Source organism: Nocardia sp. NPDC057440 (genome assembly GCF_042802915.1).
GTDB lineage: Bacteria > Actinomycetota > Actinomycetes > Mycobacteriales > Mycobacteriaceae > Nocardia.
The window spans coordinates 283,701-381,595 of record NZ_JBHVDF010000002.1 but is presented as its reverse complement, the minus strand read 5'-3'; the positions used below and the strand labels follow the sequence as shown (position 1 = coordinate 381,595).

88 protein-coding genes are annotated in these 97,895 nt (G+C 66.6%); 38 read left to right on the top strand and 50 right to left on the bottom strand.

The genetic code is table 11. The features are described from left to right. Positions 1-174 precede the first annotated feature (174 nt). Complete coding sequence (locus ACFU4Z_RS04805) at positions 175-621, bottom strand: hypothetical protein (protein ID WP_379059780.1); 447 nt, start codon at positions 619-621, stop codon at positions 175-177. Then, positions 618-1,139 carry a hypothetical protein gene (locus ACFU4Z_RS04800; protein WP_379059778.1) on the bottom strand — a complete coding sequence of 174 codons (522 nt, stop codon included), beginning with the start codon at positions 1,137-1,139 and terminating at the stop codon, positions 618-620. The genes ACFU4Z_RS04805 and ACFU4Z_RS04800 overlap by 4 nt, the downstream gene beginning before the upstream one ends. Before the next feature lie 298 nt (positions 1,140-1,437). On the opposite strand from ACFU4Z_RS04800, the gene ACFU4Z_RS04795 reads away from it, so the two are divergent. Beyond that, entirely contained in the window at positions 1,438-2,415 is a 978-nt protein-coding gene (locus tag ACFU4Z_RS04795; RefSeq protein WP_379059777.1) for a heme A synthase, read from the top strand. Between the two features lie 462 nt (positions 2,416-2,877). Here ACFU4Z_RS04795 and ACFU4Z_RS04790 read toward each other — a convergent pair whose 3' ends face one another. Continuing rightward, the gene (locus tag ACFU4Z_RS04790; protein WP_379059776.1) at positions 2,878-5,475 is read right to left on the bottom strand and encodes a LuxR C-terminal-related transcriptional regulator; all 2,598 of its coding nucleotides are present in this window, start codon (positions 5,473-5,475) and stop codon (positions 2,878-2,880) included. Between the two features lie 148 nt (positions 5,476-5,623). Further along, a complete protein-coding gene (locus tag ACFU4Z_RS04785; protein ID WP_379059774.1) occupies positions 5,624-6,913 on the bottom strand; it encodes an adenylosuccinate synthase in 1,290 nt (429 codons plus the stop codon). 284 nt (positions 6,914-7,197) lie between these two features. On the opposite strand from ACFU4Z_RS04785, the gene ACFU4Z_RS04780 reads away from it, so the two are divergent. Both ACFU4Z_RS04780 and ACFU4Z_RS04775 read left to right on the top strand, forming a co-directional pair. Beyond that, positions 7,198-7,857, top strand: a complete 660-nt coding sequence (locus ACFU4Z_RS04780; protein WP_379059773.1) for a hypothetical protein — start codon at positions 7,198-7,200, stop codon at positions 7,855-7,857. After that, a complete protein-coding gene (locus ACFU4Z_RS04775; RefSeq protein ID WP_379059772.1) occupies positions 7,854-8,642 on the top strand; it encodes a site-2 protease family protein in 789 nt (262 codons plus the stop codon). The genes ACFU4Z_RS04780 and ACFU4Z_RS04775 overlap by 4 nt, the downstream gene beginning before the upstream one ends. A 330-nt stretch (positions 8,643-8,972) precedes the next feature. On the opposite strand, the gene ACFU4Z_RS04770 is transcribed toward ACFU4Z_RS04775, so the two are convergent. Both ACFU4Z_RS04770 and ACFU4Z_RS04765 read right to left on the bottom strand, forming a co-directional pair. Continuing rightward, positions 8,973-10,076: an aromatic acid exporter family protein gene (locus ACFU4Z_RS04770; RefSeq protein WP_379060344.1), complete on the bottom strand. Its 1,104-nt coding sequence runs from the start codon at positions 10,074-10,076 to the stop codon at positions 8,973-8,975. A gap of 52 nt (positions 10,077-10,128) precedes the next feature. Further along, positions 10,129-10,578: a DUF3151 domain-containing protein gene (locus ACFU4Z_RS04765; RefSeq protein WP_379059771.1), complete on the bottom strand. Its 450-nt coding sequence runs from the start codon at positions 10,576-10,578 to the stop codon at positions 10,129-10,131. A 159-nt stretch (positions 10,579-10,737) separates the two neighbouring features. Here ACFU4Z_RS04765 and ACFU4Z_RS04760 point away from each other — a divergent pair, with 159 nt between their 5' ends. After that, positions 10,738-13,023: a hypothetical protein gene (locus ACFU4Z_RS04760; RefSeq protein ID WP_379059770.1), complete on the top strand. Its 2,286-nt coding sequence runs from the start codon at positions 10,738-10,740 to the stop codon at positions 13,021-13,023. A gap of 78 nt (positions 13,024-13,101) precedes the next feature. Continuing rightward, positions 13,102-14,163 carry a fused (3R)-hydroxyacyl-ACP dehydratase subunits HadA/HadB gene (locus ACFU4Z_RS04755; RefSeq protein ID WP_379059769.1) on the top strand — a complete coding sequence of 354 codons (1,062 nt, stop codon included), beginning with the start codon at positions 13,102-13,104 and terminating at the stop codon, positions 14,161-14,163. 21 nt (positions 14,164-14,184) lie between these two features. Here ACFU4Z_RS04755 and ACFU4Z_RS04750 read toward each other — a convergent pair whose 3' ends face one another. Continuing rightward, positions 14,185-15,645, bottom strand: a complete 1,461-nt coding sequence (locus ACFU4Z_RS04750; RefSeq protein WP_379059767.1) for a DUF4185 domain-containing protein — start codon at positions 15,643-15,645, stop codon at positions 14,185-14,187. A gap of 297 nt (positions 15,646-15,942) precedes the next feature. Between ACFU4Z_RS04750 and ACFU4Z_RS04745 the strand changes: the two genes are divergently transcribed. After that, positions 15,943-16,251 (top strand): excalibur calcium-binding domain-containing protein, encoded by a 309-nt coding sequence (locus ACFU4Z_RS04745; protein ID WP_379059766.1) that lies wholly within the window; start codon positions 15,943-15,945, stop codon positions 16,249-16,251. Positions 16,252-16,413: 162 nt separating this feature from the next. Here ACFU4Z_RS04745 and ACFU4Z_RS04740 read toward each other — a convergent pair whose 3' ends face one another. Continuing rightward, a complete protein-coding gene (locus ACFU4Z_RS04740; RefSeq protein WP_379059764.1) occupies positions 16,414-17,361 on the bottom strand; it encodes a zinc-binding alcohol dehydrogenase family protein in 948 nt (315 codons plus the stop codon). Between the two features lie 88 nt (positions 17,362-17,449). On the opposite strand from ACFU4Z_RS04740, the gene ACFU4Z_RS04735 reads away from it, so the two are divergent. Next, positions 17,450-17,905, top strand: a complete 456-nt coding sequence (locus tag ACFU4Z_RS04735; RefSeq protein WP_379059762.1) for a MarR family winged helix-turn-helix transcriptional regulator — start codon at positions 17,450-17,452, stop codon at positions 17,903-17,905. Between the two features lie 148 nt (positions 17,906-18,053). Beyond that, positions 18,054-18,389 (top strand): excalibur calcium-binding domain-containing protein, encoded by a 336-nt coding sequence (locus ACFU4Z_RS04730; RefSeq protein WP_379059760.1) that lies wholly within the window; start codon positions 18,054-18,056, stop codon positions 18,387-18,389. Here ACFU4Z_RS04730 and ACFU4Z_RS04725 read toward each other — a convergent pair. Further along, a complete protein-coding gene (locus ACFU4Z_RS04725; RefSeq protein ID WP_379059758.1) occupies positions 18,383-19,501 on the bottom strand; it encodes a BTAD domain-containing putative transcriptional regulator in 1,119 nt (372 codons plus the stop codon). The two genes, ACFU4Z_RS04730 and ACFU4Z_RS04725, sit on opposite strands and share 7 nt — an antisense overlap. Before the next feature lie 30 nt (positions 19,502-19,531). After that, entirely contained in the window at positions 19,532-20,566 is a 1,035-nt protein-coding gene (gene fbaA, locus ACFU4Z_RS04720) for a class II fructose-bisphosphate aldolase (RefSeq protein WP_328412481.1), read from the bottom strand. A gap of 458 nt (positions 20,567-21,024) precedes the next feature. Between fbaA and ACFU4Z_RS04715 the strand changes: the two genes are divergently transcribed. Together ACFU4Z_RS04715 and ACFU4Z_RS04710 are read left to right on the top strand one after the other, a co-directional pair. Continuing rightward, positions 21,025-21,675: a DedA family protein gene (locus ACFU4Z_RS04715; protein WP_379060343.1), complete on the top strand. Its 651-nt coding sequence runs from the start codon at positions 21,025-21,027 to the stop codon at positions 21,673-21,675. 10 nt (positions 21,676-21,685) lie between these two features. Further along, the gene (locus tag ACFU4Z_RS04710; RefSeq protein WP_379059757.1) at positions 21,686-22,378 is read left to right on the top strand and encodes a DedA family protein; all 693 of its coding nucleotides are present in this window, start codon (positions 21,686-21,688) and stop codon (positions 22,376-22,378) included. 53 nt (positions 22,379-22,431) lie between these two features. On the opposite strand, the gene ACFU4Z_RS04705 is transcribed toward ACFU4Z_RS04710, so the two are convergent. The 3 genes from ACFU4Z_RS04705 to ACFU4Z_RS04695 all read right to left on the bottom strand — a co-directional run bounded on the left by ACFU4Z_RS04705 (position 22,432) and on the right by ACFU4Z_RS04695 (position 24,731). After that, positions 22,432-23,520: a glycoside hydrolase family 76 protein gene (locus tag ACFU4Z_RS04705; RefSeq protein ID WP_379060341.1), complete on the bottom strand. Its 1,089-nt coding sequence runs from the start codon at positions 23,518-23,520 to the stop codon at positions 22,432-22,434. A gap of 132 nt (positions 23,521-23,652) precedes the next feature. Continuing rightward, positions 23,653-24,339, bottom strand: coding sequence for a TrmH family RNA methyltransferase (locus ACFU4Z_RS04700; protein WP_379059756.1), 687 nt, complete (start codon positions 24,337-24,339; stop codon positions 23,653-23,655). A 59-nt stretch (positions 24,340-24,398) separates the two neighbouring features. Continuing rightward, on the bottom strand, positions 24,399-24,731 hold the full coding sequence (locus ACFU4Z_RS04695; RefSeq protein WP_379059755.1) for a DUF4190 domain-containing protein: 333 nt from the start codon (positions 24,729-24,731) through the stop codon (positions 24,399-24,401). Between the two features lie 90 nt (positions 24,732-24,821). Between ACFU4Z_RS04695 and ACFU4Z_RS04690 the strand changes: the two genes are divergently transcribed. From ACFU4Z_RS04690 to ACFU4Z_RS04680, 3 genes are all read left to right on the top strand, one after another. Continuing rightward, a complete protein-coding gene (locus ACFU4Z_RS04690; RefSeq protein ID WP_379059754.1) occupies positions 24,822-26,198 on the top strand; it encodes a sensor histidine kinase in 1,377 nt (458 codons plus the stop codon). Continuing rightward, positions 26,195-26,863 (top strand): LuxR C-terminal-related transcriptional regulator, encoded by a 669-nt coding sequence (locus tag ACFU4Z_RS04685; RefSeq protein ID WP_379059753.1) that lies wholly within the window; start codon positions 26,195-26,197, stop codon positions 26,861-26,863. Before ACFU4Z_RS04690 ends, ACFU4Z_RS04685 begins: the two co-directional genes overlap by 4 nt. A 216-nt stretch (positions 26,864-27,079) precedes the next feature. Continuing rightward, positions 27,080-27,526 carry a hypothetical protein gene (locus tag ACFU4Z_RS04680; protein ID WP_379059752.1) on the top strand — a complete coding sequence of 149 codons (447 nt, stop codon included), beginning with the start codon at positions 27,080-27,082 and terminating at the stop codon, positions 27,524-27,526. Between the two features lies 1 nt (position 27,527). Here the strand turns inward: ACFU4Z_RS04680 and ACFU4Z_RS04675 are convergent, their stop codons facing one another. The 6 genes from ACFU4Z_RS04675 to ACFU4Z_RS04650 all read right to left on the bottom strand — a co-directional run bounded on the left by ACFU4Z_RS04675 (position 27,528) and on the right by ACFU4Z_RS04650 (position 33,247). Beyond that, complete coding sequence (locus ACFU4Z_RS04675; protein WP_379059751.1) at positions 27,528-28,190, bottom strand: lysoplasmalogenase; 663 nt, start codon at positions 28,188-28,190, stop codon at positions 27,528-27,530. Between the two features lie 82 nt (positions 28,191-28,272). After that, complete coding sequence (locus tag ACFU4Z_RS04670; protein ID WP_379059750.1) at positions 28,273-29,337, bottom strand: beta-ketoacyl-ACP synthase 3; 1,065 nt, start codon at positions 29,335-29,337, stop codon at positions 28,273-28,275. A 149-nt stretch (positions 29,338-29,486) separates the two neighbouring features. Further along, positions 29,487-30,065: an orotate phosphoribosyltransferase gene (pyrE, locus tag ACFU4Z_RS04665; protein ID WP_379059749.1), complete on the bottom strand. Its 579-nt coding sequence runs from the start codon at positions 30,063-30,065 to the stop codon at positions 29,487-29,489. A gap of 79 nt (positions 30,066-30,144) precedes the next feature. Continuing rightward, a complete protein-coding gene (locus ACFU4Z_RS04660) occupies positions 30,145-30,957 on the bottom strand; it encodes an SDR family NAD(P)-dependent oxidoreductase (RefSeq protein ID WP_379059748.1) in 813 nt (270 codons plus the stop codon). 24 nt (positions 30,958-30,981) lie between these two features. After that, positions 30,982-32,127 (bottom strand): hypothetical protein, encoded by a 1,146-nt coding sequence (locus ACFU4Z_RS04655; protein ID WP_379059746.1) that lies wholly within the window; start codon positions 32,125-32,127, stop codon positions 30,982-30,984. Positions 32,128-32,440: 313 nt separating this feature from the next. Next, positions 32,441-33,247, bottom strand: coding sequence for a DUF5666 domain-containing protein (locus ACFU4Z_RS04650; RefSeq protein ID WP_379059745.1), 807 nt, complete (start codon positions 33,245-33,247; stop codon positions 32,441-32,443). Positions 33,248-33,407: 160 nt separating this feature from the next. Here ACFU4Z_RS04650 and ACFU4Z_RS04645 point away from each other — a divergent pair, with 160 nt between their 5' ends. The 4 genes from ACFU4Z_RS04645 (at position 33,408) to ACFU4Z_RS04630 (ending at position 39,181) form a co-directional block, all read left to right on the top strand. After that, positions 33,408-36,014, top strand: coding sequence for an AAA family ATPase (locus ACFU4Z_RS04645; RefSeq protein ID WP_379059744.1), 2,607 nt, complete (start codon positions 33,408-33,410; stop codon positions 36,012-36,014). Positions 36,015-36,220: 206 nt separating this feature from the next. Continuing rightward, positions 36,221-36,616 (top strand): hypothetical protein, encoded by a 396-nt coding sequence (locus tag ACFU4Z_RS04640; protein WP_379059743.1) that lies wholly within the window; start codon positions 36,221-36,223, stop codon positions 36,614-36,616. 104 nt (positions 36,617-36,720) lie between these two features. After that, the gene (locus ACFU4Z_RS04635) at positions 36,721-37,932 is read left to right on the top strand and encodes an FxsB family cyclophane-forming radical SAM/SPASM peptide maturase (RefSeq protein ID WP_379059741.1); all 1,212 of its coding nucleotides are present in this window, start codon (positions 36,721-36,723) and stop codon (positions 37,930-37,932) included. Between the two features lie 10 nt (positions 37,933-37,942). Continuing rightward, a complete protein-coding gene (locus ACFU4Z_RS04630) occupies positions 37,943-39,181 on the top strand; it encodes an MFS transporter (RefSeq protein ID WP_379059739.1) in 1,239 nt (412 codons plus the stop codon). Between the two features lie 22 nt (positions 39,182-39,203). Here the strand turns inward: ACFU4Z_RS04630 and clpB are convergent, their stop codons facing one another. Further along, positions 39,204-41,759 (bottom strand): ATP-dependent chaperone ClpB, encoded by a 2,556-nt coding sequence (gene clpB, locus ACFU4Z_RS04625; protein ID WP_379059738.1) that lies wholly within the window; start codon positions 41,757-41,759, stop codon positions 39,204-39,206. A 284-nt stretch (positions 41,760-42,043) separates the two neighbouring features. Between clpB and ACFU4Z_RS04620 the strand changes: the two genes are divergently transcribed. The 3 genes from ACFU4Z_RS04620 (at position 42,044) to ACFU4Z_RS04610 (ending at position 45,266) form a co-directional block, all read left to right on the top strand. Further along, positions 42,044-42,979: an NADP-dependent oxidoreductase gene (locus ACFU4Z_RS04620; protein ID WP_379059736.1), complete on the top strand. Its 936-nt coding sequence runs from the start codon at positions 42,044-42,046 to the stop codon at positions 42,977-42,979. A gap of 309 nt (positions 42,980-43,288) precedes the next feature. Next, positions 43,289-44,446, top strand: a complete 1,158-nt coding sequence (locus ACFU4Z_RS04615) for an FAD-binding oxidoreductase (protein ID WP_379059735.1) — start codon at positions 43,289-43,291, stop codon at positions 44,444-44,446. Between the two features lie 61 nt (positions 44,447-44,507). After that, on the top strand, positions 44,508-45,266 hold the full coding sequence (locus ACFU4Z_RS04610; protein ID WP_379060338.1) for an FAD-binding oxidoreductase: 759 nt from the start codon (positions 44,508-44,510) through the stop codon (positions 45,264-45,266). A 502-nt stretch (positions 45,267-45,768) separates the two neighbouring features. Here the strand turns inward: ACFU4Z_RS04610 and ACFU4Z_RS04605 are convergent. From ACFU4Z_RS04605 to ACFU4Z_RS04580, 6 genes are all read right to left on the bottom strand, one after another. Continuing rightward, positions 45,769-46,938 carry a globin domain-containing protein gene (locus tag ACFU4Z_RS04605; protein ID WP_379059733.1) on the bottom strand — a complete coding sequence of 390 codons (1,170 nt, stop codon included), beginning with the start codon at positions 46,936-46,938 and terminating at the stop codon, positions 45,769-45,771. A 530-nt stretch (positions 46,939-47,468) separates the two neighbouring features. Further along, on the bottom strand, positions 47,469-47,882 hold the full coding sequence (locus ACFU4Z_RS04600; RefSeq protein WP_379059731.1) for a heat shock protein transcriptional repressor HspR: 414 nt from the start codon (positions 47,880-47,882) through the stop codon (positions 47,469-47,471). After that, positions 47,882-49,054 (bottom strand): molecular chaperone DnaJ, encoded by a 1,173-nt coding sequence (gene dnaJ, locus ACFU4Z_RS04595; protein WP_379059729.1) that lies wholly within the window; start codon positions 49,052-49,054, stop codon positions 47,882-47,884. Before dnaJ ends, ACFU4Z_RS04600 begins: the two co-directional genes overlap by 1 nt. Before the next feature lie 102 nt (positions 49,055-49,156). Then, positions 49,157-49,828 carry a nucleotide exchange factor GrpE gene (grpE, locus tag ACFU4Z_RS04590; protein ID WP_379059727.1) on the bottom strand — a complete coding sequence of 224 codons (672 nt, stop codon included), beginning with the start codon at positions 49,826-49,828 and terminating at the stop codon, positions 49,157-49,159. Next, positions 49,825-51,672: a molecular chaperone DnaK gene (gene dnaK, locus ACFU4Z_RS04585; RefSeq protein ID WP_379059725.1), complete on the bottom strand. Its 1,848-nt coding sequence runs from the start codon at positions 51,670-51,672 to the stop codon at positions 49,825-49,827. The genes grpE and dnaK overlap by 4 nt, the downstream gene beginning before the upstream one ends. Before the next feature lie 483 nt (positions 51,673-52,155). Then, complete coding sequence (locus ACFU4Z_RS04580) at positions 52,156-53,445, bottom strand: PucR family transcriptional regulator (RefSeq protein WP_379059723.1); 1,290 nt, start codon at positions 53,443-53,445, stop codon at positions 52,156-52,158. Positions 53,446-53,619: 174 nt separating this feature from the next. Here ACFU4Z_RS04580 and ACFU4Z_RS04575 point away from each other — a divergent pair, with 174 nt between their 5' ends. Then, positions 53,620-54,543, top strand: a complete 924-nt coding sequence (locus ACFU4Z_RS04575) for an AMP-binding protein (RefSeq protein WP_379059721.1) — start codon at positions 53,620-53,622, stop codon at positions 54,541-54,543. A gap of 74 nt (positions 54,544-54,617) precedes the next feature. Here the strand turns inward: ACFU4Z_RS04575 and ACFU4Z_RS04570 are convergent, their stop codons facing one another. From ACFU4Z_RS04570 to ACFU4Z_RS04545, 6 genes are all read right to left on the bottom strand, one after another. Next, entirely contained in the window at positions 54,618-55,397 is a 780-nt protein-coding gene (locus tag ACFU4Z_RS04570) for an ESX secretion-associated protein EspG (RefSeq protein ID WP_379059719.1), read from the bottom strand. Then, entirely contained in the window at positions 55,390-56,685 is a 1,296-nt protein-coding gene (locus tag ACFU4Z_RS04565; RefSeq protein ID WP_379059717.1) for a hypothetical protein, read from the bottom strand. The genes ACFU4Z_RS04570 and ACFU4Z_RS04565 overlap by 8 nt, the downstream gene beginning before the upstream one ends. Then, complete coding sequence (locus tag ACFU4Z_RS04560; protein WP_379059716.1) at positions 56,682-57,062, bottom strand: hypothetical protein; 381 nt, start codon at positions 57,060-57,062, stop codon at positions 56,682-56,684. The genes ACFU4Z_RS04565 and ACFU4Z_RS04560 overlap by 4 nt, the downstream gene beginning before the upstream one ends. 8 nt (positions 57,063-57,070) lie before the next feature. After that, positions 57,071-57,634 (bottom strand): DUF3558 domain-containing protein, encoded by a 564-nt coding sequence (locus ACFU4Z_RS04555; RefSeq protein WP_379059713.1) that lies wholly within the window; start codon positions 57,632-57,634, stop codon positions 57,071-57,073. Between the two features lie 537 nt (positions 57,635-58,171). After that, positions 58,172-58,603, bottom strand: coding sequence for a DUF4254 domain-containing protein (locus ACFU4Z_RS04550; RefSeq protein WP_379059711.1), 432 nt, complete (start codon positions 58,601-58,603; stop codon positions 58,172-58,174). Next, positions 58,600-59,061, bottom strand: coding sequence for a DNA-directed RNA polymerase subunit beta (locus ACFU4Z_RS04545; protein ID WP_379059710.1), 462 nt, complete (start codon positions 59,059-59,061; stop codon positions 58,600-58,602). Before ACFU4Z_RS04545 ends, ACFU4Z_RS04550 begins: the two co-directional genes overlap by 4 nt. A 256-nt stretch (positions 59,062-59,317) precedes the next feature. Here ACFU4Z_RS04545 and ACFU4Z_RS04540 point away from each other — a divergent pair, with 256 nt between their 5' ends. From ACFU4Z_RS04540 to ACFU4Z_RS04530, 3 genes are read left to right on the top strand one after another with little or no spacing between them, the layout of a single operon-like run. Next, the gene (locus ACFU4Z_RS04540; protein ID WP_379059709.1) at positions 59,318-60,211 is read left to right on the top strand and encodes a helix-turn-helix domain-containing protein; all 894 of its coding nucleotides are present in this window, start codon (positions 59,318-59,320) and stop codon (positions 60,209-60,211) included. Then, a complete protein-coding gene (locus tag ACFU4Z_RS04535) occupies positions 60,201-60,407 on the top strand; it encodes a DUF397 domain-containing protein (protein WP_379059708.1) in 207 nt (68 codons plus the stop codon). Before ACFU4Z_RS04540 ends, ACFU4Z_RS04535 begins: the two co-directional genes overlap by 11 nt. A gap of 55 nt (positions 60,408-60,462) precedes the next feature. Then, entirely contained in the window at positions 60,463-60,669 is a 207-nt protein-coding gene (locus ACFU4Z_RS04530; protein ID WP_379059707.1) for a DUF397 domain-containing protein, read from the top strand. 1,018 nt (positions 60,670-61,687) lie between these two features. Here the strand turns inward: ACFU4Z_RS04530 and ACFU4Z_RS04525 are convergent. Together ACFU4Z_RS04525 and ACFU4Z_RS04520 are read right to left on the bottom strand one after the other, a co-directional pair. Beyond that, positions 61,688-61,918 carry a hypothetical protein gene (locus ACFU4Z_RS04525; RefSeq protein WP_379059706.1) on the bottom strand — a complete coding sequence of 77 codons (231 nt, stop codon included), beginning with the start codon at positions 61,916-61,918 and terminating at the stop codon, positions 61,688-61,690. 146 nt (positions 61,919-62,064) lie between these two features. Beyond that, positions 62,065-62,715: a hypothetical protein gene (locus tag ACFU4Z_RS04520; RefSeq protein ID WP_379059705.1), complete on the bottom strand. Its 651-nt coding sequence runs from the start codon at positions 62,713-62,715 to the stop codon at positions 62,065-62,067. Between the two features lie 326 nt (positions 62,716-63,041). On the opposite strand from ACFU4Z_RS04520, the gene ACFU4Z_RS04515 reads away from it, so the two are divergent. After that, positions 63,042-63,284: a hypothetical protein gene (locus ACFU4Z_RS04515; RefSeq protein WP_379059703.1), complete on the top strand. Its 243-nt coding sequence runs from the start codon at positions 63,042-63,044 to the stop codon at positions 63,282-63,284. 240 nt (positions 63,285-63,524) lie between these two features. Next, the gene (locus tag ACFU4Z_RS04510; protein WP_379059702.1) at positions 63,525-63,647 is read left to right on the top strand and encodes a hypothetical protein; all 123 of its coding nucleotides are present in this window, start codon (positions 63,525-63,527) and stop codon (positions 63,645-63,647) included. Between the two features lie 84 nt (positions 63,648-63,731). Here ACFU4Z_RS04510 and ACFU4Z_RS04505 read toward each other — a convergent pair whose 3' ends face one another. Then, positions 63,732-65,366, bottom strand: a complete 1,635-nt coding sequence (locus ACFU4Z_RS04505; protein WP_379059701.1) for a DHA2 family efflux MFS transporter permease subunit — start codon at positions 65,364-65,366, stop codon at positions 63,732-63,734. A gap of 63 nt (positions 65,367-65,429) precedes the next feature. Here ACFU4Z_RS04505 and ACFU4Z_RS04500 point away from each other — a divergent pair, with 63 nt between their 5' ends. Next, complete coding sequence (locus ACFU4Z_RS04500) at positions 65,430-65,909, top strand: MarR family winged helix-turn-helix transcriptional regulator (protein ID WP_379059699.1); 480 nt, start codon at positions 65,430-65,432, stop codon at positions 65,907-65,909. A 110-nt stretch (positions 65,910-66,019) separates the two neighbouring features. Further along, positions 66,020-67,636, top strand: a complete 1,617-nt coding sequence (locus ACFU4Z_RS04495) for an FAD-binding oxidoreductase (RefSeq protein ID WP_379059697.1) — start codon at positions 66,020-66,022, stop codon at positions 67,634-67,636. 77 nt (positions 67,637-67,713) lie between these two features. Here ACFU4Z_RS04495 and helR read toward each other — a convergent pair whose 3' ends face one another. The 8 genes from helR to ACFU4Z_RS04455 form a co-directional block, all read right to left on the bottom strand. Beyond that, positions 67,714-69,882, bottom strand: coding sequence for an RNA polymerase recycling motor ATPase HelR (helR, locus tag ACFU4Z_RS04490; RefSeq protein WP_379059695.1), 2,169 nt, complete (start codon positions 69,880-69,882; stop codon positions 67,714-67,716). A gap of 654 nt (positions 69,883-70,536) precedes the next feature. Beyond that, positions 70,537-70,947: a hypothetical protein gene (locus tag ACFU4Z_RS04485; protein ID WP_379059693.1), complete on the bottom strand. Its 411-nt coding sequence runs from the start codon at positions 70,945-70,947 to the stop codon at positions 70,537-70,539. A gap of 377 nt (positions 70,948-71,324) precedes the next feature. After that, positions 71,325-72,266, bottom strand: a complete 942-nt coding sequence (locus ACFU4Z_RS04480) for an acyl-ACP desaturase (protein WP_379059691.1) — start codon at positions 72,264-72,266, stop codon at positions 71,325-71,327. An 87-nt stretch (positions 72,267-72,353) separates the two neighbouring features. Continuing rightward, a complete protein-coding gene (locus tag ACFU4Z_RS04475; RefSeq protein ID WP_379059689.1) occupies positions 72,354-72,668 on the bottom strand; it encodes a hypothetical protein in 315 nt (104 codons plus the stop codon). Positions 72,669-73,095: 427 nt separating this feature from the next. Next, positions 73,096-73,608: a VOC family protein gene (locus ACFU4Z_RS04470; protein ID WP_379059687.1), complete on the bottom strand. Its 513-nt coding sequence runs from the start codon at positions 73,606-73,608 to the stop codon at positions 73,096-73,098. 141 nt (positions 73,609-73,749) lie between these two features. Then, positions 73,750-74,964, bottom strand: coding sequence for an FAD-dependent monooxygenase (locus ACFU4Z_RS04465; protein WP_379059686.1), 1,215 nt, complete (start codon positions 74,962-74,964; stop codon positions 73,750-73,752). A gap of 251 nt (positions 74,965-75,215) precedes the next feature. Further along, entirely contained in the window at positions 75,216-75,545 is a 330-nt protein-coding gene (locus ACFU4Z_RS04460; protein ID WP_379059684.1) for a hypothetical protein, read from the bottom strand. A 336-nt stretch (positions 75,546-75,881) separates the two neighbouring features. After that, complete coding sequence (locus ACFU4Z_RS04455; RefSeq protein WP_379059682.1) at positions 75,882-76,370, bottom strand: MarR family winged helix-turn-helix transcriptional regulator; 489 nt, start codon at positions 76,368-76,370, stop codon at positions 75,882-75,884. A 118-nt stretch (positions 76,371-76,488) separates the two neighbouring features. Here ACFU4Z_RS04455 and ACFU4Z_RS04450 point away from each other — a divergent pair, with 118 nt between their 5' ends. Together ACFU4Z_RS04450 and ACFU4Z_RS04445 are read left to right on the top strand one after the other, a co-directional pair. After that, positions 76,489-78,237, top strand: a complete 1,749-nt coding sequence (locus ACFU4Z_RS04450) for an MFS transporter (protein WP_379059680.1) — start codon at positions 76,489-76,491, stop codon at positions 78,235-78,237. 1 nt (position 78,238) lies between these two features. Then, on the top strand, positions 78,239-78,529 hold the full coding sequence (locus ACFU4Z_RS04445) for a hypothetical protein (RefSeq protein ID WP_379059678.1): 291 nt from the start codon (positions 78,239-78,241) through the stop codon (positions 78,527-78,529). Positions 78,530-78,638: 109 nt separating this feature from the next. Here ACFU4Z_RS04445 and ACFU4Z_RS04440 read toward each other — a convergent pair whose 3' ends face one another. Both ACFU4Z_RS04440 and ACFU4Z_RS04435 read right to left on the bottom strand, forming a co-directional pair. Then, the gene (locus ACFU4Z_RS04440; RefSeq protein WP_379059677.1) at positions 78,639-79,133 is read right to left on the bottom strand and encodes a pyridoxamine 5'-phosphate oxidase family protein; all 495 of its coding nucleotides are present in this window, start codon (positions 79,131-79,133) and stop codon (positions 78,639-78,641) included. Between the two features lie 14 nt (positions 79,134-79,147). After that, positions 79,148-80,593, bottom strand: coding sequence for an MFS transporter (locus ACFU4Z_RS04435; protein ID WP_379059675.1), 1,446 nt, complete (start codon positions 80,591-80,593; stop codon positions 79,148-79,150). 87 nt (positions 80,594-80,680) lie between these two features. Between ACFU4Z_RS04435 and ACFU4Z_RS04430 the strand changes: the two genes are divergently transcribed. The 4 genes from ACFU4Z_RS04430 (at position 80,681) to ACFU4Z_RS04415 (ending at position 83,459) form a co-directional block, all read left to right on the top strand. Beyond that, entirely contained in the window at positions 80,681-81,124 is a 444-nt protein-coding gene (locus ACFU4Z_RS04430) for a winged helix-turn-helix transcriptional regulator (RefSeq protein WP_379059673.1), read from the top strand. Then, a complete protein-coding gene (locus tag ACFU4Z_RS04425; protein ID WP_379059671.1) occupies positions 81,121-81,429 on the top strand; it encodes a hypothetical protein in 309 nt (102 codons plus the stop codon). Before ACFU4Z_RS04430 ends, ACFU4Z_RS04425 begins: the two co-directional genes overlap by 4 nt. A gap of 246 nt (positions 81,430-81,675) precedes the next feature. Then, positions 81,676-82,836 carry a zinc-binding dehydrogenase gene (locus ACFU4Z_RS04420; RefSeq protein ID WP_379059669.1) on the top strand — a complete coding sequence of 387 codons (1,161 nt, stop codon included), beginning with the start codon at positions 81,676-81,678 and terminating at the stop codon, positions 82,834-82,836. A 260-nt stretch (positions 82,837-83,096) separates the two neighbouring features. After that, positions 83,097-83,459: a hypothetical protein gene (locus ACFU4Z_RS04415; protein ID WP_379059667.1), complete on the top strand. Its 363-nt coding sequence runs from the start codon at positions 83,097-83,099 to the stop codon at positions 83,457-83,459. A 163-nt stretch (positions 83,460-83,622) separates the two neighbouring features. On the opposite strand, the gene ACFU4Z_RS04410 is transcribed toward ACFU4Z_RS04415, so the two are convergent. The 5 genes from ACFU4Z_RS04410 to ACFU4Z_RS04390 form a co-directional block, all read right to left on the bottom strand. Next, positions 83,623-84,156 carry an NUDIX domain-containing protein gene (locus ACFU4Z_RS04410; RefSeq protein ID WP_379059665.1) on the bottom strand — a complete coding sequence of 178 codons (534 nt, stop codon included), beginning with the start codon at positions 84,154-84,156 and terminating at the stop codon, positions 83,623-83,625. A gap of 267 nt (positions 84,157-84,423) precedes the next feature. Continuing rightward, the gene (locus ACFU4Z_RS04405; protein WP_379059663.1) at positions 84,424-84,858 is read right to left on the bottom strand and encodes a hypothetical protein; all 435 of its coding nucleotides are present in this window, start codon (positions 84,856-84,858) and stop codon (positions 84,424-84,426) included. A 340-nt stretch (positions 84,859-85,198) separates the two neighbouring features. After that, positions 85,199-86,725: a dynamin family protein gene (locus tag ACFU4Z_RS04400; RefSeq protein ID WP_379060336.1), complete on the bottom strand. Its 1,527-nt coding sequence runs from the start codon at positions 86,723-86,725 to the stop codon at positions 85,199-85,201. Between the two features lie 14 nt (positions 86,726-86,739). After that, positions 86,740-88,617 carry a dynamin family protein gene (locus tag ACFU4Z_RS04395; protein ID WP_379059661.1) on the bottom strand — a complete coding sequence of 626 codons (1,878 nt, stop codon included), beginning with the start codon at positions 88,615-88,617 and terminating at the stop codon, positions 86,740-86,742. 17 nt (positions 88,618-88,634) lie between these two features. Next, complete coding sequence (locus tag ACFU4Z_RS04390; RefSeq protein ID WP_379059659.1) at positions 88,635-90,338, bottom strand: IniB N-terminal domain-containing protein; 1,704 nt, start codon at positions 90,336-90,338, stop codon at positions 88,635-88,637. Between the two features lie 313 nt (positions 90,339-90,651). On the opposite strand from ACFU4Z_RS04390, the gene ACFU4Z_RS04385 reads away from it, so the two are divergent. From ACFU4Z_RS04385 to ACFU4Z_RS04370, 4 genes are all read left to right on the top strand, one after another. Then, complete coding sequence (locus ACFU4Z_RS04385) at positions 90,652-92,505, top strand: Hsp70 family protein (RefSeq protein WP_379059657.1); 1,854 nt, start codon at positions 90,652-90,654, stop codon at positions 92,503-92,505. Next, entirely contained in the window at positions 92,498-95,161 is a 2,664-nt protein-coding gene (locus ACFU4Z_RS04380; RefSeq protein WP_379059655.1) for a LuxR C-terminal-related transcriptional regulator, read from the top strand. The genes ACFU4Z_RS04385 and ACFU4Z_RS04380 overlap by 8 nt, the downstream gene beginning before the upstream one ends. Positions 95,162-95,196: 35 nt before the next feature. Continuing rightward, entirely contained in the window at positions 95,197-96,333 is a 1,137-nt protein-coding gene (locus ACFU4Z_RS04375) for a hypothetical protein (protein ID WP_379059654.1), read from the top strand. 167 nt (positions 96,334-96,500) lie between these two features. Beyond that, a complete protein-coding gene (locus ACFU4Z_RS04370; RefSeq protein WP_379059652.1) occupies positions 96,501-97,856 on the top strand; it encodes a S1 family peptidase in 1,356 nt (451 codons plus the stop codon). Positions 97,857-97,895 lie beyond the last annotated feature (39 nt).

Below are 97,895 nucleotides of genomic sequence, written 5' to 3'. Positions count from 1 at the left end.
TTTGCCCCGGCCCCCCGCCCCCGGGGGGGGCAATGCCCAAAAACTGGGGGCGTGGGGGCGGGGGGCCGGTTTTTAGGCTTTGGGGCGCCCCCCCGGCCGGGGCCCCCCCACTTCGTTTCAGCGATCAGCGGCTATCTGTCGATTCCACTGGGTCTCGGCTCTTCCTTGGTCAGCTCAGCCAGAATTCGAGTCCCTTGCTGTCCTCAGCTCACCGATGTCGACCGGCAGGTCGAGGTGAAGGTCGTAGGTGGGCCACGCCAGCGTCAGCTTGTCATCCCATCGTTCCTGCGGCCACCAGTACTCGAGGGTCCACACGTACTCCCACGGCTCGCTGGTCGGTGGCTCGCCCCCTCGCGTCGGCAGCCGACCGGAACTGAGCTGGACCTTGCCGTGACCGGACTCGACCGTGATCAACTCACGTTCATGCCCTTCTAAAAGCTGGATCGTGGCGAACAGCGACTTGGATTCCTGATATTCAGGCCGTTCACCTTCAGGCGCTAGGCGGATACGCAAGAGACAGCCGGTGGAATAGACCTCCGCTGGCCACAAGGCCCACGAAACCGCCTCAGTTCGGCCGGTCGTAAGCTGGCCCACCAATACCGGAATCGCCGTGTTCGTCATCTCGGGTAGCTTACAACGAACGGGTTGGCCGAGTTGTCTTGGACTCCATGAGGAGTCAAGAACTTGACGTGCACGCCCACGCTCACCTGGTCGCCTGCCGTGTAGGGGTATATGACGGTCTTCGTGGCCCTGCCACCACCGAAGGTCGATGACGATGACTCCGAGTTCAACCCGACCGGCGACAAGGTGACCTCCATTCCTGTGGCCCCCTGCGTGTTGACGATGTCATATGTCAGGGCAATCCGCCCCGCGTCGAACGGCCGCAGCGTGATGTTGATTGAGCCTGCTGGCCCTTGCTGGTAGTACTCCGGACCGGCTGACGCGGCCGGAGCTACAAGAAGTGATCCCAGCATCGCCAGACCTGTTGCTATGGCAAGAATGAACATCCGGACAAGTCCCAAGCTGGAAGCCCCGCCTACGGCGAGCCTCGGTATGGCCGAGTCGCTTCCGGCCTGCGACTTCGGTCGGTGAGAACCGACTTCGCACACCGCCAGCGAACCTTCATCAGCGAACATCATGACAACCCCTCCGTCAAAAAAGATGGGGAATCCGTTGGACCACAACGTCTTCGCTCCCCCACATTTGGTTACACCGGCTTAGACGAGCGCCATCGCGTACCGGTTCCATCAGATTTCGACGAATTTCTTTGTGACTCTTCACGACAGGGCGGAGACGCGTAACCCGCTGGATTCTGCTGTCATCGCGGGCCGGAACTGTCAGCTGTCGACCGCGAGCGTCACGCACTCGACAGCGTGACAGGATGTCCAGGTCGATAAGCGTCCCGGTGGTTCCGTGACGAAAGGATTGAGGGGGTTCATGATGGTGACGACCGGGTCGAAACGGAAGCTGCTGAGAACTCCCTTCTCATACCTCGAGGGAAAGATCGGTTTTGGGTGTGGGGCGCTGCGATTGGCGGCCGTCGCCGCTGTGGCGGCGAGTGTCGCGATCGTCGTCGGTGGTGGAGTGGTGCGTGTCACTGGCTCCGGCCTCGGGTGCCCGGACTGGCCCACATGCGCGAACGGTTCGCTGTCCCCGACCCCCGAGATGGGTATTCATGCAGTCGTCGAATTCGTCAACCGGCTGCTCACCAGCGTCGTTTGCGTAGTCGTCGGAGCGCTGATCGTGGTCGCGCGCCTTCAGCGAGAACCCCGGCCTCAGATCACCCGGTGGGCGTGGGCGCAGTTCTGGGTTGTCGTGCTGAACGCTGCAATCGGCGGCCTGACGGTGCTGGCACGCTTGAACCCATTTCTGGTCGCTGCGCACTTTCTTGCCGCCACGCTGCTACTCGCCGCGGCGGCGGTGACTTGGGACATCGCGAACCGACCCCATCACGATGAAATTCATCCGGCCATTGCGGACGGAACAGAGCAACGGCGGCTGGCCTGGGTATTGGTGACTGCCACTACCGCGCTGATGATCGTAGGAACAGCGGTAACTGGGGCAGGCCCCCACGCCGGTGATTCGAGTGACGTGCAGCGAATGCCGTTCGACTGGGCCACGATGACCTGGATCCATGCCGTGCTCGCCGGCGCTGTCGTCGTCACGGTCGCGAACATCTGGCGCTCAAGTTCTCCCGGTACCGGCCTACGCGTCCGCACCACATGGATGCTGCTCGTTCTGACAACACAGATGGGAGTGGGATTCGCCCAGTCGGTGACACAGTTGCCGAATATCCTTGTTGTCGTACACATGTTGGTCGCTGCACTGGTGTTCATCGGGGCAATCCGGGTGTTCCTTGAAACTTCTCCGAACTCTCAGCCCCGCCGCCGACAAACCGCCAGCCGCCACCTGTAACGCTGCGTCCTCGGCGTGACAGCCTCGGATCGTCTCCGGCCTCTGCAAGCGCGGCACCGGATTCCACTTCCGATCCCCGCACGAACCTTCGGCAGCACCCGACACGGTCGAAACCATCGGTTATAGGCGGTCAGACGACCGGAAAGTCGGCGTGCCAGGTCGCGTGGCTACATCGGTCATCTACGACACCGCCGATGGGCGAAGGCTGACACCGTCTTGCGGTGGAAGATGTTGGGATCGGCCAATTTTGGCACTGGCAGGTTTGTTGCAGTGGCAGGATCTGTGTGCTACCGCTGCGTTGCTGTAGGAGATGCCCTTGCCGCCGGAGCTGGCTCAGAACTCGCCGATCGTCAACTGCCCGCTCGCACTACCGCCCAGCAAGACGGTGAACTGGCGCGATAGCCGAATTCGAACATCCCCTGCAATGCCCACAACGATAGCTGGCCGGTGGCGTATGCCGCGTCAGCCCGAGTCGCCTCGCATCAGCGCGCCCAGCGACTCCCGGTCGGTGACGTCCATCTTGATGCAGGCGCGATAGAGATGGCCTTCGACGGTGCGGACCGAGACGGTGAGGCGGTCGGCGATTTGCCGGTTGGACAGGCCCGCCGCAACGAGATTCGCGATTTCGCGTTCGCGAGAAGTGAGCGGTAGCGGCTGGGCGGCCTGGCGCAGCGCCGGGGTGCTCGCGCCGCCGCAGGCCGCGGACAGTCGGTTTGCCGCCGCGGCGGACTCCAGCAGACGGCGGCGGTCGCCGCCACGTTCATGCGCGGAGGCGGCCTGGGCGGCAGCGTCCGCGGCCGAGAGCAGCGCGCCGATCTGCTCGAACTCGGCCGAAGCCGCGTCGAGCCCCGGCCCGTCGTGGGCGGCTAGCGCGACCGCGTGCTTGGCCTGCGCCTGCACCAGCCTGCCATCGATTTTGGCTGCCAGGTCGGCGAGTCTGCCGGCGACCGAATGTTCACCGAACCGGGCGGCCACGTGCAGCGCCATCGCCTCGATGGCGTGCTGATGCGACCGGGCGGCGGCGTCGGCCGCGCCCATCGCCGATCGAATGGCCGGGGTGACGGTGCCTTCGGCGGCGGCCATGCAGGCCTTGGCGATCTCCAGCTGCGGGTCGTACACCGCACTGTGCCTGCCGGCGCGCGCGGCGACCTCGGCAATGGTCTCGGCGGCCTCGGTGGTGCGACCGAGCGCCGAATACGCCTCCGCCAGACGGATTCTCGCGGGGATCATCCAGGCCGCCGCGCCCTCCATCGAGAGCGCGGCCACCGCTTGTTCGAGATGCTCGATGCCATCCAGGAATTGGCCTTTGGCCACGTCGACGGTGCCCTGCAGAATCTTCGACATGCCCCACGCCAGATACTGGCCCGGCGCGGAATAGCCGAAATATGCCGCGGCGCAACGCCGAGCGGCTTCCAGGTCACCGGTCAAGGTCAGGGCGAGCACCTCGGCGTGCGTCGAAATGAACCGGTTGAGCCCATCGATGTGGGATTCCACCTGATGCCCTCGCGCCGCATACTGCCGGGCGGCCTCACCTTTGCCCATCAGCGCCAAGGCGAGTCCACCGCCGAACGACGCCCACCACACCGCCCACGGCGGCGATCCTTCGGCCGACATCACAGATTCGGCATCGGCGAACGCATCGTCGAGCCGGTTCTCGTTGACCGCGCACGCCGAGGCGAGCCCGGTCAGCGTCGCCACGATTTTCGGATGCTTCGCCCTGGCTCGGATCGATGCGAGCACCTCGTCGGCGCGATCGGCATCACCAACGGCCCACAGCAGATTCGAGACCCGAGTGCTGCCCCAACGGGCCAGCTGCACTTCGTTCAGCTGATCGGGATCGAATGTGGCAAGGGTGCGTTCGGCCTCGATGCGGTGGCCCTGCCACAGCAGCGCCCGCGCGAGCAGATCCGCCGCCTCGACACCGCCCTGACGTTCCACCGCCGCCCTGGCGAATCGCTCACCGAGCGGCAGGTTCGCCAGCCCGATCGCGTCCGCCGCCGCCGCCTCGAACAGCTCGAGATCGGCGGATTTATCGCTGTCCAAGGCCAATTCGGCCAGTCGGATGCGGTCGGCGGCGGAATTGATGCGCCGCTCCTTGAGCGAGGAGTACAGCCGTCCACGCAGCCTGCGAGCCGAAGCGATGCCGAGCCTGCGCCGGATCACCTCACCGAACAGCGGGTGGTTGTAGCGCACGATCAGCTGGTGCGAGTTCTCGACAACCCTGATCACACCACGGTTTTCGGCAGCCTCGACGGCTTCCTCGCCGGCCAGCTCGGCAAGCACGTCGAGGTCGATCGGCTCACAGAAGGTGAGCAGCTCGAGCACCCGCAACACCGGGTCCGGCAGTTGCTCGACCCGATCCTCCAGCAGCGCGGCCAATTCCGAGGTGACCGCGGCCCGGCCGCGCAGCTGCCACACGCCGTTGACCTGACGCAGCGTGCCCGCCTCGATCGCGCCCTCCACCAAATGCCTGAGGAACAGGGCATTTCCGCCGGAGGACTCCCACATGAGGTTGGCGGTGAAGCCCTCCAGCTGCCCGCCGAGCATCGACTCGACCAGGTCGACGCTCTGGCGCTGTGTGAACGGGCGCAGGTCGATGCGCAGCAGGTGGCCGTCTTTCCACAGCGAGGTGACCGCGTCGGGAACTTGCACCCCACTGCGGACCGTCGCCACGATATGAGCGGCCTTATCGATCGCGAGCTGCAGCAGCAGCGTGGCCGACAGTTGGTCGAGCAGGTGTGCGTCGTCGACGCCGATGATCGTGTGCCCGTCTGCGAGCAGCGCTTCCCGCGCCGCGGACATGAACGTCACCGGATCACGGGCTGTGTAAATCCCGACCATGTGCGCAAAGACGCCCAGCGGGATGCTGCGCGCCGATTCGGTTCCCGCCACCCATCGAATATTGCCGCCGATGGCGGCCGTCGCCTGTCTCGCCAGCGTCGTCTTGCCCACCCCGGCGTCGCCGGTGAGCACCGTACCGACGTAGTCAGTACCACTGAGCGCTGCGCGGATCGCCTCGAACTCGGTCTCGCGCTCGATCATCGGCCAATTCCGAGCCATGCTCTAACTGTAGTTCTTCACCGATCATGATCGAAGCCAACGAACGATGAACTGCCACAGCAATTCAGACGGTTTTTTGTCCGTGGTGGGCGCGGGCGGACAAAGTCAGCCCACACCGCGCCGGGGCAAGTACAGACCGGTCAGCCGCTCAGGCGAGCACGTCGTGGCGGACAATGGTCTGATCACGACCAGGACCGACACCGATGCACGAAATACGTGCACCGGAGAGCTCCTCCAACCGCAGCACGTACGCCTGCGCGTTGGCGGGCAGTTCCTCGAAAGATTTGGCCTGCGAAATATCTTCCCACCAGCCGGGCATTTCTTCGTAAATCGGCTTGGCGTGATGGAATTCGGTCTGTGTGGTCGGCATCTGCTCGACCCGCTCGCCGTCGATCTCATAGGCGACGCAGACCGGCACTGTCTCCAAGCTGGAGAGCACGTCGAGCTTGGTGAGGAAGTAGTCGGTGACGCCGTTGACCCGAGTCGCGTAGCGGGCGATGACCGCATCGAACCAGCCGCAACGACGGGCCCGGCCGGTGGTCACGCCGACCTCGCCGCCCTGCTTGGCGAGGAACTCACCGTAGTTGTCGAACAGCTCGGTCGGGAACGGGCCCGAGCCGACGCGGGTGGTGTAGCACTTGAGAATGCCGAGCACCGTGTTGATCTTGTTGGGCCCGACGCCCGCGCCGACGGCAGCGCCGCCCGAGGTCGGGTTGGACGAGGTCACATACGGGTAAGTGCCGTGGTCGACATCGAGCAAGGTCCCCTGCGAACCCTCGAGCAGCACGGTCTCACCCCGCTCCAGAGCTAGATTCAACTGCAGCCGGGTGTCGGCGATGCGGTGGGAGAAGCTCTCCGCCTTCTCCAGCACCTCGTCGACGACCTGCTGCGGATCGAGCGCGCGACGGTTGTAGATCTTCACAAGAACCTGGTTCTTGAACTCCAGGGCCGCTTCGACCTTTTGGGTGAGGATCTTCTCGTCGAGCACGTCGGCGACCCGCACCCCGACCCTCGCGACCTTGTCCTGGTAGCACGGGCCGATGCCGCGACCGGTAGTGCCGATCTTCTTGTTGCCGAGGAACCGCTCGGTGACCTTATCGATGGCCACGTGGTACGGCATGATCAGGTGCGCGTCGGCCGAGAGCAGCAGACCCGAGGTGTCGACGCCGCGCTCTTCCAGTCCGGCCAGCTCCGCGAGCAGCACGCCGGGATCGACGACGACGCCGTTGCCGATGACGTTGGTCACGCCGGGAGTAAGGATGCCGGAGGGGATCAGATGCAGCGCGAACTTGTCGCCGTTGGGCAACACCACGGTATGGCCGGCGTTATTGCCGCCCTGATACCGGACCACCCATTGCAACCTGCCACCGAGCAGATCGGTTGCTTTGCCCTTACCCTCGTCGCCCCATTGGGCGCCGATCAGGACGATTGCCGGCATTGTCTCGTCTCCTACGGTTCGACGCGCAACACCCCGGGGGATGGCAGCCGACGAAGTCGGCGGGGCGGGAAAAGCCCAGTGTTGCAGCTACCTGCCGTATTGAGGCGGTGGCCGGAAGCACAGTCTAGCCGAAGCGCCGACGGCGGCAGCGAACCGGTTCAGCCCGTAGGCTTGGCGACCGTGTGACCGAAGCCGTACGCGGCTATGGTGACACGCGAAGCGGACCAGCAGGGGGTTCGTGGAAACCGACGGTCGTCGGCTGGACCAGGAGGGTGTATCGCAGTTTGAGTACCCACGTTCTCCGTTGCGACGGCGCACCGGTACCCATCGCTCTCTCGTCGCTACCGAACTCCCAGACCTCTGCCATTCCGGATACCGGCCAGATCGATGAGCTGCTGCCCGTGCTCGCCGCCGACAGCCTGCCCCGGCTGATCGTGCTCGGCGCCGATGCCGCGCTCGCTGTGGTGCTGACGCACTTGATGCGAACCGAACGGTTGCATGTGGAGATCGGTTACGTGCCGGTCGACAAGACATACGGCTCCCGCGCCTATCAGACCGGCGCAGGCAATGCCGCGGCCAAACGGGCGCTGGAGGGCAGGGCCAAGGAAACGCCGCTGATCCGCGACGACACCGGCACCGTGCTGGTCGGCCGTGCGACGATCACCGGCCCCGGCGGCGACAAGCTGGAGGGCGAGGCCTACGTGGATGACACCTTGCTGTTCTCCGGCAAAGTGACGGCCATGCACATTTCGCCGACGCTGGAGATGCCCGGCGTTCGCGCTTCGGTCCGGAAGGGCATACGCAAGCGCCGCTGGGTGGCGGGCCGGGCCGCGCAGCTCGGCACCCCCGGCGCTGTGGTGACCCGTGACGGCATCCCCAACGACCGCGTCCTACCGCGCTCGACGTTCTATCGGCATCACGAACCCTGGCTGTTGGTCCGATGAGCCGTTCGTTCCCCAAGAACCGGCGCTCCGGTCTCGGCGCGGTGCGGCCGAGCCCTATCTTCCTGCTCGTCGTCGCGATCACCGTGGCAGGCGGCGTCTTGGCGTGGGGCGCCGAGCTCGATTCGACGCGGGCGAAGTTCGGCGTGTTCGTGTTGGTGCTGTTCGGCTGGATCATCACGGTCTGCCTGCACGAGTTCGCACACGCCTTCACCGCGTGGCGCGCGGGCGACAACGAGGTCGAGCTGCGCGGCTACCTCACGCTGAATCCACTCAAATACAGCCACCCGCTGCTGTCGATCGTGCTGCCGATGGTGTTCATCGCGCTCGGCGGCATCGGCCTGCCCGGCGGCGCGGTCTACGTGCGACTATCCGACTTCAGCCCGCGCACCCAGCGTCTCATCAGCGGCGCGGGGCCTGCGACGAACGCGTTCTGCGCGGTCGTGCTGCTGGTGATCGTGCGCCTGCTCGGCAGCGCGCAGAACCATCCCGCCTTCTGGTACGGGCTCAGCTTCCTGGCGTTCCTGCAAGTCACCGCAGCGCTTTTGAACATCCTGCCGATCCCGGGGACCGACGGCTACGGGATTCTCGAGCCGTCGCTGAGCTATCAGACCCGGCGTTCGCTCGACCAGTTCAAGCCGTTCGGCATGCTGATCCTGTTCGCGCTGCTGTTCACGCCCGCCATCAACAGGCTGTTCTTCGACGCGGTCTATGCCTTGTACGAATTGTCCGGCGTCCCGTCCGACTGGTCGCGCTTCGGCAATTTCCTGACCCGCTTCTGGACCTGACTCCCAGGCTGAGCACGCGGCCCGATCGATCGATGCGGTCGATCGCGCAGGTCGCCCGGTCCGAATGTCAGGACCGGGCGACCGATCTCCGCCGACCGCGTCGCGCCCGACCAGGCCGGCCACCACGCCATATGGCCGGTTGAGCGTGCACAGTCGTGCGAAGTGGTGCACCGCAACACCCCTCGCACTGCGGTTACCACTACAAGCTATGACCGGCAGCGCGCGAGAACACGAGTAGCGGACTACTCCAAGATCAGCCTTCGGATGCCGGAGGGTGGTGTGACACGCTCGCAGATCGATCGAGTGTCCGAAATCCGCTGAGTAGTCCGGTCATTCCGCCGGCGGCACGTGCGGATGCGGCACGGTCGGCGGCAGCAGCGCCATGGCGGAAATGCGCTGGATGCCGCACACCTGCATGAGGTCGACCAACATCGAACGCACCTGAGCGAACACCACGTGTGCCGAAAGTCCCGCGCCCACAACGAGTTCCGGCTGCGCGCTCTTAGCGACCGAACGCAGCGCCCGCGCCGCCTCGGCCTGGTCGGGCTGATCGCCCGGGTCGGCGAGCATCATCCGGCGCACCACGTCGACGGCCTGCGCGAGCCGCTCGACCACGTCGATCAGCCGCGGGTCGAGGATTTCGTCGTCCTGCACCAGCGTGAGCGAACGGCGCAGCAGCACCCTGGTGTTGCGGATCGCGTTGTCCAGCGGGTCGGCGGTGGCACGGATGCGTTCGAGTCGCGTGCGCGAATTCCAGTACAGCGGCGAGATCCTGCTGATCTCCCTGCCGCCCTCCAGAGTTGAGCGCAAACCATCGATCTGCGGCTGCGTCGCGCGGGACGCGTCCAGTCCCGCGCGGATCTTGTCCGGGTCCTGCTCGAGCAGGCCGTCGGCGCATTCGGTGAGCGATTTGCCCATCACCGCAAGAACTTCCGCGGCCTGCTCGCGGGCCCTGCGCACCGGATGCAAGGGAATCGATGCGACGACGACCACTCCCACCAGCCCGCCGACCAACGCGTCGATCATGCGCGAGAAACCACCGCCCGCCGAAGGCGGCAGCAACGTCGCGACCAGCACAGCGGAGCTGGCGGCCTGCATAGAGATGATCGAGCCACCGTCGAGGAACACCGTTGCCGCCATCGCGACGGCCACCACCAGAGCGATCTGCCATACCCCGGTGCCCGCGCGGGTGATGAACAGATCGCCGATGCCGATGCCGACCGCGACGCCGACCACCAGCTCCACCGACCGGCGCAGCCGGGCGCCGAAGGAGATGCCGATCGACACCACGGCCGCGGTCGGTGCGAAGAACGGTATTTTGTGGCCGATGAGGTGGTGCGCGATATACCAGGCAAGCGCGGCGCCGACGGCACACTGGAGGATCGGCAGTGCGGATAACCGCAACCGCCGCCAAGAGCTGCGCAACCGGTCCATACTGCTCGTCCGCGCAACGTCCACGCGGGAGTTCAGGTCGAACAACTACGGCTCAGTCGAGACCGAGCTCAGACGCGGCACGCGGGTCGCAGTCCTCGAGCAGATCCAAGCAGCGGGCGTATTCCTCGGTCTCGCCGATCGCACGCGCCGCCTTGGCCAGCGCGCCGACGCACCGTAGGAAACCCTGGTTGGGTTCGTGGCTCCACGGCACCGGCCCGAAACCCTTCCACCCGTTGCGGCGCAACAGGTCGAGGCCACGGTGGTAGCCGGTGCGGGCGAAGGCGTACGCGGCGACGATGTCGTGATTGACCGCCGCCGCGGCGTCGTCGCTGCCGCCCCGAGCCAGCGCGGCCTCCGCGAGGTAGGCCCAGGCGATCGAGGCCGCGGGATGGGCGGCCGCGACCAGTACGGGGTCGACCTTGTCGAGCAAGGCCTCCTCCGCTTCGGAGTTTTCGGGTAGGAGTACCGGTTGCGGTCCGAGCAGGTCACCGAACGAGGTCATGCCGATCATTGTGCACCCGGTGGGGCGAACTGCGGCGACAGGGGAATCACCAGCGACGGGCAGAAGCCGTAACCGGACCGGTAAAGACGAACTACCTCCGGCTGCGCCCATTAGGCTGGCCGTCGAGTTCAACAGTTCCGCGTGAGCGAGGGGTGTCAGTTGTCCGACCCGAACGACAAGAAGAACCCGGCGCAAGGTAGCGCCGGCGCCGCCGAACAGGCCGCGGACGACGCGCGCCCGGACGCGCCCGCGGAACGGACATCCGCCTCGGATACCGCGCAGAGCGGCACAGCCGCGCCGACCCAGCCCCTTGCCACCGCGGCTGCCGAGAAGCAGTCGGGGACCGCGGCTCGTACGGATGCCTCCGGTACGCCCGCCAAGTCCGGCAAGTCCGAAGGATCCGATGATCTGAAGGACACCGACACCACGACATCGGCCGCCGCGGCTACATCTGCGCGGCCCGTTGGGTCACCGGCCGCACCAACCCCCGCGACGCCATCTGCGCCAACCGCCGGAACGCAGTCCGCACCAACCGCCGCGACACCGTCCGTGCCGCCCGCTGCGACACCAGCCGCACCAACCCCCGCGACACCGTCCGCACCAACCGCCGGAACGCAGTCCGCACCAACCGCCGCGACACCGTCCGCACCTGCGTCTGCAACGTCCAGTCGGCCTGATGCTCCGACTCCGAGCGGGCCCGGCAAGCCTGCCGACACGACTCCGGAAACCACACCCATCCGGTCTGCGTCCAGCAAGCCTGCTGACACCAACCCGAAACCCGAGCCGGAAACGACACCGATCAGGCCGGGCGAATCGGCGTCGGGCCAGGCCGCGGGCAAATCGGCGTCGGGCCAGGCCGCGGGCAAATCGGCGTCGGGCAAGACCGCAGACGAATCCACTTCCGGCAAAGCCGCGAGCGAATCCGCTTCGAACACTGCGTCTTCCGGTGCAGCGGCGGGCGCAGCGGCGTCGGGTGCACCCGACGCGGAGACGGTTCCCGGCCGCCCGATCCCATCCGTGTCCGGAGGCGCGAACGCCGCAGAGTCCGCCAAAGCCGACGGCCCCGGCGCGAAGTCCGCCTCCGAGGCCGGCGGCGGTGGCGGCGCTAGCGGCGGTGGTGACGACCGAACCACCGTTATCCGAGGCGACAGCTCGGCGAGCCGGACGCCGGACGCCCCCGCCGCTGGCCCGGATGCGGAAACCGCGGTGATCAGGCGTGACGCCCCGGCGAAGGCCGATACCGAGACAACCGAGGACGCGCAACGCGCGGCCGCTGCGGCAGAACTGGCCGATTCCAGCGCGGCAACCGTGGTGATGCGCAGGTCGACCCCGGCAGACAAGCCCGCCGGCGGCGACGCGCCCTCCGACGCACCCGCGGATATCGCGGCCGCCGATGCCAAGACCGTCTCCTTGCCGACGGCGACCCCGGCTGCCGACAAATCGGCGACCGGCAAACCGCAGGACGCCGGTCCCCGCGAGCAGCCGAATATCGCGGACGCCGACGCGCAGACCGTCGCGATGCGGATCGTCCCCAACCCGGCCGACGACGCCAAGACCACGGCGATACCGATCCAGAAGCGCGCCGACAACGACGCGACCCGGCGGATGCAGTCTCCCGCTGCCGGTACGAAACCCGGCACCGACCGCGTCACTTCGCCATCCGGTCGTCCGGCCCCGATCACCAGGCCGCCGAGCACCCCCCGGCCCGCGTCCGGCCCGAAGCAGCCCGCAGCGCAGGGTTCTTCGGCACCGCCGCAGAACGCACCCGGCACACCGCCGACCGAGCAGACCCAGGCGTCGCCACCGCGTCCGACGGCAACACCTCGACAGGTCAACTCGGCGCCGTCACCGGCGGATATGCAGGTAACCCGACCGGCGCAGTCGCTGTCGGGTCCGCCCGCGGCCCCGCGCCCGCCGCAGCCGCGCCAGATCGCCCCGCCGCAGCGCATCCCACCCGCTCAGCCACAGCAGGCTCAGGCTGCCGCCGAACCACCGGCTCGACGCTCGAAGCGCTGGCCCACCCCGGTGCTCGCCGCGGCGGCGCTCGTCGTCGTGGCGATCATCACATTGGCAGTGGTGCTCATCAACAATTCCCGCAACAACACCCCCGAGGCCAAGGTCCGCAGCGCCATCACCGATTACACCCAGGCCTTGAAGACCGGTGACCTGGCAACGCTGCGCGACACCACATGCGGTCCGCTGCAGGATTTCTACAAGAACATCCCGACCGATCAATTCGCGGGTGTGCACCAATTGTCGTTGGAGCGCAAGAACATTCCGGTGGTGGACAGCGTCGACGCGATCCGGATCACCGACAACACCGCGATCGCGCAGGCCACCGTCTACACCGAGGCGGATCCCGCCAAGCGATCGGCGCGAACCTTCGATCTGGAACACACCGACGACGGCTGGAAGGTCTGCGATCCACCGACCGCGACGCCATAGCAGCAGTCACATCAGGCGGTGCCGGACGTCACATTGACCTGGTCATGGGACCGGTTCGCCAGTAGCATGGCCCGGATCATGGGCACGGAACAGACAATCGCACACCCGGAATCGGATGTTGTGGCGCAGACACCGACGCTGGCTGGACGACGATTCCGCAGCCGCGACCATTACGTAGTAGGCCGGGAGAAGGTCCGCGAGTTCGCGCGCGCGGTCCAGGCTCAGCACGGCGCGCACCTGCGCGAGCCGGATGCGCGCAAGCTGGGCTACGACGGCATCATCGCGCCGCCGACCTTCTCCTCGGTCATCGGCATCACCGCGACACGAGCACTGCTCGATTCGGTGCTCACCGAATACGACCTCTCTCAGATCTTGCAGACCGACCAGGTCTTCGAGATCGTGCGGCCGATCCTCGCGGGCGACCGGCTCACCACCGAGGTCGTGATCGAATCGATCCGGCAGTTCGGTGACAACGATTTCATCCTGGTCGGCTTCGCGCTGACCGACCAGCACGGTGCGGTCGTGCAGACCGGATCGACCACGATCGTCGCGCGCCGCGGCGTAGAGGTCGACGCGAATATCGCCGAGACGGTGGAGAGCATCGTGATGCACGCCGTCCCGTCGACCACCGCCGTGACAGCCAAGGGCTCACTCATCTCCCTCGACACCGATGAGGTCGAGCCTGCGCGGCTGTCGCCGCCGAGCGCGCTCGTGCACAGCCTGCCCGACTTCGACCAACTGTCGGTCGGCGATCAGCTCCCGGCCGGTACCGCCGAGGTGACTCGTGGCGACCTGGCCAACTATGCGGGCGTCTCGGGTGATCCCAACCCGATCCACTTCAGCGAGCAGGCCGCGACGCTGGCCGGGCTGCCGACCGTGGTGGCGCACGGGATGCTCACCATGGGCCTTGCCTCCGGCTACCTGACCTCGTGGGTCGGCGATCCGGCCGCGATCGAGAAGTTCAGCGTGCGGTTCTCCGGGTTCGTTCCGGTGACGAGCGATGCGCCGAGCACGATCGAATTCACCGGCAAGATCAAGTCCTTGAATCCGGCGCGGCGGACCGCGACGGTCATGATGGCGGGCACCTCGGAGGGGCGCAAGCTCTTCGGGCGCGCCATTGCCGAGATCCGATTCGCCTGAGACGCAAGACTTTCGCGCGAATCAGTCCACCGTGACGTGTATCAGGTACACGTTGTAGTCGCTCCAGGTCGAAACATTGAGGTACAGGTCCGAACCTGAGGACCATGGGTGGATGAAGCCGCCGTAGAGCTCCGGGTAGTGCGTCACCCGCACCGTCGGCGCGCCATCGGACCACACGCCCTGCGGTGAATCCGATTCGCGGACGACAACGGCCGCCTTCGCCGTGTCGAGATAGCTCATCTGCCAGATGTTTCGCGCCGCGTCGAAGCGGACCGACAACTCACCGGCCGGCGCATCGACAATCGGAGTGGCGGAGGCGAATCCGCCGACCGGCGTCCACTGTCCGTCACGCCAGTACTGGTACGCGGTGGTGTTGAGGATCTGATCCTTCGGCACCCTGGCCAGGCCGACGGCGCCGAGGCGAGTGTTGGGCGTCCCGAACACATAGACGTGGTCGCCGTGCGGAACCATCGCACTGACCTGGAAGTTCGCGAGGCCGAAGATGTTGTCCCAACGCGCGTACGGGTCCTTGGTCCAGGTTTCGCCGTGATCGTCGGAATAGGCGATGCCGCCGTAGTTGGTGAAGAAGGTGCCCGGGATGCTGTTCCAGGTGCGAATCGCCATGTAGCTCAGGTACTGCCGGTCACCGATGGCGAACCCGGAGGTCGGAATCGTGGTGACCTCGACATTATCGAGCTTGCGACTGGACAGCACTTCGGCTGCGTGGCAACGATCGTCGGTCACCATCCGGTCGTAGGTCATGCCGTCGGAGAGATCCCGATCGGTGCTGAAGGCCAGCACATTGCTGCGCCAGTCCATGCCCATCCCGCCGGGCGGGTGGAAGCCGCGCCCGACCGTGTCGCCGAAGGCGGTCGCGATCTCCCCCGGCGCGCTCTCCCACATGATGCCGAGGTCGGTCCCGTCCACCTGCCACCGCTTGTCGGTGCGGTTGACCGAGTTCGCACCGGTCTGCTTGGCCACCTCGCGCACCGCACCGACTCGCGGCGCACGCCGCTGCGGTGCTTGCGCGGCGGGTTCGGTCGGCGGATCGAACCGAGCGGGCCGCGGCTGCACCGGCCCCGGTTCCGGTCCTGGTCTGGGAACAGCGAAGTAGAAAGGCTTGAGGCTCAACAGAACTTCCGGAATCCCGAGCCGGCCTGCCAGACCGGGCGGCGGCACCGGCCCGTCGGTGAGATCGGGACACGGATTGGTGCACGGATCGGCCGGCAGTTCCATCACGACCCGCGTGGGCGCGGGCGCGGGCAGCTGCGGCGGAAGCACAGCGACCACCGGATACGGAATCGGCACCTCGATCGTCTTCGGAACCAACGGCTCATGGGTGGCCACCGGATCACTCACGCACGGCCCAACTCCCACCACCACACTCGCCTCGGGCGCCGCCACAGCAGCCCGCTCAGCGCACACCAACACCCCCGCCCCCACAACGACAGCACCGAGTACAGCCACCAGTCGCCCAGCCATAGCCACCCCTCGATATCCCTCGGAGTACCCGCCACCAGCGAACGACCATACCGGGTACACCCGATTAGACAGTCGCGACTTTCCGATTCCGGCGAACCAATCCCATGAAATTAAAAGGATGATTCTCATTAATTTTGCCGAACTGGGCCGCGCATCCTGCTAGCGTCCACGCCACGACGACTCCTGTCGGGGAGAGTGGCCGGCCACCGGGGTCAAAATTGCCTCCGGAGGGGAATTTTCGAACCGAATGCGGAGGGCCCGCGCCTTCCGCTTTGCGAAATCAGGGGACTCGCCACTATGAAAACTTCAGCACTGCTCCGACCGTTCCTCGGCACGGCGGCAACATGCCTGCTCGCTTCCGCCGCTATCGCACTCGGAACACCCGCTGCCGCAGCCGATCCCATAACCGACCTGCTGTGCAACTCGGGCTCCACGCAATTCTGTCCGCCCGCCCGGCCGAACAACCCGCCGCCACGCTCGGAACCGACGCTTTACTACAAGAACTGCGACGAAGTACGCCGGGCCGGAAGAGCACCGCTGTACCGCGGGCAGCCCGGCTACGCGTCGCACCTCGACCGCGACAACGACGGAATCGCCTGCGAATAACCAGGTCCGACGAGGCGGCGCCAGAGGACCGGAAGCTCGCCACCGGCCATCGGCGGCGACATCATCGTGCGCGAGGCCTGGGCGCAGCTGGGCGAACACAGCGCAGTGACCGATCCAGCGCAGCACGCGACGGTGAGTCCCGGCCGGATCGGCGACCGGGACTCACCCGACGTGGACGATGCTCTTGCCTCGGGTCGCTCCGCCCGCCAGGTGGGCGATCGCGGTCTCGACGTCGGCGAGGGCGTATTCGGCGGTGATGTCGATACGCACCGACCCGTCGGCGACCAGGGTCATAGCGCGGGCGGCGCTGTCGGCCAACCGCTTCGGGTTGATCTGGCTGGCCAGGTTGCTGTTGTAGGTCAGTAGCGACTGGCCCTGGATCAGCAGGTCGTTGGCCGACACCGTGACCGGTTCGAAGGTGGCGATGTTGCCGTAAACCACGATCCGGCCGTGCGGCGCCAGCCGCGCCAGATTCGCGACCCGGGTAGCGCCGCCGATCGGATCGAGGATCGCATCGAACTTCTCCTCGCCCACCGCATCGGGGAACTCCTCCCGCACGAGCACCTCGTGGTAGCCGAACTGGCGCGCGTAATCGACCTGTCCGGCATTGCCGACCACCCCGACGATCCGCTCCGCACCCGCGGCCGCGGCGAACTGCCCGGCCAGCGAGCCGACACCACCGGCGGCGGCGTGGATCAGGACACTGTCCCCAGCCTGCACCCCGGCAACCGAGTTGATCAGGTCGTAGGCGGTCGGCGCGACCCACCCGAACCCCGCGGCATCGCGCAGGCCGATGCCGGCGGCGTTGATCGCCAGCACGGCCGGCGCGATCACCACCTCGGCGTAAGCGCCCCCGCCGACCAGCGCGATCACCTGCTCACCGATCCGCGTCTCGTCCACGCCGTCGCCGACCGCGACGATCCCACCGGCCGCCTCGAAGCCCGGCACGAACGGGCGCGGGATCGGGAAATGCCCCGCACGGACCAGCACGTCACCGTACTGCACCCCCGCGTAGCCGACCCGGATCGCGACCTCGCCCGGCCCGGGCACGGGCTCGGCCACCTCGGAGATGCGGAATTGGTCGTCGGCGCCCAGAATAATAGCCTTCATCACATTCAACCTTCTGTGTCAACTCAGTATCCTGATACTCAGAACTAAAGCATTATCAGGTAACTGAGTCAACTTAGGGAGTTGTTACATGGTGGACGTGCCGGTCGGGGAATACGTGTGCACCCGGATCCGTCGCGCCGAGCAGGCGCTGATGGCCCACCACGAAGCGGTGTTGCGCGGTTACGGGCTGACGATGACCCAGTACACGGTGCTACTGACCCTGTCCCGAGAGGACAACATGTCCGGCGCCCAGCTGGCCCGCGCGTGCGGAGTCACCCAGCAGAGCATGGCCACCGTGTTGACCGGGATGCAGAACAAGGGAGTCATCGATCGCACACCGTCTCCCCTGCATGCGAAAGTCATGATCGCCAGTCTCACCCCGGCTGGTCGCGACGTACTCGATCACGCCTACCGGGAAGTCATCGTGCTCGAACGCGCTCTGACCGACCGATTCACCTCCGACGAGCACAAGCTGCTCTGCGAATTCCTCGACCGCGCCACCGCCGCGCTCATCGAGCAGACACCCACAGCCCATACCAACTGACAATCCCACCCCGCCACGGACCCGTGGGGAAATCCGGTGTCCGCCGGCGGGTGAGACTCCTGGCCCCATCCGCGCAGACCTACCTGGCCGCTGACACCCCGACCGAATCATCAGGCGCGTACCCAGGGTTCGGCGCAGGATGGAGGGCGTGAACATCTCACCGATCCACCGCCATTTGCTGGCCGCATTCGGCGCCGCCTGTCTGCTGGCGGGCGGGTCGGCGCTCATGCCGACCGCCGCTGCCGACGCACCGCAGGCGTCCGCCATATCCGGGCCGGATGACTCACTTCCGATACCGAGTTATCGGCCGGGGCCGAAGGGGAACAATGTGCCGCCGCCGAAAGAACCTGCGGCGGAGGAGCCCCGGTTTTACGCGAACTGCGATCAGGCGCGGGCCGAGGGCAGGCTGCCGTTGTATCGGGGGATGCCTGGGTACGCGCCGTATCTCGACCCGGATGGCGACGGAGTCGCCTGCGACTACTGAACGGCCTGGAAGACCAGGATGGTGGTGCCGATTCGGATGATGTCGGTGTCGGCCAGCAGTGCGCCGGTCTCGATCGGCTCATCGTTGACGAAGACGCCGTTGGCCGAATGCAGGTCCTTGATCAGCAGGCCGGCCCGGCTCGGCATGATGTGCGCGTGGTAGCGGCTGGCCTTGGGGTCCTCCAGCACCAGGTCATTGTCGGTCATCCGGCCGATCCGCAAACCGCCGTGACCGATCGCGAGCACCCGGCCGTCGGCCATCCGCAGCTGGCCGCTGCGCACCGCGCGCGGCATCTCGGTGACCGTCTCGGTCATCGCCGCGGCCATTCGCTCCGTGCGCTTGAGTTCGACCGTACTGAGCGGTTCCTGACGCAACACCCGCTGCTCCAGCTCGACCAGCATCGGGCCGGGATCAATGCCGAGCTCCTCGGCGAGCACCGCGCGCACCCGGCGGCAGGCGTCGAGCGCGTCGGCCTGCCGACCGGACAGGTACAGCGCGGTGATCAACTGGCCCCACAGCGGCTCCCGCAACGGATGCTCGGTCGTCATGGCGACCAGCTCGCCGATTACCGAAGAAGCGCGTCCACAGGCGATTTCGGCATCGACACGCGCCGCGGCTGCCTGTAACCGCTCCTCGTCCATCGCGGTGGCGAAACCGTCGGCGAACTGCAGCCCGGCCAGATCGGCCAGCGCGCGACCACTCCACTCCCGCAGCGCGGTGCCGAACAACTGCGCGGCGCCGGTGTGATCGCCGACCTCCGCACAGCGCGTACCCGCATCCCGGGCCGCCTCGAAACGGCCGAGATCGCAAGCGTCCTCGGCGATTTCGAGGCGATAGCCCGATGATTCGGTGCGCAGCACCATGGCCGGATCCACACCCGAATTACGCAGCGCCTTACGGATATTCGAGACGAATACCTGCAGGCTCGCGGCGTAGGAATCGGGCGGATCCTCGTTCCACACCATGTCGGCCAGCGCGGCGGAGGCCACCGCGCGCCGCCGATTCACGGTGAGCGCGGCAAGCAGCGCCCGCGGCTTGGGCCCGCCGACTGCCACCGGCTCACCACCGACGAGCAGCCGAACGGGCCCGAGCACACGCACATCAAGACTCATGAGCTGGGAGCCCCCGGGGGGTTGAGCGGGTCAGGCGCTGATCGACCGTCCCGCGGACTTCAGATCATTGCACGCCTCGAGAACCCTTGCCGCCATGGCGGACTCGGCCTTCTTCAGGTAGCTGCGCGGGTCGTAGACCTTCTTGTTGCCGACCTCGCCATCGATCTTGAGCACACCGTCGTAGTTGGCGAACATGTGACCGGCGACCGGACGGGTGAAGGCGTACTGGGTGTCGGTATCGACGTTCATCTTGACGACGCCGTACCGCAGCGAGTCGTCGATCTCCGACTTCAGCGAGCCCGATCCGCCGTGGAAGACGAAGTCGAAGGGCTGCGCGTCGGCGGCGAGACCGAGCTTGGCGGCGGCCACCCGCTGGCCCTCGGCCAGCACCTCGGGCTTGAGCACCACGTTGCCCGGCTTGTAGACACCATGCACATTGCCGAAGGTCGCGGCGAGCAGGTACTTGCCGTTCTCGCCCGCGCCGAGCGCGTCGATGGTCTTCTGGAAGTCCTCGGGCGAGGTGTAGAGCTTGTCGTTGATCTCGGCCTCGACACCGTCTTCTTCGCCGCCGACGACGCCGATCTCCGCCTCGAGGATGATGTTCGCCTGGGCGCACGCCTTGAGCAGCTCCTTGGCGATCTCCAGGTTCTCGTCGATCGGGATCGCCGAACCGTCCCACATGTGCGACTGGAACAGCGGGTTCTGCCCCGCGTTCACCCGCTCCTGGGAGATGGCGATCAGCGGGCGCACGAAGGTGTCCAGCTTGTCCTTGGGGCAGTGGTCGGTGTGCAGCGCGATGGTCACGTCGTAGCGCGCGGCGATCACGTGCGCGAACTCGGCCAGCGCGACCGCGCCGACGACCATGTCCTTGACGCCCTGACCGGAGGCGAATTCCGCACCACCGGTGGAGAACTGGATGATGCCGTCACTACCCGCGTCGGCGAAGCCCTTGATGGCCGCGTTGACGGTCTCGGAAGAGGTGCAGTTGATGGCGGGAAAGGCAAAGGAGTTCGCTTTGGCCCGACCGAGCATCTCGGCGTAGACCTCCGGAGTCGCGATGGGCACTGTGAAGACCTCCGTGTTGTGCGGCAATAGACAATTCTGTCAGGCCACAGAGTAGGCCAGCGACGTTTCGCGGTGTTTCACGGGCAAGACAATGCGTCCCGACGGCCTGTTCCCGGCCCACAACCACAGATCGAGTTTTACGAGCGGCCGTTCGCGGCCCGTCTCGCGGCCGAATGACCGAAGTGCGTGCGCCGCAGTAACGAATCTCGGCTGGTGGGCCGCGAAACCAAGGGGGTCGCGAACCCGCAGCGCCGCAGGCGCCGCAGATTCGATACAGCTTTCTCAGTTGAACCCGGTACTGTGGGCCGCGTAATTGCGCTGGCAGCTACCGACGCGGTGACACAACCCGCGTGACGATTAGCAAGTTGGCCAGCCGTACTCGGACAGGAGGCCGCGTGATTCTGCTCGCAGCGACAGAATCGGTAAGCAATGTTGCGCTGACCCAGCTGTTGGATCCGATGCATCTGCTCACCGAGACGTGGCTGAAGAACGCGGTTCTTCCAGCAATTCTGGTCATCGTCTTCATCGAGACCGGGCTGCTGTTCCCGATCCTGCCCGGCGATTCGCTGCTGTTCACCGGTGGCTTGCTCGCCGCGCAGCCGAACCCGCCGGTGTCGATCTGGGTGCTGGTGCCCGCCGTCGCGATCACCGCGTTCGCGGGTGATCAGTGCGCCTACTGGATCGGCAGGGCGATCGGTCCCGCGCTGTTCCACAAGGAAGACAGCCGGTTCTTCAAGAAGCACTACGTCACACAGACGCATGAATTCTTCGAGAAGCACGGGCCGAAGACGATCATCCTCGCGCGGTTCGTGCCGATCGTGCGCACTTTCATGCCGGTGCTGGCGGGCGTTTCCAAGATGGACTACCGCAAGTACGTCGCCTTCGACATCGTCGGCGCCATCCTGTGGGGCGGCGGCGTGACGGTGCTCGGCTACTTCCTCGGCAATGTCACCGTCATCAAAGACCACGTCGAGGCGATCTTCCTGCTCATCGTGCTGATCTCGGTGCTGCCCGGCATCTTCGCGGTGGCGAAGCGACTGCTGAACAAGGACGAGGCGCCCCGGCCCGATGCCGAGTTGGCTGCCTCGGCGAACGAGCCGACCCACTGAGCCGGTGTTCATGGCGTCGTTGCCCCTAGCAGTGGGCAATTTCGATCCACTGACCTCGGCGGGCCCCGCGCTCGTCTGGACGGTGGTGCTGATCTTCGTATTCATCGAGTGCGCGGTGATCATCGGACTGTTCCTGCCCGGCGACTCGATGCTGATCACCGCGGGCATCGTGATGGCGGGGCATGCCTCCGGCGAGACCCAGGTGTGGGCGCTCTCGGTAGGCACCATGCTCGCCGCCATCGCCGGCAACCAGGTGGGTTATGTCATCGGGCATCGCACCGGCCACCATTTGGTCGCGCGGAAAAACGGCAGGTACATCAACACCCGCAACCTGCAACGGGTCACCGAGCTGTTGCAGAAGCACGGGTTCCTCGCGGTGCTGATCGCCCGCTGGATTCCGTGGGTCCGCACGCTGTGCCCGATGGTCGCGGGCGCGGCCGGGATGAACCACCGCAAATACACCGTGGCCAGCACGATCGGCGCGATCATCTGGGCGCCGGTGCTGCTGCTCATCGGCTACTACGCGGGTAGTTTCCTGGAGCGGGTGCCGTGGTTGATGCCCGGCGTCATCGGCACGCTCGTGGTCGGGTTGATCATCGGGACGGTGCTCGGTATCCGGCATTACCGGCAGGAGATGCGCAAGCCCGCCGAGGACTTCGATCTCGAATCCGCTCCCGCGTGCATGCTCGAGTCCGAGCGCTGAGCCCCGGATCGAAGCAGCCCCGCGCTCGGCCGAGCGTAGGGCGAGGCGGGCGTCTAGAGCCCGGCGGCGCTGACCTGGTAGGCGGCCTCCATCAGCAACCATCCCGATAGCTGCACCGACATATCGCGCTCGGGGACCCGCGACGAGGTCACCGAACCCCCCGCGGTGAAATGCCCGGCACCGGATCTGCCCCCGGGCAACTGGGCCGGTTTGCTCCAGTCGTGACCGAACAACGGCTCCCCCTCGACATCGAGCCGGTTCGCCCAGGCCGCGGCGGCCGAGGCCCGCACGATCGCGGCCGCGTCACGGCGAGCGGCGACCTGCTCGCGATCGTCACCGGGCAGCATCACCGCGACCACCGCGAGATAACGGGCCAAAATCCCGTTGAACAGCCCGCCGTCACCGCCACCGCCACCATTGATCACACCGCGGGTGGTCATGTGCTCCTCGACCGCGCTGAGCAGCCGGCGCACGCGTTCGGCGTGCCTCGGCTCGCCGGTATGCATCGCGAGCTCGGTCTCCAGACCGAGCACCACGCCCTGGCAATAGCTGAACACCGGACGTTCGATTTCGCCTGAGGGCAAATGGATTCCGTCGAGGATCAGGCCGGTCTCCGGATCGCGCAGCATCTCGTCGAGCCAGTCCGCCATCTCCTGGGCACGCGCGTGCCTGCCGAGGCGGGCCAGCGCGATACCCGCGGGGCCGTTGGCCGGTGCGTTGAAGTAATCCGATCTCTTGCGCCACGGGATGCCGCCGCCGCGGGCCGGATCCCACGCGCCGTACAGCTCCTTCTCCAGCGCCACGAGCGCGCCGCGCGCCTCGGTGATGCCCTGGGTGCGCTCGGCGCGTTCCAGCGCGATGGCGAGCCAGGCCATGTCGTCGTAATAGTTATTGGTCCAGCCCGTGATATTTCGGATGCGGTGGGAGCGCGTGATCGCACTGATACGTTGACGGCGCGCCGGGGTCGGCACCCGGTTGGCCGCGTCCGTCGCGCAGTCGATCAGATGCGCCTGCCACCAGTAGTGCCAGGTGACGAAGGTGCGTTCGCGCTTGGTCGCAGGCCAGCCGACCACGCCCAATTCCGTTCCGGGACAAGCCCACAGTGCGCGCAAGTGCCGGGAGACGATCGCGGACTCCGCCATGTCGGCGCGCTCCGACCACACCGCGGGCGTCGGTGCCGCTCTGTCCCCACCCGTGCCCTGCCCGGTACGCGGGCTCCGCGATGTCATAGCTCAATGGTGCCAGTTGGACGCCGGATTTTACGCCTATTTTCGTTACCAAGCTGAGGCCAAATCGGCATGTTGACAGATCCACGCATGCATGGCGATTCCCGCCGCGACGCCGGCATTGATACTGCGGGTCGAACCGAACTGCGCGATCGAGACCGTCATGACCGCCGCGTCCTTCGCATGCTGGGTGACGCCGGGGCCTTCCTGCCCGAAAAGCAGCAGGCAGCGGCGCGGCAGCACCGCGGTTTCCAGCGGCACCGAGCCAGGCGTGTTATCCACCGCGACCACCGTGAGGTCCGCGCTCGCGGCGTAGGCGAGCAACTCGGCCACATCGGTGTGATGCTCGATGTGCTGGTAGCGGTCGGTGACCATGGCGCCGCGGCGATTCCACCGTCGCCTGCCGACGATGTGCACGGCGGCCGCGGCGAAGGCGTTCGCGGTGCGCACCACGGTGCCGATATTCGCGTCGTGCCCGAAGTTTTCGATGGCCACGTGGAAAGGGTGCCTGCGCCGATCGATATCGGCGATGATGGCCTCGCGCGTCCAATAGCGGTAGGCGTCGACCACATTGCGGCGGTCGCCGCCCGCGAGCAGCTCCTTGTCGAAGCGCGGATCCTCCGGCGGCGGTTCGGCGTGCTCATCGGCCCACGGGCCGAGGCCGTGCGGATGCTCGCCCCACTCGGTGGGTCCTGGCGGCTGCTGCTCCGAGGTGCCCGGCACTGGGTCATTCACTCGGATGATGCTAATTCCGGTCGCGACACCGCCGTCACACGAGGCGGATGCGCGCCGGCTCAATAGCTCGAACTGGAGTCGAGCGCGCCGGTGATGCCGAGAATCACGAAGAACACCACGAACAGCACGCCGACGATGATCATCACCGAGCTGATGATGCCGCACACGTAGCCGACCATGACATTGCTGCGCCCGCCGATCGTGCCGCCCGCCGCGTCGATCTCGTTGAGCGCTTTCTTGCCCATCACCCACGCGACCGGTCCGAGCACCTGGCAGAAAGCCAGACCGAGAACTCCGAGGATCAAGATGACGGTGGCCTGCGGATGGTCCTGCGGCGGGCCGTAGCCATAAGGTGAATAGCCGTACTGCGGCGGCGGTGGCGGGTAGCTCATGCGTGGATGGTAGTGGGTGTAGCTGGCTACACCACATGTTCGGCGGACAGCTCCATCGAATCCCACGGCCGCGACGACAACCATGGAGCCATGACCGAGACAGACACCGATCCGACCCTCGTGCTGGACGTGCCGACCGGGCCGCCCGGCCGATCCGCCGCCCAGGAAGTGCTTCGCGCGGTGCTACGGGCGCCGATCGAGGCGCGGACCTGGAAGGAATTCGCCTACGTCTTCACGGTTTTCGTGCTCGGCTGCGTCGCCATCGCCTATGTGTTCTTCGGCGTCCTCGGCGGGCTGCTCGCCTCGATGTTCATCATCGGGTTGTGGGTGCTCGCACTGGTCTTCCTGGGTGGGCGGACCTGGGGCCGGGTCTATCGCGCACTATGCAAGGACCTGCTCGGCACACCGGTCGTCGCACCGCCGCGCTTCGCACCGCAGCCGGGGCCGTTCGGATTCTTGAAGAGCGCGTTCACCGATCGGGCCTGCTGGCGGGCCATCCTCTTCCTCTTCGCCCAAGCCGTGCTCGGCGTCGTCGTCGGCTATTTCGTGCTCATCGCGATAGCGGTGGTGGTGTTCACGGCGATCTCGCCGATTCCGTGGGTGCTGTTCCACCCGACGAATGTCGACGACAACGGCGTCGAGCATCATTCGCTCGCGCAGTTCGGTTCTTTCTATATCGACACCTGGCCCAAGGCGCTGCTGTTCTCGGCGGTCGGCATCCTCGGTTGCTTCGCTTTGCCATGGCTGTTGCGTGGCACCTGCCTGCTGCACCGAGCGCTCACCGTCACATTGCTCGCCGCGACGGCGCGCGATACCCAGGTCGCCGAACTGCAGGCGAGCCGGAAGGCCGCGGTCGAGAACGCGGCGGACACGCTGCGCCGGGTGGAGCGGGACCTGCACGACGGCACCCAGGCACGCTTGGTCACCATCGCCATGGCGCTCGGGCGGGCCGAGGAGCGGCTGGCCATGGGCGGCGACCCCGCCGATCTGATCGCCGACGCGCACGCCAGTTCCAAAGAGGCGTTGACCGAACTACGTGAGCTCGTGCGCGGAATCCATCCGCCCGCACTGGAACTCGGGCTGGCGCCTGCCCTGGAAACCCTGGCGGCCCGCTGCGCGGTTCCGGTGGAGCTGCGGGTTCATCTGCCACAACGGCCGCACCCCGCCATCGAGGCGATCGCCTACTTCTCCGTCGCCGAACTGCTCACCAATGTGGTCAAACATGCTCATGCCGACCGCGTCTGGGTATCGGTGGTGCCGACCGACATTCGAACCATCGCGGTCACTGTGCGCGACAACGGCATCGGCGGCGTGCTGCCGCCCGCGGCGGGCGAACACACCGTGGGCAGCGGACTCGCGGGCCTGGCGGCGCGAGCGCGCGCCGTCGACGGCACCCTCACCGTCCAGAGCCCGACGAACGGACCTACCGTGGTCACCATCCTGCTACCGAAAGCCGGGCCGCAATGACCATGCCACCGTCCAGCACGCCCTTGCGCATCGTGATCGCCGAAGACAGCGCGATCCTGCGTGACGGACTCGCGAGCCTGCTCACCGAGCGCGGCCACGAAGTGGTCGCCATGGTCGGTGACGCGAGCACGCTGAGCGACGTGGTCGGCACGCACAACCCCGATGTCGCCGTGGTGGACGTGCGCATGCCGCCGTCCTTCACCGACGAGGGCCTGCTCGCCGCGATCGAGCTGCGCAGGAAGTACCCCATGACAGGGGTGCTGGTTTTCTCCCAGTGGATCGAAACCCGCTACGCCACAGAACTTCTCGCGGGCGGCGCGAGCGGTGTCGGCTATCTGCTCAAGGATCGGGTCGCCGACGTGCGCGACTTCATCGACGCGTTGAACCGGGTCGCCACCGGTGGCACCGCCCTCGACCCCGAGGTGGTGAGTCAGTTGATGGGCGCATCCAGGCAGCAGGATTCTCTGGCCAGGCTCACGCCACGGGAACGGGAGGTCCTCGAATTGATGGCGCAGGGCCTGTCGAATAATGCGATCGCCGGGGCGCTGACGGTGACCGAGCGCGCCGTGGAAAAGCACATCGGCAATATCTTCACCAAACTCGATCTGCCGCCGTCGGATACTCATCATCGCCGTGTGCTCGCGGTATTGCGCTTGAAAGGCTGATCGCCCAGAAGGGCCCCGGTGGCTCGGCAGCACCCGCCGAACGAATCCGGATCGGGTCCGCCCTGGTCGGACAGCAGATCAGGGACCGACGAGGGCGAACCGCCATCGGGGTGTCAACACTCCCTCGCTGATCCGGCGAGTCTCGTCAAGGCGCGTTCACAGCCGAGCGTGGCGTCCTATCCTGGAGGGGGCAGAACAGTCTGGGTGGAGGCTGGTATGGACCACGCGCGCATCTTCCGCACGGTGCTCGGGGTAACCGCCGGGTACCTGATTCTGCTCGGGCTGTGGCTGGGCTGGTTGTTGCCACACACCCCGCCCGGCACCGAGCCCTATCAGATCATCGCGCTCGTCGGCGTGTTCGGATCGTGCGTCGGCATCGGGATGATGCTGGCCGTGCGGCCGTCGCGGGCGGATCGGCGGCTGTGGCGGCACGGCCTGGAGGGCTGGGCGACGATCGAGGGGGCGCATCCGCTGCGCCCCACCGATCACCACACCGAACTCACCGAATTCGATCTGGAACTCACCGTGCCCGGGTCCGAAAGTTACCGGGGGACCATTGTTTTCGACGTGACACCGGCCGATAAGCCGCGGCTCACGGTCGGCGAGACCATCTCGATCCGAGTCGATCCACAGAACCGGGACCGCATCATTCTGGTCCTCTGACTCATTCCGATACCGCGACAGCTACTTTCGCGTGCGCCCTCGGGTCAGCGAGCAGGTATTGCGCGGCGGCGTAGGTGGACAGAATGACGCCCTCGGTGACGCGACGAGATCGCTCGCCGCGCGCGAAGAGACGGCGCAGCACAATCAACCCGTCGGAAACGGTGAACAGCAATGCACCGACACCGAGCCGACTGCGCGGGTCGGCACCGGGGACATTCACTCCGGCGACGGTTTTCGTATACGGCGCCACATCGGGATCGGAGGCGAGCACGGCCGCGGTCCCCAAGGTCGCGCCATAGGCCGTCAGCGGCGCGGCGACACCGGGCGCCTTCGCCCGCAGCAGCGCGCCCGCACCGAGCCAGGCAATAAGACGCGGCACGGCCACCGCGGCGTGCGGTCGCCCACCGCGCCGCCACCACAGTGCCGAATACCCGGTCTGCATCACCGCGAACGACGAAGCGCCCGCGATCAGGCGACGATCATTGTCCGGATCGATCAGCAGGACGTCCCCGACCGTCGCGGCGCCCAGCGACCCGAGCAACAGGGCCCGGTCGGTGGGGTCCAGCTCCGCACCGTCGAGTGCGACATCCGCGGCGAGCAGCGGCATCAGCAACGGTTTGGCGAGCCATTGGAGCTTCTCGCGCCCGGTGACAGCCCCGTACACGGTGACCGCGGCCGCGACGAGGAAGCCGGCCCGGAACGGCCGCCTAAGCCGCGACGTGCCCGGCGACGGTAGCTCGCCCCGATCAGACACTGAAGCTCGGCTCGGCCGGAGCGGGCGGCAGAGTGACTACCTGGCCCGCATAGCTCAGGCCCGCACCGAAGCCGAGCAGCAGGGCCGTCTGGCCGCCCTTGGCCTTGCCGGTCACCAGCATCTCTTCCATCGCGAGCGGAATCGACGCGGCGGAGGTGTTCCCGGTGTTCTCGATATCGTTGGCCACCGGGATGTCGTCGGCGAGCCCGAGGTTCTTCTTCATCAGATCGTTGATGCGGGCGTTGGCCTGGTGCGGGATGAACACCTCGATGTCCTCCTTGGCGACACCGGATATCTCCAGCGCGGCGGACAGCGCACGCGGCAAAGTGACCGCCGCCCAACGGAATACCCGCGGGCCCTCCATCCGCAGCGACATCCGGCCGACCGGCTCGACCGCCGGGTCGGTGCCCTGCAATGCCTGCGCCCGCTCCATGTACTCGAGGAAATCGACGTCCTGCGCGATCGCGGCCGCGTTCTCGCCGTCGCTGCCCCACACCGTCGGGGAGATGCCGTTCTCCTCGCTCGGACCGACCACCACCGCGCCCGCCCCGTCACCGAAGATCATCGCGGTGCCGCGGTCGGTCGGATCGAGTCCGACGGTCATCGTCTCGGCCCCGATCAGCAGCACGTAGTCGGCCGAACCAGCGCGGATCAGGTCGGCGGCGACACCGAGGCCGTAGCCGAAACCACCGCACCCGGAGGTCAGGTCGAAGGCCGCGATCCCGTTCATCCCCAGGTCGTTGGCGACCTTCGGGGCGCCGTGCGGGGTCAGCGTCAGCCAGCTGGAGGTGGCGAAGATCAACGCGCCGATCTTCGAACGATCGATACCGCTGTTGACGATCGCGCGCTCGCCCGCCGCGGCCGCGATCGACTGGAGGGTCTCGTCACCACTGATCCAGCGGCGATTGTGGACGCCGGTGCGCTCGTAGATCCACTCGGGGGTGGAGTCGAGGACCTCGCACACCTCTTCGTTGCTGACGACGCGTTGGGGGCGATAAGCACCGATACCGAGCATCGCGACGTTCTCACGACTCTTGTTGACTGCAATGCTCACCACAGGTAACCCACACGACCCTTCACTGTCTCCGACCGCCTCGCTGCGCTCGGCGTATACGTTCCGTATATCGGGTCGCGGCGTTGCCTCGTTATCGGTCGCTCGTCGCTCCCAGCTGAAGTCCGAACCCGACCCGGGCCCGCAAACGCAGCTTAACCGAGGGCAAGATCCTTCAGTCCAAGGATAGACCGGTACTCCAGCCCCTCGGCGGCGATGATCTGATCGGCCCCGGTTTCGCGGTCGACGACCGTCGCGACCCCGACCACCGTGGCACCGGCGTCGCGCAGCGCACGCACGGCGGTGAGCGGCGAGTTTCCGGTAGTGGTCGTGTCTTCGACGACCAGAACCCGCTTGCCGACGATATCCGGGCCCTCGATCTGGCGCTGCATGCCGTGCGTCTTGGCGGCCTTGCGCACGACGAAGGCGTTGATCGGACGCCCCGGCGCATGCATCACGGCCAGCGCGACCGGGTCGGCGCCCATGGTCAGTCCACCGACGGATTCGAAGTCCCAATCGGCCACCAGCTCGCGCAGCAGCTTGCCGATCAGCGGTCCCGCGCTGTGGTGCAGGGTGGCGCGGCGCAGGTCGACGTAGTAATCGGCCTCCTTGCCCGAAGACAAGGTCACGCGGCCGTGCACGACCGCCAGCTCGCGCACCAGCGCGGCCAATCTGTCTCGGTCGGACCCGGCGTCCTTGGTAACCGCGTCATTGCTTGTTGCCTGGTCGATCATGTCGATGTTCCTTTCTGGCATGGGCGGGGCCCTCCGTGGTTACGCATGCGCTGCCGCCTCCGGGCCCGACCACCCATGCCTAAGTCCGTCCGCGTGCGTTGAACAGGCCGCGATTCATTCGGGCCGCCAGGGTTCGCGGGATCAGTCCGGCGACGGTGGTGAGTGCTTTGTACTGCACGCCGGGCACGCTGAGCACCCGGTCCTTCTCCAGATCACGCAGCGAACCGGCGACCACCTGATCGACACTCAGCCACAACGGTTTCGGCAGCGAAGACATCTCGATGCCTGCTCGCTCATGGAATTCGGTGCGCACGAAGCCCGGGCACAAGGCCTGGATCCGCACGCCGGTTCCGGCCAGTCCACCCGCCAACCCTTCAGTGAAGGATACGACGTAGGCCTTGGACGCCGAATACGTCGAGCCGCGTCCAGGGATCAGACCGGCGACGCTGGCTACGTTGACGATCGACCCCTTCGCCGCGGCGATCATCGACGGTAGCGCGGCCCTGGTGAGCCGCAGCACCGCGGTGACGTTGACATCCAACTGCGCCTGTAGCTGCTCCGGCGCCAACGTCCAGAACTCGCCGGAATGCGCGAATCCGGCATTGTTGACCAGGAATTCGATGCCGTCGGCCACTCGCGCCGCGACCCGCTCGCGGTCGGCGGCGTCGGCCAGGTCGGCGGCGAGCACCTCCGAACGGGTGGCGAACTTCCGTTCCAGTTCCGCCGCGAGCCCGGCGAGGCGCTGCTCATCGAGGGCGACGAGCACGAGGTCGTAGCCGAGTGAGGCAAGTCGCACGGCGTACCCGTGCCCGATACCGGAGGTCGGTCCGGTGATCAACGCGACAGGACGGGTCGCGCCGGGCAGGCGCGCGGGAACAGGACTATCGGTCATGTCTGCGCAATCTGTGACAGCCGCTCACTGCGGTACAGGTCCCTGGTATGGGCGGAATCCCGGATGGAAGGGGCCACCGGGCTGCTCCGGTGCTTCATTGATCGGTGGCCATGCGTCGTCCACCTCGGCGGTGACGTGCGACGACTCGTCCTCGGCCGACCAGCGGTCCTCGCGCGGACGAGAACGAGCGTCTGGCACCACCGCGAGCGACGGCCTGCGCGGCGGGTCCTGGACAGCCGCCGTGGCGGTCTGCTCGGGCTCCTCGTCCGGATCGTCGTAGGCGGCAGCGGTGTAGCTCGGCTTCTTGTATCCGGACTTGTCGAAGCCCGTTTGCTCGTACTCGGAATCGTCGTACTCGGAATCCTCTTCCTCGTACGACGAATCGCGGTGTGCCGAATCGTCGTAGGAGTCGACACCCTTCTTCATGTCCGGCGACGCCACCCGGCCTGCACCGATCGGACCATCCGGCTCACCGCGCTCGCCGGGCTCGTCATGACGAGTCCGGGTGCGCGGATGCGGGCGGCCGGGGTCGTGGTCACCCGAGTCCATCCCCAGCACATCGCTGACCGGCGGCAACACGTGCAGCAGACCGGACAGCCTCAGCACCGCGTCGATGGTGGTTTCCCAATCCCGCGCGGCGGTGCCGACATTCAGCATGCCGAGTGTCCAGTTGCCCTCGCTCCACAGCATCTGCACCGTGTCGGGCAGCGTCTCGATGAAGGCGACCATCCGCTGGTCGACGGCGTGCCTGGCGATCTCCGGATTGGTCGCGAAAACCACCCGGTCACCGATGGCGCCGAGTAGTTCCAGGTCGGCGTCCTTCGGCGGTGACGCGGTCTTGAGGCGCATGTCGACGTCGATATCCGAGCCGATCTGCCGCCGCACCGCGACCAGCGTCGCCGCGTCTTCCAGATCGAAGAGCACGAACTTCTCGCCCTTGCGGATACCGGACACCACGTCCACCGCGGAGAGGTAGCCGAGCTTGGCCAACGCACCGCGGCGCCAGGTCGACGCGAGTGCCGGTTCCACCGACACATACGTGTATCCCTGGGATTTCGCCCAGACCTGGCGCGCATGACCGGTCCGCTGTCGTTGGACCCGATCGAAATAGAGCAGCACGATCGCACCTACCAGCGCGATCGCCGCCAACCCGAACCACAATGCCGTCATCGCCGTCCAGCCTAATAGTCCGAGCCGGACGGAGTCCGACATTGGCCCCGCGCCGGGCCGAGCGAAGGCGAGGAAATCGCCATATGTCCCAGCCGGACGGAGTCCTCCGACAGTCGGAACTCGCCTGATGGCACCGCCGGACGGAGTCCGTCGATAGTCGCGCCGGGCCGGGCGACGGCGAGGCAGCCGCCTAGTGGCACTGCCGGACGGAGTCCGTCGATAGACGCGCCGGGCCGAGCGAAGGCGAGGCAGCCGCCTTTCCAGCCCGGAGCGCTGATGCCTGTCACTGCCCGCCGATAGCTCGTCGGGTCGCTCATCTCGGTCCTCCCGGCAACGAGGTGCTGATGATGATTCTGGCTTGGATCGACCTGTCCGCGGCCTTGTCGCCCTGGATGACGACCATGTCACCGACGGGCAGATCGGCGACCTTGGTCGCGGACAGCGAGATCACCTGAGTGCTGGCGTCGGTGTGCACGGTGACCGAGCCGCCCGTCATCGTATCGAGGGTCAGGGTGCCGCCGTTGTTGGCGGTGATGGTGCCCATGGTCGCGCCGAGCTCGTCGATATTGCCGAGCCCGGGGATGCTCGGGATCGGCGCGGTGGACTGACCCGACCTCGGCGTGCCCGTCACTCTGGCCGGACCGGGCAGCGTCGAGGTACTCGCGGCGCTCGACGACGCCGAGTCGTCACCGCCGAGCATCAGCCCGGCGACCACACCGACCACCGCGACCAGCGCGACGACGCCGAGCGTGAGCGCGACCCACAGGCCCGTGTTCCGTTTGGGTGGCTGCGGTGGGCCGGGCGCAACCATGCCGCCCTGGCCCGGCCGCGGGCCTGCGTCCTGCAAGGTCGGATCCGCCCACTGCTGGCCATAGGCGCTCTCGTAAGAACCCCACTGGTTGTCGTAGGGCGGGAACTCGCGGGTGGAGTTCATCGGCGGCGGCGGCCACGCCTCGAACTGCTCGGTGGAGGGATACGCCGGGCCTGCGCCATGGCCGTATGCCTCGGTGTACTCCGTCGTGTGCGCAGGCTGCTCGAATCCGGACTTGTCCGGCGTACCGAGATGCTCGGTCGGAGCATCCTCCGGCCGCTGCGCCCACGGATCGTCCCGGTTCGTCATGGCGTCCAGGGTAAGCCGGGTCGGCCGATGAGGCAGTCAGACCTGGCCATCCGGCGCGCGGGCCGCGGTCGCGACGGCGTTCGGAAACCTTTACTCATTCTTAGGTTTGCCGCCAAGATTGGGGGTTCGGAAGTATTGTGGGCCAGCTACTTTAGATCGCGTGTTATATGGCCGGGTCGAAGAACAGTTACAGATCCGGGCACTGCTGAACGGCGCGGCGGCGGGACAAAGTGCTGTCATGCTGATCGTCGCCGAACCGGGCACCGGAAAGTCCGCGTTGCTGAATCTCGCGGCCAGAATGGCAGGCAATTCCTGGCTGGTGTTGCGCTGCGCGGGCATCGAGAACGCGCCGGAGGCGCCATTGGGCGGGCTGCGGCCGCTGCTCGCGCCCGCGATCGGTCATATCGGCGGACTGCCGGGGCGACAGCGTGCGGAACTCCTTGCCGTATTCGGGGTGCTCGACATGCCACCGGCGGCCGATCGCACGCAGGTCGTCATCGGCGTGGTGGCGCTGCTCACGGAGCTATCGAGCACCCAACCGGTGCTGTGCCTGATCGACGATGCGCACTGGCTCGACCAGACATCCACCGAGGTGCTGCTGTCCGCCGCGCGGCGCCTCCGGCACGAGCGGATCGCGATCCTGTTGGCGGGAGGGCCGGAGTTCTCCCGACACGGCCTGCCCGAGCTGCGACTGGCCCCCCTTGGTGTCGCGACCAGGGGAGTGCTGGCGGCAGCACGGACGACAGAGCTGCGCGACCGCGCGACCGCGACGCCGATGGGTCGTCGCAACGACATCGTCGACAGGCCCGAGAGCGCCCAGACGGCGGTGCTGGTGGCGGCCACCGAGGAAACCGGTGATCTGGATGTGGTGTTACGGGTCCTGGCCCATCTCGGGTTGACGGTCGACGCGCTGGAGGCCGCCGAACGGTCCGGCGTGGTGACCGTGATGAACCAATCGATCGATTTTCCGAATCCACTCGAGCGGGCGGCCGTTTACCGCAACGCACCGTTCACGCAGCGCCTCGCGGTGCATGCGGCACTGGCCGCGGCACTCACCGATCAGCCCGACCGTCGGGCCTGGCATCTCGCCGCGGCCGCCACCGGGCCTGACGAAACAGCTGCCGCCGCGTTGGAGGCGGTCGCACGGCGCGCAGCCACCCGCACCGGATACGCGGGCGCGGCAACGGCGTGGGAGCGAGCGGCCCGGCTCAGCCCCGACCCGATCGCCCGGGCAGGCCGCCTGGCCGCCGCCGCCGAAGCGGCCCTCGACGCCGGCCAACACGAGCGAGCCCTCGAACTCGCCGATGAGACGGTCCACTCGATGGGTGCGCGGCCGGAAGAACGGGCCCGATTGGCCATCGTCCGAGCCCGCGTCGAATTCGACCGCGGCTCACTGCGCGCCGCATACCGCCTACTTGTCGATGGCGCCGCGGACCTCGCTTCCGTGCAACCGCGGTTCGCGGCCCGGCTGCTGATCGGCGCCGCCACCGCGGCATGGACCACCGGGGATCTGTCGGCGGTGGCCACCGCACGGATAACAATGGCCGAACTCGACCTCGGACAGCAGCGTGCACCCTTGCTCGCCTCAGTGGACGGCTTGCTCGCGCTGCATTCCAATGATCACGCCGCGGGAGTGCGGCTCATTCGGACGAACGTGCGGCACACCAGATCCCAGCCATCCAGCAGGCCGACAGTACTGGTCGCGGTGGCAAACCAGGCGGCTGCCGCAGGTGATCTCGACGACGCCCGCGACATCTTGGTCGAGCTGGCTCGGATGTGCAGGGAGCTCACGATGGACGGCTCACTGCCCGCTGTCAACGGCGCCCTCGGCACCGTCGAGATGCTGCTCGGCCACTTCCGGGAAGCGGAGGCGGCACTGACCGAGGGGGTGCGAATCGCGCGGGAGGTGAACCAACCCAACCGGGTCGGCCAGGCGGAGTCGATTCTGGCTGTCATCGCCGCTATCAGTGGCGACGAAGAACGCTGCCGCAAGCTCACCAAACATGCTTTGTGCCAAGCGAGTACCGATTTCAACGCGATAGATATCGCACACGCCGAGTGGGCGCTGGGACTGCTCGACCTCGGTTACGGTCGCTACGAGGCGGCGATCGATCGGTTCGAGGCACTATGGGAGCGGCCGGACCGCGCGCTGGGCCAATGGATTCATCTCATGAGCGACCGTGTCGAGACGGCGGTCCGACTGCGCAGCCCGGACCGCGCGCGGGAACCGATCGCCGCACTCGAACAGTGGTTCGCGGCCACCCATTCACCATGGATCCAGGCGCATCTACTGCGCTGTCGCGGAATGCTCGACGGCAACGGCGAGGCGTACGCTCGCGCACTGGAACTGCACGCCAGCGAACAACGCTGGTTCGACCACGCCCGCACCGCACTGCTGTACGGCGAATGGCTGCGGCGCGACCGCTCCAAGACCAAGGCGCGTTCGGTGCTGCGCGGCGCGTGGCGGACCTTTGAGCGGCTTTATGCCGAGCCGTGGGCCGAACGGGCCCGCACCGAGCTGCGCGCGGCAGGCGAGGCGGCCGCGCCGGCTGGGTCCGACCCGGCCGCGCTGCTGACTCCGCAAGAACTACAGGTGGTGCGGCTCGCGGCGGCAGGCGCGACGAACAAGGAGATCGCCACCCGGTTGTTGCTGAGCCCCAAAACTGTTGCCCACCATCTCTATCGAGCTTTTCCCAAGCTGGGTGTTACCAACAGGAATGGTCTGGCACGCGTCGACCTGAGGCGCGGCTCGTCCGGCGAATACTGACGAACCGGCTCACCCGCACCCGCCAGATATCCGACATTTGTCCGATACCGCAGGTGGTTTCGCGCCCGTAGGGTCCTGCTGGGGCCGTCGGCAACAGCCGGGATATCCGCGAGAAACGTGCTGCCACACGCCATCCGGACTTCGGCCCCGAGCCGGCCGACTACAAGTCGAGGTCGGCCGATCACCTTTGTTGGTAAGGATTCGCCATGACAACAACACTCACCGCTCCGACCGGCGCCGCGGCCGGAATCGGTCTTGCCGAGCTGGCCGGAAGGCTCTCGACCGGGTCCGCTGTGCATCCCGCGCTGCAGCGTCATCTGACTCCGCGCATCGATGGCGAAGCCCACGCCTTTAATTCGGCGATCACCAACCCCGCGTTCAACTCGGCGATCACCAACCCCGCGTTCAACTCGGCGATCACCAACCCGGCATTCAACTCGGCGATCACCAACCCGGCATTCAACTCGGCGATCACCAACCCGGCATTCAACTCGGCGATCACCAACCCCGCGTTCAACTCGGCGATCACCAACCCGGCATTCAACTCGGCGATCACCAACGAAGACCACGCCTCCAACTCCTCCCTCAGCCCGAACCTGTAGTCCGACGCAACAGGCCGAAACTCCGGGTGGCCCCCGCGCGTCCGTTTCGGCGCGCCGGGGCCACCCGGACGAGTCGACCGGACATCGCCAAGGAGGCGAAGAAGATGAATCCCGAGGGCGCATCATGGCCTACCGTCGGACTGGACGTCGAAGGGTTGCGCCGAATCGGTTGGCAGCCCCTCCCTTTCGTCGAGTACGTCATGAAGATCCACAGTCGCTGCAACCTGGCCTGTGACTACTGCTACGTCTATGAAATGGCCGACCAGAGCTGGCGCGCCCAACCCAAGAACATGGACGATCAGGTATTCACCGACTCCTGCAAGACAATCGCCGAGCATGCGCGGCGCTTCGCGTTGCCTTCGGTGAATCTGGTGATGCACGGCGGCGAACCGCTACTCGTCGGACACGAGAAGCTGGAGTACTTCGCCCGGTCCGCGCGCGAGCTGTTGGAGCCGATCACTCAGGTGCGCCTGGGAATCCAGACGAACGGCGTCTTGATCGACGAGGAGTTCCTTCGGATCTGCGACCGTTGGGGCATCCAGATCGGCGTCAGCCTCGACGGCGATCGCGAGGCCAATGACCGACATCGGAAGTATCGCCGTGGCACGGGCAGCTTCGACGATGTCGCGAAAGGGCTGGAGCAACTCATCAGCGGCGACCATCGGCATCTGTACTCCGGGCTGCTGTGCACGGTCGATGTCGAGAACGATCCCATCGAAACCTATGAGGCACTTGTACAATTCGGCCCACCCGCGCTCGATTTCCTTTTGCCCCACGGCAACTGGACCACGCCGCCACCGGCCAAGACCGCGGACGCGACCAACACGCCGTACGCGGACTGGCTGATCCCGATCTTCGATCGCTGGTACCACGCCCCTGAAGTGGAGACCAGGGTCCGGCTCTTCGATGTGGTGATCGAACTGCTGCTCGGCGGCAACGCCTCGGCCGAGGCAGTCGGCCTGGCTCCGGTCCGCCTGGCGGTGTTCGAGACGGACGGGACCCTGGAACAGGTCGACGAGTTGAAGTCGGCTTTCGCGGGCGCCACCAAGATCGAGCAGGCAGCGACCGGCAACCCGCTCGATGAAGCGTTGTGGGATCCGCATGTGATCGCTCGGCAGATCGGTATCGAGGCATTGAGCGACAGCTGCCGAGCCTGCCCTCTCCACAATGTCTGCGGTGGCGGCCACTACGTGCACCGTTATCGCGAGGGCACCGGCTTCCGGAATCCCTCGATCTATTGTGCCGATCTCGTGAAGTTGATCCGCCACATCGAATCCCGCATCAGGGCCGACATCACCGCAGCAGCCGTTGGCTGACGGTGTTCGATTGAACAGCAAGGGAATTCACACGAACAAGGCGTTCGTATTGCTGTGGTCGGGCAATGTTGTTTCACTGACCGGCTTCTACGGCATCCGCATCGCCTACCCGCTGCTGGCACTTTCGGTCACTGGTTCGGTGACGCTCATGGGCTGGGCGGGGTTCGTGATCACGGTGCCGAGCCTGATCTTTCAGATCCCGGCGGGCATCGCCGCGGACTATTCGGATCGGCGGCGCACCTTGCTGATCTGCCAACTGTCCGGACTGACCGCGGCGTGTGTCGCCGCCCTGGTTGTCGTTCTGCACGTGCCGAACCCGGGGCCGTTCCTCATCGTGGCGGCCTTCGTCGAGGGCACCGCCTATGTCTTCTTCACACTCAGCGAATTGGGTGCGATCCGTGACATCGTCGACAGCGAGCAGCGCCCCGCGGCGTTCTCGTTCTTCGAGGCGGAGCAGCCCATCGGCATCGTGCTCGGCCGCGCACTGGGCGCGGCCGCCTTTGGTAGGGCACGGTGGCTGCCGTTCGTCGCCGATGCCGTCTCGTACCTGTTCTGCCTTGCGACACTTTCGGCGATTCGCGGCGACTTCGCAGCACGAAAGCCGGAAGGCGACCGGCCCAGCGGCGGACGCTGGAGCGCCGCGTGGGAGGGCGTGCGGATCGTATGGGCCGAGCCGTTCCTGCGTGCCTCGACGGCGATCAGCGGGTTGTCGAACATGGTCATCCAGGTCGTCATCCTGCTGCTGATCTTCGAACTGGGCACCAGCGGAGGACCTGCGTGGATGGTCGGCGTCGTACTCGGCGCGGCGGGTGTCGGCGGCATTCTCGGCTCGTTCGCGGCATCCGGGCTGACCAGCCGCTTCAGCGCCCACGCCGTCTACCGCGGATCGTTGTGGGCGTGGACGGCGCTACTGGTGCCGATCGCGCTCAGCTCGAACCCCGCGATCATGGCGGTGTCGTGGTGTGGCGTCGGTGCGGTCGGCACCGTCGTCAATGTCGCGCGGACCCTCTTCCGGGTGCGCGTCATCCCCGAAGACACGCTGGGCAGAGCAATCGGCGCGGGCAATCTCGTGACCGACGGCGCTGTCGCGCTCGGTGCGCTGCTCGCGGGCTATGTGCTGACCGCGCTCGGCGCCGCCACCACCGGGTGGACACTGGTCGGCGCCATGCTCGTCCTCGCGGTCGGCGGTGGCCTCGTCGGCCGCAGCCGCGAGGCCTCGCTCGCCGAGGTACCCGCACGAGTCGAGTGATCCTCGGCGAGGGACGCCTCGCTTATTTGCCGACGATGAGGCTCTCACCGTTCGGCGTCACGCTCACCTTGACCGTGTCACCGTCGGTGATCTCGCCGGCCAGCAACTCCTTGGCCAGGGTGTCGCCGATGGCCTGCTGGATCAGCCTGCGCAGCGGCCGCGCACCGTAGACCGGGTCGTAGCCGCGCACCGCGAGCCAGAACCGCGCCGAATCGCTGACATCCAGCTTCAGCCTGCGCTGCGACAGCCGCTTCTGTAGCTGGTCGAGCTGGATGTCGACGATGGATTCCAACTGCTCCTCGTCGAGCGGGTGGAACATCACCACATCGTCGAGGCGGTTGAGGAACTCCGGCTTGAACGCGGCGCGCACCGCGTTCATCACGAACTCCCGATCGCCGCCCGCACCGAGATTCGAGGTGAGGATCAGGATGGTGTTGCGGAAGTCGACCGTGCGGCCTTGGCCATCGGTCAGCCGCCCCTCGTCGAGCACGGCGAGCAGGATGTCGAAGACATCCGGGTGCGCCTTCTCGATCTCGTCGAACAGCACCACGGTGTAGGGCCTGCGCCGCACCGCCTCGGTGAGCTGGCCGCCCTGGTCGTAGCCGATGTAGCCGGGCGGCGCACCGACGAGCCTGGCCACCGCGTGCTTCTCGCTGTACTCGCTCATGTCGATGCGGACCATGGCGCGTTCGTCGTCGAACAGGAAGTCCGCCAACGCCTTTGCCAGCTCCGTCTTGCCGACGCCGGTCGGGCCGACGAACAGGAACGAGCCGGTCGGGCGGTTCGGATCGGCGACGCCCGCACGCGCCCGTCGCACCGCGTCCGACACGGCCTGCACCGCCTCCAGCTGACCGACGACGCGCCTGCCGAGCTCGTCCTCCATCCGGAGCAGCTTCTGGGTTTCCCCCTCCATCAGCCTGCCGACGGGAATTCCGGTCCAGGCCGACACCACCTCGGCGATGTCATCGGGACCGACCTCTTCCTTGAGCATCACCTCGCCGTCACCGGCTGCGGCAGAAGCCTTCTCGGCCTCGGCGAGCTGCTTCTCCAGCGCCGGGATCCGGCCGTAACGCAGCTCGGCGGCCTTGCCGAGGTCACCGTCGCGCTCGGCGCGCTCGGATTCACCGCGCAGGGTCTCCAGCTCCTCCTTGAGGACCCGGACCTGGTCGATCGCGCTCTTCTCGTTCTGCCAGCGGGTCATCAGCTGGTTGAGTTTCTCCCGATCGTCGGCGAGCTCCTGGCGCAGTTTCTCCAGACGTTGCTTGGAGGCATCGTCGGTCTCCTTGCTCAGCGCGACTTCCTCGATCTCGAGCCGCCGCACCGCGCGCTCGACCTCATCGATTTCGACAGGGCGGGAATCGATTTCCATGCGCAGCCGTGATGCCGACTCGTCGACGAGGTCGATCGCCTTGTCCGGCAGGAACCGGGAGGTGATGTAGCGGTCGCTGAGGGTGGCCGCGGCGACGAGCGCGGAGTCGGTGATGCGCACGCCATGGTGCACCTCGTAGCGCTCCTTGATGCCGCGCAGGATGCCGATGGTGTCCTCCACCGACGGCTCGCCGACCAGCACCTGCTGGAAGCGGCGCTCCAGTGCGGCGTCCTTTTCGATGTGCTTGCGGTACTCATCCAATGTGGTGGCGCCGACCAGCCGCAGCTCACCGCGGGCGAGCATGGGCTTGATCATGTTGCCCGCGTCCATCGCGGATTCACCGGTAGCGCCCGCGCCGACGATGGTGTGCAGCTCATCGATGAAGGTGATGATCTGTCCCGCACTGTTCTTGATGTCCTCGAGCACGGCCTTGAGCCGCTCCTCGAACTCGCCGCGATACTTCGCGCCCGCGACCATCGCGCCGAGATCGAGCGAGACAACGGACTTGCCGCGCAGCGACTCCGGCACATCACCCGCCACGATGCGCTGGGCGAGGCCCTCCACGATCGCGGTCTTGCCGACGCCCGGCTCGCCGATGAGCACCGGGTTGTTCTTGGTCCGACGGCTCAGCACTTGGACGACGCGGCGGATCTCGGTGTCACGGCCGATCACCGGGTCGAGCTTGCCCGCGCGGGCCGCCTCGGTGAGGTCTGCGGAGTACTTCTCCAGCGCCTGGTAGCTGCCCTCGGGGTCGGGGCTGGTCACCCTGGCGCTGCCGCGCACCGTGGTGAACGCCTCGCGCAGCGCGTCGGCGGTGGCGCCGTATTTGATGAGCAGCATCGTCACGTCCGAGTCGCCTGCGGCCAGGCCGACCAGGACATGCTCGGTGGAGACGTATTCATCGCCCAGCTCGGTGGCCAGGCGCTGGGCGGCCGTGATGGCGGCCAGGGCTTCGCGGCCGAGTTGCGGGGTCGTGGTCGCGCCGGTCGCCCTCGGCAGCCGGTCGACGATGTCCTGTGCCTCGCGACGGACCGTCGCCGGATCCACCGCGACAGCCTTGAGCAAGGGGGCGGCGATGCCGTCGGTTTGATCCAGCAACGCCACCAGCAAGTGCGCCGGACGAATCTCCGGATTACCCGCGGCAGACGCCGCTTGCAGCGCGGCGGTCAACGCCGCCTGGGTCTTGGTGGTGGGATTGAACGAGTCCACGGTCACCTTCCTACTAGTCGATGTGCACGGCACCGAGGGATCGCATTCCGCTCGACCGCACGATAGGTCGCGCGGCCCGCTGCCGTTCCTCACCGTTCAACGTTGGAAAGGTTGAGTCTGTTCCGCTCAACTTTGAAATTCTTCCAGCCTCTCGGCTCTTGACAAACGCTACGCCGCGACACCGTCGAATGCGATGAATCACGATGTCGGTGGTGTATGGATACCTACGACGGCGGTTGCCGTCGGATGCGTCACCTCTTCTCCCAATTACAAGGAGCGAACAGATGCGCGCGATCGTGGTACGGAATTTCGGAGCAACACCCGAGTTGACCGACATGCCGGTGCCCGAGCCCGGCGCAGGCGCGGTCCGCGTGCAGTTGGAGGCGGCCGGGGTCAACCCGTTCGATCAGCGGATGGCCACCGGATACCTGGACGGGAAGATACCGCACGACTTTCCGATGATCCTCGGCGTCGACGGCGCGGGCACGGTGTCCTCGATCGGGCCGGGCGTGAGCAGGTTCGCGGTCGGCGACCGCGTGGTCGGCAAGTTCCTCACCTCCCCGGCAGGCCACGGCAGCTTCGCCGAGTACGCGGTACTGCCGGAGACCGGCGCGCTCGCGCGGATCCCGGACGGCATCCCGACCGGCGCGGCCGCGGCACTGCCGACCGCGGGCGTCACCGCACAGGACATTGTGGACGCCACCCGGATCCAGCCGGGCCAGACAGTGCTGGTGGTCGGCGCCACCGGCGGCGTCGGCTCCTTCCTCGTGCAACTGGCGAATATGGCAGGCGCCCACGTCATCGCCACCGCGCGCGGCGACGCGGCCGATCAGATGAACCGCCTCGGCGCGGCCGAGACCGTCGACTACACCCAGAGCTCGGTCACCGCGCAGGTCGCGGCCGCCCATCCCGCGGGCGTCGACGTGCTGTTCGACGTGGTGAGCCCGCCCGAAGCGCTCGCCGAGCTGACCACGCTGGTCCGCGACGGCGGCACCGTCTATTCCACCATCTGGTCCGCGGACGAGGCGGCGCTGCGCGAGCGCGGCATCAAGGGCGGCAATATCGAATCCTCCGGCGGTGCACCGGAATTGACTCGCCTGATGCTTCGCGTGGCCGAGGGTGACGTGGTCGTGCCGATCGACGCGACCGTGCCACTGGCCGAGGCGGCGTCGGTGATCGGCGCCAAGGGCGCACGCGGCAAGACAGTGCTGACCATCTGAAGCGTGTGATGTACCCGGGCCCAGCCGTCGGCGATGGCGTGCCGGTCGCTGGAAAGCGGTCGAACAGATCCACCGAAAAGCCGAACCGGTCGCGCCCGCGGCCCGCACAAACGCGCGGGAAAAATCGCCTGCTACAACCCGTGAGACAGGCCCGCCGTGCGCAGTGTTTGCCCACCGATTACCGTTGGCCGAGCCGTGATGGGCCATACCCACACGACCACGGGATTTTCGGGGATACTTGACCGCGGAGGACCGCCGGTTACGGGTATGTCCTCGGGCAGCAATCAGAGGGAAAGGAAGCTCCACGTCGTGGATGCGCGTTCGGCTGCGCTGGTCCGCGCCAACTTCCGTTCGGTGACCGAGTCGCCGAACGGACCCGAGCGGTTGATCAGTGCGTTCTATGGTCACCTCTTCGCGGAAAACCCCCAATTACGTGAACTGTTTCCGCCTGCCATGGACATGCAGCCGAAACGGCTGGTCACGGCCATCCAGTACGTGCTCGACCATCTGGAGGACTGGGGGCGGGCGCAGAAGTTTCTCGAGCAGCTGGCTCGCGATCATCGCAAGTACGGCGTGCTGGCCACGCACTACGACGCGGCGGGTCGCGCCCTGCTGTCCGCGTGCCGCTCCTACAACAGCGGCGTCTGGAATCGCGCGCTCGAGGAGGGCTGGCGCGACATCACCATCCTCATCTCCGCATCCATGGCCATCGGCGCCAACTCCGACAAGTCGCGCCCGTTCTGGGAGGCGACAGTCGTCGGTCATCGCCGGGTGCTGGAGGACTTGGCGATCGTGCGACTGCAGTCCGAGAGCCCGATCCCGTATCAGGCCGGACAGTACGTGCCGATCGTGGTGCCGCAGCGACCGAAGATGTGGCGCTATCTCTCGCCGGCGATTCCGGCAAATCCCTACGGCGAGATCGAATTCCACGTCCGCAAGATCCGCGGCGGCTGGGTGAGCCCCGCGATCGTGAACGAGACCCGCGTCGGCGACAAGTGGATGATCGCCAGCCCGCTCGGCGGGCTGCACGTCGATCGGGACAGCGGCCGCGACGTGCTGCTGATCGGCGCGGGCACCGGCATCGCCCCGCTGCGCGCCCAGCTCATCGAAATGGGCCAGCGCGGCATCAACCCGCGCGTGCACTTCTTCATCGGCGGCCGCTACCCGTGCGAACTGTACGACGTGGAGAACATGTGGCAGCTCTCGCAGAGCAATCCGTGGCTCACCATCGTCCCGGTCTGCGAACAGAAGACCAACCCGTGGTGGTACCCGCATCCGCCCTCGGATGCGCCCTACGGCATGCACCGGACGCTGATCGGTAATCTCGGTGCAGTGGTCGCGAGCTTCGGGGCGTGGGCGGATCGGCAGATCCAGATCGCCGGATCGGCGCGGATGATCGCCGACACCCGCCGCGCGCTGACAGCGGTGGGCACCCCGGAGTCGATTATCAGCTCCGACCCTGTGTAGAAACGAGGAGGCTCCGTTGGGGGACTTGCACGGCAACGGTGCTTCGCCCGATAACCGCACACTGCCCGATTTCGACGCCCCGCCCGAATGGAAGGCGACCGTCGTCGGCCATCATCGGCTGCGCCACGACCTGGCGGTAATTCGGCTGATCGGCGAGTTCGTGCCGTTCACCGCGGGCCAGTCCGTCGAGGTGCGGGTGCCGCAGCAGCCGAGCATGCGGCGAAGATTCTCGCCCGCCCTGCCGCCTTCGCTGGACGGCAAGCTCGAATTCCATGTCCGAACCGTGCCCGGCGGCTGGTGCAGCGGCTCCATCGTCGCCGACACCGCACCGGGTGACCAATGGCAGATCACCGCTCCGGCAGGCGCTTTCGCCGTCGATCCCGACGGCGACGAGGTGGTGATGATCGCGGGCGGCACCGGCCTCGCCCCGATGCGCGCCCAGATCCTCGACCTGGCCAGGCACGAAGACCCACCGCCCACCTACCTTTTCATCGGCGGCAGCTCCCCCCGCGACCTATACGCCGCCGACATGCTCTACCTGCTGACCGGCGAATTGCCCTGGCTCACCGTCATCCCGGTGGTGGAAACCCCCGACGATCCCCGCTGGGTCGACGACTGGTACGAACAGTCCCGCGTAGACATCGGCTTCCCGCCCGACGACATGCTCCACGGCACCCTCGCCGACGTAGTCGGCTCACACGGCTCTTTCTCGAACCACCAGGTACTAGTCTGCGGCTCCCCCGCCATGACCCGCGCAACGGTCGACCGACTCATCTCAACCGGAACCCCCGCCGCGAGCATCCAATTCGAGGGAATCTGACCAAGAGACCGGCCTCGAACAGTTCCTACCAGCGACCCACTCCGGGCCGATTCACAACCAGCGCCCGCGCACCCCGTGAAGTCACAAGCATCCCCGCCAAGCCCACGCGGCACGATGCACCTTCCGAGCGAAGCAAGATCCAGCACTAGGTTCGCGGCCGGTCCCCACCTTCACACCAGCCAAGCGCATCCACCAAAGTCGCAAGCTCAGCCACCAACACACCCACTCGTCACGATGACACCTCCCGAGCACAGCGAGACCGAGCACTAGAGTTCGCGGCCCGCCCCATCCCCACAACACCCGAAGCGCAGACAACAAAGTCGCAAGATCCCCACAGACACACCCACTCGGCACGATGACACCTTCCGAGCGAAGCGAGACCCAGCACTAGAGTTCGCGGCCCGGCCGTCGAAGCGCACGCGACGAAGTCGCAAGTCTCGACGGCTCGGAAGCGAGACCAAGGGGGCCGCGAACACGCAGCGCCGCAGGCGCTGCCAAAGATTCAGAACAACGGGTCGTGGCGGATGTTCTTGGTCTGGGTGCCTGCTGCCATCAGGCGGAACTTGGTGGTCTGCACCATGGATGGCGATCCGACGATCTGTACGTCGCGGTCGGCCCACGGCCCGTAGCTCGCGACGACTTTGCCGATCTGTCCGGTCATCCGTGGTTCCAGCCCGGGCCAGGCACGTTCCGGTTCACCGGAGTCCAGGTGCCACCACGGGTTTTCGTCGCTCTCGGTCACCGGTGTCACGGTGAGCCACTTATTGGCGACGGCGAGCGCGCTGAGCGTCTCGAGATCGTAGAGGTCGCAGGGGTGGTGCCCGCCGACGAATAGGTGCACGCGAGGATTGACCCGCCGCTGCGCCATCGCCATGAGCTGGGCGCGCAATGGGGCGAGGCCGGTGCCGCAGCCGACCATCAGCATCTTGCGCTTGATGTTGCGTGGGATGCCGAGCCCGCCGAGGGCGGACCCGAGTAGCCACTTGTCGCCGATGTTCGTGTGGCCGACCATCGCCGGGCTGACCCAGCCGCCCAGCACGCTACGAATGTGGAATTCGATCTCTCCGTTGGCGTTCGCGGGGACGGCGGGCGATAGGTAGCGCCACATCCGCGGCCGGGACGGTATCTGCACGCTGATGTACTGACCTGCGGCGAACTGCATCGGCTGGTCCAGTCGCAACCGCACGACGGTCAGGTTGCGCAGCACGTCGCGGCGCTCGACCACGGTTCCCGTCCATACCGCGGGCGTGGTCTCCTTTTCGGCTGCGCCGATCATGGTGTCACCGATGATGGTCAGACCCTCGTCCCAGGCCCGCTCCACTTCATCGGTCCACATCTCGGTGCCCGCGAAAATCCGCATCGCGGCCTTCAGCGAGTTGGCCACCGCGACGTAATGCTCGGGCCGCACACCGTATTTGCGGTGATCGCGGCCTAGTTGGGCCAGGAACGGCAATAACTTGTTCGGCTCCTCGAGCCGGTCCAGCGTGTAGGAGATGGCCTTGACCAATCGGTCACGCTGGGCGTCCATCGCTGCCGGGAAGAATTCGCGAGCGTGCGGGTAGTCGGTGAACAAGATCGCATAAAACGAACTGGCCAGTCTGGCGGACCCACCCTCCTCCGCAGCAACCGCCTTGAACGTCGTTCTGATCAAAGCGACAGTCCGCGAATCCATTTGTGTCACAACCCCATTTCGCACTCGTACACAAAACGAGCCGGCGAGTGAGGTGCTGCGGGACACTCGACAGCAGCCGACGCAATCGAGTGTAGGTGAGGTTTGCCAGCAACGGAATCCTCCGTGAAAACATCACGCGTGAAATTCTCTTGAAACGAGGATGCGAAACGCGAAACGCCGCAGAAACCGACTGGGGGATCGATAATTTGGATGAAATCAGTCACAGACTCACTGAATTTGTGAGGTCCATTTTGCAAGGTTCATCTTGATCCAGCACATCGAGCGATCACCCGGCAACTCCGAAATGTTACTAATTACCTAGGGTCAGCAACCTTCACGCACTCCGCCGCCCGGCGACCGCCCGGAAATCGCCGGATCACAGGCCGACCGATCCACCACGCGGGCCGCCGTGCGCGCCAATGGATCCGGCATCCCTCCCGCTATCACCGCGCCTCGACGACATCGGGCCCCGGGCTTCGGTTCATGCGTGATGAACCGAAACACCGGGGCCCGATGGTTGCCAGGAAGTGTCAGCGCCGATGGCGGGGCTGCCACACCACCAAGGCGGTGCTGCGTTGTGGCGGTGAAAGATCCGGGCGATAGCCCGCGCGCAGCCGCTCCACTTCGGCCGCCAAATCGGCGACGTGCTGCTGCAATTCCTCCACCTGATTGGTGAGTTCGATAATGCGCTTGATGCCTGCGAGATTGACGCCCTCGTCCTGGGACAACCGCTGCACCTCGCGCAGCAGCTCGACGTCCCGCGTCGAGTAGCGCCTACCGCCGCCCGAAGTCCGTTGTGGCGTAACCAGCCCGAGGCGGTCATAGGTGCGCAGTGTCTGCGCGTGCATGCCCGCCAACTGTGCCGCCACCGAGATCATGAAGACCTGAGCCTCGGTACGGCCCGAGGTGGGCCCACCTGACGCATTCTTCGGATCACCGGACATCACGCACCTGCCCATCCCGCACGTGGATCGAACCCGCTGGTCTTCTCCGCATCCGCGTAGCGCCGCAGCGCCTCGGAGGCATTGTCGTCCAGCTTCTGCGGCACGGCGACCTTGACGGTGACCAGCAGATCACCGGCGCCGCCACCGGGGCCGCGCTTCGGCACGCCGCGACCGCGCACCCGCAGGATGCGGCCGTCCGCGGTGCCCGGAGGCACCTTGACGCCGACGCGCCCTTCCAGCGTGGGCACCGAAACCGTTGTGCCCAGCACCAATTCACTGTAACTGACCGGAAGCACCAGGGTCAGGTCGTCGCCGTTGCGGCCGAAGACCTTGTCCTGGCTGACGTGCACGGTGACGAAGAGGTCGCCCGAAGGCGCACCACGCAACCCCGCCTCGCCCTGTCCGGCCAGCCGAATCTTCTGTCCGTCACTGACACCCGGCGGGATCCGCACCGTAATGGTGCGGGTCCGGTTCTGGATGCCGCTGCCGTGGCAGTCGACGCACGGGTCGTCGATGATCGAGCCGGTGCCACGGCATTCGTCGCAGGGTTCACTGAAACCGAACGCGCCCTGGTTGCGGCTGATAACGCCGTTTCCATTGCAGATAGGGCACACTCGGGGACTTGTCCCCGGCTTCGCGCCACTGCCGTGACACGTCGTACACGGTGACGGACTCGTCATCCGCAGCGGAACGGTGACGCCCTGTGCGGCTTCACGGAAGCCGAGCGTGGTCTCGGTCTCCACATCGGCGCCACGGCGCGGGCGACTGCTCGCGGTCCGTGTGCCACCCCGGTTGAACAGGCCGCCGAGGAGGTCGCCTAGGCCACCGTCGCCCGCATTCGCCTGGCCGAAGATGTCGCCGATATTGAAGTCCTGGGAGAACCCGCCGCCCGCACCGGGGGTGAACCCGCCGCCCCGGCCATACGCACCGCCACCGGCGAAAAGCTTTCGCGTTTCGTCGTATTCCTTGCGTTTGGCCGGATCGGACAGCACGGCGTGCGCCTCGCTGACGGACTTGAACCGCTCCTCGGCCTTGGTGTCACCGGGATTGGCATCCGGGTGCAGGTCACGAGCGAGCTTGCGATACGCCTTCTTGATCTCGTCCTGGGAGGCGCTGGAGGAAACGCCCAGCTCCTTGTAGAAGTCCTTTTCGATCCACTCCCGTTGACTCACCGGGCATCTCCTCCTCTCACAGTGCTTGCCTTGCGGCCCACCAGGGGCCCTCCGTGGTCACGCTGCGCTACCGCCACCGGACCCGTCGCTCGCGCCGCGGCCTTATTGGTTGGGTGTGCCGGCATCGGAACCAGCGTTCGATGGTTCGTTCACCGGTAGATCGGCCACGCCATCGGTTACCCCGACCAGCGCGTGCCGAAGCACCCGATCGCCGAAGCGATAGCCCTTGCGCATGACAACACCGATCACCGGGTCGTGCCCGGAACCTTCGTGCTGCACGGCCTCGTGCAGGGTCGGGTCGAAAGGCTCACCCTCCGAACCGAATTCCTCGAGGCCCTGCTTGGTCAGCGCGTCGGACAGCTTGTCGGCGACCGCCTTGAGCGGCCCGGTCTCCAGGTCGCCGTGCGCGCGGGCCCGATCGAGATCGTCGAGCACGCCGAGCAATTCGGTGACCACCGCGGCCTTCGCGCCGTCGATGGTCGCCTTGCGGTCGCGCTCGACCCGACGCCGGTAGTTGGCGTATTCCGCGGTCAACCGCTGCAGGTCGGCGGTGCGCTCGGCCAGCTCACCGCTGATGCTGTCGGCCAGAATCGCGGCTCCCTCGTCGGCGCCGAGCACGGCGTCGGCGCCGTTGCTCCCCTCCGCCCCGGCCGCGGCGGCGTCTGCCGCGGCCGGTTCCCGGATCTCGCCGGTCTCGGGATCAACTTTGCGGTTGTCGACGAAGGTGATCGGCTCTTGTTCGGAGTTACGCTCCCCCGAATTTCCGTGGGTCACTTCTTCTCCGTGTCGACCGGCTCGTCCACAACTTCGGCATCCACGACCTGGTCGTCGTCGGCAGAGCTCGACGCACCGTTGCTCGAGGCCGCGGACTCCGCCGCCGACGCCTCGTAGATGGCCTGGCCCAGCGCCTGCGACTCGGTCGCCAGCTTCTCGACAGCCGACTTCACCGCGGCGATGTCGGTGCCCTTGAGCGCCTCGGTGGCCTCGGCGATGGCCGCCTCGACCTTCTCCTTGACGTCGCCGGGGACCTTGTCCTCGTTCTCCTTGATGAACTTCTCGGTCTGGTGCACCAGCGACTCGGCCTGGTTGCGGGTCTCGGCCTCCTCGCGGCGGGCCTTGTCCTCGGCGGCGTGCGCCTCGGCGTCCTTGACCATCCGGTCGATCTCTTCCTTGGACAGGCCGGAGCCGTCCTGGATCTTGATCGTGTTTTCCTTGCCGGTGCCCTTGTCCTTCGCGGTCACGTGCACGATGCCGTTGGCGTCGATGTCGAAGGTGACCTCGATCTGCGGCACGCCACGCGGGGCCGGCGGGATGCCGGTCAGCTCGAAGGAACCGAGCAGCTTGTTGTGCGAGGCGATCTCGCGCTCACCCTGGAACACCTGGATCTGCACCGACGGCTGGTTGTCATCGGCCGTGGTGAAGGTCTCCGAGCGCTTGGTCGGAATGGTGGTGTTGCGCTCGATGAGCTTGGTCATCACGCCGCCCTTGGTCTCGATGCCCAGCGACAGCGGGGTGACATCGAGCAGCAGGACGTCCTTGACCTCGCCCTTGAGCACACCGGCCTGCAGCGCGGCGCCGACGGCGACGACCTCGTCCGGGTTCACGCCCTTGTTGGGCTCCTGGCCGCCGGTCAGTTCCTTGACCAGTTCGGTGACGGCCGGCATACGGGTGGAGCCACCGACGAGCACGACGTGGTCGATGTCCTTGACCGAGATGCCCGCGTCCTTGATCACGGACTGGAACGGCGCACGGGTGCGGTCGAGCAGGTCGGAGGTGATCTTCTGGAACTCGGCGCGGGTCAGCTGCTCATCGAGGAACAGCGGGTTCTTGTCCGCGTCGACGGTGATGTAGGGCAGGTTGATCGAGGTGCTCTGCGAGGAGCTCAGCTCGATCTTGGCCTTCTCGGCCGCCTCACGCAGCCGCTGCAGCGCCATCTTGTCCTTGGTCAGGTCGATGCCCGCACTGGCCTTGAACTTGTCGACCAGCCAGGTCACGACGCGCTCGTCCCAGTCGTCACCACCGAGGTGGTTGTCGCCGGAGGTCGCGCGGACCTCGACGACCCCCTCGCCGATTTCCAGCAGCGAGACGTCGAAGGTGCCGCCACCGAGGTCGAAGACCAGGATGGTCTGTTCCTTGTCGCCCTTGTCCAGGCCGTAGGCGAGCGCGGCCGCGGTGGGCTCGTTGACGATGCGCAGCACGTTGAGGCCGGCGATCTGGCCGGCTTCCTTGGTGGCCTGGCGCTGTGCGTCCTCGAAGTAAGCGGGGACGGTGATGACCGCGTCGGTGATCTCCTCACCGAGGTAGGCCTCGGCGTCGCGCTTCAGCTTCATCAGCGTGCGCGCACTGATCTCCTGCGGCGTGTACTTCTTGCCGTCGATCTCGACGCTCCACTCGGTGCCGATGTGGCGCTTGACCGAGCGGATGGTGCGGTCGACGTTGGTGACCGCCTGGTTCTTGGCCGGCTGTCCGACCAATACCTCGCCGTTCTTCGCGAAAGCAACGATCGAGGGGGTGGTGCGCGATCCTTCCGAGTTGGCGACGACGACCGGCTCTCCGCCTTCGAGAACGGCGACGACCGAGTTCGTGGTCCCGAGGTCGATTCCGACCGCACGAGCCATGGTTTTCCTCCTAGTTGACGTAACTATTTGTGTCGGTGCTGGGCGAACGATCGCCCTACGGCCAGTTGTCCTGTGCCGCGAGACCTAGCCCCAAGCACCTCACGGAGCACGGTCCCAGCAACGCTGAGCGTGGTCGGCTCAATCCTGCACCGGTTTGCGGTCAGGAGTCAACTCAAACTTGAGCCAGGCATACTCAACGTTGCCGAACAGCTCAACCGGGGCCCTCAGCGATCTATTCCCGAATCCGGCCCGGGGGCTGCCCGCCATTCTCGACAGCCGTGTCATCACAGGCCAGGAATGTGCGCCAATTGTGACCAGCACATAGCTGGTCGGAGAGTGTCAAGGCGAGGTTGCCACCGAGCTGGTCGGCGTGATCTGCGACAACTTCTCGGCGAACAAGACGACCCGAATTCCCGACCAACGCGTCCTAGGTGCACCCGATCGAGGCCCGGTTCAACCCGGAAGGGTCGCCTGGTGGGGCAGTTACGCCGTATCCGGCCGCAGCACCGGCGATCCGTACCACTGGCAGACCAGCAGCGCGAGCTCGACGTCGAGCCTGTCCTCGGTGATAGGCCTGCCGCGCCGCGATACCGCCCGCCCCACCCGGTATTTCACCGTATTGGAGTGCAGATCGAGTTCCGCGGCGGCCGCCTTGTAGCTGGACCCGGTGCGTAGGAACACCCGTAACGTCTCGCGCAGCCATGCGTCGTTCTTATCGTCGGCGGCCAAGTCGCCGAGCACCTCGCCAACCCATTCCCTGACCTCCGCGATCCCGCCGCTGAGCAGGGCCGCCGCCACTGACAAGCCCGGCTCGCCGGCTGCGATGATGCTCGGTTCCGCGTCGCCACGCGCCAACGCGACCGAGCGCGCACCTTGGGCGAGCCGATGCGACCGGCGGAACCCCGACACTCCGGAGGCCACCGTGCCGATCGCGACCCGCGGCGCATCCGGATACGTGGCCGCGAAACCACGGACCTTGGCGACAGCGTCGAGCTGCGCCGACCGATACGGCAGCCATGCCCAGGCGCTCATCCGATCGTCGGCGATGAACAGCGGGCGCGCGCCGGCATCTGCCACCTCGGCCGATTCGCGGACGAATCGTTGCAGCCCGGCGAGCTCGTCGACATGGGCGCGGGCAACCGGATACCAAACGATCAGTGCGAGATGGAACCAACGCAGGGGGTAACGGAGCGATTCGGTGGCGCCGTCGATATCGGCGGTCCTCTTACCCGCCAGCACTTCGCGGACCCGAAGCGCACGGGTGCTGTCGCGGTCGTCCAGCCACTGCTCGCGCTCGCCTTCGTAGGCGGCGACGACCTGCTGGATGATCTGGTCGAGGTATTCGAACAGCCTGGTGGTGATCGCCTCCATGACGATGACTTGATCCACCGGCGCGATATCACTGGCCAGCAGATCGGCGAAAATCAACTTGGTCAGACGCCGCTGGCCGACATGGTAAGCGCGAACCAGCGCATTGAGCGGGACCTCATGCTGGGCCAGGCGCCTGCTGTACTCGATGGCCGCCACGGGCGCGTGGACCCGCGCCGCCGGAATGTCGTGCTGCAACGCGTGCAGCAGTGTGTTGATATTGCTCTCCACGCTGGCCCCGAGCAGTTCGATGGTGTGAACGTCGGCGCGCAACTCAGGTATCTCGTCCTCGATTACGCGCGAGATACTCACGTTGACGTTCGTCACCCGCTCGTTCATGCGGGCGGCGATCTTCGCGATACAGCGGCTCACATCGACATCACCGTCGCGACGAAAAGTCGTCACCACCCAATGGTAGTTACACCGCTGCGACCTAGGGCGACGAATACGAGGTCGACATTGTTCTCCGGCGACAAAGCACGCGACGAATTTCGTCAACGCACGACGATGACGAGCCGCACCGACATTTCTACTGTTGTGGACATTCCTCGCACCACACCTCCTCTTCGAGGACCGCCCTTGATTCTTTCGACCCTCCCGGACCGTCGCGCCGCCGCCGCGCCGCACGCACCCGCCGTCACCGACGACAACATCGACCTGAACAACACCGAATTTCTGGCCGCCGTGCGACGGGCCGCCGCCTCCCTGCGCGCCGCGGGCGTTTCGACGGACGACGTAGTCGCGATCATGCTGCCTGATTCCGCCGCCCTCGTCGTATCCCTGTTCGCCACATGGCGTTTGGGTGCCACGGCCGCCCCGATCAACCCCTCGCTGACCGCCCCGGAGGCCAGCCACCAGATGGCCGAGGCGGGCGCCAAGGTGCTGGTCGCCGCGCAGCGGCCCGCCTTCGACGCTCCGGTCCAAGCCGTCATATCCGCCGACGAACTCACCACGGCAGACGCCGCCGTCCTGGAAGCGGCGTGGCCCAGCGACGACGCACCGGCGCTGATCATCCACACCAGCGGGAGCACCATCGGGCCGAACCGCGTGATCCTCGACCACATGAACCTCGACGCAATGTGTCGATTGGCGATCGAGGCATTCGCACTCAACAACGCCGACCACAGCCTGTTGATCCTGCCGCTGTTCCATGTCAACGGCATCGTGGTGGGCACCTTGTCGCCGCTGCTCGCCGGTGGCCGCGCCACCATAGCCGGCCGGTTCAGTCCCACGTCGTTCTTCGACCGGATCGAGCGCAGCCATGCCACCTACTTCTCCGCGGACCCGACCATGTACACGGCGCTGTCCGATCTGCCCGCCCCGATACGGCCGAACACCTCGTCGGTGCGGTTCTCCATCTGCGGCGAGGTGCGGGCCAACGTCGAACAGCGGACCACGTTCGAACACCGCTACGGCATACCGATCATCGACAGTCACGGGCTGACCAACATTCCTGGACGAACACGTTCAACCGCTAACCGGCGTAGACCGGCTTATCTGTAGGCATACGATCCGCTAAAGCAAGGCTCAGTCGTCGGAGCATTCCCGAATTTCTGGCGATACTCAGCCGCCATTTGCTACCGCCGCGTGCGCAGGTATTCGTCGTGTTCCAAGTCTTCGCGGTAGAAGCGCTGGGTCAGGGTGGTCAAGCGGTGGATTTCGGCGGCCATGGCCTGGGGAGCGAGGGGTTTGGCGATGATGGGGTCGCCAGTTTTGACGTAGTAGCGGCCGTCGTCGTAGTCCATCCACCAGAAACCGCGGCCGAAGCCGGGGCGGGCGTCGAGGGCAGGGCCGGAGAATACGGTGATTTCGCCGATGGCGAGCCGGGGGCGTTTGAAGAGGCGATCCAGCTGTTCGACAAGGCTGATTTCGTAAGGTGCGCGGACCGCGCGGTCGCGGTCGGCGGCGAGTGTTTCGCGACGCACCTCTAGCGGCTTACTGGTTCCGGCACGCATCTTCGGCAGGGCGGCGACCGCCTGTTCGGCGACTCTTTTCGCGGGGCAGTAGCTCACGATCACCTCAGCGCCGGTGTCGAGAGCCGCGCCTGGCAACTGAACCAGGGTCGCACCCGCCCTGCCTCGCACCGCGCCGTGAAATCGATAGATGGCCAAGGGGTCTCGGTTGTCGAAACCTTTCGACTCGATGCGGGTATCCGGTTCCAGCAGTATGTCCAGTGCTCGTTCCAGATCGGCGGCGTACTTGCCGAGTAAGGCGTCGACCGCGGCCTCACGCTGCCTTTTCAGCGCACTGAAATCCATTTCCTCGGGACGGAATTGGAGCGGATAGGGCAGCCGATCACGACCGTAGGCGGCCCAGAGAATCTCGAACTCTTGGCCGGTGAAGCGCCACTCAGCCATGGCCCCCACCGATGACCGGCGGCACCGTTTTCGGCAGCGAGTCCAGGCCGGTGACTTCTTCGCCATTCTGTTTGTTGATCAGATAGTCCTTGGTGCCGGAGGTCTCACGCTCGTCGTCCTTACCTTTGCCTGCCGCGCCTGGCGCGACGCCGGACGTGCCCGCGGTACCCGGCCGGTTGCCGGTGCCCGCGGACGCGGCGAGCGGGTTCGCGCCGGATTGCTGAGGCACGCCGGGGATGCTGCGACCCGGAGCCGGGGTGCCAGGAGTGCTGGGAATGCCTGGGCTGCCTGGTCTTCCGGGTGTGCTGGGTGCGCCGGTGGAGCGCGGTGGAATTGTCGGGGTCGGGGTGGTCGGACTCGGAGTGCCGGTGCCGCTCGGCGTGTTCGCCGGGATGCCAGGCGTGTTCGCGGGCGACGCGGGCTGTTGCGTCGCGTTGGCCGGGTTTACCGACTGTGGTGTCGTAGCGGCCGGGTCGGTAGCGAGTGGCTGTTCGGGGCTGTCGCCCGATTCTTCCGAGCTAGGGTTTCCGGTGCCATCGGGGACTTCGCTCGGTTTTCCGGGTTCGCCGGAGCCGGTCGGGCCAGGGGATGTGCCACCGGGTGGTGCGACAGGCGGTTGCACCGGATCGTCGACGATGGGCGGCGCGGCAGGCAGGACGGGAACGCCGTGGTCGGTCTGGTTCACCACCTGACCGAAGACTGTGCGCAGCACGCGGCGCGCCTCCTGCGTGGCCTCCTCCTCGGTGTAGTCGCCGCTCTTCATCACGCCTTCTTGCGGCAGCGTCTTGCCCTGGAGGTCCGGGCGTTGCGTGGCCTGCGGCATCAAGGCTTGGGTCTGCTCCAGCCCGGTGTGCAACTCGAGCAGTTTGTAGCTCACCAATGCCGCTGCCCCGGGCAGGTTTTCGGATTTCTTGGCATAGTTGTTCACCGCAGCGGCCGCCGCCGCGCCGGACTGCCCCGTCCACCCGCCGTGCCCGCCATCACCGTTGACGGTGCGGGCGAACTGCAGGTTGAACATCGTTGTCGCGGCAGCGAGCTGCGCCCCGATATTCAGCCACGCCTCCCCGGCCTGCCGGGCGGCACTCGGCCGCATCACATCGACCGCTTCGACCATCTGCGCCAGCGTCATGCTGTCGTAGTTGTCCGGACCTGGGATTTTGGGTGGATCGAACTCGCCCGTGAAGTCGCCGGTCAAGGAGTTCGTGCTGGTGTAGATCGCTTCCCGGTCGCGGTTCCACTGCTCCTGCGCGGCGATGATGCGGTTGCGGTAGTCGTCGTAGGAGGTCATTGGGGGATGTCCACTCCGGTGAGCTGATCGGCGCGGGTTTGGTCGATCTCTACGAAGTTCGAGATTGCTTTGGCAACAACTTCTTTCGCCATTTTGACGGTCTCGATGTGCTGCAACAGCACCACTTCCATCGACTGGTCGGTACCGGCGGCTTTCAAGCTGAATTTCTCTTCCAAAGCCTTGCTCGATGGGAACGGCCCGAACCCGGAGAGAACCTTTACGACGTCAACAGAATCGAACATCCTGCCGAGCTGGTCAAGGTAGTCGTCACACACCTTGTCCAACCCCTTGCCGACCTCCGGGTCAAGAGATATCTCGCCCGCGTTGGCCAGATCGAGAACCTTGCGCCACTCCACCGGATCTACGCCGAACTCCATGGCCCCTCCTAGGTCCCCGGTAGATACTTGGCTAGATCGTCGACATGACGGCGCACCTCGACACACAGATCGCCCTGCTTGCCAACCACCGGGCGGACAAGGCTCCGAAAGATGACTGTCCCCTGCTGAAGCTCGACCGCAATGCTGCACCTGAGCTGCTTCGTGTCGCCGACATCGTGGAATTCAACTGCCCGGCGCGAACCGACGGTCTTCGGCGTAAACGACTCGAAGTCACGGCGCTGCTCGACAGCCGTAAGAGTGGGGGTTCCCGACATAACACCGAGGCTGTACCACTGCGCGGTGGCGCGCCAACTGCACACTTTCCAGCCGTCGAAGTCCACACCAGCAGCATCCTTGGTCTTACTTGCTGGGTCGAGTCCGGTCGCAGATATCGCCGACTCCGGGAGGTCGCACGGATTCCACAGTGCCGCATCGGGATCAGCAGATTTCGTCGCCGCAGCCGTCGACGTCGCACTCGCCGCGCCAGTCGTAGTCGGGACTGGGCTGGTGGAGTCTTCACACCCAGCCAAGAACAGCACAGCGCCGATCGCGAGAACAAAACCGCGCAGCACGTTCCCCCTGCTTGTCATCGGTTCCTCACCGCCGGTGGCGTGCCGTATCGGTAGGGCCGGACCGGCTCATCCGCCCCCTATCAGCTCACTTGAAGGTAGTGGCCGGAAGACGGATGGTGCAAGCGCATCTCGGCTGGGGCGTTGACTGAATGCGGTATCCGCACACAGCCGTGAATCCGCACCGGCGATCACAGACGAACTCGAGCCCACTTCACAACCGGCGCTGCACAGTCTCAGGTGTCGATCTCGCTGACCCCGGCGTACTCCAGGAGCATCTGGGGCAAGTACTCGGACGTGATGTCGATGGAGAAGCCGGCGACGTCGACGTCGACGTCGGCGACGGCGACGGCGAGCGGGCCGAGGGCTACGAGACCGTCGACACTGCCGGCCTGGGTCCTCGGTCGCGGTCCACTACGCCTTGTGCCAGTGCAGCGCCTCGTCCAGCACACCGGTGGATTCCGCGCCGTTTTGCCGCAGATAGCAGTAGAAGAGGACTATGCCCGCGAGACCTCGCCGCCGAATGATCACGTCACGAAGCTATGGGCCGCCGGGAAGGCGGCGATGTCCCACGGACACTTCATCTTTCAGATCTTCGTAGCCGATCGCCAGTTCGGCGAGCCTCTCCCAGGCATCACCGAGCTCCCCTTTCGAACCGCTTGCCAACGCCGCGAATGCGCAGGCGGTGAACTGTCCGAGCCGGTCGACCACCGCACCGATCGTTTCTGTGTGCACACGCGCGGCACCGAGTGACGGCGGGAGTTGTACACAGACCCAGTGGTCGATTTCGCGGACCAAGCGCGCCCGTTCATGGTCGATCGCGTCGGCTTGCTCGCGGCTGGCACCGAGTCGCCGTTCGTGCAGTTCGGCCAACTCGCTGGCCGACCGCAGTAGCGGGTCGTCGTTGTGCACGTCGCCACGACACGCGGCCAACATCAGATTCTTCCCCGGCAGTGGGTCTTTGGTTGTCACCGCGCACGCACCCCAGCGGTTGCCCGTATCGATGCGACGACCATCTGTCCGGAAGGCCGGTATGCGCAGCGCGGCGGTTCGACCCAGCAGCGGAATTGTGTGCACCGGTCGGCTGGGGAAGGCAGTGCGATCGCCCCACCTGCTCGCACTATCGAGACGTTGATCCGGAACATCTCGGCGAACAAGCTGTCGTCGTTCGGCAGGTCTGGACGCACCAAGTAGGTCCATCTGCTCGAGCGAGGGTGCGACATGATCGGGCCGATATCTTGTTGGCGGCGTTGGAGTTCCAGCCGCACCGCGTGCCCGAGATGCGTGGGCATCATCACCGCCCACACCATTCCCGCTTTGACGATGATTCTGCCTAGCTGTGGTGGATCCACGATCGCGGGCAGGTCGCACACCTGCCGGTAGTACCGGCATCGGGACAACGGCGTGTCCCCGAAAGGAGTCTGGTCCATCTGTAGACCTCTGGTCGTTTCGGCGAGCTCGAGTTGGTCCGGCCGCCGATGGGCGGCCGCAACAGCCCCCGAAGATGGAAGTTCTGAGGCGAATTGGGTAGACCCATCTGCCGGGAGCATGGCCCAAGCAGACCATCGGCCGCCAGAAGTGACGCTGTCATCTTGGCAATTTCGCGAATGTGCCGAAAATCCCCAGGAAAGCAGTCAATCTGATCCGGATCGGTTGTCATTTTGATAGTGACTCAAGGAGATTCGCATGGCTACGGAAGACTCGGGTACCTCGCTGCCGCGTCGTCAGCTGGGTCGATATCTACGCAAGGGTCGTCAAGATGCGAACCTCAAGCTCGAAGATGTCGCGCCCATGATGCAGTGGAGCCCGAGCAAGTTATCGCGCCTCGAGCGCGGTGAACCGGGCAAGCTTTACGCCAGGGACATCGAGTTGCTCTGTCAGATATTGGGTTTCGACACCGAGCAGACGGCGGCGATGAAAGGCCTCGCTCAGCAGGCAGTGGTCAAGAATTGGTGGCACGGCTTCGGAGATCTCATACCCGAAGGCTTCAGCGTGTTCGTGGGGCTGGAGACCTCAGCGGTTGAGATGACCATCTATCGACCGGACTTGGTGCCCGGCCTGTTCCAGACTGCTGACTACGCTCGCGCACTCGACCGGATCTGGTTCGCCAAGGATTCGGAAGAGGAGCAGGACCGCCGCATCCAACTGCGCATGAGCCGCCAGACAGTCATCACTCGGAAGACGAAACCCGCCCGCGTCGACATCGTTCTGTACGAGTCCGTTCTGCACGCGGTGGTCGGCGGACCGAGGGTCATGTCCGCACAGCTGCGTCACCTGGCAGATCTGAGCACCAAGCCGAACATCGCGATTCGCGTCCTGCCCTTCAAAGCCGGATTCCCCGTCGGCGGACCTGTCGGCCCGTTCACAATGCTCGATTTTGGTTCCGACGCGAAGGGTAACGTGGTGGAGCCGACGGTTATCTATGTCGAAAGCTTCACCGGTGCCATGTACCTTGAGCACACAACGGATGTCGACCGCTATCGCGCGGCGTCCATAGTCATCCAGCAAGCGGCGCTGGACGCGGTGACGAGCAGGAACCTGCTTCGGCAGGGAGCAAGGGAGTTCGAGCGTGAACGTTGATCTAGCCCAGGCGAAGTGGTTCAAGAGCAGCCGCAGCTCAATGGGACAGGACTGCGTAGAAGTCGCGTTCCTTAATGAAGGCCACGTTGGCGTTCGCGACTCCAAGAACCCGACCGGCCCCGCCCTCGTCTTCACCCCCACGGAATGGGACGCCTTCACCGCTGGCGTCCAGGACGGCGAGTTCAACCGACAGTAAGTCTGGGAACGCGAAGAAGCCGCCCCGGTTGACCGGACGCGCAAAGGAGCGAGACATGACCTCCGATCTGTCCCAAGCTCATTGGTTCAAGAGCAGCCGCAGCGCCGCTCAAGCTGATTGCGTCGAAGTCGCCTTCCTCGAAGACGGTGTCGTTGGCCTTCGCGACTCCAAGAACCCGACCGGCCCCGCCCTCGTCTTCACCCCCACCGAATGGGACGCCTTCACCGCTGGCGTCCAGGACGGCAAATTCAACCGCATGTAAGCCTGACAAGCGCGAAGAAGCCGCCTCGGCCCCTTGAAACCAAGCCGGACCGGGGGCGGCTTTCTTGTGCGGAGGTTGCGGCATTGTCCAGCTCGATGGCTTGATCGGGCGCAGTATCGGCCGTGATCATCGAGCCGAATTACTGCGCGGGCCAGCAGCTCCTGTGCGTAGATCGTCTGCGTGCGGCGGGATTCCCAACGCAGATCGCATGCCCCATGGCTGGTGGAGCATCTGACAGCCGGGCGGCCGCCGCACCGCGAACATCGGGATCGAGGACCGCGCAGCGCACACCTATTCGGCGTTCTCGCCCGCGCTCCCGCCCGTGCCCTCACACACAGACCGCACTGGCCGAACTGGCGTCGAGACGGCAACACCGCGCTCGAACCGGTCACTACCAGCGACGATCCCAACTCACACCATGATCACGAACTTCGGTCGGAATACCCACCATAGGTAAGGCGTCCGATACCTTCCAGTAGCCGTACCCGCTTAGGCTCGGACCGGGTAGCGGTGGGCTGCGTTGGCAGCCGGAGGAGAAAGAACAGTAAATGGTGCGGATGGGTAGTCGGCTGCGTGCGGCCGTGGGTTTATTGCTAGGTCTGGCGGCGCTGGTGCTGGTGCTGTCAGCGTGTACGACCAAAGAGTCCGACTCCGGTACGCCGACGTCGAGCGCGGTGGCCAAAACGTCGACCACTGGAGCGAAAGCGGTAACGCCGACGAGCGCGGGTGCCGGTGCTGCACAAGGAAATCCGGGCGGATCGCAAGGCGCAGGCGGATCGCAAGCCGGGGGCGGATCGCAAGGCGCGGGCGGATCACAAGGCGCGGGCGGATCACAGCCAGGAGCCGCGCCCGGCACGGATAACTGCGACAGCACAGTCGAATGCGGCGTCGCCCCGGTCGGCGGCACCGACAACTGCGACAGCACAGTCGAATGCGGCGTCGTCCCCCCGGTCGGCGGCACCGACAACTGCGGCCCAAACCAATGCGGCGAAATACCGAAGTGCACGGACCGGATCAACTATGCGGGCGATCCACGATCGAATGCCGAGATCAACGCCCTGGGTGAGATGAATCTCGGCAAGTGCCCCGACCCGATTCCGCCCACGGCCACCACTTCGGCCGCGCCGCAGACGACCGCGACGACGTCAGCCGCGCCAACGACCACAGTGACCACTTCGTCTGCTGCCGAGACGACGGTCACCACAACGGCGAAGTAGCCGCTGGTACGCCTGCTGTCGCTGGACTTCACCCCAGCGGACGCCCTCAGGCGTCCCGGATGGCGAGTGCAACCGCCACTGAGCTCGATAGACAAGAAGCCGCCTCGGCTGGACAAACCGGGGCGGCTTCTTGCGTGAAGGCTGCGATGCACACAGAGTGGATGGCCTGTTGACTCGACTACTGCGGCGGCCAAGGGTTTTGGGGCGGGTAAGGGTTTACCGGCGGCTGCGGAGACCCGGACGTCGGGTACTGCCACTGGGCGGGGAATTGGGCCGGTGGCGCAGCTGGGGCTCGAGTCGAGTTCGCCGCGAGTACCACGGTGATCGTGGCCGCCAGCGCGGCGATCGTCGCGGGGATGAGCAGCCATCCCTGGTCCTCGAAGAGAAACGACAGTTCCAACCGGGATACCAACTCGAAGGAAGTGGTCATCAGCAGCATGCCCGCACCGACGGTGGCCAGGGCTCGTAAGGCGGGGGTTCGAGCGCCCGCCCCGGTGAGCACGGCGATCGATACGCCGATCGCGACGATGATCATGATCGCGAACGGAACATCGCTCCAGTGGAATCCGTAGGTTGCCGCCAGCCGCCACCCGCCGGTGATGAGAGCGGTCAGCAGAATCAGTATCCCGGCCACTCGGTCGATACTCGCCCCGGCAGGACTGTTGGGCTGAGCGTAACCGGGGCCCTGGGAGTACGGGTTGGCCGGCGGGTACACGGGGGGCGCGGCGTACGGGTTGGGCACGCCCATCGCCGGATTGCCTTGCGGTTGCGGGGGCGGGGCCGGCTGGGCGTAGCCGCGATACGGGTCGGGCGGGGGCGGGATGGACACAGTGGGAACTCCTTGCCTGCCGACACCGATGCGGGGTGATCGAAGCATCCCCCGTCGCCACCTTATCGAAACCTGGGGCGTACGGCCGCCCAGCCGTGGGGTTGCTAGCAGGAGCAACCCCGCGCACACATAGCTCGAAATGGCGACAGCACTCGACATCGCCTCGCGGGCCGCTTCGGTGAAGTCGGCGATTGGCCCACGCGCGGCCCTCTGACCTGTAGTGGGCCATCTTCGGCGACAAGGGCAGGCTCGGGCGTTGTCATCGAAGAATGGCGCTCGCGAGAAATTGGCGTGCCACGGATCGACCCACCCGGCAGGATGGACCGATGCCGGACAACTCGAGTGTGTGGGAACTACGACTTGGTATCTATGCCACCAAGCAACAGGCCGAAGAGACTATGGACCGGATCAAAGAGCTGCTGTGCCCTGACCCCGAACACGCACCACCATGCCCGATTCCGTGGTCTGGCGGCGGAATCATCAACGTGGCGGATCTCGACGACCCCGGCAGCTATAGCGAGCTGGTCGAGCAGGCCGAGATCGAGAAGCGTCTTCACCCCGGGCCGTAGCGACTGAGTCCCGGAACAGGGTGACGCCCCTCGCTTCTGATAGGGACGGTAGTGAAATGGTGGCGCTGAATCACCTCGCAGCCGCCATTTCACTACTCGGACATCCGTGTTGGCCGGTTGATGGAGACCGGCCGTGGGCACAGGGAAATGCCCCCGCCTGAACGGGGGCATTCCTGTTTGCGCGAGTGCGTGCTCCTCGCTGTCGCCGATTCCGACGGGGAGCGCCGTCCGGACGTCGGCATGAGCGTGCGATCGCCGAACGCGGTAGCCGCCCTCGTCACCTTCCGCTCTCCGCCCTGGCCGCCGGGGTTGCCGGCTGCAACCATCTATCTGATCGACGGCGGCATCATCGAGTCCGCCTGAGCCGATGCGAACCCCAGGTCCGTCGCTACGACCGAGGCTTGCCCACACCTACAGCCGCAGCACACCGGGCAACGAAGCCCGGCGCTACGACCGGGGCTCTTCCACAAGCTCCTCGACAGCCGCGGTACTCCGAGCGACGAATGCCGTTGTCGCGAGGGCGAGCACGAGCAACCCGGCGCAGACATAGCTCGAAACGGCGACACCACTCGACATCGCCTCACGGGCGGCTTCGGCGACGCCGGCGGTCGCCGGTTCGGCCGCGAGTGTGGGTATCGATGATCCCGCGCTCTCGGTCACGGCGGCGCTGAGCCGATCGGCATCCGGGCCCGGCGCTCCGGCATCGGTGAGGCGGTCGCGCAGGCCGGATCCGAACGTGCCGAGGAACAGGGTGGTCAGCGCGGCGATGCCGAGCGCGGAGCCCAGTTCCCTTGCCGTGCTCTGGATTCCCGAACCTTGACCAGAGAACTCGACCGGGACGTCGGCGAGCACGACATTGGTGACCTGCGCCGTCGCGAATCCGACACCGATGCCGTAGACGAACAGCGCGGCGGCGATCGACCACCAGCTGCTGTCGGCAGCGGCCCACCACCCGAGCAGCACCAGCCCGGCAGCCTCGAGCAGCAGGCCGATTCGCACCTGCCCCAGCGCCGAAATCGCGTTCGTCATCGAAAAACTCGCGCCGCTGGCACAGAAACTGCCCACGGCGAGCGGCACCAGCGCGAGGCCCGTCTGCAGAGCGCTGTAGTTCAGGGTGAACTGCAACCACAACGGCAGCACGGCGATGATGCCGAACTCGCCGAGCCCGACGATCAGCGTCACCACATTGCCCCTGCGGAACGAGTCGATCGCGAAAAGGCCTGTATGCATGAGCGGTTCGGAGCCCGCGCGAGCAAGCGCCACCTGCCTACGCCAGAACACGAACAGCGCGATCCCCGCGGCGGCAAAGGCGACGAGAACGGGCGAAGGACCTGTGCGCCAGGCGAATCCGCCGATGGTGAGCGGTTCGGTGACGACAAGCCAGCCATGGGCGCGGCCCTCGATCAGCGCGAAGGCGAGCAGGCCGAGCCCGATGACCGAGAGCGCCGCGCCGGGCCAATCGACTCGGCCGCGTATGCGGTGCGACGCAGGCAGATACACCACGATGCCCACCATGATCAGCAGCACCAGCGGGATATTGATGCCGAACGCCCAGCGCCAGGAGAAGTCCGCGAGCCAGCCGCCGAGCAGCGGGCCGACCGCGGCGGCCGCGCCGATGGTGGATCCCCAGATCGCGAAGGCTTGGCCGCGCGCCTTCCCGGTGAAGGTCGCGTTCACCAGTGCCAGTGAGGTCGGCAGGATCATGGCCCCGCCGATGCCCTGCAGGAACCGCGCCAGGATGAGCAGCTCGCCATTCGGCGCTGCGGCGGCGAACAGGCTGGTCACACCGAATATGAACAGCCCGACCAGGAAGAGTTTCCGGGCGCCGTACAGATCGGCCAGTCGTCCGGTGAGCAACAGCAGGGCGGCGAAGACGATCGCGTAGGACTCCTGGATCCACTGGGCCTCGATCGAGGTGATCGAGAGATCTTCGATGATCGGGGCCAGGATCACGTTCACGATCGTGAGGTCGACGACGATCAGGGCGACGCCGAGCGATACGGCGATCAGGCCCAACCACAGGCGCAGCGGAGGGGTGTCGGCTTCGGCGTGCAATTTACCTCCATAGTAAAGTAACTTCATGGTGAAGTTACTTTCATGAGGGTAGGTTGTCAATCCAGGACCGGAGGAAACGGAGGTAGGCGCATGGGGCAGACGTCCGGCGACATTGCGTCGCAACGGCAACGGCTCGCGGAAGGGCTGATGGCCTATGGCGCGAGCTTCACCGAACTGGGCCGCCGCTTCGCCGAAGACCTCGGCGTGCACACCACCGACGCCTTCGCCCTCATGGACATCGCCGTCGCCGAAGAGGCCGGCGCACCGCTGTCGCCCGCACTGCTCGGCAAGCGCATCGCACTGTCCTCGGGAGCGATGACCGCCCTGCTGAATCGGCTCGAACAGGCCGGCTACGTCATCCGCAGCCGCGAGCACACCGACCGGCGGATTGTCACGCTGCGCTGCAGCCCACAGGCCAAGCAGCACGCCGACCAATTCTTCGAGCCCGTGAACGCCGAGCAGGACGCCGTCTTGGCCGGGTACCCACCCGAACTCCTCGAGCAGTTCGAAACGTTGCTCGCCGCGCTACGCGGCACAATGGACGCCCAGCTCGCGCCGCCGCAGTCGTAGCACCGGCCTCGGCCGCGATGAGCGTCGGAGCACATGCTTGCCTGGCGATCCGCACTCCACGAGGATGGCGGGCGGCGGTGCGGCTGATCGAACCGCCGAGAGGAGTGGTCGTGGCAGCGAAGACGCGGTCTTGGTGGGGTTGGGGAAATGTCGAGGACGCCGTCGTCGGCGCGGAGCGGGAGGCGCTGACGAAGCGGGTCGCGGCGATCCTGCCGGGCACCGATCTCACCGTGCACGAGCCGCCCTCGGTCGAATCGCTGGAGCTGCCCGAACCTCGCGTCGCAGTGCCCGATTCGCTCGCCGGACTCGCCTCGGCAAACCAGGCCGACCGAGCGGCGCACGCCCACGGGCAGGCGTTTCGCGATGTGGTGCGCAATCTGTTGGGCGATGTGCAGAACCCGCCCGATCTTGTTGTTCGACCACGCGATGAGGCCGATGTCGTCGATGTGCTCGACTGGGCGTCACGGGCGAATGTCGCGGTCATCCCTTTCGGCGGCGGTACTTCGGTGGTCGGCGGGGTGGAGCCGAGGATCGGCGACTCCGGCGGCGATCACGACTTCGCCGGTGCGGTCAGCCTCGACCTCGCCGCACTCGACCGAGTTCTCGAGATCGATCGCACCAGCCGCGCCGCGCGAATCCAGGCCGGGGTATTCGGCCCGGCGCTCGAGGATCAACTGCGCGGCGCGGACCTGACCTTGCGGCATTTTCCGCAGTCGTTCGAGTTCTCGACGCTCGGCGGCTGGCTGGCCACCAGGGCCGGTGGGCATTTCGCGACGCTGTACACCCACATCGATGACATGGTCGAGTCGATGCGGGTGGTGACGCCGTCGGGCATCAGCGAGTCACGGCGGTTGCCCGGCTCCGGCGCGGGACCATCGCCGGACCGAATGTTCCTCGGATCCGAAGGCGCACTGGGGATCATCACCGAGGCATGGATGCGTCTGCAGGATCGGCCGCGGTGGCGCGCAACAGCTTCCGTGCACTTCGATGACTATGCCGCCGCTGTCTCCGCCACCCGCGCGATCGCCCAGTCCGGCCTGTACCCGACCAACTGCCGGTTGCTCGACCCGGCCGAAGCGTTCCTCAACGCGGGCACGGCGGCCAGCGGCGGCGTGCTCGTGCTCGGCTTCGAATCCGCCGATCACCCCACCCATGCCTGGATGGAACGCGCGCTGGAACTGATCGCCGACCACGGCGGCACGCTTCCCGAGCCCGCCCGCTACACCGAGTCGACAGGGCATCAGGAAGGTGCGGGGGCCGCCGACACCTGGCGCTCATCATTCCTGCGGATGCCCTACCAGCGCGACGCGCTGGCCGCGCAGTCGATGATCACCGAAACCTTCGAAACTGCCTGCACCTGGGACGCATTCGATAATCTGAAGGCGACAGTGACCGCGGCGGCCAACGAAGCCATCCGATCCGTCGGCGCGACCGGCGTAGTGACCTGCCGCTTCACCCACGTATACCCGGACGGCCCCGCACCGTATTTCGGCATCTACGCCGCAGGGCGCTGGGGCAGCACCCTCGCTCAGTGGGATGACATCAAAGCCGCTGTCTCCGAAGCACTCTCAGCCGCAGGCGGCACCATCACCCATCACCACGCGGTCGGCCGCGATCACCGGCCCTGGTACGACCGGCAACGCCCCGACCCGTTCGCGCATGCCTTGCGGGCGGCCAAGTCCGCGCTGGACCCCGCAGGCATCCTCAACCCGGGCGTGCTGATCTGACACCACCGGCGCGCACTTCGAACGCTCGTCGCCGCCGTTGCGTCCCCGAATCGAGACGCCGGCTCGATAATCCGGTGTCAGGAGCTCGTCAGGATGACGAGTTGCTGTGTTGCCCTGGTCATCGCGACATAGCGGTCGACCGCTCCTTCGATGCCCTGGCCGAAATCCTCCGGGTCGACAAGGACGACAAGGTCGAACTCGAGCCCCTTCGCCAACTCCGGGGTCAGCGACCGGACGCGGGATGTTCCCCGCAACGTCGGATCACCTATGACACAGGCGATTCCCTCGGTATGTTCGGCAAGCCAGGTGTCGAGGACCAAGCCCAGATCCGACGCGGATCCGTGTACGACGGGGATGCCGCTGCTGCGGACGGAGGTCGGCACATTCGCGTCCGGAAGTGCGGCCCGGATGACCGGCTCGGCTTCGGCCATGACCTCCTCCGGTGTCCGGTAGTTGATCTTCAGGCCGGCCACGGTGATCCGGTCGAGACCGACTCGCTCGAGCCGTTCCTGCCAGGGCTCGGTAAACCCGTGCCGGGCCTGCGCACGATCGCCGACGATGGTGAAACTCCGAGACGGGCAGCGCAGCAACAACATCTGCCATTCCGCGTCGGTCAGCTCCTGAGCCTCGTCTACGACGATGTGCGCGAACGGACCGGCGAGCACGTCCGGGTCAGTGCCGGGCAGTGCGGTCTCGTCGACCAGGCTGTCCTTCATGTCCTGCTGGCGCAGCATTGTCATCAGGCCCTCACCGTCGTCATGGGCAGCGGACGCGATCAAGTCCGCGATGACATCGGCCATGCGTTCGCGTTCGACGGAGACAGCGGCTTCGTACCGACGCTGACGTCGTGACGCTTCCGGGTCGCCGAGGCGCTGCCGGGCGGCGTCCAGCAGCGGCAGGTCCGACACCGTCCACCTCTGAGCGTCCACTCGCTGCAGCTTCCGCACGTCGTCGGGGCTGAGCCAGGGAGCGCACCTGCGGAGGTAAGCGGGCACCGACCACAGGTCGCCGACCAGATCGGCCGCTTCGATCAGCGTCCACGCGTTGTTGAGAGCAGTGCGCAGCTCCTTGTTCTGCCGCAACGACTCTCGAAGCGCCTCGGCCGGAACGTCATCGTCGTGCTTGTCCGCCAGGATCGCGAAAAGCACTTCCCAGATCTGGTCGTGCGCTTCATTGTGCGGAGTACCGGGTTCCGGTGCTTCGAACGCTTCAGCCCAGTCGTCGGCGCTGAGCCAGACATCGGCCCAGTCGGTCGAGACCGTCATCCCCTTGGCAGGTGGCTCCTCGTAGAACTTGACGGCCGTTTCGATCGCCCGCACCAAATCCGCGGACGATTTCAGGCGGGCCACGTCGGGGTCGGTCTCGATCGTGGCCCCGGCGCCCTCGGTCACGAGGTCCCGCAGCGTGCAGGACCGCACGCCTTCCTCACCGAGGTTGGGCAGGATGTCTGCGACGTAGGCCAGGTAGGGCCGGGACGGACCGACGAACAACACTCCGCCCCGGCGATGGCCGAGACGCGGATCGGCGTAGAGGAGGTAGGCGGAGCGGTGCAGAGCCACGACGGTTTTGCCCGTACCCGGACCGCCGTCGACAACGAGGGCACCCGTGGAGCCTGCGCGGATAATGGCATCCTGGTCGGCCTGGATGGTGCCGAGCACGTCTCGCATCCGGGCCGACCGATTACTGCCCAGGCTGGCGATGAAGGCGGACTGGTCGTCGAGCGCGGCGTTGCTTTCGAACCCATCCGCGGTGAATACCTCGTCCCAGTAGTCGCTGATCCGGCCGAAAGTCCAGCGGTACCTGCGACGGCGTGAAAGACCCATCGGATTGGCATGGGTCGCCGCGAAGAACGGCTCGGCCGCCGGGGAACGCCAGTCGACCAGCAGCCGATTACCCGCGCTGTCCGTCAGGCCGAGTCGTCCGACGTACACCGGCTCGGGATTGTCCGCGCTGACGAAATGTCCGAGGCACAGATCCAGACCGAAGCGGCGCAGAGCACGCAGGCGACCGGTCAGCTGACGGACCTCCTGATCCCGCTCCACCACCTCCTGGCCCAGGGAAACGGGCGCCTTGCGCACGGCATCGAGACGGTCGGACAGGTCTGCGATGGACTGCTCGAGGCTCTCGGCGATGGCTGCGAAGTGCCGCCGATCCTCGGCGATCAGCACTGGATCGGCTTTGGCGGCGAGGCGGTCCGGAAGTGCGAACGCATCGACGGTCAGAGGGTTCACGTCAGAAGTACCCATTCTCAAATCCTCATTTCCGCAGGCTCCGGCTTCGATGAGCGATTCTGCGGCACGACCCGGGTCTTGCCGCAAGCCCCCAGGTGCGATATAAGTTGAGAATGGGAAGGGGTAGTTCTCCTTCCTTCTTCTCTTTCCTCTACCTCGCCGGTCGATATTCAGCGTGCTCTTCGATCGCCCGGAGGGTCTCGGGGATGCCGTGCAGAGCGTGGTTGTCCCGAGCTTCTCGGTACTCCACCGACCCTGCCGTTTGCAGCCCGGGAGGAGGCGGACGAGCGGATTGCCCGCGCCGAGAACTGTCAGCGTGTTCTGTCGAATGCCATGACCCGCCCCGCGCGACGTCGCCACCCGCGCCCCGAACCATCGGTGCCGCATACGAGATCGCGCGCCGGATGTCCGTCCACCTCGCCTGCGCGCTGTCACGTCCGCTCCGGGATTCGTCCTATTCCTCTCTGATCCAAGGAGGTTCGATGCCCTAGATCGAGAATCCCCATTCGGCCTACGGGTCTGCCTGGCACCGGATGTAGGCCGGACACTCCCACACGACGACGTTCAGCGACACCGTCGACGTTCACAGGCGCCAGCCACTCATGACTGTTCGAGCATTCATGAGCGAGCTGGCGGCTGCTCGCGCAATCCTTTCCCGGCCCCATCCCCTCACGCGGCGTACAGGGCTCCGGTGATCTTGCTGGTCATCGCGGCCACGGTGGGGCTGGGCCGGCTCTGGTGGCGGGTCGCGGCGTCGACAGCGACGAGGACGGTGCTTCGGAAGTTCTCGGCCTCGGCCGGATCCTGCTGCCCGAGAATGCTCATGGCCGCCGTCAGGGCCGGCAGCACCTGATCGGCGAGTTCGGCGACGTTCTTACCCTTCAGCTTGATGTCCTTGGACTTCGCGGCCAGCACGTGCCCGACCAGGCCGGTCGCGGCGTACAGGGCGTTGCTGCCGTTGGTGGCGGCCTTGTGGGGCTTGCCGGTGGCATCAGCGGCGGCGATCAGCGAGACGGCACCGTACGCGGCGGTCCGCAGGGTGGCCTTGTCCTGGTCGGTGAGGGTGAGGGTGATGGACATGGTGGTTGCTCCCTTGAATCTGTGCTGTCCGGGTCGGCGTATGTCGTGCTCGCCGAACTGATTACGGAAGCAACAATCGCCCGCTGTCCTGACACCGGACTGATCCCGTGCTGACACGGACGCTGACACAGAGCTGACAAATCCCACATGCATGGCCACTGACGGGAAAAGTCACGCTCAGCGAGACTGCGCGGGTGCGGGCATTGCGACACGTCCGAGGCTCTCACCAGGCACTGCGCTATATCCGTTGTTTTTCCGGCAAGTACTACCGCGATACCTCCATCGAGACCGGCCGAGAGCGTGAACGCGACGACCGGCGCCGGGCCGGACGTCACAGTCGTGTGAGTGTTCGCCGGTGACTGTGACATCCAGGGTGCCTACCCGACCCGCGCCGCCTCGCGGGCGAGGATGCGGGCGCGTTGTTCTTCGAACCGGATGACGTCGCGAGTGAGCTTTTCGATGTACTCGCCGAGTTCTTCGCGGCTGCGTTCGCCGCGTGCGGTGAAGTCGGTGCGCGTGAAGACGTTCCATATTTTCAGGACCGGTAGCACGACCTCGTCCAGGTGCTGACGCAGGTCGTAGATCCCGTGCTTGACCATCAGCACCCCATTGCGACGCCAGTTCGGCATGCCAGTGCCCGGCATGGCGAACGTCTTCACGATGGTGGTCACCGACTCCATCGCCTGATCAGCGGCGATGTCGAACGCGGCACCGGTGACGTTGCGATAGAACATCATGTGCAGATTCTCGTCGGCCGCAATGCGTTGCAGCATCCGTTCGGCGATCGGATCGGCGCAGACTCGTCCGGTGCTGCGGTGGCTGACCCGAGTGGCCAACTCCTGGAAGGTCACATACGCGACCTGATCGAGCACACCGCCGAAACCCTCCGGCGCGTGTACACCGCGGGTCAGATGCACCATCCGGTCGTTCTCCAAAGCGACGGGATCGACAGCGCGGGTGCACACGAGGTAGTCGCGCATGGCGATGGCGTGGCGGTTTTCCTCGGCAGTCCAGCGGCCGACCCAGGTGCCCCACGCACCGGAGCGAGAGAAGTTCTCGGCGATTACGCGGTGGTAGGAAGGCAAGTTGTCCTCGGTGAGCAGATTCGTGATCATCGCGACTTTGGCGACCTCCGAAAGCCGTGACTGCTCGGAATCCCAATCGTCACCGCCCATTGCTGCGAAGTTGCGGCCCTCATCCCAGGGAACATAATCGTGCGGACACCAGTCCCTGGCTGTGGCCAAATGCCGGTCGATGTTGGCCGCGACAACCGGTTCGAGCTCCGTCAGTAGTTCAAATTGCGTCAAATCCTTTGCCATGCAGCGCCTTTCGATTCGGTGGAAATAACCACGGAACGTACCGCTGTTCACGCATAACTGACCGCGCGGCTTCGCCGCACCCACACCCTAGACGGCGCGGCCGGTTTGCTGCGCATCAGACCCGATGGTCTCGGCGACCGAAATGACGGACTCGTTCTCGAGGAGCTTGGCGACTTCATCGACGATCGATCCGTAGTACTTGCCGATGTTCACGGCCAGATCTCCGAGTCCGACACCGAATATGGCTCGGGTCAATCCTTCCAACGCGCCCAGCGGTGGGACGACGGTCAGCACGGCAGTCCATCCGATGCCGTAGGCGGCGCCGATCTCGACGCCTTTGATTTTGCCGCTGGTGATCTTCTGTTCGTTCTCCTTGAAGAAGCGGATGAGACCGCCTTTCATCTGGTCGAGGACTGTTTCCTTCTGTTGCGGCGTGAGTTTCGCCAGCGGAACCGCGACGTTGATGTCGGTGCCGTCAGGTCCGATGATTCGCAGGCTCGACTGTGACCGGCCCAGTTGATAGCCGTTCCCAGGGGCGTCGGCTTACTCCACAGCTTTGCGCAGGTCATGGATGTGGTCGACGCCAAGTCACTTCTGACCGAGCCCCTGCAGCGCGACCTATTCGACACGCACATGAAGTCGGCGTGGCCGGTACGGCAAACCGAAGTCTCCCGAAGCTACGGCGAGCCGCAAGTAGGAGATCTTGACGGGGATGTGCTCCCGAGGCTTGTCACGCTGTGTAAACGCTCGGAGTGCGGCAGATCATATGCCGCTGGTGACACATCCTTACGGGCACCCCGTGACCAGGACGGGGCCGCTGCCTCGGTGACTACTTGCGGGACCAGGGGTTGTGGTAACCGTCGGGAATCATACTGTCGAACAGCGCGCGGCCGTCGGCGGGCAGCCGGAGCAGTTCGATGTAGGAGCCGAGGGGTCCGCCTGGGAGGTAGACGAATTCCATGCCGATCTCGGTGACGGTGCAGTGTTGGGCGATCTCGATACCGTGGGTTCGCGCCTCCGCGAGTGCGGCGTCGAAATCGTCTGGCACCCAGGCGATGTGGTTGAGACCCGGGCCGGACCGGGCGAGCTGTTCGGTGTACAGGTTCTCACCCGACACCGGGGCGATCAGTTCCAGTTGTTGACCACCGGCGTAGCCGAGGGAGGCATCGATGGTGTAGTCAGCGGGCGCACCGCGGTAGCGTGCCTGCTCGGGGCCGAAGTGCATGCGGGGCATGCGTACCCATGTGTCGACGCCGTATAGGTCGGTGAATTCCTGTTCGGCGGTGTCGAGGTCGTGGACAACCCACGCCAGCTGGAAGATGGGGCCGGTGACGATGCTCATCGTGGTACTCCTCATAAGGGTCGAGCGAAGAACGTGGGTGTCGGCTCGGGTGATTCAGCGGATTCGCGGTCGGGCCTGTCCGGCCGCGCGGGCGTTCTGCCCGGCGGTGCCGGCCTGCTCGGCCGGCGAGCGCTGGGGGGTTCAGTAGTCCGTGAGTTGGATGGCATTGGCGGCGCGCTGCAGCGGCTTGATGATCGGTCGCAGAGCCAGGCCCTTGCATGGCATGTGCCGCAGCATGCGCAGCATGGTGGTCTGGGTGCGGATCGCGCGACGGTCGGCGGCGACCATCTGGGTGGCGTTGTTCCAGCCCAAGGTCAGGTTTTCGGTGATGTAGGGCTGCAGCGCGGCCTGGTAGCGGCCGAACGCGACGCGTTGGTCGCCGGCGGCGGCTTTCAGCTCGCCCGCAAGGACATACGCGCCGACCAGTGCCATGCTGGTGCCCTGCCCGGACAGCGGTGACGGGCACCACGCGGCGTCACCGACGACCGCGACGCGCCCATATGACCAGCGGTCGAGGTGGATCTGGCTGACGGTGTCGAAGTAGAAGTCCGGGGATTGCGGCAGAGCGTGCAGCAGGGTCGGGGTCTGCCAGCCGGCGTCGGCGAATGTGGTGGCCACCAGCTGTTGCTGCGCGGCACGGTCGTGGCGGTCGGGCAGCTGCGCTGGTGCCTGGAAGATGAACTGTGCCTTGGCCGCACTGCGCTGCGTCGCATACAGCTGCACCACCTGCCCGGGTGTGGGATGCATCAGCTCCCAGTGATCGAGGTCCAGGAAGTTGGGCACCGAGACCACGCAGGCGGCCATGCCGGTGTGGCGGGCGAACTGTTCCTCGGGCCCGAACACCAACCGGCGCACCGTCGAATGCATGCCGTCGGCGCCGATTACCAGGTCGAATACCCGGGGTGCGGCGTCGCGGAACCGCACGCTCACCCCGTCGGCCTGCTGCACCAGTCCGGTGATCGAGTCGCCGAACAGGTACTCGACCCCACCCTTGGTGGCGTTGAACAGAATATGGGCCAGATCGCCACGCAGTACCTCGTCGTCGCCGGGGGAGCGCAGCCCGATCAGCTCGGGCCCCAACGTGGCCAGCGCCTTGCCCTTGTCGTCGACCCACGCCCCGCCCCGCATCGCGGTGGAGGCCTTGCCGACCTCCGGCAACAGGCCCATCCGGTCGATGACCTCCATCGCCACACCACGGATGTCGACCTTGTAGCCGCCCTCGCGCAGGGTGGGCGCCTGCTCGACCACGGTGACGGTGAACCCGTACCGGGTCAGCCAATACGCCAGTGCCGGACCGGCGACGCTGGCGCCGCAGATGAGAACGGTCTTGTTGGTGAGCTGCTGCGTCGTTGTCATGGGAACAGTGTCGGCCGCGGCGCTCACCGCGCCCTCGCCATCGGCTCACCGCCACTCACCGAGCAGCTCGGCATATGGGTCGCGCGACGACTGTCTCGGCAAACCAGCGAATGTCGAACCTACCGACGCCGTGACCAGCGGCCAAGGAGGCGTGCGTTGAGAATCGATCGATTGACGACAACCGCTACACCGGCATGATCCTTACCGGCATCGTTGCTAGATCGGACGGTGGACGAGCGGGTGGATGTGTCTCATAGCTGCTTGAAGGCGATCGGAACGCCCGCCCACGTCTCGGAGCCCTCATGACCGCCCGGAATTCCGTAGAGCACGTCATCGGGATCCACAGTCGTCCGATTGTTCCGCCACGAGACCATCAGACGCTGCATAGTCGGGCACATGTTGTGCCAATGGATGGTTGTTGTGGTTGTCGACGTGCCGTCCTCGTTCCACCACCACTGGATGCAGCCCGCCACACCTTCATGCCTGTTCACTGCTGCTTCCGGCGCGCCGTGCGCGGCGCACGCCGCCACGGAGACAGCCGCTGTCGCAAGAACGGCCGCCAGCTTGTTTTTCGAGGTCATGTTCTGAGCTCCTGCCTGCTGCGAAAACCCGTGCTGAACTCAGTTCTAAAGCATTCCCTTGCCTGGAGAACCGACGTACACGGCGAAGCCGGACACATCGATACCGCCCGCCCTCGCCAGAGTCGAAACGTAGTAGGGTCAGGCGCCCTTGTAGTCGCCCGATTCCGTTGAGCCGGAACGCCTTCCGAGCGCCTTGGCAGCGGGGCGACGGCGCGCACCTTCTCGACCAGGCTCGCGTTGCGCCGCCACGATCATCAACCAACCGACACGCGACATCGCCGGAAACCCAGCCGGCCGCCTCCGCACCGGCGTCACCAACGTCGCGGACTCATACAGTCAGTCGTGGTGGGCCGGCCTGAGGCCAGGATGGACGCCCGGCTGGAGGCCGTTCGCCACCGCGGTCTGCTGGAGGAGCTCGGTCAGCGTCGCGCACTGGGCCGGGTCGAGTGCGCGCAGGATTTCGACGTCCAGTCCGGCGACGATCCGCTCGGCCCGCGCTATCACCTTGTGTCCGGCGGGCTGCAGGTACACCGCGTGCGCCCTGCGGTCGGTCGGGTGTTTGCGGCGCTCGACGAGCCCGCGCTTCTCCAGTTCGTCGACCAGCCCGACCATCACGTTGCGATGGATGCGCAACACCTCGCACAGCTGCTGCTGCGACTGGCCGTCATTCGCGCCGAGCATGCGCAGCATGCCGAAGTGACGCGGGCTGATGCCGAGGGGAGCGAGGAGTTCGGTGAACCGGTTGGTGACATGGAATCCGAGCTGTCCGAGCAGGAACGCGGGGTGCTCGGACAGGGGCACGAGGGGCAGATCGGCGTCGGTCACCTACCAAGCATAACGGCAATTAATGCACAATAATTGATTGCCCTCTTGATTGATAATCACTTCAAGTGCATAGTTTGAAGAGTCGCCACATCCGTACCGAATCGAAGGGAGCCGCCCCGTGGACACCGACACCACCCCTGAGGCCGACGCCCCACCCATGCTCGACCCACGCCGCTGGATCGCCTTCGCCGTGGTGCTGGCGGCGGGGTTCATGGATCTACTCGACGTCACCATCGTCAACGTCGCCGTGCCGAGCATCCAGACCGATCTCGGGGCGCAGTACTCGCAGATCGAATGGATCATCGCGGCCTACGTCCTCGCCTTCGCGGCCGTGCTCATCACCGGCGGCCGCCTCGGCGACATCTACGGTCGCAAGCGCATCTTCCTGATCGGCATGGCCGGATTCACCCTCGCCTCGGCCGCCTGCGGACTCAGCGCGGAACCGGCCATGCTCATTGGCGCGCGGTTCGTGCAGGGCGCGATGGCAGGGCTGATGGTGCCGCAGATCCTCGCGATCATCCGAGCCACCTTCCCGGAACACGAACGCGCCAAGGCGATCGCGGTGTACAGCGGCGTCGGCGGATCCGCGTCGGCCGTCGGTCTCTCACTGGGCGGCCTGCTGGTGCAGTGGGATCTGTTCGATCTGGCGTGGCGGCCGATCTTCCTGGTCAATATCCCGGTCGGGATCGCCGCATGGATCGCGGCGGCCGTGGTCATGCGGGATTCCCGGTCGGTCGCGAGCGACGGCTTGCCGGACGCTCGAAACAGCGCCGCGCCGCGACTGGATCTCGGCGGGATGATGCTCGCGATCTCCGCGGTGCTGCTGCTCGCCTACCCGCTCACCGAAGGTCGCCGATTGGGCTGGCCCGCTTGGACTTTCATCATGATGGGCGCGGCGGCAGTGACGTTCGGCCTCTTCGTCGCCTACGAACGACACCGGGCACGGACCGTCGGATCGCCGTTGATCGATCTCGACCTGTTCCGCTCCCGCCCGTTCGCCATCGGTCTCGCGAGCTGGCTGCTGTTCTGGATCGGACTCGGCGGCTTCTTCCTGGTGTGGACGCTGTTCATGCAGGCGGGCCTCGGCTGGTCGCCGATGCGGGCCGGACTGACGGCAGTGTTCTTCGCGGTCGGCGCGGGCATCGGCGCGGGTGTATCGGTGGGCGTGCTCGCGCCGCGGTTCGGGCGTCGAGTGCTGATCGCGGGCGGTCTGATCAATGCGAGCGGGTTCGGTCTCTACGGGTGGATGGCCGCGCACTACGGTGCGTCGATTGCCTCGTGGCAGATGGTGATTCCGCTGATCGTCACCGGCATCGGATTCGGGATGGTGGTCGCACCGACCATCGATCTGCTGCTAGGCCAGATCCCGGCCCGCGAAGCGGGTTCGGCATCGGGACTGCTCAATACCGGCCAGCAGCTCGGCACCGCCCTCGGCGTCGCACTGGTCGGCGTGGTGTTCTTCGGTCAGCTGGACCATGATTCGGCGCGCGGGGTCGAGGCCGTCACGCCGCAGGTGCGCGCCGAGCTCGCCACGATGGGACTACCGCAGCAGGCACAAGACGAGATTCTCGCCAATTTCCTGGCCTGCGTACAGGACCGGTCCGCCGAAATCGATCCGACAGTGGTTCCCGACAGCTGCCGCAGCGGCTCAGCACCGGGCAATTACGGTGTGACACAAGCACTTACCCGAGCAGGCGCGCAGGCCAACGCGGTGAACTTCGCCAACACCTTCGAATACACGCTCTGGTACGGCATCGCCATCCTGGCCCTGATGTGCCTCGGCTTCCTCGCCCTACCCAAGGACGCTCGACTGAAGCAGCACGAACTCGATACCGAGCCAACAGATCTCACACCGGCAGGAGTCTGACATGAAAATACTGGCCATCGGACGCGAACAAGACGTAGTGAACACGGCGGTCGCGATATTCCAGTCCCACGGCTACCCGGCAGCCGGGACCATCGCCGCTGACGAAGCACTCGACGCACTCGACACCGACGAGATCACCCACCTGATCATCGGCGTTGGGGTGGAGCCCGATTCGCGAGAACAGCTGAAGAAGCACGCGGCCGCGCATGGCGTCACCGTGCACGAGGCCGTGCGCAATGGGCGCGGCATCGAGGGTTACCTCGAAGAGGTGGTGATTCCGTCACTGCAATAGTGGCGGTCTCCGCTCGCCTGAGGCACAGCACAGTGGTGCTGACTCAGACGCACTGATGCCCGGCGTCCTCCTTGATTCACGGGAGAACGTCGGGCATCGCGCGTGCCGCTCAACGGGTTTCGGCTGCCGCCTTCCACATCGTGCTGCGCAGGTCACGGCCGCGGACGACCTGGATCCGCCACGGCGACAGCCGAAGGATGTGCAGCTTCGGGTCATCGATGCCCTGCCAGAAATTGCCGAGCGGATAGCCTGCGCCTTTCGGGCTGGTTTGCTCGTACAGGTCCCAGACGTGCTGCCTGGTCGCGAGGTCGTCGAGCGGCACCCAGTCGGCCAGCACATCGGCGTGTACCTGATTCTGCTTCCTGGTCCAGTACGCGAAGGTCGTGTGCGGGTTGGCGGCCAAGTGCGCCTCCTTGACCGGCGTCCGGTAGGTGGCCAGCCAGCCGACGGGGTTCCCGTCGACGATCTCCCACACGGGGATCAGAACCCTCGAGCGCGGGCGGCCCTTGCTGTCGACGGTGACCATGGTGGCGTAGACGATGTCGCCGATGTAGGCCTCGAACTCGTCGCGGATTTCGTGGAAAGACTTCACCGAGGTGGTCATTTCGAAAGCTCCCTTCAGACCTGTGCGAGTTGGGTTGACGTGGAATCCGTGGCCGGTTCGGCGGCGGCGCTACGACGCAGACCGAATGCGGCGACCAGCCCGGCGACGGCCGCGGCGACCACCGGCACGATCAATGCCGTTCGCACCGCCTCGATTCCGGACTGACCCGCCGTGACAGCCGCGACCTCGACCGCCGTCACCGCCGAGATGCCGAGCGCGAAACCGAACTGGAATGCGGTGTACAGCAGGCCACTTGCCAGGCCCTGATCCTCCTCCGCGATGCCGTCGGTGCCGGCGATGGTGAGCGGACCGTAGACGAGGGCGAAGGCAACGCCGAGCAGCAGCATGGCCGGGAACATGGCCGCGTAGGCCCGATCGATATCGGTCGGCAGGAACAAGGCGTAGGCGATCGCGGCGAGCACGACACCGCCGAAAACCACTCGCGCATTGCCGAATCGGTCCACCAGGCGTGGCGTCAGCACCGGCGCGAGCACCGCGTCGACGCCGATCACCGCCATGGCGAGACCGGTCTGCACCGTCGACCAGCCGCGCAGTTCCTGGAAGTACAGCGTGGCGAGGAACTGGAAACCCGCGAAGGAACCGACGAACAGCAGCGCGACCACATTGGTGCGCACCAGGGCTCCCGAACGCAGGATGCCGAGCCGAACCAGCGGGTTCGCGGTGCGACGCTCGTTGACCACGAACAGCGCGAGCGACAGCAGCCCTGCCGCGAACACCGCGGCGGTCAGCGCCGGGCCGTCACCGGGATGCTCCAGCCGGACCACACCGTAGACGAGCAACAGCATCGCGCCGGTGACGCTGAAGGCGCCGAGCAGATCGAATCCGCCCCGAACCCGTCGCGGCACACCGGAATCCCGCACCAGCACAATCGCCGCCGCCAGGATCAGCGCGGACAGCACGACCGGAGCGAAGAACACCCAGCGCCAGCCGAGCGCGGTGAGCAGCCCGCCGACGACCATGCCCAGCGAGAAGCCGCCCGCCGCGATACCCGCGTACACCAGCAGCGCCTTGTTCCGCACAGGCCCCTCGGCGAAGTTGGTGGTGATCAGCGACAGTCCGGCAGGCGCCATGAAAGCGGCGGCCACTCCCGTCACGAAGCGTGCCGTCAGCAGCATCCAGCCCTCGGTCGCGAAGCCGCCGAGTCCGGAGAACAGCAGGAACACCGTCAGCCAGAGCAGGAACATGCGCCGCCGCCCGAGCAGATCGGCGGCACGGCCGCCGAGCAGCATGAACCCGCCGTAACCGAGGACGTAGGCGGAGACGACCCCGCTCAGCATCCCGGTGGACAGGCCGAGATCGGACCGGATCGACGGCAACGCCACATTGAGCATCGCCACGTCGATGCCCTCCAAGAAGATCGCGCCGCACAGCACCGCGAGCACCGCCCAGGCACGGCCGGACATCTCGGTGAAGACCTCGGCGGGTCTCGATTCCAACATCGAACGACTCCCAACAGACACGGTTACCGATAGTGAGGTCGGTTCCCTCTTGATACCGACCATGAGTCTTCGGCAGAATCGGTAACCATGGAAGACGGCACTTTGAAGTCACCCGGTTACTGCGGGGATACCGACGAGGACTACGACGTTCTCCAGTGGGACACTCGCGTCGACTGTGAGGTCAGGCAGATCCTCGACCGCGTTGCCGACAAATGGTCGCTGCTGGTGATCGCCCTGCTCGACCAGCGCAGCCTGCGTTTCACCGAACTGAAGCGCAAGATCGACGGCGTCAGCCAGCGCATGCTCACCCGCACGCTGCGACATCTGGAACGCGACGGACTCGTCGAGCGGACGGTCTATCCGACGGTCCCGCCACGGGTGGACTACGCCCTGACCCCGTTGGGCGTCAGCCTGCACGCCACCATCAAGGCACTGGTCGTCTGGACGGAGGGACACCAGAACGAAATCGCCTCCGCCCGCGACGCTTACGACCGCCGCAGCGCCGAAGAGGAAGCCCTGCAGACGGTGTGACCGGCCTCGACATCCTGATCATCGGCCGTAGCCGCCGCACCGTGGACACTGCCACCGAACAGCTTCGATCGCTCGGTTTCACCGCTCACGGCGTGATCGCGGACGACGAAGCCGTCACCCTGCTGGATGCGCGTGAGGTCACCACGCTGTTGATCGGCGGCGGTGTGCAGCGGGAATCGCGTGCATTGCTGAAACAGCGGGCGCAGCAGCGCGGCGTCACGGTGCTCGAGGCGCGGCGAGCCGGGCGGGAGATCGACGTCTACCTCCGGGAGGAAGTGGTGCCGCTCCTGCGCGGCCGACAGTGAGAGGCTCGAACCGCCGTTCGGCGGCATCGAGCGCGACACCACAACCCTCGGGGCGCGGCACCTACCGGCCATCGAGGATGCGGATAACCGCAGCGCGGCGGGAGTACCGGATCGGCGGTCGGCCCCCGGCCGGCTGTTCGTCGTACTCCTCACGAGTGAGCCGAATAGCAGTAACGTGAAACCGCACCGAGGGCCGACCCAGGCGTCGGCAGCCCTGCCGCGCGCCGCCGATTCGAGGAGTTCGCCATGAGGGCAGCCGTCTGCACCGAGAGCAAGTTCACCGTCGCGGACCTACCGACGCCGACGCCGGGGCCGGGACAGGTGTTGATCAACGTCTCCCGCTGCGGCATCTGCGGTTCGGACCTGCATGCGCGCACGCACGCCGACGAAATGGCCGATCTCGCCGTCGCCACCGGCTACGACCACTTCATGCGCGCCGATCAGAGTGTGGTGCTGGGACACGAATTCAGCGGAGAGATAGTCGATTACGGGCCGGGCTGTCGCAAACGCTGGTCGACCGGAACCCGGGTTGTCGCATTACCGATCGTGCGCCACGACAAACACCCGCATCTTGTCGGCCTGTCGACGGCGGCACCCGGCGGATACGCCGAACAGGTAGTAGTCCAGGAGTCGATGACTTTGCCTGTCCCGAACGGACTTTCGGCCGAGCATGCCGCGCTCACCGAGCCGATGGCCGTGGCATGGCACGCGGTTCGCAAAGGCCGCGTCGGCAAAAACCAGAATGCCTTCGTGATCGGTTGTGGGCCTATCGGTCTCGCCGTCATCAGCATGCTCAAAGCGGCGGGCGTGCGCACCGTGATCGCCAGCGACTTCTCGCCGCGCCGCAGGGAACTCGCCGCCGTGTGCGGCGCGGACGTGGTGGTCGACCCGGCATCCGAATCTCCGTGGTCCGCCGCTCCGGCCAAGGGGCGCATCAATGGTGTCACCGACATTCTCAGCCTCGGCTTCGACACCATGGAAAAGCTGCGTCGCATCCCGAATGCGCCGTGGTGGTACGTCTTTCGCCTCGCACACACGTTGAACGCGGGACCTTCGGGTCCGGTCATTTTCGAATGTGTCGGGGTCCCCGGCATCATCGACCAGATCCTCACCGCGGCACCGCCGCTTTCCCGCGTAGTCGTTGTCGGTGTCTGTATGGAGACCGACCGATTTCAGCCCGCCATGGCCATCAACAAGGAGATCGAACTTCGTTTCGCCCTCGGCTACGACCCCGGCGAATTCCGCGACACTCTGCACATGCTCGCCGACGGCAAGGTCGACCCCGCGCCCTTGATCACCGGCACCGTCGGCCTCGACGGCATCGACCATGCCTTCACCGCGCTCGGCAACCCCGAACAGCACGCCAAAATCCTGATCGACCCGAGCAGTACCGCTATCGCGCCCTGACCCGATTACTCGGCCCGCGCCGAATGATCGGCGCCGACAGACAGGTCGGCCGAGTCGACTCGGTTGACACGCCCGAACCGAGTTCACTCGACCGAACGTAGCTCAGCCGAGCCCGCGCGATCTTCGGTATGGACGCTGTCCACGCGCTCACCAGGGCAATGCCCTTCGCGACAGCACCGAATGCCGCCAACACCATGCTGTACGGAACGTAACATTCAGCGGCTCCCACCCGAAGATCACCTGACACCGGAGGAGTTCCCATGAAGAAGACAATTGTTGCCGCCGCACGAGTCGCGACCGCCGGCTTTTCGGGTCTGGCCGCTGTAGCGATTATCGGCTCGGGCGCCGCCCAAGCGGCGCCGCAGGATTGCATCGTCGAGCGAGATCTTTCCGGTGCGTCGGCGACGTGCCAACCCGACGGGGGTAGCAACTACGTCTTGCACGTCGACTGCTTCGGCCTCTATGCCAGCGGGCCGTTCCCCCTGTACGGCGTCGGTTCCTATCCTGTACTCAGCTACCCCTTCACACCGGCAGGCCAGCGCATCACCACAGGCTGCACGGGTATGGGTCCCGGCGTCATCGCCGTGACCACCAACGCTTACGTCGAGATCTATCGCGGCTAGCGGTGTTGGGGCCGTAGCGGGAGTTCACTCCGGTACTACCAGGCCGAACTCACCATCGTCGCCTCATCCTATGACCGCGATGACTTGCAGGACACGGCCTGGGCCGGCCCCACCGAGCCGACTCGAGCTAACGCGGCTCAACCGAGTCGACTCGGTGACTCGCTCAGCCGAGGTGGCGGTCGCGGTCGGCCTGGCGGTCGAGCCAGGACGCGGGCGCGGCGTCGGCGCTGGGATACGCCAACGCTGTTCGGCCGTGTTCGAGGTAGAGCGGGCGGTCCTCCATGCGGGCGCGGAACGCGTGCCACAGCCGGCGCGCCAGCCGGGGCACGACGAAGTTGTCGAGGGTGTCCACGCGAACCCATTGCCAGCGGTCGAGCTCGCCCTGCTGCAGCTGGACCCCCTTCTCGTCGCCGAGGACGCCGCAGTCGAAGATATAGAGAATCTTGTCGCCGTCGTCGGCACTCGGCGCCCAGTCGTGCACCAGGAGTCGCTGGGGCGGGCGGTCGATGCCGAGTTCTTCGAGAATCTCACGGCGGCACGCGGCAGCGGGTGATTCGCCGGACTCGACATAGCCGCCCGGAATCTCCCAGCCACCGCCGTAGGTGGTGTGCACGAGCAACACCTCCTCGCCGCGCACGAACAGACCGCCCGCGGCCAGCCGCACCTGGGCGAATGAATCCTCGACGCTGTCGGTCATCAAGTCACGACCTTCGGTTGCGGACCGGGACGGGCACGACTCTTCCACTTCTACACCGCCGCCACCCGGTCGTACAGAGAACAGCCATCAGGAGTTCGCACCCCAGGCCGGCGAGATCATCCACAGCTCACCTGTCACCCCGTGGTTCTCCTGCCATCGTTCAACGGGACCAACTAGCCGAGGCAGGACCCACTACAAAACGGTCGGACCCGCGGCCACCACGGCGGGCGAGGGCGGCTACACCCCACCCGCCGTGGTCATGGATCCTCACGCGGCCGCGAGCACCGCGTTCAACTGGGCGGTGACCTGGGCCAGGACCCGGCCCGCGGTGTCCAGATCCGCGGCCGGGATGTCGGCGTAGGCCTGTTGCATCGCGGCCTCGATATCCGAGCGGATCGTGGCGAAGCGGATGCGACCGAGATCGGTGACACGAACGGTCGTCGAGTCCTGGTCGATCAGACCGTCGACGGTCAGTTCGGCGAGGGTGGTTCGGACCGTGCCGTTATCGGTCTTCAAAGCGCCGGTCAGCCGACCGATGAGCTGCTCGAGCGGAACCTGCTCACCTGCCGTGGCGGCAACCGTGAGGCCGACCCACTGGTGGTAGGTCATGCCGGGGCCGCGCAGAATTTCGTCGAGCATCGCGCGGTGTGCGTTCTCCGCCTGGCCGAGGACCTGCGGGTTCAGTGTGACGACAGTAGCCATGATGACTGTTTCCTTCCGATTGTCTTGCCTTCACTCTGTTTCGACACCGGATTCGCGGCGGCTGTGACCGCGCGACATGGATAGTTCCTGTGAGCCCGATCACGCACCGGCCATCGGCATTACGGCGTTGTGTAGTCCTTGACGGCGAGGCGCGACGAGGACTCGCCCGCGTCTTCGAAGGCATCGATGAGACGAAGAGCAGGGGCGCGCGATCGGAGCGCTCTACCAGCGCTACTGACCGGCCTCGCGGCCCAATATCTCATCGATCCCGAGCACGCTCCGACCGGCGCGGATCTGGCCGAGGCGCTGCGCGCGATCACCGAAGAACGCGGTGACCTGTTCAGCTCGACAGGAGGTCGAGGATGCCCTCCGCGCTGCGGGCCACGGTGAGGCAGGCCGTGATGGTCAGCTGATCGGCGAGTGGATGCTTGGCTCGGGCGCGCCATTTACGGACGGCCGCGACAGCGTGCGCGTGCTGCTGCTCCGGTGAAGTGTCGATCGGTAGGCCGAGGCGCAGGTGCGGTGCGACGCCGGATCCGCCGATCAGTCGATGGAGTTCGGCGAGATCATCTGCGGGAAGGGTCAATTCGTCGGTGCGCAGGCGGCCGAGGAGACGCAGCTCGGCGAAGCCGTGCACGTCGGCGAGCAGGGTACGCACTCGGGGCAGCAGCTGTTCGGCGGCGGCGCCGGGGTAAGCGGAGAGTACGCGAGCCAGAACAGTCAGGGCGGAATGCGCCTTGAGCTGGTCGGCGCGCTGGCCGAATTGGACGTCGAGCACCGAACGCAACTCATCGACGCCACTGCGGCTGGTCAATTCCGCTGCCAGCGTGGCCGAATCACGGACGCCGAGCCGAATCAGGGTGACAGCCATCCGGATTCCGAACATGCCGAACCGCTCGGCCAGTTGCGCGCGCAGCTCTGGCGACACCGGAAGCGCGATATCGGCGCGCGCGAAACGATCCGCCGACAGCAGCGCGGCGCTCAACTCGTCGACCGGAACACCCGCCAATGCCTCGAACGCCGCGAACTCCTGCTGACGCAGCGTCGCGGCGGCGAACGCGAGCAGTCCGGCGACCGGAATCACCGCCTGGCACAAGCCGGTTCGCTCCAACTCGCCTGCGAAGCGCACCGCGACATCGCGAGCGGAATGCAAGGCATCGATCCGGCCCGCCCCGATCTCATCGGCCCGCGAGACGACGCCGACAACGCCGAGCGGGCCGGACACTCCCGAATCGCCCGCCGCGCCGGCTCCGATCTGCTCGAGGAACCGAATATCGGCGGCATCGAGCCTGCGCAGGAGATACACCACGGCATCCGCACCGGGAATGGCGATGTTCTCCGGGATGTCCACCCCGGCCTCGCCCGGAGTGAGCAGCCGCGCGGTGCGCTGCGACACCTCCCGCGACAACGACGAAGTGCCGGGCGTATCGATGATCGTGGTGTGCGCGAGCGCGGCCGAGGGCCATTCGACCTCGAGATGGTCGACCTCCCGCGGCGCGGGCGCGTCCCAGGTCAATCGGTCCAGCTCGAAGGTCAGCCCGTGGGCTCCACTGCCGCGTCGCACCACCACATTCGCCCGGGCGCCATCGGGTGCGTGCGCGGTCACACTCGGTGTCGAGCCATACCGGTACCAGGTGACCACCCGCGTGCACTCGGTGGCATCGGTCGGCGCGATGTCCTGTCCGACAAGGGAATTGAGCAGCGTCGACTTGCCCGCTTTCAGCGAGCCCGCCAGCGCGACACGCAAAGGCTGATCCAGTCGCCGTGCGCAGTCGGCGAGCAGCGCGCGCGGGCGCGGTTCACCGGCGAACGCTTGACGGGCCGCGCCGACCAACTGATGGGCCTCGGCGACGATCCCGGGAGCCATCCGGGCATCGATTCTCATCGGCCCACCGTACCGACCTGCCCTTCCGACGGCGCTGCGCGCTCGATCACCCGCACGGTTTGCATGGCATCCGCATAGCGCCGCAGCTCCGCGACCACCCGCAGCTGCCGCTCGAGCACCGTGCACCGCTCGGCGCGCCGCGTGGATTCCATCGTCGCCGCGTCCTGCGCCGCGCGCAGCGAATCGTCGATCGAGCGCAGGCTGCGCTCGGCGACGCCGGTGTAGTGGTCGCGCAGGGCCCGATGGATACCGTGCAGCCGGTCCTTGGATTCCTTGCCTGCCTGGAAGGCGACATCGTCGACGAACCGCCGGACCGCGATCTTCGCCTCGTTCCGCCTGCGCCCGATCCTGGCCTGCTTGTCATCACGGAAAGCCTTGCCGCCGACCAGCAGACCCGCGCCGAGCGAGAGCGGGTTGAGCAACGCAAGCCCGGCGAAGGTGCTGGCCAGACCGACCATCAGCACGCCGCCATAGGAGCCGCGCATTCCGACGAGCAGTTTGCTGCCGAGGCCGATGTCGGGCTCCAGGTCGGCGAGAGTGCCCGACCCGGCGCGGCTCTCGTCGGTGTTGAGGACGGGGTGCACGTCGGGCAGGTCGACGGCCCCGATTTCGGTGAAGTGTTCGGCGACCTGCTCGGCGAGTCGCACCGCGCGGGCATGCGTCCACAGCAGGTTGTCGCCCAGTGCGGTATCGATGGTGCCCGTGAGCCATTCGGCGATCCGGCCCCAATGCCTGCCGGGATCGTGGGCGTCGATCCACTCCTCACCGGTTCTGGCGATAGTGCGCAACCGATCACGCAGATCGTGATCGACATCGCCCGCCAAGTCGGTGATTCCGTCGGCGAGTGTCAGCTGCCATGCCGCCGTGCGACGGTGCAGGTCCTCGGCCGCGGTCCTGGCCGACTGCAATTCGCGCACGGCCGCAGCGCCCTGCTCGGGATCGCGCAGCGCGACCAGTTCACTGCCTAGGGCCAGCGCCAAATGTTCTGCGGCGGAATGGATGTCGCGCGCCACCGCAAGGCGCGTCGCGGCCACATCACGGGCGACCACCTGCTCACGCAGGAACTGGTAGAGCAGGCCGAAGCCGGATTCGATGCCGAGCTGCTGATCCTGCAACCGCATGGCGTGGCTGCGCAGCAGCGCGGAGACCGGGATCATCGGGACGTCGAGCCGTGCCCACTCCAGGTGGCGAAGGTCGGCCTCGTGCACCTGCCGCCAATGCGGATACAGGTCGGTTTTGGTGAGCAGGAGCGCGACCGTCGGGCACAGTTCGCGCACCTGGCGCACAAAGGCGAGCTCCGGCTCGGTGAGCTCGGTCGAGGCGTCCGAGAGCACGAGCACCGCGTCGGCGGCGGGCACCATGCCGAGCACACTCGCCGCGTAAGAACTTCCGTGCCCGCCGACCCCGGGCGTGTCCACCAGCACGATGCCGTCGGCGAGCAGCGGGTTCGGCACTTGAATCTCCAGTCGGAGAATCCGGCGTCCCTCGGCCAACGGTGCGCGAGCGGTGATCGTGCCGATCTCGTCGACCGGCACCGGGATTCGCGTCTCCTGCCCACCACCGTGACCTGTGACGACCAGCTCGGCACGTGGTTCGGGCCCGTGCGAAAGCACGGTCGTCACCGCGGTGGTCGCATCATCGCCCACCGGGCAGATATCGAGGTTCAACAGTGCGTTGACGAACCTGCTCTTGCCCTGATCGAGCTGTCCGGCAATGACGATGCGCCGCCGCGGATCACGGACCCGATCGGCCGCCACTTCCAGGCGGCCGACCACGTCGGTGCGGCCCGAGGCGCGCGCCGCGGCGATGGTTTCACCGAGTACCGAAAGCAGTGGTACCGCGGGTGGTGTTGCCTGTGGTGCGGGTGTCCCCATCGCGTTATCGCTCTCCCTCAGTGCAGGAACATATCGCCGTGCGGGTCCGCGACGCCGCTTCCGGCGACGTCGGCACCCGCATGTGCTTCGGAGAACAGGCTGGCGTCGTGTGCGTCGACCGAACTGTCCAGGCCGGAGCCGAAGGCGCTCGAAACATCCAGCGACGACCAGGTATTCGCGGTCGAGGAAGCGGTCGACCCGACACTGCCGCCGAGATCCACCGCGCCGTGCGCGCCGGTGTCTGCCGCACCGTGCGCTCCGGTCCCCGCCGAACCACCGACTCCCGCAGCCGTTTCCAGCCCGGAATGCACAGTTGCACCAACACCTGTGGACAGCCCGCCGCCGAGATCGCCTGCCGTGTCGATCCCCGTCGACAGTCCACTATCGATCGCGCCGCCGAGCCCTGTCTCGAGGCCCGTGCCCAGGTGTGTCCCCGCGTCCGCAACGCCACCGACACCAGTGGACAAGCCCGTCTCCAAGCCGGTGCCGATGTCCACCGCACCGCCGAGGCCGGTCGTCAGTCCCGCACCCAGATCAGCACCGGCATCGAGCGCGGTGGACACACTGGATTCCAGCCCGGTCCCCGCCTGTACACCGGTGCCGATCGTGCCACCGAGACCTGTCCCCAGCTGCGTTCCCGCATCGAGGACACCGGTGAGACCCGCACCCAGATCGGCTCCCGCCTGGGCTCCGGCGTCAACGACTCCGTCGAGCGCCGTCTCCACACCGGTCACCGCTTGCGCACCTCCGTTGAGCGCGCCGTTCAACCCGGTCGAAACACCGGCACCGAGATCAGCGCCTGCCTGCGCGGCACCCCCAACGCTGGTCCCGAGATTTGCGCCCACGTCCAGAACACCATCAAGACCGGTCGAAGCACCAGCCCCCAAATCAGCGCCTGCCTGCGCGCCCGTGCCGAGCACACCGCCGAGACCGGTGGACAAACCCGCCTCCAAACCCGTCCCGAGCTGGGCACCCGCATCGAGCACGCCCCCGAGGCCGGTGGTGACACCAGCGCTCACATCTGTTCCCAGCTGCGCGCCGGCGCCGAGGGTGGCGCCGAGCCCGGCCGCGGCCTGCGCGCCCGCGTCCAGTACACCGCTCAGATCGGTCGCGACATTCCCGCCGAGACCAGCACCGGCATCGATAGCGCCCTGCAGGCCGGTGGACAACCCTGCGCCGAGGTCGGCGACGACCTGCGCGCCGGCGCCGATGACTGCGCCGAGGTCGGTGTCGAGTGCACCGCCGAGGCCTGCCGTCAGGTCGGCGCCCGCATTCGCGAGGCCATCGAGACCTGCGGAAACCCCGGCGCCGATGTCGGCGCCGAGCTGCAGGCCCGCGCCGATCGCGGTGTTCAGGCCAGAGGTCAGATCGAGGTCGACTCCGGTTCCGGCTTGCAGGCCGAGGTCGATATCGTTCTGCAGACCGCCGCCGAGATTCAGGCCCGCGTCGGCGGCGGCGCCCGCTCCGGCGGTGACCGCAGCGACAGCGCCCGCGTTCACGGCCGCCTGCGAACCGGCCGCGACGATCGCCGGCAGTTGCGAGCCACCGCTGACCAGTGCCGATTCCGCGACCATCGGGGCGACGGCGGCGATGTCCTCGGGCGTCACATCGGGCAGACCGGCCGCGACCAGCGCCTGGCCCGGGTTGGCGCAGTAGGCCACCGCGGCGTCGTGGTGGCGTAGCAGGTTGAGAATGAACTCCAGAATCGCGTTGGGTGTCATCGAAATCATCTCCTGGATGAGCGGACCCTCGCGATCCGCGGTCGTTGGAATGCATTTCACGCTATGGACCCAACGCGTTACTTCGGAACGGGGCGAACCCCTACTGTCCGCCGTCGATACCCATTAGGGACCCGAAGACCACTAGGGGAATTTCCCCGAACCTGCCCCGATTCAGTAACGGCGGACCGCCAGCAACCGACAGAACTGACGGATCCACAAGATCCACCCACAAGATCCACGCAGCCCTTTTCCACAGCGGCGGACTAACCAACAGCGACATCGGACCAGACAGTTTTTCGAACGGGGTTCTCGAATGACAGAGCGTCTGGCGCTCGGCATCACAGTCGGAGCGTCGAATTCGGTCGCCGTGGCGGCGACCGGGGATATCAGCGACAGGGTTGACGGACCCGCGGGTAGCGGCTCTGTTGTGACCCACCCCAGCGTCCTGCGCCTAGCCGAGGACACCGCGCCCGCCTTCGGGACGGACGCCCGCGCCACCGGCAGGCATTCCAGCGATGTGGTGCTCGAGGGCTTCCTCGACCGGGTCGGCGATCCGGTCGGCATCCTGGCCGAGGACGGCACAAGCTATGCCGCCGCGGACCTGATGGCCACGGCCGTCAGCTGCCTGATCGACGAAATCGATACAGCGGCAACGCAAGACGGCTCGGCCACGGTCGCGTGCCATCCGGCGTGGTGGTCGCGGCACACGGTCGATACGCAACGCGCCGCGCTGGATCGAGCGGGCCTGCGTGAGGTGACCCTGGTTCCGGAACCTACCGCAGCGGTGCGCTGGCTCGAAGCCGCACACGGTCCGCTCGGCGACGGCGCGGTGGTCGTCTACGACCTCGGCGCCACCGGGCTGACCGTCTCGGTGGTCCGCACCGGCGAACAGGCGGCCCTGCTCGGCACACCACTGCGCACCACCGATGTGGCAGGCGCGGAATTCGATCTGCTGACCATGCGCTACGTCCTGGCTAACGCGCTACGCGGAAATGAATTCGATCCGTTCGACCCGGTCGTCGAGCGTGAATTGTCGGCATTGCGCGACCGCTGCAGAAATGCGAAAGAAGAGCTTTCCATAAACACCGCTACCGTGGTTCCGGTGCGCTTGGATCCCATCGATCGGCGCACCGACAACATCCGGCTGGTGCGCGGCGAGCTGGAGGACCTGCTGCGCGGACCGCTGTTGAGCGCGATCGAACTGGTCCGGGATGCGGTGCACCGCGCCGGACTCGACATCGGCGATATCGGCCGTGTGCTGCTCACCGGTGGCGGCGGCGCGATTCCACTGGTTGCCGAGCTGATCTCTACCGAGTTCGGCCTTCCGGTCGTCGCGGCGGCGGCGCCCGGACACACCAGCGCTCGCGGCGCCGCCGTACTGGCCGCGGATCTGCTGGCCGCCACCGTCGATCGCGAGCCGCTCGCAGCCGCGGCGGCGGTCGTGGCGAACGCCCCGGCGAAAACCGAAGAACTACCCGCGGTGACGCGGCAGGACACATCGCCGCCGAAGGCGGGGGCGCTGCCCGGCTCGCGTATCCGCAACCTGACCGGCAGGCAGCGGGCCGCCGTCGTCGCGGGCGCGGCGGTCGTCATCGGACTGCTGGCTACCGGCACCGTCGCGATCGGCACCGGTGCCCAACCCGAGCCGAGCCGTCCCGTATCCACCGAACAGCCCACTACCGGCGCGTCCGACGCGGCGGCCGCCACCGGCGCGGGAACCGGCGGCGCACCGGTTACCGGAGCTGTCGCATCGGTGGCAGACCCGACCGGTGCCGACCCGAAGCCCGAAGCGGGACACCCCGGCTCCGCATCCCCGGGTGCGACATCGGTGGCCGCGGTGAATAGCGCGCCCGCCCCTGACCAGGCCGTGGCGAGCGAACAAGCGCCCGGTCAGGCCGCACCGGTCAACCCGGCGCCTGCTGCGCCGGGAGCATCCCAACCAGCCCCACAGTCACCCGCTCCGGCACCAGCACCGGCTCCCGCACCAGCGCCGGCTCCCGCACCAGCGCCTGCCCCGGCACCCTCGCCCAAACCGCCTAGGCAGTCGCCGGCCGACGCATTGAACAACACCGTCGACGGGGTCGACGGGGTCGTCGATGGGGTCGTCGACGGCGTCGGCGGCATTCTGCGCGCGCCCGGCCAGATCGTCGGAGGCTCAGGTGGCTGACATCGCGTTCGATACCCTGCCGTGCGCCCGCGAGATCTTCCGCGAACTGGATTCCGCCGATCAGCGGCCGGTCGTGTATCTCATCCGAGGCCGCTCGGGCACCGGTAAATCCACATTGCTCTCGGTGATCCGCGCCCGGCTACAGGCTCGCGGGATCGCACTGCGCGATCACCCCGCGCTGCCCACGACCGCGCGCGAGGTCGGCTCCGGCGATGCCGTCCAGTCGATGGTCGGCGCGCGTAGCGCGTTCGGTGCCGCAGCAGGCAATGGGCGCCGCACGTCCCGTATCGTGCCCGCCGCCGACACCACGCAGGCCCGCGCCGAAACCGGGCGGGCGCGGCCGGCCCTGATCATCGACAACGCCCAGACCCTGAGTCATGCCGAGCTCGAAAACCTCTGCGCAACAGTCGAATCGGGCCGCTACACAATGGTGATCGCAGCCCAGCCACGCCCGCACGACCCGGCCCTGCGCAAGCTCGCCGACACCGTGGCGCGCCGCGGCCGGGTCGTCGACCTCCGCGCACTCGGCGTGAGCGATATCGCGCCGTTCGCCCGCGAGCTCGGCATGGCGGTGCCGCGCCCGGTGGCGCAGCACATCCACCAGCAGACGGCGGGCATCCGTAGTGGCGTGGTCGCCGCACTCACCGCGGCCTGTTCGGCGCGGCTGGACGCCGGTATCGGCGCCGTCGACGAGGCGGTCGCGGGCTGGGCGCGCGCCATGCTGGACAACGTGGGGCCGGACCTGCTCGAAACCATGGTCGTGGCAACCACCGGCACCGGACTCGACGCGACCGAGCTGGCCGAGGTGCTCGGCGTCGACACGGCCGCTGCCCAGGATCTCATCGACAGAGCCAGGGCGAGCGCCCTGGTGACCGATGCCGACCTGCTGCTCGGCCCCGCCGTCACACCACTGCGGACAGTGCTCGGCGATCGGCGATTCGTCGCGGTCCAGCGCAGGCTGCTGACCGCACGATTGGACGCGGGCCTGATGCGCGACCACACCGCGCTGCAACTGGCCGAGTCCGGCGTGCGCGACCAGCGACTTGCCGAATTCCTGTGTGCCGCCGCGGCAAAGGCGGGCCGCGAGGCGGTGCGCTATTACGCCGCGGCCGCGGCGGCGGGCGCCGACCCGGACATCATCGCGGTGCGCTGGGCCGAGGCGGCCGCCTGCATCGGCGACGGCGAGACAGCGATGCGTCTTGCCGAGCCGGTGCTGGTCCGCTCGGGTGTCAGTGCACCGGAACTCGCCGCGGCCGTGCGGATTTGCGCGGCGGTGTTGACCCGACGCGGTCTGGTCGGGCGCGCGGCGCAGTTGTACTCCTGGCTCGGATCCCATCGCATCGGCGCGGATTGGGCGGTCGGCGCGACTGTCCTCTACCTCGCTGGCGATATACACACCGCGGCGGAGCTGTCGCATTCGGCGACACAGTGGCCACCGACCGAGACCAACGCGCACGCCCGGCTGATCGCCACGGCACTCGCGCAGACCATCGTCGAGAACGAAACCGGTACCACTGCAGCGGTTTCCGCGCTCATCCACGCGGCGCAGGCCGATTCGGGAGTCGACAGGTTCCTGCCGTGCACCGCGGTGTCCATCGCGACCCTGCTGTGCCTGGGCACCGGCGAACCCGACCGCGCAGGGGATGCCGTGCGCAGGGCCACCGCGAGCGGCCTGCGCTGTCATCAACTCCAGGTGCTGCAAGCGTGGGCCGCGATGCTCGGCGGCGACGAGCAGGCGGCCGCGGCGACAGTCGCGACGTTGCAACCGGGTTCGCTCGATGTCCGCGACCAACTGCTCGCCCACGGCGTCGCCGTCGGCCTGGCACGGCGCAGCGGCGATCACGCCGCGCTCGCCACGGCCTGGCGGGCTGTCTGTCCACTGTTCGACGACGTGGAGGCCGACCTGCTCACCATGCTGCCGATCGGCGAGCTGTGGCTGGCCGGCATCCGACTGCGCGACGAGCGCCGGATCGCGCCGCTGGTGGACGCCTCGCTCGCCTTGCTCCGACACCTGGATCAACCGCCGGCCTGGGCGAACGCCTTCCACTGGTACGGCGTGCAGGCCGCGATCGCCCACGAGAGTCCCGCAGAGCTGCTGCCGCACGCTCGGATGCTCAAGACCGCGGCCCAGGCCGGCGACCGGCATGCCGCCGTGCTCGCCGACGCCGGCCGCACCTGGGTGCTCGTGCTGCGCGGGCAGGTCTCGGTCGCGCAGGTGCAGGCGGCCGTCGCCGGACTCAGCGAGATCGGCCTGACCTGGGACGCCGCCCGGCTCGCCAGTGAGGCCGCGCTCGCCGCGGGCGACTCCACGACCGCGACCGCACTGCTCAAGCTGGCTCGCGCGGTTCGCTCCGATGCGCGTCCGCAGGAACCCATGGTCCGTGCGCACGCGCCTGCCGCGCTGCTGAACGGTCGGGAGCCTGCCGCGTCCGCAACGGCGGCGAAGGCGACGGCGATCCTCAGCGAACGCGAACGGGAAGTCGCCGAACTCGTACTGCTAGGTTTGACCTATCGGGAGATCGGCGCACGCCTGTACATTTCCGCGAAGACGGTAGAGCATCACGTCGCCCGCATCCGGCGCCGTATCGGTGCCAGGTCCCGTTCGGAGCTTTTATCTATGCTCCGCGCCATGGGACACGGCTCGCTGCTGGTGTGACGGGTCGCGGACTGAGCCGAAGCGAGGTAACGAGGATGGCCACAGGCGTCGGCCTGCGCATCGCGGAGAACAATTGCACCGCGGCGATTGTCACCGACGCCGGTGAACCGCAATTCATCATCCGTGAGTCGATCCTGCACATGTCCGACGACGGCGACACCGTCCTCGGCGGACCGGCGCCTGCCGATCACTCGCACTCCATCACCGAGTTCGTTTCCCGGGTCGGCGATCCGGCCGGTATCCCCGTCGACGACGGCGAGGCCTACCGGGCCGAGGATCTGGTCGCGACCGCGCTGTTCTGCCTGATCAATCTGGCGGCCGAATATCTGAACGGCCCTGCCGAGTTCTATGCGACCCATCCCGCCGGCTGGCCGCCGCTATACGTCCAGGCCTTGCGCGATTCGCTCGACTATCTCGGCCTGCGCTCGGTGGTGCTGATCAGCGAGGGCGACCTGCCCGGGACCGATATCGGCGACCCGGAGGCGGCGTTGGCCTACGACGCCGCCCGCGCGGCGCTGGCCTCGGTGCTGGCGACACCCGCGGGCAGCACCCCGCCCGATCCGAGCGACGCCGAGAACTCGACCGTGGTCACCGACGTGATTCCCGCGGTGCCTGCCCCCGGGTCGCAACACATGCAGGCCTACTCGGCGGCGATGCCGATCGCCGACCCGATCCTCGCGCAACTGCCGACCGAAGCGGTGCCGGAGTCGCCCGCCGCGCCGAAGGCCACCGCGCAGCCCGGCCGCACCACCCCGCTGCTGATCGCGGCGGCGGTAGTGATCGGGCTGGTGCTCGGCGGTTTCGGCGTGTCGGTGCTGTTCCGCGATACCGGAAAAACCCCGGTGCCGACGGTGCGGGACGCCAAGTCCGACCCGGTGACGGTGACCCCGACGCCACCGGCGCAACCGGTGGAGTTCCCCACCGTGCCCATCACGACGCCCCCGCCGACCACGGAACCGCCTGTGGTCATCACCCGCACGGTCGAGCCGGAAACGACCGAGCCGCCGGTCCCCACGACCACCGAACCACCGGAAACCACCACCGAGCCACCGACGACGACCGCCCGGCGAACGACCACTTCGCGGCCGACTCGGACGACGAGCCCCTTCCATATCGAGCTGCCGACGCCATGGCAGCGGCGGCCCACCTCGGAGATCACACGTCCTCGCTGATTTAGTAGAGCCCAACCCCGGTTTGTGCCCTAAAGTGATCCGCTGACCGGTGTTGCCGGAAAATTCTCCGACAATCGGTCTGTTGCTGGACGAGGACTGTGCGCCAACAGATTCAGCCTGTGGCCCACTGATGTAGCTGGCACGCCCCGTGCCGACGAAGGGACTTCATGCGCAAGTTGGTGGCGCGCAGCGCCGCGGTCAAGGCAGCAGCCGTCGGATGCGCCGCGACCGTTTTCCTCGCTCCATTCCTCGGCATCAACTCCGCATCGGCCGCCCCGACGCAGCTGCCCGCCGAAAACCTGCCCGCCGAATTGGCGCAGGCCATCTCGCGCGATCTGAAGATGACACCCGCGGAGTATCTGGAACGGTCCGCCCGCGCCCAGGCGCTCAGCGAATACGCGCGTGACTTCCGATCCGAACGCCCCGATTCCTTCGCGGGCGCGTGGATCGGTACCGACGGCAGGCCGTTCGTCGCGGTCACCTCGCTGGACGCCGCCAAGATCGCCTCGGCGGCCGGCTACCAGACCCACCTCGCTCCGGTCTCGGCGAACGCGCTGGAGAACTCGCTGATGCAACTGAATCAGTGGATCAACACCCTGCCGCGTGAACTGTCCACCACGATCAACTCCGTCGCGGTCGACTTCCTCAACAGCCAGCTCGTCCTCACCGTCGCGAACACACCGGCCGGCCACGTGCTGAATCTGCCGACGCTCATCGCCAACGTGAAGGTGATCCTGTCGCCGGGCAGCGGCGGTCCGATCGAGCGCCGCCCGATGGGCGGCGACACCTACATCAGCGCCCCCACCTCGCTGCACGATGCCGAGCTGCGCAGCGTCGATGTGTGCTCGTTCGGCTTCAACGGCGTGGACGCCGCGGGCAATGCGCTCAACATCAGCGCGGGCCACTGCGATCCGAATCTCGGCAAGGGCAACCAGCAGGCAGGTGTCTACCTGCCCAACGTCAAAGACATTACGAACAGCCCCGAGGTCGGCACCTTCATGCAGGCGAAGCTCGGCGGGCCGACCGCACTGGACTATTCGGTCATCAAGCTGAACGAGCGCGCGGTCAAGGCGGGCATGGATCAGCCATCGGTGCGCGGCTCCAACGGCACCACACTGACCATCACCGGCACCGCCGCCCCCGTGACGGGTGCACCGGTGTGCAAGTCGGGGCAGTCTTCCACCTTCACCTGTGGGTTCGTGGTGGCTGATCGCGTCGAGACCCAGCTGTTCACCGCGGAGGGCGTGAGCAAGACCGTGCGCGGCTTCGCCAGCTCCGCGTGCACCCTCGGCGGCGACAGCGGTGGCGCGATCTTCACCGGCACCCTCGCGCTCGGCATCACCAGCGGGTCCAACGCGGCCGACGCACCGAACTGCAACGACGCGAACGTCGGCCTGGCGCAGTACGGCGGCACCGCCTCGCTCGGCATTCCGATCCGTGCGATCCTCGCCGACATCGACGCATCCTCGGGCGGCGGACTCGGCAGCGGTGTCGAGGTGCGGACCAAGCAGGCTGCCGGCTAGGCGGCTGCCTCGCCTTCGCTCGGCCCGGCGCAATAGCGG

Coding starts and splice junctions, on each gene's coding strand:
- ACFU4Z_RS04770 (WP_379060344.1), bottom strand. CDS start 10,076: ATGGACCGGTTGCGCAGCTCTTGGCGGCGGTTGCGGTTATCCGCACTG.
- ACFU4Z_RS04370 (WP_379059652.1), top strand. CDS start 96,501: ATGCGCAAGTTGGTGGCGCGCAGCGCCGCGGTCAAGGCAGCAGCCGTC.
- ACFU4Z_RS04570 (WP_379059719.1), bottom strand. CDS start 55,397: ATGGCTGAGTGGCGCTTCACCGGCCAAGAGTTCGAGATTCTCTGGGCC.
- ACFU4Z_RS04680 (WP_379059752.1), top strand. CDS start 27,080: ATGGACCACGCGCGCATCTTCCGCACGGTGCTCGGGGTAACCGCCGGG.
- ACFU4Z_RS04775 (WP_379059772.1), top strand. CDS start 7,854: ATGAGCCGTTCGTTCCCCAAGAACCGGCGCTCCGGTCTCGGCGCGGTG.
- ACFU4Z_RS04600 (WP_379059731.1), bottom strand. CDS start 47,882: ATGTCCGGTGATCCGAAGAATGCGTCAGGTGGGCCCACCTCGGGCCGT.
- ACFU4Z_RS04740 (WP_379059764.1), bottom strand. CDS start 17,361: ATGAAGGCTATTATTCTGGGCGCCGACGACCAATTCCGCATCTCCGAG.
- ACFU4Z_RS04465 (WP_379059686.1), bottom strand. CDS start 74,964: ATGACAACGACGCAGCAGCTCACCAACAAGACCGTTCTCATCTGCGGC.
- ACFU4Z_RS04400 (WP_379060336.1), bottom strand. CDS start 86,725: ATGGCTCCCGGGATCGTCGCCGAGGCCCATCAGTTGGTCGGCGCGGCC.
- helR (WP_379059695.1), bottom strand. CDS start 69,882: ATGGGTACTTCTGACGTGAACCCTCTGACCGTCGATGCGTTCGCACTT.
- ACFU4Z_RS04480 (WP_379059691.1), bottom strand. CDS start 72,266: ATGGCAAAGGATTTGACGCAATTTGAACTACTGACGGAGCTCGAACCG.
- ACFU4Z_RS04690 (WP_379059754.1), top strand. CDS start 24,822: ATGACCGAGACAGACACCGATCCGACCCTCGTGCTGGACGTGCCGACC.
- ACFU4Z_RS04510 (WP_379059702.1), top strand. CDS start 63,525: ATGAGCGTGCGATCGCCGAACGCGGTAGCCGCCCTCGTCACCTTCCGC.
- ACFU4Z_RS04430 (WP_379059673.1), top strand. CDS start 80,681: ATGGAAGACGGCACTTTGAAGTCACCCGGTTACTGCGGGGATACCGAC.
- ACFU4Z_RS04620 (WP_379059736.1), top strand. CDS start 42,044: ATGCGCGCGATCGTGGTACGGAATTTCGGAGCAACACCCGAGTTGACC.
- ACFU4Z_RS04445 (WP_379059678.1), top strand. CDS start 78,239: ATGAAAATACTGGCCATCGGACGCGAACAAGACGTAGTGAACACGGCG.
- ACFU4Z_RS04790 (WP_379059776.1), bottom strand. CDS start 5,475: ATGGCTCGGAATTGGCCGATGATCGAGCGCGAGACCGAGTTCGAGGCG.
- ACFU4Z_RS04685 (WP_379059753.1), top strand. CDS start 26,195: ATGACCATGCCACCGTCCAGCACGCCCTTGCGCATCGTGATCGCCGAA.
- ACFU4Z_RS04655 (WP_379059746.1), bottom strand. CDS start 32,127: ATGACGGCATTGTGGTTCGGGTTGGCGGCGATCGCGCTGGTAGGTGCG.
- ACFU4Z_RS04750 (WP_379059767.1), bottom strand. CDS start 15,645: ATGGCTGGGCGACTGGTGGCTGTACTCGGTGCTGTCGTTGTGGGGGCG.
- pyrE (WP_379059749.1), bottom strand. CDS start 30,065: ATGATCGACCAGGCAACAAGCAATGACGCGGTTACCAAGGACGCCGGG.
- ACFU4Z_RS04560 (WP_379059716.1), bottom strand. CDS start 57,062: ATGGAGTTCGGCGTAGATCCGGTGGAGTGGCGCAAGGTTCTCGATCTG.
- ACFU4Z_RS04410 (WP_379059665.1), bottom strand. CDS start 84,156: ATGACCGACAGCGTCGAGGATTCATTCGCCCAGGTGCGGCTGGCCGCG.
- ACFU4Z_RS04710 (WP_379059757.1), top strand. CDS start 21,686: ATGGCGTCGTTGCCCCTAGCAGTGGGCAATTTCGATCCACTGACCTCG.
- ACFU4Z_RS04500 (WP_379059699.1), top strand. CDS start 65,430: ATGGGGCAGACGTCCGGCGACATTGCGTCGCAACGGCAACGGCTCGCG.
- ACFU4Z_RS04470 (WP_379059687.1), bottom strand. CDS start 73,608: ATGAGCATCGTCACCGGCCCCATCTTCCAGCTGGCGTGGGTTGTCCAC.
- ACFU4Z_RS04640 (WP_379059743.1), top strand. CDS start 36,221: ATGACAACAACACTCACCGCTCCGACCGGCGCCGCGGCCGGAATCGGT.
- ACFU4Z_RS04485 (WP_379059693.1), bottom strand. CDS start 70,947: ATGTCCATCACCCTCACCCTCACCGACCAGGACAAGGCCACCCTGCGG.
- ACFU4Z_RS04420 (WP_379059669.1), top strand. CDS start 81,676: ATGAGGGCAGCCGTCTGCACCGAGAGCAAGTTCACCGTCGCGGACCTA.
- ACFU4Z_RS04785 (WP_379059774.1), bottom strand. CDS start 6,913: ATGCCGGCAATCGTCCTGATCGGCGCCCAATGGGGCGACGAGGGTAAG.
- ACFU4Z_RS04800 (WP_379059778.1), bottom strand. CDS start 1,139: ATGATGTTCGCTGATGAAGGTTCGCTGGCGGTGTGCGAAGTCGGTTCT.
- ACFU4Z_RS04405 (WP_379059663.1), bottom strand. CDS start 84,858: ATGGCTACTGTCGTCACACTGAACCCGCAGGTCCTCGGCCAGGCGGAG.
- ACFU4Z_RS04530 (WP_379059707.1), top strand. CDS start 60,463: ATGACCTCCGATCTGTCCCAAGCTCATTGGTTCAAGAGCAGCCGCAGC.
- ACFU4Z_RS04460 (WP_379059684.1), bottom strand. CDS start 75,545: ATGACCTCGAAAAACAAGCTGGCGGCCGTTCTTGCGACAGCGGCTGTC.
- ACFU4Z_RS04735 (WP_379059762.1), top strand. CDS start 17,450: ATGGTGGACGTGCCGGTCGGGGAATACGTGTGCACCCGGATCCGTCGC.
- ACFU4Z_RS04540 (WP_379059709.1), top strand. CDS start 59,318: ATGGCTACGGAAGACTCGGGTACCTCGCTGCCGCGTCGTCAGCTGGGT.
- ACFU4Z_RS04385 (WP_379059657.1), top strand. CDS start 90,652: ATGACAGAGCGTCTGGCGCTCGGCATCACAGTCGGAGCGTCGAATTCG.
- ACFU4Z_RS04395 (WP_379059661.1), bottom strand. CDS start 88,617: ATGGGGACACCCGCACCACAGGCAACACCACCCGCGGTACCACTGCTT.
- ACFU4Z_RS04725 (WP_379059758.1), bottom strand. CDS start 19,501: ATGAGTCTTGATGTGCGTGTGCTCGGGCCCGTTCGGCTGCTCGTCGGT.
- ACFU4Z_RS04545 (WP_379059710.1), bottom strand. CDS start 59,061: ATGGACCAGACTCCTTTCGGGGACACGCCGTTGTCCCGATGCCGGTAC.
- ACFU4Z_RS04515 (WP_379059703.1), top strand. CDS start 63,042: ATGCCGGACAACTCGAGTGTGTGGGAACTACGACTTGGTATCTATGCC.
- ACFU4Z_RS04475 (WP_379059689.1), bottom strand. CDS start 72,668: ATGAAAGGCGGTCTCATCCGCTTCTTCAAGGAGAACGAACAGAAGATC.
- ACFU4Z_RS04745 (WP_379059766.1), top strand. CDS start 15,943: ATGAAAACTTCAGCACTGCTCCGACCGTTCCTCGGCACGGCGGCAACA.
- ACFU4Z_RS04565 (WP_379059717.1), bottom strand. CDS start 56,685: ATGACCTCCTACGACGACTACCGCAACCGCATCATCGCCGCGCAGGAG.
- ACFU4Z_RS04650 (WP_379059745.1), bottom strand. CDS start 33,247: ATGACGAACCGGGACGATCCGTGGGCGCAGCGGCCGGAGGATGCTCCG.
- ACFU4Z_RS04375 (WP_379059654.1), top strand. CDS start 95,197: ATGGCCACAGGCGTCGGCCTGCGCATCGCGGAGAACAATTGCACCGCG.
- ACFU4Z_RS04795 (WP_379059777.1), top strand. CDS start 1,438: ATGATGGTGACGACCGGGTCGAAACGGAAGCTGCTGAGAACTCCCTTC.
- ACFU4Z_RS04415 (WP_379059667.1), top strand. CDS start 83,097: ATGAAGAAGACAATTGTTGCCGCCGCACGAGTCGCGACCGCCGGCTTT.
- dnaK (WP_379059725.1), bottom strand. CDS start 51,672: ATGGCTCGTGCGGTCGGAATCGACCTCGGGACCACGAACTCGGTCGTC.
- ACFU4Z_RS04440 (WP_379059677.1), bottom strand. CDS start 79,133: ATGACCACCTCGGTGAAGTCTTTCCACGAAATCCGCGACGAGTTCGAG.
- ACFU4Z_RS04435 (WP_379059675.1), bottom strand. CDS start 80,593: ATGTTGGAATCGAGACCCGCCGAGGTCTTCACCGAGATGTCCGGCCGT.
- ACFU4Z_RS04635 (WP_379059741.1), top strand. CDS start 36,721: ATGAATCCCGAGGGCGCATCATGGCCTACCGTCGGACTGGACGTCGAA.
- ACFU4Z_RS04605 (WP_379059733.1), bottom strand. CDS start 46,938: ATGGATTCGCGGACTGTCGCTTTGATCAGAACGACGTTCAAGGCGGTT.
- ACFU4Z_RS04765 (WP_379059771.1), bottom strand. CDS start 10,578: ATGACCTCGTTCGGTGACCTGCTCGGACCGCAACCGGTACTCCTACCC.
- ACFU4Z_RS04505 (WP_379059701.1), bottom strand. CDS start 65,366: ATGAAGTTACTTTACTATGGAGGTAAATTGCACGCCGAAGCCGACACC.
- ACFU4Z_RS04705 (WP_379060341.1), bottom strand. CDS start 23,520: ATGGCGGAGTCCGCGATCGTCTCCCGGCACTTGCGCGCACTGTGGGCT.
- ACFU4Z_RS04755 (WP_379059769.1), top strand. CDS start 13,102: ATGGGCACGGAACAGACAATCGCACACCCGGAATCGGATGTTGTGGCG.
- ACFU4Z_RS04695 (WP_379059755.1), bottom strand. CDS start 24,731: ATGAGCTACCCGCCACCGCCGCCGCAGTACGGCTATTCACCTTATGGC.
- ACFU4Z_RS04805 (WP_379059780.1), bottom strand. CDS start 621: ATGACGAACACGGCGATTCCGGTATTGGTGGGCCAGCTTACGACCGGC.
- ACFU4Z_RS04715 (WP_379060343.1), top strand. CDS start 21,025: ATGCATCTGCTCACCGAGACGTGGCTGAAGAACGCGGTTCTTCCAGCA.
- ACFU4Z_RS04660 (WP_379059748.1), bottom strand. CDS start 30,957: ATGACCGATAGTCCTGTTCCCGCGCGCCTGCCCGGCGCGACCCGTCCT.
- ACFU4Z_RS04390 (WP_379059659.1), bottom strand. CDS start 90,338: ATGACACCCAACGCGATTCTGGAGTTCATTCTCAACCTGCTACGCCAC.